Raw genomic sequence first — 115,343 nt, forward strand, 5'->3', positions numbered from 1 at the left:
TTCGATCTCCCCGTCGGCGGCGGTGACCGACTACAACCTGCAGGCCATTACCGCGGCCGTGATCGGCGGCATTTCGCTCTTCGGCGGCCGTGGCTCGATCCTAGGTACGCTGATCGGCGCGATGATCGTCGGCGTCGTGTCGATGGGCCTCAACATGCTTGGGGCCGACCCCCAGTGGAAGGTCTTCCTGACCGGCGTCTTGATCATCTCCGCCGTCGCGATCGACCAGTGGATCAGAAAGGTAGCAGCGTAATGGCACAGGAACCCATTCTCACCGCCCGCGGTCTCGTCAAGCGCTATGGCCGCGTCACCGCCCTCGACCACGCCGATTTCGACCTCTATCCCGGCGAAATCCTCGCAGTGATCGGTGACAACGGCGCCGGCAAGTCTTCGATGATCAAGGCGATCTCCGGTGCCGTCACCCCCGACGAGGGCGAGATCCGCCTCGAGGGCCAGCCGGTGCACTTCCGCTCGCCCATGGACGCCCGCGCCGCCGGCATCGAGACGGTCTACCAGAACCTCGCTCTTTCGCCCGCCTTGTCGATCGCCGATAACATGTTCCTCGGCCGGGAGATCCGGAAGCAGGGCCTGTTCGGCAAGCTGTTTCGCACTCTCGACCGCTCGGCCATGGAAAAGATGGCAAGGGCCAAGCTCTCCGAATTGGGTTTGATGACGATCCAGAACATCAACCAGGCGGTGGAAACGCTGTCCGGCGGCCAGCGCCAGGGTGTGGCGGTGGCGCGCGCCGCCGCCTTCGGCTCCAAGGTCGTCATCATGGACGAGCCGACCGCGGCGCTCGGCGTCAAGGAGAGCCGGCGCGTCCTGGAACTGATCCTCGACGTTCGCCGCCGCGGCCTGCCGATCGTGCTGATCTCGCACAACATGCCGCACGTCTTCGAGGTTGCGGACCGGATCCATATCCACCGCCTCGGCCGCCGGCTCTGTGTGATCAATCCGAAGGAATACACCATGTCCGACGCGGTCGCCTTCATGACCGGCGCCAAGGCGCCGCCCGGCGAGGCAGTCGCCGCATGAATGTGCAGTCCTTGACGGACGAAATCCTGAAACGGGCGGCGGGCGCCGGCCGTTTCATCGTCGCCATCGCCGGCCCGCCGGGGGCCGGTAAGTCGACGCTTGCCGACGGTCTCGCCGAGGCCATCGCCGAAGCGGGGGAGCGCGTGGCGGTGCTGCCGATGGACGGCTTCCACATGGACAATGCGGTCCTCGCCGACAAGGGCCTGCTGGCGCGCAAGGGCGCGCCCGAAACCTTCGACGTGCGGGCCTTCCTTTCGACGCTCGCCGCGGTGCGCGACAATGACGGCGAGGTGCTCGTTCCGGTGTTCGACCGCACCCGGGAACTGGCGGTTGCCTCGGCCCGGGCAATTGCCCCGGAGACGCGGATCGTGCTGGTCGAGGGCAACTACCTGCTGCTCGACGAACTGCCGTGGAGCAGGCTCGACGGGGCCTTCGACTACTCGATCTTCATCGATCCGGGGATCGACGTACTCGAACAGCGATTGCTGCAACGTTGGCACGATCACGGCTACGATGAGGAGACCGCCCGGACAAAGGCGTTCGGCAACGATATCCCGAACGCTCGCCGCGTCGTCGGCAGCCGCCGCGCCAGCGATGTGGTGATCGGGGATTTCTGAAATATACTTCGAGCCATTGTCTTCGGCGGCGCAATGATGGTATCGAGGCGCGGTTTCACCACATGAGTTACCACGCCTTCAAGCGCACTGGCCGGCTTTGACGCCGCCCGCGCCGATCGGGCGCGAGCATCGGGAGAAAGCTGAAATGCAAGAGCTCGTTATCCGCCGCCCGGACGACTGGCATCTCCACCTGCGCGATGGCGGCGTGCTGCGCGGTGTCATCGGCGACACGAGCCGGCATTTCGCCCGCGCCGTCATCATGCCCAATCTGGTGCCGCCGGTGGTGACCTCTGCCGACGCCGCGGCCTATCGCGAACGCATCCTCGCCGCCATTCCGGCCGGTGACCGGTTCGAACCGTTGATGACTCTCTATCTCACCGAAGGAACCGACCCCGCCGACGTCGAGGCCGGATTCAGGACCGGTCTGGTCAAGGCAGTGAAGCTCTATCCGGCCGGCGCGACCACCAATTCGCACAGCGGCGTCCGCGACATCACCAAGGCGATGCCTGTTCTCGAGCGCATGGCCGAGATCGGCATGCCGCTCTGCGTCCACGGCGAGGTGACGACACCGGAGGTCGACATCTTCGACCGCGAGGCCGTCTTCATCGAAACGGTCCTCGACCCGCTTCGCCGGCGGCTGCCGGATCTCCGCATCACCATGGAGCATGTGACGACGAAGGACGGCATCGATTACATCAAGGAGCATGCGGCCAACCTTGCCGGCTCGATCACCACGCATCACCTGATCATCAACCGCAACGCCATCCTCGTCGGCGGCATCAAGCCGCATTATTACTGCCTGCCGGTCGCCAAGCGGGAGACGCACCGCCTGGCCTTGCGCGCCGCTGCCGTGTCGGGGGATGTGCGCTTCTTCCTCGGCACCGACTCCGCCCCACATGTCGATCCCCTCAAGGAATGCGCCTGCGGCTGCGCCGGCATCTACACGTCGGTCAATACGCTGAGCTGCCTTGCCCATGTCTTCGAGGAGGAGGGGGCGCTTGACCGGCTCGAGGCCTTCACTTCGCTGAACGGCCCCGCCTGGTATGGCCTGCCAGTGAACGAGGAAACGATCACGCTGCGCAAGGCAGAAGAGGCGGTCCGCTATCCCGCCAAGGTCGAGACCGAAGCCGGGCCGATCACGGTTTTCGACCCGATGTTCCCGCTCCACTGGGCGGTCGTCTGATTGAGATATGTCTTGCCGCGTGTCTGAAAGCCGCTTCGGGTCACGCTTCTGAAGGAGAGGTCATGTTTTCGAATACGTTCACCGACAAGACGGTGATGGCCGAGCTGGTCGCCAAGATGCTTTGGGAAATAAAGGCGGTGCATTTCCGGGCCGACGAGCCCTACAAGCTCTCCTCCGGAATGGCGAGCCCGGTCTACATCGACTGCCGCAAGCTGATTTCCTATCCGCGCATCCGCTCGGCCGTCATGGATTTCGCTGCAGCGACGATCCTCCGCGAGGCCGGCTTCGAGCAGTTCGATGTGGTCGCTGGCGGCGAGACGGCCGGCATCCCCTTTGCGGCCATGCTCGCCGAGCGCCTCGGCCTGCCGATGATCTACGTGCGTAAGGCCCCGAAAGGGCACGGCCGCAATGCCCAGATCGAGGGCCACATGCCGGAAGGCGCGCGCGTGCTGGTGATCGAGGATCTGACCACCGCCGGCGGCTCCATGTTCAAGTTCATCGACGCGATCCGCGCCGCCGGCGGCATCGTCGCGCACGGCATTGCGCTCTTCTACTACGATATTTTCCCGGAAGCCCGGGCCAACATGAAGGCGAAGGGTGTCGACCTGCACTACATTGCCACCTGGCGCAATGTGCTCGCCGTTGCCCGAGAGCAGGCGCTGTTCGACGAGAAGACGCTGAACGAGGTGGAATCTTTCCTCAATGCGCCGCTCGCCTGGTCGGCCCGCAACGGCGGTGTCGGCGAACTCGCTGCCCAGTGATTCGACGCTGGTCTATGGAATAGTTTTCAAGGGAGGACGTTGATGATCGTTTGCTGCGGAGAGGCCCTGATCGACATGCTGCCGCGCGAGACGCCGGCCGGTGAAAGCGCCTTTGCCCCCTATGCCGGGGGCGCCATCTTCAACACGGCGATCGCGCTTGGCAGGCTCGGCATTCCGACCGGCTTTTTCACCGGGCTCTCCGACGATATGTTCGGCGACATCCTGCGGGAGACCCTGAAAGCGGCGAATGTCGATTTCGGCCCCTGCGCGACCCTGCCGCTGCACACGACGCTTGCCTTCGTGAAACTCGTCAACGGCCACGCGAGCTACGCCTTCTTCGACGAGAACACCGCCGGGCGGATGATCACCACCGACCATCTGCCGGCCTTCGGCGATTTCTGTGAGGCGTTGCATTTCGGTGCGATCAGCCTGATCCCCGAACCCTGCGGCTCGACCTACGAGGCGCTGATGAAGCGCGAGCATGAAAAGCGGGTGATCTCCTTCGATCCCAATATCCGGCCCGGCTTCATCAAGGACCGGGAGGCGCATCTTGCCCGCATGAACCGCATGGCGGCGATGTCCGACATCGTTAAATTCTCCGACGAGGACCTCGCCTGGTTCGGCATGGAGGGGAGCCACGACACTCTGGCGGCCGAATGGCTGCAGCGCGGGCCGAAGCTGGTGGTGATCACCAGGGGCGCGGACGGCGCTGTCGGCTATACGAAGAACTACAAGGTTGAAGTGGCGAGCGAGCGCGTCGCGGTGGTCGATACGGTCGGCGCCGGCGATACTTTCGATGCCGGTGTGCTCGCCTCGCTGAAGCTCGACAATCTGCTGACCAAGGAACAGGTCGCAGACTTGAGCGATGAGGCGGTCCGCCAAGCGCTCGCCCTCGGCGCCAAGGCAGCCGCCGTCACCGTGTCGCGCGCCGGCGCCAACCCGCCGTGGAAATATGAAATCGGGCTCTGACGCCAGCAAATCCGCGTGAAAGAGGGCGCCGGTTGGCGCCCTTTTTCCTGTCCGTCAGCGTGCCGCCTGCAGCAGTGCCGCAACGAGGCCGGCGGTCGACGAATCGTGCCCCTCGGCGCTCTCCCTGCCCTCGACGACCGGCAGCAGCCCGGTCGCCAGCTCCTTGCCGAGCTCGACGCCCCACTGGTCGAAGGAATTGATGTTGAAGAGCGCGCCCTCGACGAAGACGCGGTGCTCGTAAAGCGCGATAAGCCGGCCGAGTGCGAAGGGATCGAGCTGGTCGTAGACGAAGGTGAGCGACGGCCGGTTGCCGGTGAAGACGCGGTGCGGCGCGATCCTGTCCGCCTTTGCCTCGTCCATGCCTTTCGAGGTGAGCTGCGCCTTGGCCTCCGCAAGCGTGCGGCCCTTCATCAGCGCTTCCGATTGCGCCAGGCAGTTGGCGATCAGCAGCTGGTGCTGGTGGCGCAGATCCTTCTCGTGGCCGTTGGCGGCGATCATGAACTCGGCCGGGATGATGTCGGTGCCCTGGTGGATGAGCTGGTAGAAGGCATGCTGGCCGTTGGTGCCGGGTTCGCCCCAGACGACCGGCCCGGTCGCGAATTCGACGGGGGTGCTGTCGAGCGTCACGGCCTTGCCGTTCGATTCCATATCGAGCTGCTGCAGATAGGCCGGGAAGCGGGAGAGGCGCTGGTCGTAGGGCAGGATCGCCCGCGACGGATAGCCGAGCACATTTCGGTGATAGAAGCCGATCAGGCCGAGCAGCATCGGGATGTTTTCGCGCGGCGGTGCGGAGCGGAAGTGTTCGTCGATCGCATGGCCGCCATCGAGGAAGCGGCCGAAATTCTCACTTCCGACGGCGATCATCAGCGGCAGGCCGATCGCCGACCAGATCGAATAGCGGCCGCCGACCCAATCCCAGAAACCGAAGACGCGGGCGGCGTCGATGCCGAATGCGGCGACCTTGTCGAGGGCGGTGGAGACCGCCGCGAAATGGTGACCGACCGCCGCTTCGCCGAGCTTGCCGGCGATGAAGGCACGCGCTGTGGCCGCATTGGTCATCGTCTCGATCGTCGTGAAGGTCTTCGAGGCGACGATGAAGAGCGAGGTCTCCGGGTCGAGCAGCTTCAGCGTATCGGCGATGTGGGCGCCGTCGACATTGGAAACGAAGTGCAGCCGCGGCCCGTCATGGAAGGGGGCGAGCGCCAGCGTCGCCATGACCGGGCCGAGGTCGGAGCCGCCGATGCCGATATTGACGACGTCGGTGATCTTCTTGCCGGTGGCGCCCTTCAAGGCGCCGGAGCGGACGTCGCCGGCGAAGGCGCCCATTGCGTCCAGAACGGCGTTGACGTCGGGCATGACGTTTTTGCCGGCGACGAGGACCGGCCGGTTCGAGCGGTTCCTGAGCGCCGTGTGCAGGACGGCGCGTTCCTCGGTGATGTTGATGATGTCGCCGCGGAACATGGCGTCGCGCTTTTCCTCGACCCTTGCGGCCTTCGCCAGCGCCTCGAGACCGTCGAGAATCCGATCGTTGACGGCGCATTTCGAATAGTCGAGGAGGAGATCGCCGAGCCTCGTGCTGAAGCGCGAAAAGCGCTTCGGATCGGCCGCGAATGCGGCCCGGATGTCGGCTGCATTGGTCTCGCGTGCAGTGGCTTTGAGGTTTTCGACAAGCGCTTTCATCGCAGGGCTCCTTGCATCGGAAATCGGCTGCGATAGCTAGTCGGTTTAGACATGGCAAATCAAGGGCAGGTGTGCACTGCAGCGAAAAAAGCGAGTGGCGAGCCCTTGTAACCGCCCCTCACCCTAAACCCGCACGTGGGGCGAGGGGACTCTCGTAGTGGGCGATGCCGCGAGCCCCTTCTCCCCGCCTGCGGCGAGAAGGTGGCGGCAGGCGGATGAGGGGCACTCCCAATGCTAGTCGCGCAGGTCCTTGCGCAGGATCTTGCCGACATTGGACTTCGGCAGTTCGTCACGGAATTCGACGTGCCGCGGCCGCTTGTAGTTGGTGAGGTTTTCGGCGCAGTGGCGCTTGACGTCCGCTTCCGTGAGGTTCGGATCCTTGCGCACGATGAAGAGCTTGACCGCCTCGCCGGAATGCGGGTCGGCAACCCCGACCGCAGCGCATTCCAGAATGCCGGGATGGGTCGCCACGACCTCTTCGATCTCGTTCGGGAAGACGTTGAAGCCGGAAACGAGGATCATGTCCTTCTTGCGGTCGACGATCTTCGTCAGCCCTGCCGCATTCATGAAGCCGATGTCGCCGGTGCGGAAGAAGCCGTCCGGCGAAATCGTCTTCGCCGTCTCGTCCGGGCGTTGCCAATAGCCGGCCATGACCTGCGGGCCGCGGATGCAGATCTCGCCGATTTCGCCGGCCGGCAGCGCGTTGCCGTTCTCGTCGCGGATTTCGACCTCGGTCGAAGGCAGCGGCATGCCGATCGTGCCGGTGAACTCGTCCGTGTCGAGCCGGTTGGCGGTAGCGACCGGCGAGGTTTCCGAGAGCCCGTAGCCTTCATGGATCGGGCAGTGCGTCATCGCGAGCCAGCGCTCGGCGACCGGTCGCTGCACCGCCATGCCGCCGCCGAATGTGAGAATCAGCGAGGAGAAGTCGAGCTTCTGGAAGTCCGGATTGTTCATCAGGGCGTTGAACAGCGTGTTGAGGCCGGGGAAGATGTTGGTCTTGTACTTGCCCAGTTCCTTCACGAAGGCGGGAATATCGCGCGGATTGGGGATCAGGATGTTGTTGCCGCCGGTCGCAAGCCCCATCAGCGAATTCACCGTAAGTGCGAAGATGTGGTAGAGCGGCAGGGCGCACATGAAGGTGAGGTTTTCCGGGCGCGGCTTGCGCAGGAAGGCCGTGTTCAGCCAGAGTTCCATCTGCGCCATGTTGGCGAGAAGATTGGCATGGGTGAGGGTGGCGCCCTTCGAAACGCCCGTGGTGCCGCCCGTATATTGCAGGAAGGCGACGTCGCTCGGCCCGATATTGGGTTTCGCAAGCTGAAGCTTCTCGCCCCTGGCTAGAACCGTTTTGAACGAGAGGTGGCCGGGCAGCGACCAGGCCGGAACGAGCTTCTTCACGCGGCGTACGACGAGATTGACGACGAGGCCCTTCACCCCGAGCATGTCGCCCATGGTCGCGACCACCACATGCTTGACTTTGGTGCGGGCGACGACCTGCTCGACCGTGTGGGCGAAGTTTTCCAGCACGAAGATCGCCTTGGCGCCGGCATCGACCAACTGGTGCTCGAGCTCGCGCGGCGTGTAGAGCGGGTTGACGTTGACGACCGTATAGCCGGCCCGGAGAATGCCGTAGACGATCACCGGGTTCTGCAGGATGTTCGGCATCATGACGGCGACGCGATCGCCTTTCGCCAAGCCGAGCGACTGCAGCCAGGCACCGATCCGGCCCGAATGGACGTTGAGATCGGCGAAGCTCAACGACTTGCCCATTGAGGTGAAGGCGGGGCGCCAGGAATGCTGCGCCACCGCATGGTCGAAAAACTCGCCGAGCGATCGGTAGGGGAGCGGTCCGATGTCGGCGGGCACGCCCGGCGGATAGGACTTGACCCAGTTCTTGCCCGCGCCGGACCCCGCCTGCTGCAAGCTTGCTTCCGCCATGATCTCTCTCCCTCTGGTGGCAACGAACGGCCTTGCTCACGGCGAAGAAAAATCCCTCCCGATCTTCCCTCCCGATCGAAGATGCTGCTTTTCCAGCGTCTCTTCAAGCACTAATCGGAATTATATAACTTTGACGTAAACGTCAACAATCCGGGCGTGACTGCGCATGGCGAATTTTGCCGCGAGCGTTCCTCGGTCACGGCTAAATCTGCCTGTCATGTCCGTCCGCTAGACCGGTGAAGGCGATCACGGCAATTGTGAATTGATCCTTAATCGTCGCGATGATTTGGAGACGCCGGCTCCTTCAAGCCGAAAGCGCGGATAGACGCAGCAGACGGGCTGGCAAGCCTGCGGGATTGTTGTAAGGTTCTTGAAAGACGGAGGACTACAGGTGCAATTGGGCAATCGTGAGCGAGAAAATCCCCCGGTGGAGCCGCGGCTCTTCGGGCAGCCTGCCCATGCACGCTCGGCCCTCGTCCTGCCGATCTCGGCAGCCCGCTGGCTGCTCGTCCTGGTACTGATCGCCGGCGTCTATTTCTTTCACGGCTTCGTCGTGCCGGTGCTTGCCGCCGTCGTCATCGGCTTTGCCAGCTGGCCCATCTATCGTCGGCTGCTTCAGGCACTGAACGGCAATCGGACGCTTGCGGCGACCATTGCCATCACCTCCGTCGTCGCCTTCATCGTCGTGCCGATCTCGATCGCCGCGGCCTATGCAGTGGACGAGGTGCGCGACTGGCTCGTCTGGGCGGTGGAGACCAACGTCAACGGGGCGCCGGTGCCGGCCTGGCTGACGACCATCCCCGTGGCGGGCGTCTGGCTTGGTCAGCAATGGGTGAAATATGTCGGCCATCCCGGCGCGCTTGGCGAACTGGTCCAACTCGTCAGCGGCTCCAATATCGGCAACATCTACCGCGGCGTCCTGGTGATCGGAGCCTCCGCCTTCCAGTCCTTCCTGACGCTGCTCTTCATGCTGATCACGCTGTTCTTCGTCTATCGTGACGGCCAGTCGTTTTCTAAGCAGCTCGATCGTCTCGGCGAGCAGATTTTCCCGATGCGCTGGGAGCGCCTGTCGCGCGTCGTGCCGCTGACCATCAGCTCGACGGTAACCGGCATGGGCATCATCGCGATCGGCGAAGGCATCGTGCTCGGTGTCGCCTATTGGATGGCGGGCGTGCCGTCGCCGGTGACGCTCGGCATCATCACCGGCCTCATGGCGCTCATTCCGGGCGGCGCGCCTCTCTGCTTCACCCTGGTGTCCATCTATCTGGTGGCGAGCGGTTCGCCGTTCCACGGCGTGGCGCTCTTCGCCTGGGGTACGACGGAACTCTTCATCGTCGACAAGACGCTTCGCCCGAGGCTCGTCGGCGGCCCGATCAAGCTGCCCTTCCTGCCGACCTTCTTCGGCCTCGTCGGCGGCGTCAAGACGATGGGCTTCCTCGGCCTTTTCGTCGGCCCGGTACTGATGGCACTGCTCGTCGCGATCTGGCGGGAATGGATGCACGAGGTGGCGAACCAGCCGGAGCCGGCGGCAAAGCCGATCTCCCGCGTCGACATCGCCGCGAAATAGGATCCGCACGTTGAGGGTCCGGTCACGGATGGTCTCTGGGAGCGAACCTTCTCCAACGACCGAGTTTGAGAGATTGCATGTCCGAGATTGATCGCAATCTGGCAAACCGCCCCGATCCCGATGCCCTGCTGGCTCTGGCCGAACAGGGCGGAAGAGGGAAGCTGACGGTGTTCCTCGGCGCCGCGCCGGGCGTCGGCAAGACCTTCGCCATGCTGATGCGGGCGCAACGCCTCAAGCAACAGGGCGCCGACATCGTCATCGGGCTCGTCGAAACTCATGGGCGCAGCGAAACCGCGGCGCTGCTCGAAGGGCTGGAGGTCCTGCCGCGCCGGGAAGTCGTGCATAGCGGCCGCACGCTGAGCGAATTCGATCTCGACGCCGCTTTGGCGCGCCGCCCGACGATCATCGTCGTCGATGAGCTCGCCCATACCAATCTCGGCGACGGTCGCCATCCGAAGCGCTACCAGGACATCGAGGAACTCGTCGATGCCGGCATCGATGTGTGGACGGCGCTCAACATCCAACACCTCGAAAGCCTGTCGGACATCGTCGCCCAGATCGCCGGCGTGCCGGTGCGCGAACGGATTCCCGACACGGTCCTGAATCGGGCCGACGAAGTCCTGCTGGTCGACCTGCCCCCGGCGGAACTGATCGAGCGGCTGAAGGAGGGCAAGGTCTATCTGCCCGACAATGCCCGGCGTGCCGCGGACAATTTCTTCCGGCTCGGCAATCTGACGGCGCTGCGCGAGCTTGCGCTGCGGCGGACCGCCGACCGGGTCGACGACCAGATGGTCGATTACCTCAAGCAGAACGCCATCGAGGGTCCCTGGCCGGCCGGCGAAAGGCTCCTCGTCTGCATCGGCCCGGATCCGCTATCGGAAAAGGTGGTGAGGACGGCGAGCCGGCTCGCCTCCGGCCTCAATGCCGATTGGATCGTCGTTTCCATTGAACGGGCGGATCGCGAAGCGGGCGCCGGCGAGGCGATGCGGCAGCTCGACGAGACCTTCCGCCTTGCCGAGCAATTGGGCGCGGAGACGCGCCGCATCGTCGGCAGCGATTTCGTCGAGGAGATCCTGAAGCTTGCAAGGCGCGAGAATGCCACGCAGATCGTCATCGGCGCGCGCCGCCACTGGTTCCCTCTTAGCCTTTTCCGTGCCTCCCTGCCCGATGCACTGGCCAAGCGCGTCGCGGGTGTCGGCATTCACCTCGTCACGGGCAAGATCGAGCCCGCCGCAAAGCGGCGGCGGAGAAGCGGGCAATTGCTGCCGGAAGGATTGGGGCGGGCCTTCGGCATAGCCTCCGGCACCGTCGGGCTGGCGACCGCGCTCGGCGTGCTGATCGAGCAGGTCATCATCCTGCAGAATATTTCGCTCCTCTATCTCCTCGCGGTGCTCGCCTCGGCGATTTATGCCGGCTACTTCGCGGCCCTGGCAGCCGCACTGTTTTCCGTCGTCGCATACAATTTCTTCTTCATCGAGCCGGTCGGCACCTTCACGGTGGCCGAGCCGCACGAGGTTTTCGCGCTCTTCGTTTTCCTGGCCGCAGCGGCGCTCGCCGGCGGGCTTGCCTCGCGCATCCGCGAGCAGGCAAAGACCGCCAAAGGCCGGGCGACGGCGACGCAGGCGCTTTACGATTTTTCCCGCAAGCTTTCCGGCACTGCCAATGCCGAAGACGTGTTGTGGGCGGCGGCCAACCAGATTCACGCGACATTGAAGCGCAATGCCGTGCTGTTGCTGCCGGAAGACGTTGACATCGCCGTGAGGGTGGCTTGGCCTCCGGACACCGAACTCAGTGTCAGCGACATGATGGCGGCACGCTGGGCGTTCGAAAAGAAGGAGCCGGCAGGCAATGAGACCGGTACGCTGCAGAACAGCCCGTTTCAGTTCAGGCCGCTGATGAGCCCGCATGGTGTCGTTGGTGTTTGCGGCTTTATGCAGGAGGGCAACCCTCTCGACATCAACGCGGAACGAGCCCTTACCGCGATCCTCGACCAGACCGCCATCGCCGTCGATCGCGCGAGGCTGTCGCGTGAAAGCCTCGATCAGGCCGCCCAGCTTGAGGGCGAGAAGTTCCGTGCTGCGCTTCTCTCGTCGCTGTCCCACGATCTCACGACCCCCTTGGCGGCGATCGGCGGCGCGGTCGCGAACCTCCGCAAGCTCGGCGAAGGAATGCCGCAGGCGGATCGGGAGGATCTGCTGAACTCGATCGATGAGGAGAGCGGCAGGCTGAAGCACTTCGTTGCCAACCTGCTCGACATGATCCGGCTCGAGGCCGGAACGATCAATGCCAGGCGCGATCGGGTCGATGTGGCGGAAGTGGTCCACGATACGGTGGAACGGGCGCGGAAATATTTTCCGGGCCGAGTTTTCGAGACCAGCATCGCCCCGGAGCTGCCCCTGATGCGCGGCGACAGCGTCCTGCTCGGGCAGGCCCTCTTCAATCTGCTCGACAATGCCGACCGCTTCGGCGGTGACGAACCCGTCAGCATCTATGCCCGGCGGGAGGGCGACGAGGTCGTTCTGTCGGTGACGGATCTCGGCAAGGGCATTGCCGCCGCCGATATCGATCAGGTCTTCGACAAGTTCTTCCGCAAGGGAAAGCCGGACGGACGCTCGCTCGGCACCGGGCTCGGCCTGTCGATCAGCAAGGGATTCGTGGAGGCGATGGGCGGGCGGATCAAGGCCGAGAGCCCGGCCCTCAGGCGCCGCGGAACGCGGATCTCCATGCGCTTCCCGGTGGCCGGAACGGAGGCCCAGGAGAAGGAACGCGGGTGACTCCGGCATGGCCGCCGTTGCCGCCGTTGCCCCGTCCGCAGTCTCGAGGCGGCCATATGGCCTTTGGCGCGAAGTTGTTTTATGACAGGTTGCAATCATAAATTTTGTAGGGGCTGAATTCCACAAAGATGAGTGTCGCTCCGGATGGCGCAGAGCCCAAGAGGCCGGGCGCGGATCGGCGTCCCATTGCGGCGCGCGATAGCGGCTTGGCGCGCCGCCTGACGGCGCTGCTCCTCAAGACGCCGATCACGCCGAACGGGATCTCGCTGCTGAGCATCGGCTTCGCCGCTGTCGGCGCGGCAGCGCTCGTCTTCGCGCCGCGCTGGCCGTTGCTTTATCTCGTCGCCGTCGCCGGCATCCAGTTGCGGCTTCTGTGCAATCTGCTTGACGGCATGGTGGCGGTCGAGGGCGGCCGCGGCTCGCCGGTCGGCGCGCTCTACAACGAATTTCCCGATCGCATTGCCGACACGCTGCTGATCGTGGCGCTTGGCTACGCCGCCGGCGCCGGCTGGCTCGGCTGGGCCGGCGCGCTTGCGGCCGCCCTGACGGCCTATGTGCGCGTCTTCGGCGGCTCGCTCGGCCAGGTCCAGGACTTTCGCGGACCGATGGCCAAGCAGCACCGCATGGCACTCATGAGCCTCGCCTCCCTCCTGGCGCTCGGCGAAGCCTGGCTGACAACGGGGCGTTTCGTTCTCTACGCCACGGCATGGATCATCCTCGTCGGAGCGCTTCTCACCTGCTGGACCCGCACCAGGGCGATCGTCTCGCGCATCCCGGGAGCCGCAAAGCCGTGATCGACCTGTTGCTGATCGGCCTCACCCGGTTTCTCGTCGGCGGCCAGGCGCAATGGATCGGTGCCGTGCCGGACACGCGCCAGCGCATCTATTTCGCCAACCACGCCAGCCATCTCGACACGCTGCTGATCTGGTCGGCCCTGCCGCGACCCCTGCACGGGATCACTCATCCGATCGCGGCCGCAGACTATTGGGGCAGGGGCAAGCTCCGCCGCCACATTGCGCTGAAGGTGTTGAATGCGGTGCTCGTCGAGCGCGCCACGCAAGGTCCGCCCGGAGCGGCGCTCGCCCCCTTGCGCGGTGTGCTCGCCGACGGCGAGTCGCTCGTTCTCTTTCCAGAGGGAACGCGCGGCAGCGAGCGTCTCCCGGGGCCGTTCAAGAGCGGCCTCTACTGGCTGTCGCAGGAATTCCCGGAGGTCGAGCTGATCCCCACCTATCTCGACAATCCCTCGCGCGCCTTCCCGAAGGGAAGCTTCCTGCCCGTTCCGATCAGCTGCACCGTTCGCTTCGGCGCGCCCCTCATGCGGCGGGCGGGGGAGGAGAAGGACGCGTTTCTCGAACGCGCCCGCGCCACCGTCGGCGCGCTCGCCTCCGACCCGGTTCCATGAGGCCGCTATGTCTTTGATCGACAAGCTTTCCATCCTCTTCGGCGGCATCTCAGCGCTGCTCGGCATCGCCTCGGTGATCGGCTTCGTGCTGTCGTGCAAGGTGACCTCCGAAAACGGCCGGACGACGGTCGCCAATCTCAACGCCCGCATCAAGGCCTGGTGGGTTATGGTGGCGATCTTCGCGGTGAGCTTCGGTCTCGGCCGCGGCGTGACCGTGGTGCTCTTCGCGCTCACCTCGTTCTACACGCTGCGCGAGTTCATATCGTTGACGCCGACGCGCGGCGCCGATCACCTGCCGCTGGTCGCCGCCTTCTATGTGCTGCTGCCGCTTCAATACTGGCTGATCTGGACCGACTGGTACGCGCTCTTCGCCATCCTCGTCCCGGTCTACGGCTTCCTTCTCCTGCCGAGCCTTGCGGCGCTGAAGGGCGATGCCGGTGAGTTCCTGCTGCGTGTCTCGCGCATCCAGTGGGCCCTGATGCTGACCGTCTACTGCATCAGCCACGCACCGGCCCTGCTGACGCTCGACATCCCCGGCCGTCCCAACGAGGGTTTCCTGCTGCTCTTCTTCCTGATCACCGTCGCGCAGTTCAGCGACGTGATGCAATACGTCTTCGGCAAGCTCTTTGGCCGGACGAAGGTGGCCCCCGTCGTCAGCCCCTCAAAGACCGTAGAGGGCCTCGTCGGCGGCGGCCTCTCCGCCGTCGCCGCCGGCGCCGGTCTCTGGTGGATCACCCCGTTCACGCCGCTTCAAGCTGCCGCCATGGCGCTCGCCATCGTCGCCATGGGCTTTTTGGGCGGCCTGTCGCTCTCGGCCGTCAAGCGTTCGATGGGGGTCAAGGATTGGGGCACGATGATCTCCGGCCACGGCGGCGTACTCGACCGCATGGACTCGCTGAGCTTTGCCGCACCGGTGTTTTTTCATCTGACGCGGTATTTTTATACGTGAGCGGCTGAGCGCCGCAGCGGCGACTTCAAGTAAAAATGCAGGGAAGAAATGGTGCCGCTTACGTGACTCGAACACGTGACCCCATCATTACGAATGATGTGCTCTACCGACTGAGCTAAAGCGGCATTAAAGCGCCCCGCAGCGTGACCGCGGAACGAATGTGAGGCGCTGATAAACGCAAAGCGCCGGGATTTCAAGTCATCAGTTTCGAGAACTTGAAAATTCCTTCGACGCGTCGAGGCCCGCCAAGGATGCCAGGCCGAGGCGGGCGCGGGCGGCGGCGTATTCGCGTTCCAGCCGGTCGACCAGTTCCGCGACCCGGCTGATCCCGTGGATGGCGCCGATGCCTTGGCCGCAGCCCCAGATGTCCTTCCAGGCCTTGGCGCCGTCCGTTGCCTTGCCGAAGTCCATCTTCGACGGGTCGGCCTCCGGCAGGCTGTCCGGATCCATGCCGGCGGCGCGGATCGAGGCCTTCAGATAGTTGCCGTGAATGCCGGTGAAATAATTGGAGTAGACGATATCGGCGGCGTTGCCGTCGACGATCGCCTGCTTATAGGCATCGCTGGCGCGGGCTTCCTCGGTGGCGATGAAGGGCGAGCCGATATAGGCCATATCGGCGCCCATCGCCTCTGCCGCGAGGATGGCGTCGCCGGTGGCGATCGCGCCCGAGAGAAGCAGCGGCCCGTCGAACCAGGCGCGGATTTCCTGGATCAGGGCGAAGGGCGACAGCGTTCCGGCATGGCCGCCGGCGCCGGCGGCGACCGCGATCAGCCCGTCGGCCCCCTTGCGGATCGCCGAGTTGGCGTGGCGGTTGTTGATGACGTCGTGCAGCACGATGCCGCCATAGGAGTGGATTGCAGCGTTGACCTCCGGTACGGCCCCGAGGGAGGAAATGACGATCGGAACTTTGTATTTGACGCAAAGCATCAGGTCCTGCTCGAGCCGGGTATTCGACTTGTGCACGATTTGGTTGACGGCAAAGGGCGCGGCCGGCCGGTCGGGATGCTGGCGGTCGTGCTCGGCGAGCGTTTCGGTGATCTCGGCGAGCCACTCGTCGAGTTGTGCCTGCGGACGGGCGTTGAGCGCCGGGAAGGCACCGATGACACCGGCCTTGCATTGCGCGATCGTCAGCTTGGGATGCGAGACGATGAATAGCGGCGCGCCGACAACCGGCAGTCTCGTCGTTCTGGAAAGAATGGGCGGCAACGGCATCGGTCTCTCTCATCCCATTTTTTGACGTTTGCGTAAACGTCAATGTAGATAGCAGCAAAGGCCGTGCTTGCAAAGAGAGGTTTTCCGCCCCGCATTTTGACGGGGCAAGGGGCCCTTTTCCCCGTGCAAGACCCGGCCGCAGCGCCGCCGGACTTGCAGATTCCGAAAGCAGCGGTTACCCAATCGTTAATAAAACCAACGGCGTGCCGCGGGAAGAGGCAGGGCCTTCCGATACTCGCCCCGTAAGCCTGGTGTGCAGAAGGATTTGATGTGAGCGGACTCGAGACGGCGATCAGGAATGCACTGGAACGCTCGGAGCGGAGCAATGCGGAGATCCGCGCGCGGATCTATCAGTCGGCCCGCCAGGCGCTGGAAAACGGCCTGAAGAAGCAGGAAATCGAGGACCCGGAAGTCATCGCCAGGCAGCGCCATCGGCTGGAGGCGGTCATCCACGCGATCGAGACGGAGGAGCGCGCGGCCCTGAAGGCGCGTGCCGCCACACCGGTGGTGAGCCTAGCAGAGGTGAAAAGCAAAGCTGATGCGGCGGCGCAGGTCGCAGCCGGGCCAGCCGCCACGGTGCGGCAGGAGCCGAGCCTCCAGCCGGAGGCGCGTCCGGCGGGCGACGGCGGCCTCGGTGCGCTCGGCGCGCTCCGCCCGGAGCGCGACGGCCCCACGCCGCCGGTCAACGGTGGCGGAAAATCTGCGGAGGCGGCGAGGTCCGGTACGGCCGCCCCCGATCTCGGCGTCACCGACAAGCGTCCCCGCAAGCGCAGGCGCGGCCGGCTTCTCTCCTTCGTCATGGTTGTCGCGACGCTGGCCGCCGCCGTCGGCGCGGGCGTGTGGTGGGTTCAGACCAACGACCTGTTGAAGTCGCCCGCCGAGCGCGACACCAATGTCGCCAATCCTCCGGCCGTGGTGGAGAGCGAGGACTTCCCCGGCGCGGCCGGCTTGCCGACCCTCGGCGCGCAGGAGGGGTTTTCCGACGACTGGATCGAGATCTTCACGCCGGCGAACGCGGCGGCCGTCAGGCCTGGCACTCGCGCCACGTCCGAGCCTTTCGACGACGACGGCGGAGAGCGCATCCGGCTGGCGTCGGCGGCAGGGTCGAAGGAGGGCGAGGTGGCAATCGACATTCCCGCCGATGTGCTGGCCCAGCTCTCGGGCAAGTCCTCGACGCTTGCCCTGAGCGTCCGGGCGCTGCCGGGCAAGACGACGGAGTTCTCCGTCGAATGTGATTTCGGGGCACTCGGCGCCTGCGGCCGTCACCGCTTCACCGCCCATGACGAGCGCGTCGACATGCTGTTCAAGATCAGCTTCGAAGATCGCGCGCCGGGCAGTTCCGGAAAGCTGCTGATCAACAGCGATGTCAGCGGCGACGGCAACAGTCTGGATCTCTATGCGATCCGTGTGCTGCCGGGGCAATGATCGGGCCTTGCGGCCGGCTCACCTGAGGAAGCCCGGGCCGGCGCCGACGATCTTCTCGTCCACCTTGCCGATCGCAGCCTTGTCCTTGCCGTCATAGTCGAGCTTCGTCAGCATATGGCGGACCAAGTTGATCCTGGCGCGGCGCTTGTCATTGCCGCGGATGACGGTCCAGGGCGCATGGTCCGTATGCGTTTCCTTCAGCATCCGGTCGCGCTTCCTGGTGTAGTCGTCCCATTTCGGCAGCGCGGCTATGTCCATCGGTGACAGCTTCCAGACCTTCAGCGGGTCGTGCCGCCTGTCGTGGAACCGCTTCAGCTGCATCTCGCGGCCGATATTGAGCCAGAACTTGAAGAGCTGGATGCCCTCGTTGACGATCATCTTCTCGAAACGTGGTGCCTCCTTGAGGAAATGTTCGTACTGCTCGGGCGTGCAGAAGCCCATAACCGGCTCCACGCCGGCCCGGTTGTACCAGGACCGGTCGAAGAGAACGAATTCGCCGACCGTCGGGAAGGTCGAGACGTAGCGCTGGAAATACCATTGACCCCGTTCCGTTTCGGTGGGCTTGGTGAGCGCCACGACGCGTGCGGAACGAGGGTTCATGTAGGCCATGGTCGCATGGATGGCGCCGCCCTTGCCGGCCGCATCGCGCCCCTCGAAAACGGCCATGACGCGCTTGCCGGTCGCCTGCATCCAGAACTGCACCTTGACGAGCTCGATCTGCAGCCTGGTCAGCGTTTCTTCGTATTCCTCCTCGTCGAGCTTCTTCTCGTAAGGATAGTCGTCGGAGGAAAAGGCTTCGTCGTCGATCCATTTCGGCAATTCCGGATTGTCGATGTCGAAGACCCGTGTCTTGCCGCCGATCTCGAGCTCGACCGACCGGCTTCCGGGTGCCCCCGCATTCGGGATCTGTTCGAGAGCCATGTGATTTCCTCCCGCTGATGTGAAATCCACTACCGCGCCGTGCATCTGTTCAGTCGCGCAGGCGTCGCTGCAGGCACTTTGCTCGCTGCCTGCCCTTTATCCTCAAATTGACTGAGATTTGAGGAGGCATGCAATGGAGGAGGCCACAATTGCATTGCAGATTCAAGCATGTCGTGAAAATCATGTCATGAAGCGCCGTTATCTCTGAGCTTGTGGCGAAGCGGGCGGCTGGAACGCTTGCGTCGATTTCCAGCCAGGGCCGCGCCACCTTGGCGGGTCACCACCACGTTCTTAACACGTGGCTGCAATTCCTCATGGGTCGGGAGGCGGCAATTGGACAGCGAGGGTATCGTCTTGGATGGCGCGAAGGTGTTCTGGCAGGGCCTCAAGCCGAAGCTGAAGGCAGAGCGCTGGATTCTTGGCCTCTCGATCCTGCTTGCCATTCTTGCGGCCCTCGCCGGTATCCATGTGCTGGCGGTGCTTGCCTTCTGGCTCGTTCTCGTAGCAGCGCTCCTCAAACGAAGTGTCCCTTCGTCAGAGCCGGTGCCGGAGGCGGCCCCGAGGGTGGTCGACACGCGCACCGACGCGCTGATCCCCGTGCTGAATGCGCTCGATATGCCCGTTCTCGTTATCGCCACGGACGAGACCGTCCTTTTCCAGAATGCAGCCGCCGAGAAGGCTTTCGGCGCGATTCCCCCGGAAAGCTATCTTTCGGCGCGGGTGCGTTCCCCCGGAATACTCGACATGGTGCGCGAGACCATCGCCACGGGAAAGGTCAATCAGATCGAACATGCGGAACGCCTGCCTTCGGATGCAGTCTATGTCGTCCGCGTCGCCCCGGCGGATATCGGCGGCGAGCTTTCCGGCGGGCGGATCTTCCTGCTGACCTATCGCGATATTTCCCAGACCCGCCGCATCGACCGGATGCGATCCGACTTCGTGGCCAATGCCAGCCACGAGCTGCGTACCCCACTCGCTTCCCTCCGGGGCTTCATCGAGACGCTGTCGGGGCCAGCAAAGAACGACACGAAGGCGCAGGAGAAATTCTTCGGCATCATGCATGAGCAGGTGACCCGCATGAGCCGCCTCGTCGACGATCTATTGTCTTTGTCGCGGCTTGAGTTGAAATCGCACATCGCTCCCGAAGACCCGGTCGATCTGGTGCCGCTGCTCGGACATGTGCGCGACAGCCTTCAGCCGCTGGCAAGCGATCTCGACGTGACGATCTCGCTCGAGGTGCCCGAGGGCCCGGTCGTCGTCCGGGGCGATCGCGACGAACTGATCGAGGTCTTCGAGAATCTCGTCGAAAACGCCTGCAAATACGGCCAGGAAGGCAAGAAGGTCGAGGTGCGCCTGGCCGGCGGCGAGGGTTGTCAGGCAGAGGTCTCGGTCACCGACCATGGGCCGGGGATTCCGGCCGAGCATGTGCCGCGAATTACCGAACGTTTTTATCGGGTTAACGTGGAGGCGAGCCGGTCCAAGAAAGGGACTGGCCTTGGCCTCGCGATCGTCAAGCACATCCTGACCCGCCACCGGGCGCGCCTGCTCATCCATTCGGAGGTCGGCAAGCGCACGATCTTCACGGTGCGCTTCTGACACAAAAAGCGTGCGTCGGCTGCGACGAGCATGGATACCCAAGTATCTTCAATGACTTAGCCTGTCATAAATGTTTCACCCAATTGACATAAAACCTGTAGCCATCGGCGGCTAACTAGGGCAGCCGATTAAACGGCGAGAGAGCGCTGATCGCTAGCGCACCAACACGAGCCCATTCCGGGAGAACATCAATGAACATCCTTAAACTCAGTGTAGCGGCGCTGGTTGCATCCGCCGCATTCGCGGGCGCTGCTGTCGCTCGCGACCAGATCCAGGTCGCGGGCTCCTCGACCGTTCTTCCCTACGCAAAGATCGTCGCCGAAAGCTTCGGCGAGGCATTCCCGGACTTCAAGACCCCGGTCGTCGAATCCGGCGGCTCTTCCGCCGGCCTGAAGGAATTCTGCAAGGGCGTCGGCGAAGACACGATCGACATCGCCAATTCCTCGCGCAAGATCAAGGACAGCGAGATCGAGGCCTGCAAGGCAGCCGGCGTGACCGAGATCCAGGAAGTCAAGATCGGTTACGACGGCATCGTCTTCGCGACGGATGCCGGCAATGCCGATATCGCACTGAAGCCGGAGCACCTCTACTCGGCGCTCGCCGCTGAAGTCGTCGTCGACGGCAAGCTCGCTGCCAACCCCTACAAGAAGTGGTCGGAAGTCGACGCTTCGCTGCCGGATGCCGAAATCGCCGCCTACATCCCGGGTCAGAAGCATGGTACGCGCGAAGTCTTCGAAGAGAAGATCCTCGCTGCGGGCTGCAAGGCCTCCGGCGCTCAGGACGTCATCAAGGCTGCCGTCAGCGATGAAAAGCAGCAGCACAGCAAGTGCGTTGCCGTGCGCAAGGACGGCCTCGCCGTCGACATCGACGGCGACTACACCGAGACGCTCGCCCGGATCGCTTCCAACAAGAGCGGCATCGGCGTCTTCGGCCTGTCGTTCTACGAAAACAACGCCGACAAGCTGAAAGTCGCGACCGTCAACGGCATCGTACCGTCGACCGAAACGATCGCCTCCGGCGAGTACCCGGTTTCCCGTCCGCTGTTCTTCTACGTCAAGAAGGCGCATCTCGGCGTCATTCCGGGTCTCAAGGAATATGTCGAGTTCTTCGTCGACGACCAGATGATCGGCCCCGACAGCCCGCTTGCCGAATACGGCCTGGTTGCTGCTCCGGATGCCGAGCGCGAAGAAATCCGCAAGACCTTCGAAGCTGGCAATCTGCTCTGATCAAGACCGGTCCCGGTGCAGCTTTCCGCTGCGCCGGGACCTTGCATAGTTGGATTTTTTGGCGGCCCTGCCGTGGAGACGTGCCGATGAGCACCTCGCTTCTTCTCCTGATCATCGCTTTAGTTGGATTTGTTGCCTATTTTGCCGGCCGCGCCCGTTCGCTTGCCGAGTCCGGCAACAAGCTTGCCACCTTGCATTCGCTGCCGGGCTACCATGGCAGCTATGTCTCCATCTGGGCAGTGCTGCCCGCGGTCCTGGTGCTTGCCGCATGGCTGATCGCCTCGCCGCTTTATGTCGATTCCGCCGTTCGCTCGGCGCTCCCTGATACGGTCCAAAGTCAGGGCGACGCGGCAGTGCAGCTCGCGCTCGGCCAGGTGAAGGCGGTCGCCACGGGGCTTAAACGCCTCGACACCGCCGAAATCGAGGCAATCAAGACCGGTTCGGCCAATCTGCGCGAAACGCTCGCCGCCAAGGGCGTGGCGCTTGCCGGTGAAGGCGAGCCGTACATGGTCGAGGCGGCTGAGCAGTTCAATACGATGCGCGGTTACAGCCGCTGGCTGATGAGCGCCTTCGTGCTGCTCGTCGCCATCGCCGGCGGCCTCTATGCAATCCGCAACGTTACCACCCGCTTTCGCGCCCGCAATCAGGTCGAGCGCGTCATGCTCGGCTCGCTCGTCGTCGCTTCGTCGATCGCGATCCTGACGACGATCGGCATCATCGGCTCGATGTTGTCGGAAGCCGGTCGCTTCTTCAGCATGGTTTCGCCGATGGAGTTCTTCTTCGGCACGGTCTGGGATCCGCGCTTCGCCGCGGCAGGCAGCGAGGGCGCCTCCGGCCAGTTCGGCCTGCTGCCGCTTCTCGGCGGTACGCTCTATATCGCTTTTGTCGCCATGCTGTTTGCTGTACCGATCGGCCTGTTCGCCGCCATCTACATGGCCGAGTATGCCAGTCCGCGGCTGCGGTCTATTGCGAAGCCGCTGCTGGAGGTGCTGGCGGGCATCCCGACGATCGTCTACGGCTTCTTCGCGCTCGTCACAGTCGGCCCGTTCCTGCGCGACATCTCGACGCAGCTGAACGGCCTCATCACCGGCAACTACCAGAATTTCATTCAGGCGCAGAGCGTGCTGACCGCGGGCATCGTCATGGGCATCATGCTCATTCCGTTCGTCTCGTCGCTGTCGGACGACATCATCACGCAGGTGCCGCGGGCGCTGCGCGACGGCTCGCTCGGGCTCGGCGCGACGCGCTCGGAGACGGTGAAGAAGGTCATTCTTCCCGCCGCACTGCCCGGCATCGTCGGAGCGCTGCTGCTGACCGCCTCGCGCGCGGTCGGTGAGACGATGATCGTCGTGCTTGCTGCCGGCGTCGCCGCGCGCATGCAGCTCGACCCGTTCGAACCGATGACGACGGTGACGGTCAAGATCGTCCACCAGCTGACCGGCGACCTGGAGTTCACTTCGCCGCAGACTCTGGTCGCCTTCGCGCTCGGCATCACACTCTTCGTCATCACGCTCTGCCTCAACATCTATGCGCTCTACATCGTGCGCAAATATCGGGAACAGTACGAATGACCGATGTTGCTTCTCCCACGGTAAGGGTCTCGACCCGTCCCGCCGAAAGCCGCCGCGACATCGGCATAAAGCGCCGCTACGCCGCGGAGCGCCGGTTTCGTGCCTATGGCATCAGCGCCATCGTTATCGGCCTGTTCTTCCTGGCGGTCCTTGTCTGGAGTGTTGTCTCGAAAGGCTACACGGCCTTCCAGCAGACGACGATCACGCTGCCGATCGAGTTTTCCGAAAAGGTGATCGACCCGAAGAACGAGCGCGCGACCGATCCGAAGCAACTGATGACCGCCAATTATCCGGTGCTCGTCCGCGACGCCCTGGTCAAGCAGCTCGGCATCGACCCGAAGAAGCGGCCGCTTGTGAAACAGGCGAACGACATGGTCTCCGACAGCGTCCGCACGCAGCTGCGTGACATTGTCGTTGCCGACCCTTCGGTGATCGGCAAGACGATCCCGGTGACGCTGCTCGCCGACGCGAACATCGATTCGGCCTTCAAGGGCCAGATCGACCTCACGGTCGACGAATCGAAGCGCAAGGTCAAGGACCAGCAGGTCGCCTGGATGAACCAGCTGGCCGAGGCCGGCGTGCTGAAGAAGAGCTTCAACACCGGCATCTTCACGTTCGGCGCATCGAGCCGCCCGGAAGCGGCCGGCGTCGGCGTGGCGCTGGTCGGGTCTGCCTATATGATGCTGATCGTCCTCGTCCTGTCGCTGCCGATCGGCGTCGCCGCCTCGATCTATCTCGAGGAATTCGCGCCGAAGAACCGGCTGACCGATCTGATCGAGGTCAACATCAACAATCTCGCCGCCGTGCCGTCGATCGTCTACGGCCTTCTCGGTCTCGCCGTCTTCGTGAATTTCGCCGGCATGCCGCGCTCGGCGGCCCTCGTCGGTGGATTCGTGCTGACCCTGATGACGCTACCGACGATCATCATCGCGACGCGCGCCGCGCTGAAGGCCGTGCCTCCGTCGATCCGCTCCGCCGCGCTCGGCCTCGGCGCCTCGAAGATGCAGACGATCTTCCACCATGTGCTGCCGCTTGCCATGCCCGGCATCCTGACCGGCACGATCATCGGCCTGGCGCACGCCCTCGGCGAGACGGCGCCGCTGCTCCTGATCGGCATGGTCGCCTTCGTCGTCGACTATCCGGGCTCGCCGCTCGAACCGTCCACGGCGCTCCCCGTGCAGATCTACATGTGGGCGAACGAGGCTGAGCGCGCCTTCGTCGAGCGTACCTCGGGGGCGATCATCATCCTGCTGATCTTCCTCGTCATCATGAACCTCGGCGCAATTCTGTTGCGGCGTCGCTTTGAGCGTCGCTGGTAGTGGGGTAAGGACTATGAACATCATGTCGGAAGCTGCAGTCGAAAAGGCTCTGGACCAGAAAATGAACACGGTGCCCTTGAAGATGATCGGCAAGGATGTGTCGGTCAATTACGGCGAGAAGCGCGCGCTCTTCGACGTCAACCTGAATATCCGCGAGAATACCGTGACGGCGCTCATCGGCCCTTCCGGATGCGGCAAGTCGACCTTCCTGCGGACGCTCAACCGCATGAACGACACGATCGAGAATTGCCGGGTCACCGGCCGGATTACCCTCGACGAGGACGACATCTACGATCCGTCGATCGACGTGGTGGAACTGCGCGCCCGCGTCGGCATGGTCTTCCAGAAGCCCAATCCGTTCCCAAAGTCGATCTATGAGAATGTTTCCTACGGGCCGCGCATCCACGGCCTGGCCCGCACGAAGGCCGATTTCGATGAGATCGTCGAAACGAGCCTGCAGAAGGCGGGCCTGTGGAATGAGGTGAAGGACCGCCTGCAGGAGCCGGGGACGGGTCTTTCCGGCGGCCAGCAACAGCGCCTCTGCATCGCCCGCGCCGTTGCCGTCAGCCCGGAAGTGATTCTCATGGACGAGCCCTGCTCGGCCCTCGACCCGATCGCCACGGCCAAGGTCGAAGAGCTCATTCACGAGCTGCGCGCCAATTTCACCATCGTCATCGTGACCCACTCGATGCAGCAGGCGGCCCGCGTCTCGCAGCGCACCGCCATGTTCCACCTCGGCAATCTTGTCGAGGAGAACGACACCGACAAGATGTTCACCAATCCGGACGACCAGCGCACCCAGGATTACATCATGGGCCGCTTCGGCTGATCGCCCGAAAACCCACCGCGAAGAGTGCGCCCTCGAGGAACCGTAGATGTCTCACCCCCACATAACGACAGCCTTCGACGAAGAGCTTAAATATCTGACGCGCCGGATCTCGGAGATGGGCGGCCAGGCCGAGCAGATGGTGGCGGATTCAGTCCGGGCTCTGGTGAATTCCGATCTGGCGCTCGCCCAGAAGGTCATTTCCGACGATGCAATCTTGGACGACGCCGAGCGCCAGATCGGCGAAAAGGCGATCGTCACCATCGCCAAGCGACAGCCGATGGCCGCGGATCTCCGCGAGATCATGGGGTCGATCCGGATCGCCGCCGATCTCGAGCGCGTCGGCGACCTCGGCAAGAACACTGCCAAGCGCGTCATCGCGGTTGCCGGCTCCGGCATTCCGCGCAAGCTGGCGCGCGGTCTCGAGCACCTCGCCGAACTCGCCCTGATCCAGCTCAAGGAGGTCCTCGACGTTTACGCCTCGCGTTCGCCGGAGAAGGCAAACAGCATCCGCGAACGCGACGAGGAGATCGACGCGATTTACACCTCGTTGTTCCGCGAGCTGTTGACCTACATGATGGAGGATCCGCGCAACATCACCCCCTGCACGCATCTCCTTTTCTGCGCCAAGAACATCGAGCGTATCGGCGACCACGCCACCAATATCGCCGAAACCATCTACTACATGGCGACGGGCGCCCAGCCGCAGGGCGAGCGGCCGAAGGACGACATGACGTCAACGCTCGGATCCGTCACCGACTGAGGGGACACCCGCCAATCATGAATCTAGGCAAGGAGTCGTAACTGAATGTTGCCGAAGATAGCCGTTGTCGAGGACGAGGAAGCGCTCAGCGTGCTGCTGCGCTACAATCTCGAGGCTGAGGGCTTCGAGGTCGATACGATCTTTCGCGGCGACGAAGCGGAGATCCGCCTGCAGGAGCGCTTGCCCGACCTTCTCATCCTCGACTGGATGCTGCCCGGCGTCTCCGGCATCGAGCTTTGCCGCCGTCTCCGACAGCGCCCGGAGACCGAGCGGCTGCCGATCATCATGCTGACGGCGCGCGGCGAGGAAAGCGAGCGGGTGCGAGGCCTTGCGACCGGTGCCGACGACTACGTCGTCAAGCCGTTCTCGACGCCGGAGCTGATGGCGCGGGTCAAAGCGATGCTCCGGCGGGCGAAGCCTGAAGTGCTGTCGACGGTGCTTCGCTGCGGCGACATAGAGCTCGACCGCGAAACCCATCGCGTGCATCGTCGCACCCGCGAAGTGAGGCTCGGCCCGACGGAGTTCCGGCTCCTGGAGTTCCTGATGGCCTCGCCAGGCCGCGTCTTCTCCCGCTCGCAGCTGCTCGACGGCGTCTGGGGGCACGACATCTATGTCGACGAGCGAACGGTCGACGTCCATGTCGGCCGGCTGCGCAAGGCTCTGAATTTCTCCAATATGCCCGATGTGATCAGGACGGTGCGCGGCGCCGGCTATTCGTTGGAAAGCTGACGCTTGCGCTGCTTTTCCGGCGTTCCAAAGTGATAAGGGGCCCGACGGGCCCCTTCATGCGTTCTTTGTTATTGCTCCGACCGATCAGCGCGCGCGGCGCCGCTCGGCCGAGGGCTGGTAGGCGAGGCGAGCGTGGTAGCTGCAATAGGGGGAGGATTCCGGCGAGTCGTTGCCGCAGAAGTGGAATTCTTCCTTGAGCGGGTCGCCGATCGGCCATTTGCAGGTCCGCTCGGTCAGCTGGGTGAGTTCCAGCCGGCGCGACATCGGCACGACAATGTTGGTGTCGAGTGCGAGATCCTGCTCCGCCACCAGATCGACGGCGACCTCTTCCTTGAGCACGGCCGTGCCGGCAGCGCGGGTAACCGTCCGGGTCACGGCGCGTGCCGCGTAGTTCGGGGCGCGGGGCGCCGAGGTCGTCCGCTTGGGACGAGCCGCCGCTGTCGCTCCGCCGGCCTTGGCGCGGCCTGGCAGGCTCAACCGATGAACCTTGCCGATCACCGCGTTACGGCTGACGCCTCCCAGCTGCGCCGCGATCTGGCTCGCGCTTAGGCCCTCGGACCATAGCTTCTTCAGCTTCTCAACCCGCTCGTCCGTCCAGTTCATCTCTGCACTCCCCGTTCTCGGCGTTGGGATGGCAGAATCCATCACCGTTCTCCGGAAAAGCCCCGGAGTTACAACGCGATAACTATTTTGGTGACTAGGTCCGCCGCATGCGTCTAGTAATTGAATATTAACCTACCGGCCGGGTGACTCCGTGGCAAGAGTCGCCGGAATCGCGCCGAATCGATTTCGCAGTTTTCCCCAACTTGCTGTCGGATAGTTGCATTTTTGCAAGCCCCGCATCGGGATTTTTTCGCGGTGCGGAATCCGGGCCGGCGCGACTGTTGCAAGCCTTGGTTTTGTTGACATTGCGCCGCGATATGGGAATAGTGCCTGCGCCGCCGAAAGGCGGCATTTTTGATTTTTGTCGGGCCGATACGTCCGACAGCGATGCCGATGACGAAGGAGATGCTGATCATGGCCGCAACAACGCCGCTCTACGACACCTATCTGCGTGCGCCGTTGCGTTTCGAGCGAGGCGAGGGCGTCTGGCTGATTGCCGAAGACGGCACCCGCTATCTCGACTTTGCAGCCGGCGTCGCGGTTAATTCGCTCGGCCATGCCCATCCTCATCTCGTCGAAGCGCTGAAAGCGCAGGCGGAGAAGCTCTGGCATGTGTCCAATCTCTACGATGTTCCCGGCCAGGAGAGCCTGGCGCAGCGGCTGACGGCGGTCACCTTCGCCGATCGAGTGTTCTTCACCAATTCCGGTGCGGAAGCGCTCGAATGTGCGATCAAGACGGCGCGCCGCTACCATTTCGCCAAGGGCCATCCGGAGCGGTTCCACATCATCACCTTCGAAGGCGCCTTCCACGGCCGCACCATCGCGACGATTGCCGCCGGCGGCCAGCAGAAATACATCGAAGGGTTCGGGCCGAAGGCTCCGGGCTTCTATCAGGTGCCGTTCGGCGACATCGCCGCCGTCAAGACCGCGATCAACGACGAGACCGCTGCAATCCTGGTCGAGCCGATCCAGGGCGAGGGCGGCATTCGCCTCGCTTCGAAAGAATTCATGCAGGAACTGCGCGCGCTCTGCGACGAGTTCGGGCTGCTGTTGATCCTCGACGAGGTCCAGTGCGGCGTCGGCCGCACCGGCAAGCTCTTCGCGCATGAATGGTCGGGCATCAAGCCGGACATCATGGCCGTCGCCAAGGGCATCGGCGGCGGCTTCCCTCTCGGCGGCTGCCTGGCAACGGAAGCGGCGGCGGCCGGCATGGTGGCCGGCACCCACGGCTCCACCTACGGCGGCAATCCGCTGGCGATGGCGGTCGGCAATGCGGTGCTCGATGTCGTCCTGGCCGATGGTTTCCTGGAGAATGTCCGCGACGTGGGATTGGTGTTCCGCCAGGGGCTTGCCTCGCTCAAGGATCGCTTCCCCGACGTGATCGAGGAGATCCGCGGCGACGGCCTGATGCTCGGCATCAAGGCAAAGGTGCCTTCCGCCGACTTCCTGAAGGCGATCCGCGCCGAGAAGCTGCTTGCCGTGCCGGCCGGTGAGAACGTGCTGCGGCTGTTGCCGCCGTTGATCACCACGCCCGCCGAAGCGCGCGAGGGGCTTGCACGACTCGAGCGTGCCGCCGAGGCGGTGCGCGCCAAGAGCGGAACGGCCGCGGCCTGAGGTCGCGACGGACGGTCGATTACCGGTTTACGACAGGAACTACAGCATTATGACTGCCACCAGACATTTTCTCGATCTCTCGGCAATGACCGCGACCGACCTGCGCACGATCATCGACGATGCCCGCGCACGAAAGACGGCGACCAAGGCCGGAACCGCCGAGAAACCGCTTGCCGGCAAGATGCTGGCGATGATCTTCGAAAAGCCGTCGACCCGCACCCGCGTTTCCTTCGATGTCGGCATGCGGCAGCTCGGCGGCGAGACGCTGTTCCTGTCGGGGACCGAAATGCAGCTCGGCCGCGCCGAGGCGATCGGCGACACGGCCAAGGTGCTGTCGCGCTATGTCGACGCCATCATGATCCGCACGACCGATCATCGCCGGCTTCTGGAATTGGCCGAGCACGCCACCGTTCCGGTCATCAACGGGCTGACCGACGACACGCATCCCTGCCAGATCATGGCGGACATCATGACCTTCGAGGAGCATCGCGGGCCGGTCAAGGGAAAGACGATTGCCTGGGCGGGTGACGGCAACAACGTGCTTCACTCGTTGATCGAAGGCTCGGCGCGCTTCGGCTACCGGATGAACATGGCCGTGCCGCTCGGCTCCGAGCCGCAGGACAAGTTCCTGAACTGGGCGCGTAACAATGGCGGCGAAATCCTGCTCTGCCATGAGGCGGAGCAGGCGGTTGCCGGCGCGCACTGCGTCGTCACCGACACCTGGGTGTCAATGAACCAGGAGCATCGCGCCCGCGGGCACAACGTCTTTCAGCCCTATCAGGTGAACGCGGCGCTGATGAAGCACGCGGCCCCGGAGGCCTTGTTCATGCATTGCCTGCCGGCGCATCGCGGCGAGGAAGTCACCGACGAGGTCATCGACGGCCCGCAGTCGGTCGTCTTCGACGAGGCCGAGAACCGGCTGCACGCGCAGAAGTCGATCCTCGCCTGGTGCATGGGTGCCGTCTGACGGGACCGTTCGAGGGCCAGGCCGGGCTATTGAAATCGGAGAGCGGTGACACGATCTAGGCGATGTGCGGGAGAGTTCGGCCGCTGCGCCGTTTCTCGCCACAGCGCGTTTCAGCGGATCCGCCGCATACGGGGCGCTTCCGGAGCCGCGCTTGCCTGCTGGACAAATCGGTCCATGCCGGGATCAAATAGGATAAGCGGCAGTTAGAGACGGAGTGCGTCGATCGGCGCTCTCGATGTCACGAGCAATGCACGGTGTCATGCGACCGTTGCGCCTCTCGATCGAGACGCAGCGGTGCAACGAACGGCAGGGTGTGCGCGGCTGCGCTTGCATCCGCAGGATGGAAGTTCGATCACGGCGACGGCGGGTTGCTCGGCCGCTGTGATCCATGCAAGGAGCAAACGATGACAGAGACAGCACCGGGACTTGGCGAGTTCGATTTTGCCGGTGACGACCACGTCGTTCCCTTCCAGGTCGAGGGCCTCGACGTGCGTGGCCGAGCCGTGCAGCTCGGCCCGATGCTCGACGCTATCCTCGAGCGGCACAGCTACCCGCTGCCGGTGGCGCGGCTGGTTGCCGAAACCGTCGTGCTGACGGTCCTGCTCGGTACCTCGCTCAAGTTCGACGGCAGGCTGATCGTCCAGACCCAGGGCGATGGGCCGGTCGATCTCGTCGTTGCCGATTTCTCCACCCCGGATCGGGTCCGCGCCTATGCGCGCTACGACGAGGAAGCGCTTGCCGCCGCCGAGAAGGGCGGCCGCTCGCAGCCGCACGAACTGCTCGGCAACGGCATCCTTGCCTTCACCATCGACCAGGGCGCCCATACCCAGCGCTACCAGGGCATTGTCGCGCTTGACGGCGCGACGCTCGAAGAGATCGCTGCGGTCTATTTCCGCCAATCGGAACAGATACCGACCAAGGTTCGCCTCGCCGTCGCCGAACTGCTCGACCGGGACGAAAACGGCAAGCCGCGGCATCGCTGGCGCGCCGGCGGCATGGTGGCGCAGTTCCTGCCCGAGGCGTCCGAGCGCATGCGCCAGCCGGATCTGCCTGGCGGCGATGGCGATGACGGCGACGCCAGCCTGCTCTTCGAGGAAGACGATCTCTGGGCGGAAGCCAAGGTGATGGTGGATACGATCGATTCCGACGAGCTGACCGATCCTACCGTCGGCACCGAGCGTCTGCTATATCGTCTGTTCCACGAACGGGGCGTGCGCGTCTACCAGCCGCAGGCCGTCTACGATCGCTGCAGCTGCTCGCGTGACAAGATACGCGAGGTCCTGGAGGGACTGAGCGAGGAGGATATCGAGCACAGCATCGAGGACGGCGAGATCAAGGTCACCTGCGAGTTCTGCTCCACCGACTATCGCTTCGAGGCGAGCGAGGTGCGATCTCAATAAAGGCGGGCGGCTAATGCATGTCGCCCAAAAGTGTGCAGCGGTTTTGGGATAACGACATGCACAAAAACAAAGACCTAAGGCGCGCCGCGTGAATACGTTTGAACGCGACGGGCTTTAGTTCAGCGTCCGCACCAGTCCGGGAGAATCGAGCGAGAAGGCGGGGATGGCGACATTGAAGGTCTCTCCGTCTTCGGCCTCCATGCTGTAGTGGCCGAACATGACGCCGGAGGGGGTGTCGAGCGGGCAGCCGGAGGAATATTCGTAGGTGTCGCCGGGATTGAGCAGCGGCTGCTCGCCGATGACGCCTGGACCGCTGACCTCGTCCACCTGGCCGTTCTCGTCGGTGATGTGCCAGTAGCGGGTCATCAGCCGAACCGCGATTTCGGAATGGTTCGAGATGACGATGCGGTAGCCCCAGACATAGCGGCTATCATCCGGATCCGATTGTTCTTCGAGATAGTACGGCTCCACCGTGACCTCTATGTCGCGTGTCAGCGCACGGTACATGTTCGACATCCTGTTTCAAAACTGCTCGAGTATCATACAGCGATAAGGTTTCGTGAAGAATAACGGCAGGATTATACGGGTCCTTACGATTTTCACGCAAGGCAGGGGAATATGCTCGACGGCGCGGCGCGCAGGCATCTCGATCCTATCCTGAACCGGCTCGGCGCCGCCCTCGCCAAGCGGGGCTTGGGCGCCGATGCGGTCACGGTCGCCGGCCTTTGTCTTGGACTTGCCGCGGCCGTCCTGATTGCCTTGCATTACTACGTGGCGGGTGCGGCTCTCATTCTCCTGAGCCGGCTTTGCGACGGCCTCGACGGGGCAGTGGCGCGCGCGAGCCGCAAGACCGATTTCGGCGGTTTTCTCGACATCGTTCTCGACTTCGCCTTCTATGGCGCGATCCCGCTGGCCTTCATCGCCGCCGATCCGGCGGCCAACGGGTTTGCCGGGGGGCTCTTGCTCTTCGCTTTCTATGTCAACGGCTCGAGCTTCCTCGCCTTCGCCGCGATCGCCGAGAAGCGCGCACTGTCGACCGAGATCCGTGGTGCGAAGTCGATCTACTTCACCACCGGGCTTGCGGAGGCGACCGAGACGATCGTCTTCTTCGTGGCCGTCTGCCTGTTTCCGCACCGGTTCCCTGTGCTGGCGGCGATATTCGCCGTCCTATGCCTCTACACTGCCCTGTCGCGCATCGTTCTCGCGCGTCTCACCTTTCGTGACGGGTCATGAAAAAGCCGCCCGGCGCGGGCCGGGCGGCTGAGGTCACCTGAAATTGGACGGTTCAGGCGCGGATCGACTTCAGTCCCTTGGCGAAATCCTCGACAAGGTCGTCGCTGTCTTCGATCCCGGCCGAGAACCGTACGGTTCCGGCCGAGATGCCGAGTTCGGTACGGGCCTCGTCGGTGAGGTTCTTGTGCGTCGTCGTCGCCGGATGTGTAATCAGGCTCTTGGAATCGCCGAGATTGTTGGAAATCCGAACGATCTCAAGGGCGTTCTGCAGCGCGAAGGCCGCATCCTTGCCGCCCTTCAGCTCGAAGGCGACCAGCGTCGAGCCGCCGGTCATCTGCTTGGCGATGATGTCGGCCTGCGGATGGTCCTTGCGGCCCGGATAGATGACGCGCGCCACCTGGGGCTGCTCAGCGAGGAAGTCGGCGATGCGGCGGGCGTTTTCCGTCTGCTGCCTGACGCGCAGCGGCAGCGTTTCGATGCCCTTGAGCAACGTCCAGGCGTTGAAGGGCGACATGGCAGGGCCGGTGTGGCGGAAATAGTCGTGCAGGTTCTCGTCGATCCATTCCTTGTCGGCAAGCACGACGCCGCCGAGGCAGCGGCCCTGGCCATCGATATGCTTGGTGGCGGAATAGACGACGACATGGGCGCCCAGCTCCAGCGGCTTCTGGAAGAGCGGCGTCGCGAAGACATTGTCGACCACGAGCTTGGCGCCCACCTGGTCGGCGAGCCTGGCGACGCCGGCGATGTCGATCACCTCCAGCGTCGGGTTGGTCGGGCTCTCGAGGAAGAAGACCTTGGTGTTCGGCCGCACCGCCTTTTCCCAGTTGGCAAGCTCGCGGCCGTCGACCAGCGTGCATTCGACGCCGTATTTCGGAGCGAGCGTTTCGACCACCCAGCGGCAGGAGCCGAAGAGGGCGCGGGCGGCGACGATGTGGTCTCCCGCCTTGACCTGGCAGAGGATCGCCGCCGAAACCGCCGCCATACCGGAGGCCGTGGCGCGCGCATCCTCGGCGCCTTCGAGCATGCACATGCGCTTCTCAAACATGTCGTTGGTCGGGCTTCCGTAGCGGGCATAGATGAAGCCGTCGGTCTCGCCCTTGAAGCGGGCTTCCGCCGCTTCCGAGCTTTCGTAGACGAAGCCCTGTGTCAGGAAGATCGCTTCCGAGGTCTCGCCGTGCTGCGAGCGGGTGGTCCCGCCGTGGACGAGTTGGGTTGCCGGGCGCCAGGTCTTGCTCATGCGACGATCACCTTCAGAACAAAAAAACCGGCCGCGAAACGACCGGTTTGACACCCGGCCTTTTTAGCTACTTGTTTAACGTGGCTGCAAGCCGACCGGCCAAATCACCACGGGATAAAGCTCCAATACTGCCTGGCCGCGCTTGCGTCAATTCCCGGAGTTTGGTTTTGTCTGGCAACTGAGAATGAGGATCGGAATGGGCCGCGACACAGGGATTTTGGCCGACCGCGCAATTGCCGCGCTGTTTGCCACGGGACGTCTGAAGAGCGAGAAGCCGCTGGATGATGACCAGATCCAGCCGGCGAGCCTCGATCTTCGGCTCGGATCCAAGGCGTTTCGCGTCCGGGCGAGCTTCATGCCGGGACCGGCGCATCTCGTCGCCGACAAGCTCGACCGCCTGAAGCTGCACGTCATCGATCTTCGCGAGGGCGCGGTGCTGGAAACCGGCTGCGTCTATATCGTGCCGCTGATGGAGAGCCTGACGCTGCCGGAGACCATGTCGGCGTCGGCCAATCCGAAGAGTTCGACCGGTCGCCTTGACATCTTCACGCGCGTCATCACCGATAGGGCGCAGGAGTTCGACAAGATCCCCGCCGGCTACAGCGGGCCGCTTTATCTCGAGATCAGTCCGCGGACCTTTCCGATCGTCGTTCGCCGCGGCTCGCGTCTCTCGCAGATCCGTTTCCGCGTCGGCCACTCCGTTCTTTCCGAGCAAGAACTGCTGGGCTTGCACGAAAGCGACGTGCTCGTCGCCAGCGAGCGGCCCAACATCACCGGCGGCGGCATTGCGCTGTCGATCGACCTCAAGGGCACCGGCCCGGACGGCCTGATCGGCTATCGCGGCAAGCATCACACGTCGGTGGTCGACGTCGACAAGAAGGCGGAGCACGCCGTTTTTGATTTCTGGGAGCCGCTCTATAGCCGCGGCCGCGACGACCTGATCCTCGATCCGGACGAGTTTTACATCCTCGTGTCGCGCGAGGCAGTTCATGTGCCGCCGCTCTACGCCGCCGAAATGACGCCCTTCGATCCGCTGGTCGGCGAGTTCCGCGTCCATTATGCCGGCTTCTTCGATCCGGGGTTCGGCCACGCCTCAGCCGGCGGCAGCGGCAGCCGCGCAGTACTCGAGGTCCGCAGCCACGAAGTGCCCTTCATCCTCGAACACGGGCAGATCGTCGGCCGGCTGATCTACGAGCACATGCTGGAGCGTCCGGAAGGTCTTTACGGCATCGATCTCGGCTCGAACTACCAGGCGCAGGGCCTGAAGCTTTCCAAGCATTTTCGCGCCGAGTGAGCCCAATAGCTGGATGATTCACTGCTCCAATAGAGCAGTGAATCATCTAGACGCTTGACAGATCGCGACCATTGGGGAAATTTCCGCTTCAGACGCGGGTGTAGTTCAGTGGTAGAACGCCAGCTTCCCAAGCTTGATGTCGTCGGTTCGATCCCGATCACCCGCTCCATTTTCCCTTCCTTCCGTATTCGCCCGACCCGCTTTAAGAATGCGCGGCCCTGCCGAGGGCCGGCCTATGGTCAGCGCTGCAGCATCCCGCTAAGTTCCGCTCAATGCTTGCGAATCGGATGGTAATGACGCGCGCTTCCTTTCACAAAACTATCGGGCTGCTGGCGGTCGCGGCGGTGCTCGTCGCATCCGCGGCGGGCGGCGCGCCGAAGGACCTGCCGCTGCTGTTCGATGCCCGCGAGCGCATCGCCAAGCCCGATCTGACCGGCCTGGCTCGGCTGCGCTTCCTCACCACGGTCGATTTCCCGCCTTTCAATTTTATCGATCAGTCGGGCAAGCTTTCGGGATTCCACGTCGATCTCGCCCGGGAAATCTGCCGCGAGCTGGAGATCGAACCGAAATGCCAGATCCAGGCGGTGACCTATCCCGAACTGATGCCGGCGCTAGAACAGGGCCAGGGCGAGGCGATCGTCGCCGGCATCGCCGTGACGCCGGAACTAAGGCGGCGTTTCGCCTTCTCCAGGGCCTTCTTGCAACTGCCGGCCCGTTTCGCCCTCAACAGGAAGGCTGCCGAGGGGGTTCAGAGACCGGACGACCTCGTCGGCAAGCCGGTCGGGGCCGTGGCCGGAACGACGCATGAAGCGATGCTGAAGGCCTTCTTCCCGAAGCTCGAGGCCAAAGCCTACCCCGACCGACAGGCCCTACTGAACGCCCTGCGGGAGGGCGCCGTGACGGCCGCCTTCTCCGATGCCATGCAGCTCTCCTTCTGGGTCTCCGGCAGCGTCGCCGCGGGATGCTGCGCCCTGATGGACGGCGCCTATTTTTCCGAGCGCTTTCTGGGCGAAGGGCTGACGATCATGAACCGCACGACCGAGCCCGCTTTGACGCAGGCGATCGACCATGCGCTCTTGGCGCTTTCGCGCAGCGGCAGGCTCGAAGAGATTTACCTGCGCTATTTTCCGAACGGCATCTACTGACGCCAGGCGGCCGGGCTCGGCTGGCAAGCAGGGCCTGCTCCCGTCTCGTTTACCCGCGCCGGAACGGCAGCATCAGCGACCAGACGAGCTTTGTCGGCTCGCTGCGTCCAAAGGCCCTTAAGCCGGTCTCGATCCCGTCGTCGCCGCTTGCCGGCTGTGCCACATAGGTCGAAAACAGTCGATCCCAAAGAGAGAGATTGAAGCCGTAGTTCGAATCCGTTTCCCGCTTTTCCACGGAGTGATGGATGCGGTGCATGTCGGGTGTGACAATCAGCAGCCGCAAGACCCCGTCAAATTTTGGCGGCAGTCGCAGGTTGGCGTGGTTGAACATCGCGGCGGCATTGAGGACGATTTCAAAGACCAGCACCGAGAGTGCCGGCGCCCCGAGAGCGATGATGACCGCGCTTTTCCAAGCCATCGAAAGCAGGATCTCCAGCGGGTGGAAGCGCAGCGCCGTCGTGACGTCCACCCCGGGGTCGGCGTGATGCACCCGGTGGATCAGCCATAAGATGGGCAGTTTGTGAAACACCACGTGTTCCAGCCAGACGGCAAAATCAAGTGCGACGAAGGCCAGGAGACCGGCAAGCGGCGCCGTCACGCCGAGTGCTGGGAGGAGGCCATAGCCGCGCAAGCCGGCCCAGATCGCGACGCCTGTCGCGGCGGCCGGAAAGACGATGCGCAGTAGCAGGGAGGAGAGCAGAAGAATCGACAGGTTGGTGGCCCAGCGACGCGCCTTGAGTGCCCGCAGCAGTTCCGGCCTTTCGAGCCGCGGATGCAGCAGTTCGAGTGCTGCTAGCGCGGCGAAGATTACCGCAAAGGCACCGAGCCGCCAGACCGGCTCAGCAATTCCAAGGAAAAGCATTTCACTCTTCACGCCGATCCTATGGCCGCTTGTTCACTTTGAATCGCCGCTTCCTTCCTAGAGGCGGCTTTTAAGGAAAGAGGCGACAGGACGACGGTATGACCATTGCCGAGAAAGGGCAAAGACACGTTGCCGTGAATGAAGCCTGCCGTTGCGAGCGGGTTACTTGCGAAAGCGGGCAAGCGCGCCGCGCTCGATCGCCGCGCAGGTGAGCTTGTCGAGGGCGAGACGGTCGCGCAACAGCTGCAACAGCCGGATTTCCTCGGTGCGGATGCGTTGATCAGCGGCGGCGATCTCGACGGCAAGAGCGTAGGCGGTTTCGTAGTGGCGCTGCGGCAGCGATTCGCGAACCATTTCGAGCGTCACGTCGAGGCCTTCAGGCGCGGCGAGCTGGGCCGCGCACTCGCGGCCGATATGGATCAGGCGGTCTTCCTCGAAACCGTCGAAGGCCGGCAGGAAACGCACCAGCCCGCCAATCCGTGCGAATTCGTCGTCGCTCATCCTCCTGTCGACAGCAGACATCATGACCATGACATAGACAAGGGCTTCGTGCTGACTGAGGCTCGCGGACATCTATTCTCCTGAAATTGATGGAGCCCAGTTAGGAGTTCCCGCAGGGGCTTGCAAGTCCCGCGCGGTCTCGCCGAGGTCCGCGGCGCCCGCGGGCTCGTCGATCACCAGCCGCCTCCGGCTCAGATCACGCGGGTCGCCGCCGTAGAAGCCGCGCTTGGCTTTGCGGGCGGCCTCCGCCTTTGCTTCGAGGGCGGTGCCCGGGATCGGTATCGCCCAGCCGTTCGTGACCAGCCACTCGGCGACGCTCATGTTGCCGACCCTGCAGTTTGCGGCGGCGGAGCCTTCGCGCTCCTCGTCGATCTCAGAGCAGACGAGCGCCCGTCCCCTCAAGAAATTGCGGAACGCCGTTCGCGCGACCATGCCGCAGGGCCATGTCTTGCCGCCCCCCTCGCAGATCCGATCGGCTTTTTCCGGCTCGATGTCGCTGATTTGCAGTGTCGTGTCGCCGGTCTGGACGAGGCCGGCGGCAAGGGCGACGGGCCGCTGCAGGACAAGCGGCGTTGCCTTCTTTTCGGGCGGCGCCGAAAGAGGCGGCCGCGGCGCAATCCGCTCGAGCGGTTTAGCAAGCCCCTCTTCCGGCATGGCAAAGAGATTTGGGTCGACGGGTCGCACCGGCGTCCTGGAGGTCTTGGCGGCCGCCTCCTGTTCGGCGGTCGGCGACGCCGCCGCGGCTGGCGGTTGCTCCGCCGGAACCGGCTCCGCGGCCGGGTCCTCGATCATGGCGGCGTCCGGCGTCTCGAGCACGAGATCGGGCGCGGCGGCGCTTTCACGACCGCGGATCGAGGCGGCCCCGCCGAGCAGGATTGCGGTATAGAGGGCGAGGGCGGCGAGCCCGCCGGCGATGGAGATGAATTGCGGCCGCATCTCGACGCTTTCCTATTGGCTGGCCCAGATGATCCGAGCGATCCATTCCACGTCTTTCATCTCGAAACTGCGGTTCGGGTGGTCGGGATTGAGCGACAGAAGCTCGACGCCGCGCGACGTCTGACGCGCCAGGATCTTCGCCATCACCTCTCCCTCGCGACTTTTGAGGACGACGCGGTCGCCGCGGCGCACCTGGGCTCCCGGATCGACGATCAGGACGTCGCCGTCGCGATAGAGCGGCAGCATGCTGTCGCCTTGGACCTCCAAGGCGTAGACGCTGGATTTGCTCTGCGGCGCGACCGGAAATTCGACCTCGTCCCAACCCTGCCCGACGGGGAAGCCGCCGTCGTCGAAGAAGCCGCCTGCGCCGGCCTGCGCGAAGCCGATCAGCGGAATGCCGGAGGCCGGCTGGCCGGAGTGCGGCGGCCTAGCGTTGCCGGATTGCAGGAGTGCCATGAACTGGTCGATCGTCGCGCCGGTCGCATCGAGGACCTTCGCAATCGATTCCGTCGACGGCCAGCGATCGCGACCGTCGGGCGACTGACGCTTCGATTTGTTGAAGGAGGTCGGGTCGAGTCCCGCGCGGCGTGCCAGACCGGACGGCGAGAGCTGATGGTGCTCCGCCAGCGCATCGATCGCCCGCCAGATGCTGTCATGTGAAAGCATGTCGATCCACCCCCGCCGGTGCAGCAAACGCGGCTGAAAACCGCACGCTGTTTCGCTTCCGCTTCAGCCTGATTGTACCTTACCGAAGCCGGGATCGGCCGTAAAGAAGAGCAGGAAAATAGTCCTGTGCCTGCAGGGGCGGCGGCCGGGGACGGCTTATTTGCCGGCCCTGACGAGTTCCTTGGCCTTGCGAGCCATGACGTTCTCATAGGCCGCCTGCAGCGTCTGGCGCACCGTAGGACCTTCCGTCTCGCCGGGCGCGCCAAGATGTTCGACCCTCAGCTCGTCCATGAAACGCTCCCATAGGACCGGGCCGCCTTCCTCCATGAGTTGGGCGCGGATACTCAGTTCTTCGCTGACCGGCAGGTAGCGCCGACCCCAGGCGCCGAGATGCGCCATGATCGGTACCAGGGCGATCGCCATCTCCGTCAGGCTGTAGATCGCCTTCTGCTTATGGCTCGGATCGTCTCTCTTCGTCAGCATGCCGATCTCAAGCAGAGTTTTCAGCCGGTCGGCTAGAATATTGGAGGAGATGCCCTCTTGCGACCGCAGAAGCTCGCGGAAATGGCGTTTGCCGCCGAAGATCATGTCGCGGATGATCAGGAGGCTCCATTTGTCGCCGAAGACTTCGAGCGAAAGGTTGATCGGGCAGGCCGAGCGGTGGTCGTCAGTCATTCTGGTCTCTTTACCGGAGGGCGGATGCGGATAGGCGATTCCCATCCTGCAAAACCGCTTGCATTATTGCAGCAGTGACACTGCAGTGCAACTGCTTTCATAGTACAATCAGCTTTGCGGCGCACCGGCACAAAGCCGCCGAGGAGGAGAGAAAGCGATGACCCAGACTTCCGTCGAACATGCAAGCTTCACAATCGAGCGCGTCTTCAAAGCGTCCCCCGAGCGGGTGTTTCATGCCTTTGCCGACCCTGCTGCGCACGACCGCTGGTTCGTCAAGGCCGACAACTGGCCGGTGGCGGAATACCGCCACGATTTCCGCGTCGGTGGCCGGGAAAGCGGCCGCTTCAGCCAGGAGGCAAGACCTTCTACTTCAACGAGACCGTGTATCTCGACATCGTCGAGAACCGGCGGATCATTTCGGCCTATACGATGGCGAAGGACGAACGTCCGATTTCCGCATCCATCGCCACGGTCGAGCTGGTGCCGGAAGGAAGCGGCACGCGCGTCATATTCACCGAGCAGGCGGCTTTTCTCGATGGCCTAGACCAGGTCGAGTCTCGCCCCAGCGGCTGGGAGCAGCTGATCGGTTTCCTGGCGGCCGAGCTTGGCGAGAACGCCGAAGCCGCCTGACCTGCGGATCGCCTATAGCATCGATGCGAGCGCGCTCCCGGCGATGCCGAAGGAGAAGGCGACAAGGCAGGCAGCGGCGATGCGGCGCGGGAGACGTGGGCCGACCGGCCGCCTCGGCAGGCGCGCCAGTAGGCTGCCGGCGGCGATCCAAAGCGTGCCGGCACTCAGCGTCAGTGCCGCAAGGCCGAGAAACCATGGCAGCATCGCCAAGAGCCCGTGCTGCGGCATGATGACGAGCGCAATGACCAGCGCCTTCGGATTGAGGAGCGTGGTGGCGAGGACCTGGCCGGAGGCGATCGGCCGTTCACTCGCGCTGTGCGCCTTCCTCGTCCAGAGCGCATGCGCCATGAAGAGGATCCAGCAGGCGGCGGCAAGCTTCAGCAAAAGACCGATCTCGGGATGGGCGGAAAGCAGCGCGGCCGCCAGCACCGCCACGGGGGCGATCACCGTCAGATAGCCGCCGAGTTCGCCGAGAAGCAGGGGCAGGGACCGGCGCATGCCGACCGCCGCGCCGGAAAGCCACAACAGCGTGTTCGTCGGCCCTGGCGTTGCGAGCAGAAGCAGGATGGCGAGTGCGAAGGAGAGCGGCAGCATGGTTGGTTCTCCGATTTCGATAACTGCAGATGCACTTAGCCCAGCCGCTAGCTTGGCGACTTGTTTCCGGTCAATTGCGCTTATAGGCGCGGCGTCCCCCTTGCTCCGTCATCCTCGGGCTTGACCCGGTCAAGCCCGGGGATGACGGAGGGTGTTGGCACGAGCGAGCCCACATGAGCGTCGCTTTGCAGGCCGCGGGGGGCCCGCGCAAAACGACATTGCGGACGGGGCGAAACGAAACGCGGCGTCAGCCCCTGTGCAGCCGGATCGGTCGCGTCTTCTCCCGCACGATCGCTCCCTTTGCCTCGAGGTCGAGTTGCACGGTCTTCGACCACCAGGAGACGCCCCTGCCTCCGGGGAATTTCTCCTCCGGCAGATGGGCGAAGATCCGCGCGCGGATTTCAGCCAGCGTCAGGCCGGGCGCTTCGGAGGGGATGACTGTGAGCAATGCCGTCTTCATAGCGGCATACACATCGATGTCGACCGCGTTGGTCTTGCCGGGGCGGATGACGTTCTCGATGATGATCTTGTTGTCCTTCGACATGGCGGATCCTCCAGTTCCTCCGAAGGACGATCGAGCGAGGTGGCGGCCGACAAGGCGAACTAGTCGGGCTGACGCGCGTGCCGCTTCACGAACCAGCACAACAAAAAAGGGCCGCGCCCAGTGGGCCGGCCCTTGGATTTTCATATGCCAGGACGAGCGGCTTAAGCCGCCCTCTGCGCCGCACCGTAGGGGTCGAACCGTCCGTAGAAGGTCTCGCCATTTTCGGCCATTTCCTTCAAGAGCGGCGTCGGCTTGAAGTGCTCGCCATACTCCTTGGCAAGTTTATCGCAGAGCGCGACAAAGGCCTTGGCGCCCATGCCGTCGATATAGGAGAGCGTGCCGCCGGTATAGGGTGCGAAGCCGAAGCCGAGGATCGAGCCGACATCCGCCTCGCGCGGATCGGTGACGATGCCTTCCTCCATCGTCCGGGCCGCTTCCAGTGCGATCGTTGCCAGGAAGCGCTGCTTCAACACCTCGACATCGACCTTGTCGGCCGCCTTTTGTGGGTAGAGGTCCTTGAGGCCCGGCCAGAGATACTTCTTGGCCGGCTTTGCCGGATACTCGTAGAAGCCCTTGCCGTTCTTGCGGCCGCGCCGGTCGAGTTCGTCGACCAGCTTGTTGACCAGCGCCATGTGCCTCGGGTCGACAGCCTTTTCGCCGAGATCGGCGACGGTGGCCTTGAGGATCTTCTGGCTGAGATCGATTGCCACCTCGTCGTTGAGCGACAACGGCCCGACCGGCATGCCGGCCATCTTTGCGGCGTTCTCGATCATCGCCGGGGGCACGCCCTCGATCAGCATATCATAGGCTTCGTGGATATAGCGGAAGACGCAGCGATTGACGTAGAAGCCGCGGGTGTCGTTGACGACGATCGGCGTCTTCTTGATCGCCGCGACATAGTCGAGTGCCGTGGCAAGCGCACGGTCGCCGGTCTCCCTGCCGAGGATCACTTCGGTCAGCATCATCTTCTCGACCGGCGAGAAGAAATGGACGCCGATGAACTGCTCCGGCCGCTTCGAGTTCTTGGCAAGCCCGGTGATTGGCAGCGTCGAGGTGTTCGAGGCGAAGATCGCGTCGGGTGCGATGACGGCCTCGACCTTTTCGATCACGTCCTTCTTGACCTGCCGGTCCTCGAACACCGCCTCGACGACGAGACCGGCATCCTTGAGGTCGCCATAATCGGCAGACGGCGTGATCCGGGCGAGCAGTGCTTCGCCCTCTTCCTTCGTCAGCCGGCCCTTGCCGACGGAATCCCTAACCAGGCCTTCCGAATGCGCCTTGCCCTTCTCGGCCGCTTCCATGTCGCGGTCGATGAGGGTGACCGGAATGCCGGCGGCAGCCGTCACATAGGCGATCGAGGCACCCATGAAGCCGGCCCCGACGACGCCGACCTTCTTGAATTCGGACTTCGGCACGCCGGCCGGGCGACGCGCGCCCTTGCCGAGTTCCTGCATCGAAACGAACAGCGAGCGGATCATCGAGAAGGCCTCGGTGGTCTGCAGGATTTCGGTGAAATAGCGCTGCTCGATCTTGAGGCCGGTATCGAACGGCACTTGCAGCCCTTCGTAGACGCATTTCAAGATGGCGATCGCGCCCGGATAGTTGCCGTAGGTCTCGCGACGAAGAATGGCGGAAGCCGCCGGCCAGAGTTGGGCCGAGGCGGGCGTCCAGACGCCGCCGCCCGGAAGCTTGAAGCCTTTCTCGTCCCAGGGCTGCACGGCCTTCAAACCGTTCTTGATCATCGCCTTGGCGGCCTCGATCAGCTTCTCCGGCTCGACCACCTCGTGCACAAGACCCATCGCCTTGGCGCGTGCAGCGGTCAGCGACGAACCGGTGGTCATCATCTGCAGCGCGTCCTGCGTGTTGGTGAGCCGCGGCACGCGCTGCGTGCCGCCGGCGCCCGGAAAGATGCCGACCTTGACCTCGGGCAGGGCGATCTTCACGGATTTCGAATTGGAAGCGACGCGGCCGTGGCAGGCGAGCGACAGCTCGAAGGCGCCGCCCATGCAGGTGCCGTTGATCGCCGAGACCCAAGGCTTGCCCGAGGTTTCGAGCTTGCGGAAGAGCCGGGTCATGCGGCCGACGAGATTGAAGAGCTTCTGCGCGGCATTGGCCGGATCGTTCTTCTTCTCCTCGGCCTGCAGCGTGAACATCGACTTGATCATCGAGAGGTCGGCGCCGCCGGAGAAGGACGATTTCCCGGAGGTAATGACCACACCCTTGACGGCGGTGTCGGCGGTCGTCTGGTCGACGATCGCGTCGAGCTCCTCCATCACCTCCTGGGTGAAGACGTTCATCGACTTCTCCGGCATGTCCCAGGTGACGAGTACGATGCCGTCTGCGTCGGTTTCGATCTTGAAGTTCGTGTAAGACATATTCTCTCTCCCGGGACGGATCAGACGCGTTCGATGATCGTGGCGGTGCCCATGCCGGCGCCGATGCAGAGCGTCACCAGCGCCGTGTTGAGGTCGCGGCGCTCGAGCTCGTCAAGCACGGTGCCGAGGATCATGGCGCCGGTCGCGCCGAGCGGATGGCCCATCGCGATCGCGCCGCCATTGACGTTGATGCGATCGGGCGGAATGTCGAAGGCTTGGCAGAAGCGAAGCACGACGGCGGCAAAGGCCTCGTTGAGCTCGAAGAGATCGATGTCGGATAGCCTCATGTCGGCGCGTTTCAGCAGCTTTTCGGTGACGTCGACCGGGCCGGTCAGCATCAGCGCCGGATCGGAGCCGATATTGGCGAAGGCGCGGATGCGGGCGCGCGGCTTCAGCCCCATGGATTCGCCGCCGGCCTTCGAGCCGAGCAGCACCGCCGCGGCGCCGTCGACAATGCCGGAGGAATTGCCGGCATGATGGACATAGTTGATCCGCTCGATTTCCGGATGCGCCTGTATGGCGACGGCCTCGAAGCCGCCCATCTCGCCGGGCATCTGGAAGGAGGGGTTGAGCGAGGCGAGCGCCTGCATGTCGGTGCCGGGACGCATATGCTCGTCGCGGTCGAGGATCGTCAGGCCGTTCTGATCCTTGACCGGCACGACCGAGTTCGCGAAATAGCCCTTTTCCCAGGCATGCGCGGCGCGTTTCTGGCTCTCCACCGCATAGGCGTCGACGTCATCGCGCGAGAAACCGTATTTGGTGGCGATCAAATCGGCGGAGACGCCCTGCGGCATGAAATAGGCCGGCAGGTTGACGGAGGGATCCATGAACCATGAGCCGCCGGACATGCCGAGACCGACGCGCGACATGGATTCGACGCCGCCGGCGATGACGATGTCATCCGCCCCTTGGGCGATCTTGGCGGCGCCGAAATTAACGGCATCGAGGCCGGAGGCGCAGAAGCGAGAGATCTGCATGCCGGGCGCTCGCGTCGAGTAGCCGGCCTCGAAGGCGGCCGCCTTCGGGATCACCGAGCCTGCATCCATCACCGGATCGACGCAGCCCATGACGATGTCGTCGACTGTCGACGTGTCGAGCCCGTTGCGGTCGCGGACCGCCTCGAGCACCTTGGCGGCGAGCCGGACGGACGGCACTTCGTGCAGCGATCCGTCCTTCTTGCCACGGCCGCGCGGCGTGCGCACGTGGTCGTAAACGAAGACTTTCGTCATGTCTCATCTCCCTTTCGCCGGCGCCTCGTCGGGCCGCGCATCATCAATTGGAACGGAGTGCGGGCGGAAGCCGCCCCGCAGGCCGTTCCTCGTCCAGTTCCACTCTGAAATCAGAAAGCGGCGGCGTCCAGCGCCATCAGCGTATCGGCGCCGGTTTCAATGCGCACCTTGCGCAGTGCCGTTTCCGGCAGGATGCGCTCCATGAAGAACTTGGCCGTGATCAGCTTGTTCTTGAGATAGTCCGCCTGCGCGCTTTCCCCGGCGGCAAGCTTATCCTCCGCCGTCTTGGCGATCTTCGCCCACATGTAGCCGAGCACGACGAGGCCGCAGAGATGCATGTAGTCGGTCGAACCGGCACCGGCATTGTCGGGCTTCGCCATGGCGTTCTGCATGAACCACATGGTCGCCGCCTGCAGGTCGTTGAGGCCCTTCTTCAGGGCCTTGGTGTAACCGGAGAGCCTATCGTCGCCGCGGTTCTCCTCGCAAAAATCGCCGATTTCCTTGAACAGCGCCATGACGGCGCGGCCGCCATTCATCGCCAGCTTGCGGCCGACGAGATCGAGCGCCTGGATGCCGTTCGCCCCTTCGTAAATCATCGCGATGCGGGCGTCGCGCACATACTGGCTCATGCCGTGCTCTTCGATATAGCCATGGCCACCGAACACCTGCTGCGCCATCACCGTGTGGTCGAAGCCCTTGTCGGTCAGCACGCCCTTGAGGATCGGCGTCATCAGGCCGAGAATGTCGTCGGCCGCCTGCCGCTCCTGTTCGTTGTCGGAGCGGTGGGCGATGTCGGACTTCAGCGCCGTCCAGAGGGTGAAGGCGCGGCCGGCCTCGTTGAAGGCCCTGATCGTCATCAGCGTGCGGCGCACGTCCGGGTGGACGATGATCGGGTCCGCCTTTTGGTCGGGCGCCTTAACGCCGGAAAGCGAGCGGCCCTGGAGGCGGTCGCGGGCATAATTCGCGGCGTTCTGATAGGCGATTTCGGCGATCGCCAGTCCCTGCATGCCGACGGCAAGGCGGGCCTCGTTCATCATCACGAACATGGCGCTCAGACCCCTGTTCTCCGCGCCGATCAGATAGCCCGTCGCCTCGTCATAGTTCATGACGCAGGTGGAGTTGCCGTGAATGCCCATCTTCTCTTCGATCGCGCCGCAGGAAACGCCGTTGCGCTCGCCGGGCTGGCCGTCGTCGTTGAGCTTGAACTTCGGCACGATGAAGAGCGAGATGCCCTTGACGCCTTCCGGCGCGCCCTCGATGCGGGCGAGCACCAGGTGGATGATGTTCTCGGCCATGTCGTGCTCGCCGGCGGAGATGAAGATCTTCTGCCCGGAGATCCGGTAGGATCCGTCGCCGTTCGGCACGGCCTTGGTGCGAAGCAGGCCGAGATCGGTGCCGCAATGCGGCTCGGTCAGGTTCATGGTGCCGGTCCAGGTGCCGTCGACCATTTTCGGCAGATAGGTGCGCTTCTGCTCCTCGGAGCCATGCACGAGGATGGCAGCGATCGCTCCCTGGGTCAGGCCGGGATACATCATCAGCGACATGTTCGCGGCGGACAGGAATTCGCCGACCGCGGTATGAAGCGCATAGGGCAGGCCCTGTCCTCCGAATTCCTCCGGCGCCGCGAGGCCCAGCCAGCCGCCCTCGCGATAGAGATCGAAGGCTTTCTTGAAGCCGGCCGGCGTGGTGACCGTGCCGTCTTCGTGACGCGTGCAGCCTTCCTGGTCGCCGGAAAGGTTGATTGGGAACAGCTCCTCCTCGGCGAGCCTGGCGGCCTCGCCGAGGATTGCCGCCACCATGTCCGGCGTCGCATCGGCAAAGCCCGGCAGGTTGTGGTAGCGCTCGAGGCAGAGCACGTCGTTGAGGATGAACAGGGTGTCGTCGACCGGAGCCTTGTAAATGGGCATTCTTTCCTCGCCTTGATATCCTCTCGGGCTGGCCGCGGCTTGCCCGATTCGAGCTGTTTGTGCGCGAGCCGAAATTCTCGGCCTCGCACGATTGGCAGGATGCTACAAAATTTTGACGTTTGCGTAAACGTCAAAATCTGGCGCGTGGCAAAAATCTGGAAAGAGGCGGTTGTCGGCCCGGAAGAGACCTGACGAGGAAGATTAGGACGGGCGCAGATGGATAAATCGTTAAAAGATCCCGACGATTAACCGCTTGTTTACCACGTTTAATGAATTGTGGGCTGTGAGATGGTCAAAGCTGCAACCGGAAGGCTCGCATCGTTGTGGCTTTGCCCGCTTCGGCTGGGCCGCTGAAGAGGAACGGACTTAAACGCCCTTCCGCGGCTTCCATGATAGTCGACGACAGGGGCGAAGAGACAATGAACGGATCGCGATCCAATCCTCAGCGCGCAGGCAACCCGTCCTATGGCGACAGGCCGTCGCTCGATGCCCTCAACCGTACCATCGAGGGTCTCGAGGCCCGCATCGAGGGCCTGATGAGCAGCGTCAGCCGTGAGCAGCGCCAGCCGGAGCGTCCGGCAGCCCCGGCGAGCAACGCCGTCTCGGAAATCCTCGAACGCCAGCGGGCGCTCAGCGCCGGGCGCGAGCGATCGCCGTTGCGCGAGCGCCTTGCGGCGCGCGCCTCCGATCGCCCTGCGCCGCAGCGCCTTGCGGAAGAGCCGCGATACCAGTCCCCCCAGCCGGCGCCGGCGCAGCCGTCGCGGCCCACCGCGGCAGCCGATATTGCCGAGGCTCTCGTCGGGCTGAGGCAGGATCTGAAGCGCGACATCAGCGATGGGCTTGCCCGGGAAATGCACGCCCTTCGTTCCGAAATCCGCGGCATCAAGGCGGAAGCCTCCGAGGATCGCAGCTACGCCGCCGATATCAGGATCGATCTGCAGCGGCTTGCCGACAGCATCAATCAGCTCGGACGCCAGGCACCCTCGGCGCAGGTCGACGCGCTGCGGGTCGAATTCGACGATCTCCGGGCGATGATCGACGGCCTGGCCCGCGAAGACAGCATGCGCCGCATGGAAAGCCGCTGGAGCGGCGTCGAGGATCGGCTGAACGCCTTCGACCAAAACCGGGACGACGAGCTTGTGGCGCTCGCCTATCGTCTCGACGAGATCAAGTCGCAGATCGGCACGCTGAACCCGGCCTCGGCCGTCGATGTGCTGGAGGACAAGCTGGTCGCGGTCGCCCGGGCGATCGAGATGCTCGGGCGCCAGATGGAGCCGGACGATAGACGCTTCGTCCCGCAGTTCGCCGAGCTCGATCAGCGGCTCGATGAGATCAGCCGTGCGGTCGCCGCCGGCCGCACGGCCACGAATCTCGACAGTGCCTTCGTCAACCGGCTGGAAAGCCGCCTCGGCGACCTCTCGCGGCAGATCGACAACATTGCCCGCCCGGACGCCGGCCTCGGCGCTAGGATTGAGGCGCTCACGGCGCGGGTCGAGGATCTCGCGGGGGAGAGGGCTGCGGCCCGGCTGGAGGAACGCCTCGACCAGCTTTCCGCGTTGCTCGAGCACGGCCAGCGCAACACGGTGCCGGAACTGACGGACTATCTCGCCGATATTTCGCGCAGGATCGAAGCCCTGGACCAGGGCAGCGTCAACGACGCCCTGGCCGAGCGGCTCGATTATCTCGCCCGCCGTATCGATGATCTCGACGGCCATGCCGGCGCGACGGCGCCCGACATGCGCTTCGAGCGGCTCGAAGACCGGCTTGCCGACATCGCGCAGCGCCTCGAGGAGACGCAAGCGGCGCCCTTCGACGATCGCGAGGCGCTGCGCAATCTCGAAGCGCAGATCGGCAATCTTTCGGCGCTCGTCAGCCAGTCGCATCAGGAGCCGGCAGGCGCAGCGCCGGTCGAGTTCGAAAGCCGCATGACGGCGCTCGAAGACTATCTCGCCACCAGCGACGAATATATCATCGAGGCCGCCCGGCAGGCCGCCGAGGCGGTGATGGAGGCCTATGCCAGAAACGGCACGCCGCAGGCCCCGGCCGGCACCGACATGGCGGCAATCTCGGCGCTTGCCGACGACCTCAAGGCGCTGGAGGAGCTCAGCCGGTCGAGCGAAGAACGCACGGCGCGCACTTTCGAGGCCCTGCATGACACGCTCGTCCACATCGCCGAGAAATTGGAACGGCTCGAAGAGCGGGAGCCGAATGCCGGAATTGCTGCCGCGGCGCGCGCCGCGCCGATGCCCAAGGCGGTGCAGCCGGAATTCGGCGGCGCCTTCGGCGATGCCGGTCAGCGGCAGGAATATCAGCCGGTTGAAACAGCGGCCGAAGGCGAAGCCGTCGTCGCAGTCGCAGCCGACCTGTCTTCCTCCGTTGAGGTTGCGACTGTCGCGCGGGACGAAACTCGAGTCGAGCCGCCCGCGGCAAAGGCTGGCCTGCTCGCCGGCCTGACCCGTCGCTTTTCCCCCAAGCGCAGCGAGACGGCACTCGCGCCGGCGCGCCAGATGGTCGAGCCCGCCCCCTCGATCGATCCGTCGGAAATGCTCGCGCCCGAGGACGCCAACCAGCTGCTCGAGCCGGGCTCGGGCGTGCCGGACGTCAAAAAGATACTCGAGCGGGTGCGGGCCGGGCAAATGGCCCGCGGCGGCCAGTCGGCTGCCGGCGTCGAAAAGGCGGACTTCATCGCTGCCGCACGCCGTGCGGCGCAGATGGCCGTCGAGGAAGCCGATTCGCTGAAGAGCGCCAAGGACAATAAGGGACCGTCTGCCATGGGTGGCGCCCTTGCCCGTCATCGCCGTCCGATCCTGATGGCGGTCGGCGCCGTTCTGCTGGCGATCATGTCCTATCCGCTGGTCAGCACGATGCTGAAGGGCCGGGACGTGGAAAACGTCCGGCCCGCCGCAGCGCTCGAGCGCAAGGCGGAAGCCGAAACCGCGCCGAAGGCCGCCGACGAGGGCGCTGCAAAGCCGCTTCCCGCCGTCGCGGCGGCAAAGCCTGCCGAACCGGCAGTGGCTGTGGCTCCGGTCGGCAAGACGGACACGCCGCCGCTTGCGGCGAAGGCTCCCGCCGCGGCGCCCGAGAAAGCTGCCGCGACCGCTCCGGCAACGGAGGCCGGCGGGGCACCGATGCTGCAGGCGGCAGTCATGCCGGCGCAGGCGAGTCCGGTCTCGACATTCCAGCCGGCGACCGCAGGCACGCCCGCGGCAGCGACTTTTGCGCCGCTGAAGGCGAACGAAATCGTTCTGCCCGAAGGCTTCGGCCCGCCGGCTCTGGTGACTGCGGCAAAGGGCGGCGATCCCCTCGCCTATTACGAGATCGGCACCCGCTTCACCGAAGGACGCGGCGCGAAGGAAGATCTTGCCGAAGCCGCAAAGTGGTATCATCGCGCCGCCGATGCCGGCGTCGTTCCGGCGGCCTACCGGCTCGCCAATCTCTACGAAAAGGGGGCAGGGGTAACCCGCGACGCGGCCAAGGCCAAGGCGCTCTACCAGAAGGCTGCCGAGGCGGGGAATGCCAGTGCGAGCCACAATCTTGCGGTCATGCTTGCCAGCGGCCGCGATGGTGCGCCCGATCTCGCCGCAGCCGTGAAATGGTTCGAGAAGGCGGCCAATCTCGGGGTCCGCGACAGCCAGTTCAACCTCGCCGTGCTCTATGCCCGCGGCAACGCCGTCGCTCAGAGCCTCGAGGAATCCTACAAGTGGTTCGCGATCGCCGCGCGCGACGGCGACAAGGACGCCGGCGAAAAACGCGACGAGATCGCCAAGGCGATGAAGCCCGGGGAGCTTGCGAACGCCAAGGCGAAAGTCGACGCCTGGAAGGTGCAGCCGGTCGACGCCGAAGCGAATTCGGTGGATGTGCCGGACGCCTGGGTGGGTCCCCCGACGAAGACGGCCTCCGTCGACATGACGAAGGCGGTTCGCAACATCCAGGCCATTCTCAACAACAACGGCTTCGAAGCCGGCGCCCCCGACGGGCAGATCGGCAAGAAGACGATTGCCGCGATCAAGGCATTCCAGAAGTCGATCGGTCACGAGCCGACCGGTGAAATCACCGATGAATTGGTAAGGGAATTGTTGAAGCGCAATTCGTGAGAGCCGGAGGCCCGTCTGCTCGACGTTTCTCCTGTGGACCGCGCCATGCTCGCCGCGCTCACCCGTCGCCGGACAAGCCGTCTATCGCTTGTGATCGGCGGCGGGTGCAAACTGCGGCTCCATGTCCCTGATAAGGTTGACAGCTCCCGCCTGAGGGCGCATGAGCGGGGTGCCGTCCGGCGTCCCGTCGAGGACGCAGGCGGTCGGCCAAATGTCCCCGTGGTGAAATTCTTGCCACTTCGAAGCACGTCGCCGTGCCTTGCTCCGAGCGGGCGTGCGAATGCTCCAGCGTTGCACGATTCCTAAAGCGTTTCCGGGTTAGGAATTGTGCAGTTGCAATTTTTCACCCGCCCTGCGGGTCCGTTGTTACATCGAGGTTTGGCCGTGACGGTCTATCTGCCCATTGCAGAATTGTCGGTGAACATTCTCATCATTCTCGGCATGGGCGCGGCCGTCGGTTTCCTGTCGGGCATGTTCGGCGTCGGCGGCGGTTTCCTGATCACGCCGCTCCTGATCTTCTACAACATTCCGCCGGTGGTGGCGGTGGCGACTGGCGCGAACCAGGTGGTCGCCTCGTCGATCTCCGGGGCGATCACCCATTTCCGGCGCGGCACGATCGACATCAAGCTCGGAACGGTGCTGCTCTGCGGCGGCCTCGTGGGTGCGACGGTGGGTGTCTGGCTGTTTTCGCTGCTGCGCAGCATTGGTCAGCTCGATCTCGTCATTTCGCTGCTCTACGTCGTCTTGCTCGGTTCGGTCGGCGGGCTGATGCTCTGGGAGAGCATCATCGCCATGCGCAAGGCCGCCAAGAACCAGCCCACGCAATTGCGCCGGCCCGGCCAGCACAACTGGATCCACGGGCTGCCGTTGAAGATGCGCTTCAAGAAATCGAAGATCTATCTGAGCGTCATCCCGGTCGCCACGCTCGGCTTCTGCATCGGCATCCTGACCTCGGTCATGGGCGTCGGCGGCGGCTTCATCATGGTGCCGGCGATGATCTATCTCCTGCGCATTCCGACCAGCGTCGTCGTCGGGACCTCGCTGTTCCAGATCGTCTTCGTCTCCGCCTACACGGTCATCGTCCAGGCCTCGACCAACTATACGGTCGATATCGTGCTCGCCTTCGTGCTGATGATTGCCGGCGTCATCGGCGCCCAGTACGGCGTGCGCGTCGGCCAGCGGCTGCGCGGCGAACAATTGCGGGCGCTGCTGGCGCTGCTCGTGCTTGCAGTCGGCATCCGCCTGTCGATCGAGCTCATCATTCCGCCGAAGGACATCTACTCGGTCGTTTCAGCGGGGTTCGGCTTCTGATGCGCTCGCTCGCCCGTCTCGTTCTGCTTGTTCTCGCTCTTTCGGCCGCCTGGCCGGCATCGGCACAGTCTCTGGAGCGTGAGGTCGGCGACTTCCCCGAGAAGCTCGAGATCGGCATCTCGACGGACGAGATCTCCATCACCTCCGATTTCCGCGGTGCCGACCTGACGATCTTCGGCGCCATTGACGGCTTCGACGCGAACCTTCTCGCCCAGGGCAAGTACAACATCATCGTCGTCCTCGAGGGGCCGAAGGACAATGCGACGGTGCGCAAGAAGGAGCGCGTCTTCGGCATCTGGGTCAACACCCAGTCGATGACCTTCGAGCTCGTCCCGGAAGCCTATTCGCTGTCGAGCACGCGCGATATCGAGACGATCGCGCCGCCGCGCGACATCGCCAATATGGGCATCGGCGTCGATCATATGCGGCTGGTGCCGCTCGGCTTCATCGGCGACGGCAGCAGCCTCGGCGAGTTCCGCAACGCCTTCCGCCGCATCCGCGAAGAAAGCGGCGTCTACCAGCGCGATCCGGGCGGCGTGCAATTCATCAGCTCGAGCCTTTTCAAGGCTTCCGTCCGCCTGCCGGCGAATGTTCCGAACGGCGTCCACGTGGTGCGCGCCTATCTCTTCCGCGAGGGCCTCTTCGTCGCCGCCAAGGCCTTGCCGCTGAGGGTGGTGAAAACCGGCCTCGAACAGGCGATTACCCGCGCAGCGCACGAGCAGCCGCTCGTCTACGGCCTTCTTGCCGTGACGCTGGCGGTGATCACCGGATGGGGCGCGAGCCTGCTCTTCCGCAAGGATTGATGCAGAACTAAGCCGGGCGATAGCTTCGCGGGCACGTTCACTTTTGTACCGTGGCGGTTTAAGAGAGACTGAAGATCAGCATGCCCCTCCGGTCCTTGCGCCGGCGGCGACTACTGCATGTGTCCTTAAATCGACCTCGATTGAAGGACAAAGACATGCAGCAATTCAAAGTGCTACAGCGACTTTGCGCGTCTGATAAGACGCGCGGCACTGTAGAATGGTCGGGAGCCAACTCCCGGAAGCAGAGGAAGCCCATGAAACCGATTTTCGTGCAACTGCAATGCGCTCCCGGCCGTACCTACGAGGTTGCCGATGAGATCTACCGCAAGGAAATCGTCTCGGAGATGTATTCGACGAGCGGCGATTACGACCTGCTCTTGAAGATCTATGTCGCGGAAGGCCAGGACATCGGCAAGTTCATCAATGACAATATCGCCAGCGTTCCAGGTATTTCCCGTTCGCTGACGACGCTCACCTTTAACGCCTTCTGATCGATTCCAATAGCGAGCGGGATGCGGGGGGAAAACCGCGCACACTTTTCCTCGATCCCGCTCTACCCCAAGAGGTTGGCAAAGCGCACCGAATAGATCCGGTCGCGGCCGAGCATGTGAGCGACAAGCCGCTCGCGCTCGAACAGGCCGCTCATCGCCCGGTGCCGGAGATCGAGCCCGCCGGTGGTGACGCCGAAGGCGGGCATCAGCAGCCGTCTGCCATCCGTCGCAAAGCAGGCGCGCCGGATGGAACGCTCCCGGCGCTTGACGGTTGCCGAGGGGTGCAGATGGCCGGCGATCTCACCGACGCCGTCCACCATCGACGGTTCGTGGCGAAAGACGAGGCCGGCGTGGCGCAGCTCGTCCATCGAGGCGCCGGGTAGTCCCGAGGTGCCGTCCGGATCGTGATTGCCGTTGATCCAGATCCAGTGGCGGCCGCGGGCCATCGCGGCGATCATCTGGCGGAAGCTGTCCGGCATTGCCGCCGATCCGCGCCGGTCGTGGAAGTTGTCGCCGAGGCTGATCACCGTTGAGGGATCATGGCGAAGAATGACGGCCTCGAGGATGCGCAGCGTCGCGAGCGTGTCGTAAGGCGGCAGCATCATCCCCCGCCTGGCGAAGGCGGAGCCTTTTTCGAGGTGGAGGTCGGAGACGACCAATGTCCGGCTGTCGGGCAGAAAGAGGCCGCCGAGCGGATCGCAGATGCCGGCGACGCCGCTGATCGTCGCGCGGGCCTGGAAAAAGGCGCCCGTTGCCGGAGCCGAGGTCGCGTGAAGAAGCCGATGCATCGTCACGCCGCCGTTCTCGGATGTAGGACGAGACCCCTCCCCAACCCCTCCCCCCAAGGGGGAGGGGCTAGGTTGCCGCGCCCTCCGCGCGTCGTCTTTGCTCCAAGCGCCTGTAGAACCGTCGGAAGGGGCAAATCGGGGCCGCAGCGAAGCCCCTCCCTCTTGTGGGGAGGGGTTGGGGAGGGGTCTCCACTCCGAATTAGCCGGCGAGTCTCTCTCATACCGCTTTCCTATTCGCCTGCACCGTGCCCGATCCCCATTGCCTCGTTGATCAACTCATCGGCCGCCGCTTCCGTGAGCAGGAAATCCTGCGCTTCTCCGTGAACCGATTCCCGGCCGATTTCCAGCATGACCGGCACGGCGAGCGGCGAGATGCGGTCGAGTTGACGGTGGGTGATGTGTCCCTTGATTCGCTTGAGCATAGAGCCGAGGCGGCCAATGTCCAAAAGTCCGGCCGCCGCGTCGTTGCGGGTCGCTTCGAGCAGGATGTGATCGGGCTCGTGCATCCGCAATACGTCGTAAATGAGGTCGGCCGAAACGGTGACCTGCCGGCCGGTCTTCTCCTTTCCCGGATGGCGCTGGTCGATCAGTCCGGCAATCACCGCGCAGGTGCGGAAGGTGCGCTTCAAAAGGAAGGATTCGTTCAGCCAGGCCTCCAGATCGTCGCCGAGCATGTCCTCGTCGAAGAGCTCGGCGAGCGATGGCGCCCGCGTCTGGAACGCCGCGCCTAGATCGTCGATCGCCCATACGGCCAGCGAATAGTCGGTGGCGACGAAACCGAGCGGCTTCAGGCCGGCTCGGTCGAGGCGGCGGGTGAGCAACATGCCGAGGGTCTGGTGGGCGAGCCGCCCCTCGAAGGCGTAAGTGACCATGTAGTGGCGGCTGCCGCGCGGGAAGGTCTCGATCAGCAACTCGTCCTCGCCGGGCAGCATCGAAATGTCGCCCTGCAGCGCCAGCCAGTCGCGCACCTGGTCCGGCAGCGTGGCGCGCCGCGCCGGGTCGGCGAGCATCTTTCTCACCTGGGCTGCGAGATAGGTGGAGAGCGGGAACTTGCCGCCGGCATAGCTCGGCACCTTCGGGTCGAAGGAAAAGGCCTGCGAAACGAGGCACTCGTTCTCGCGGATACCTTCGAAGCGCAGCACCTTGCCGGAGAAGAGGAACGTGTCGCCGGGCGACAGCATTTCGAGGAAATATTCCTCCACCTTGCCGAGCGGCATGCCGCCGCGGCCGAGCGAGCCGCGTGCATTCCGTTTCACCATGCGCACGTTCAGCATCGGCGATTCGACGATCGTGCCGACATTCAGCCGGTATTGCTGCGCGACCATAGGGTTGGAGATCCGCCACCGCCCTTCCTTGGTCTTGCGGATGCGGGCGTAGCGCTCATAGGTGCGAAGCGCATAGCCGCCGGTGGCGACGAGGTCGACGACCCGCTCAAAGGTTTCCCAGGGAAGATCGGCATATGGGGCCGCGGTGGTGATCTCGTCATGAAGCTCGACCGCGTCGAAGGGTCTGGCGCAGGCCATGCCGAGCACGTGCTGCGCCAGCACGTCGAGCGCGCCCCTGCCGACCGGCGGCGTATCCTGGGCGCCGATATAATTGGCATCGAGGGCGGCCTGGCATTCCATCACCTCGAAGCGGTTGGCCGGCACGAGGATCGCCCGGCTCGGCTCGTCCATGCGGTGGTTGGCGCGGCCGATCCGCTGCGCCAGCCGGCTCGCCCCCTTTGGCGCGCCCACATGGACGACCAGGTCGACGTCGCCCCAGTCGATGCCGAGGTCGAGCGTCGAAGTGGCGACGACGGCGCGCAGCCGGTTCTCCGCCATCGCGGCTTCCACCTTGCGGCGCTGGGCGACGTCGAGCGAGCCGTGATGGAGTGCGATCGGCAGGTTGTCGTCGTTGATCGTCCAGAGCTCCTGGAAAAGCATCTCCGCCTGACTGCGCGTATTGACGAAGAGCAGCGTCGTGCCGTGCTGTTTGATCGCGGCATAGACGTCCGGGATCGCATAGCGGGCCGAGTGCCCCGCCCAGGGCACGTGGTTGTCGCCGCGCAGGATGGAGATTTCAGGTTTTGCACCGCCGGATACGGTGATCAACCCGGCATGACTTTGCTCGCCGGGAGGTTGGCCGACAAGCCAGCGCTGCAGTTCCATCGGTTCGGCGACCGTCGCCGAAAGGCCGATCGTCTGCAAGCCGGGCGCCAAGCGGCGCAGCCGTGCGAGGCCAAGGGCAAGCAGATGGCCGCGCTTCGAGGTGACGAGCGAATGCAGCTCGTCGAGCACCACATAGCGCAGGTTTTTGAAGAAGCGCTCAGCCTCGCCGTCGGCGATCAGCAGGGCAAGCTGCTCCGGCGTCGTCAGCAACAGGTCGGGTGGGTTGAGCTTCTGGCGCTGCCTCTTACCCTGCGGCGTGTCGCCGGTGCGGTTCTCGATCCTGACCGGCAGGCCCATCTCGTTGACCGGCTTCATCAGATTGCGCTCGATATCGACGGCGAGCGCCTTAAGCGGCGAGATATAGAGCGTGTGGATACCGACGAAAGCAGAGCCGGGCGGTACTTTGCCGCGCCGCGTGAGATCGACGAGCGACGGCAGGAAGCCGGCAAGCGTCTTGCCCGCACCGGTCGGCGCGATCAGCAGCGTGCTTTCCCCCGCTTCGGCGCGCGACAGCAATTCGAGTTGATGGGCGCGCGGCCGCCAGCCCTTTTCGGCGAACCAACGCAGAAAAGGCGCGGGCAACGTCACGGCGTTGCTTTCCGGCAATGGGGGATCGATCCTGTTCACGGGGAACAAAGGTAGATCAAACGCGGCAAAAGAGAAGCCTGTACCTCTTCATGCCCGCGATTGCTGGAGGCCAACCAAGCTTCAAAGTGCGATATATCGATCGGCGCGGTGGTTGATTGCCACGAAGAGGTTGAGGACGACCGCGCCGAGCACCGACCACAGAACGACCCAGGGCGTCGTGACCGCGAAGGCAACAGCCAGCACCCCTATGTCGATCGACAGCTGCACGAGGCCGGCGCGGATGCCGAAGCGCTCCTGCAGATAGACGCCGAGGATGCCGACGCCGCCGAGGCTGGCGCGGTGGCGATAGAGCGCCAGGACACCGTAGCCGAGCAGCAGCCCGCCGAGAAGCGCCGCCCAGCCGGGATGGATCTGACCGATCTCGAAAAGCCGCGACTGTACGTCGGCCAGGATCGAGGTGAGCCCGATGGCGATGAAGGTCTTGATGGAGAAGGCAGCACCGAGCCGCTTGAGCGACAGGTAGAAGAACGGCAGGTTGAGCAGGAAGAAGGCGAGGCCGATATTCACGCCGGTCGCATAGTGCAGCAGGAAGGCGACACCGGCGGTGCTTCCGGTCAGCAGTCCGGCACTCGCCAGGAAATAGAGGCCGAGGGCGGCGACGAGGCTGCCGGAAAATACGCCCTGCACATCCTCGACCGGCGTGTGCCTGGTGGGGCTGGTGTTCCAGAGACCGAAAACGCTGCTCATCTGTGCCATGGTGAACTCCCGCGAAGAGCTCCACCATTTGCTGCGGCGCATAGGAATAATCAAGAAAAATATGTAAGCATTGCTGACCTATTTTCGCAGGTCAGCATTGCGGTTCATGCAGGCTTGCGGGCGAGAAACAGGATGCCGGCAATCGGCAGGCCGGCATCCATGCGAATGACCCTCCGTTCGACGGCAATCATCTCGAGCCGAAAGTCGGCACAGAGCGAAGCGACATAGGCTTCCGAGTGCGCGTAGCGCAGCGATGGCCGGAGCAGGAAGTCGCGCTCGTCTGCCGCGTCCTCGACGGAGAAAGCAAACAGGCCGTCCGGCTTCAGAAGCCGCTCCGCGATGGCGAAGGCGCTTTCGAGATTGCCGAGATACATCAGCACGTCGGCGGCGCTGACGAGATCCGCGCGCCCTTCCGCCAGTTCGCCGAAGAGGCCGCAACTGTCCGGCTGCAGCGACAGGTCCGCCTGGCCCAGCCAGTCGTAGAGCGCCTTGCCTTCCGCCTTGGCCAGCATGTTGGCCGAGAGATCGAAGCCTTCGAGAAAGGCGGTGCGGCTGCGGATGCGCTCACCGAAGAGCCCCGTGCCGCAGCCGAGATCGGCGACATGACGAAATTTTTGCCCGCCGATCGCACGCTCGATCAGCGCCGCGAGCTTTTCCGGAACGCTGTAGCCGAGTTTCTCGACCAGCGCCTGATCGAACCGCTCGGCATAGTCGTCGAAGAGCCGCTCCACATAGGTGCTCGGCGGTTGCTCCGGCGTATCGGCCGCACCGAGCAGGGCCAGTTTCAGGCTGGCGCCGAAAATGTCCTCCGGGTTGAGGCGAAGCGCGTTGCGCAAGGCCGCGACCGCCGCCTCTTTTCGGCCCGATTTCTCCTCATAGTCCGCCAGCCGGAACCAACCGGCCGCCCAGTTCGGCACCAGTTCCAGCGCCTGGGCCATAAGCTCGGCCGCGCCCTGGTGGTCGCCGCTTTCGGCGAGCATCTTCGCATAGTCGGCGCGACGATCGGTGATCAGATCGCCGGAGGAAAGCTGGTTTGCGGCCATGAGGGTGACGGGTTTGTTTGCGACGGACGCTTCTGGCGCCGGACGCGGCAAAACACAAGCGGAATCTGAGGGCCCGCGACTCGCGCGGCTTGCGAGGCCGGACCGAGCGGCTTATGTGGGATGGAAACAGGAGAATTTTTCGCTGATGTCGGACGGCGTAAACAGATTTCTCGGTGATTCACCGCTGCGCGTGCTGGTCAAGCTCGTCGTCGTGTCGATCCTCGTCGGCTTCGTCATGACCGTTTTCGACTGGCGCCCGATGGACCTTCTCGATGGTATCCGCGACTTCGTCGTCGACCTCTGGCGCACCGGCTTCGCGGCGCTGGGGCGCGTCGGCGACTACCTGCTGCTCGGCGCGGCCGTGGTCATTCCTGCCTTCATCATCCTCCGTCTCTTCAGCTATCGGCGCTAAGCATGCAGGACCAGTTCTTTCTTCCGCGCAGGCGGCTCATTCTGCGTGCCGGTGCCGTGATGTCGCTTGGGCTCCTCGCCGGATGCTCGGCCTCCGGCCTCCTTACGCCCGACGACGGCACCGGCAGCGACCAGACCGAGGCGACGCTCGGCTATGTCAATTCGCTACGCAAGGGCAGGGGGCTGACGACGCTCGCGCGCGATCCCGCCGCATCCGTCGCCGCCATGCACCAGGCCGCCCGCATGGCACGCGCCGGCAAGATGAAGCACAATATCGGCTGGCGCGACGATTTTGCCGATCGGATGAAGGGCGATGGCGTCACTCTTCCGGCCGCCGAGAACATCGCCATGGGCCAGGACAACGCCGAGCGCGCCTATGAAGCCTGGTTCAATTCGCCGAAGCACCTTCAAAATATGCTCGGCAGCTATCGCGGCTTGGGCGTGGCGGTGGCGCAAAATAGCGCTTCCGGAAACCGACCCTATTGGGCCATGGTGCTGTCCGGCTGAGTTGATTCCCCAAGATCGCCTTGCGGAGACGGCCGCGGGGTAGCGACGATGTCTGCCATGGAAAGCCTCGAGCGTGAAAGGCTTGCCCGCGAAGCGGGTCCGTTCGACGTCACCAACCGGCTGATTTTCTCGATCGCCCTGCCGATGACGCTCGGCTTCCTGACGACGCCGCTCCTCGGCCTCGTCGACACCGGCGTCGTCGGCAGGCTCGGCCGGGCCGAGATGCTCGCCGGCCTCGCGGTCGGCGCCGTCCTGTTCGATCTGATCTTCACCACCTTCAATTTCCTGCGCGCCTCGACCACCGGCCTCGTAGCGCAGGCCTATGGCCGTGGCGACCGGCGCGAACAGCAGGCGGTGTTCTGGCGCTCGCTGGTGATCGCGCTCTTCTGCGGCATCGCCATCGTCCTGTTGTCGCCGCTGCTGCTCGCACTTGGTCTGTGGCTGATGGCGCCCGGCCCGGAAGTGGCGGCGGTGACAAGCACCTATTTTCTCTATCGGATTCTTTCCGGTCCGGCGGCGCTTGCCAATTACGCCATCCTCGGATTCGTCCTTGGTCGCGGCGACGGCTCGATCGGCCTCTTGCTGCAGACCATCATCAACGGCACCAATATCGTGCTGTCGATTTTGCTGGGACTGGTCCTCGGCTGGGGCGTGTCAGGGGTTGCGATCGGGACTGTCGGGGGCGAACTGATCGGCGCGCTTGCGGGCTTTGCGATCGTCTACGGCCGTTTTGACAAGAGGGACGCGCCGGACTGGGCGACGATCTTTGCCGGCGACCGGCTCAAGGCGCTGTTCGGGCTCAATCGCGACATCATGATCCGTTCCTTCGTGCTGCTCGCCGCCTTCACGCTGATGACCCGGATCGGCACGTCCCTCGGCCCGGTGACGCTCGCGGCCAATGCGGTGCTGATGACCATTTTCCTGGTCGCCGGCTATTATCTCGACGGCCTCGCCAATGCGGCCGAGCAGCTGACTGGCCGCTCGATCGGCGCCGCCTACCGCCCGGCTTTCGATCGAGCGCTCAGAATGACAGCGTTTTGGTCGCTGGGCCTCGCCTTGATGACGACGGTGTTGTTCCTCGCCTTCGGCAACATTCTCGTCGATCTTTTGACGACGGCGCCGGATGTGCGCGCGCTCGCCTATGAATATATGCCCTGGGCGGCGATAACGGCGCTCACCGGCGCCATGGCCTTCCTGATGGACGGCGTCTTCATCGGCGCCATCTGGTCGCGCGACATGCGCAACATGATGCTGGCCGCCTTCCTCGTCTATGGGGCGGCGCTCGCCGTTCTCGTGCCGGTCTTCGGCAATCACGGCCTGTGGGCGGGGCTCAACCTGTTCCTGCTGCTGCGCGGCCTGTTCCTGGTGATGCTGCTGCCACGGCGGGCCGCTCAGACGTTCCGCCCGGCCCAGTAGTCGAGACGGCTGTCGCGGATCTCGCGGATCGAGGCAAGCTTCTCCCGATCGCAGAGCGCCGAGAGGCCGCGGACGATCCGGCCGGGAAGCGACGGCCCCTCATAGACCATGCAGGAATAGAGCTGTACCAGGTCTGCGCCGGCGCGGATCTTTTCCGCCGCCGTCTCCGCCGAACTGACGCCGCCGACGCCGATGATCGGCAGGTTCGGCCCGACGCGCTTGCGCATGCGGGCGAGCACCGCCGTCGACTTCTCGAAGAGCGGCTTGCCGGAAAGGCCGCCAGCCTCCTTGGCCTGCCGCTGGTCCCTGAGACCTTCGCGCGACAGCGTTGTGTTGGAGACGATCAAACCGTCGAGATCGTGCGCCAGCATCTCCGCCGCGATGTCGTCCATGCCCTCTTCGGTCAGATCAGGGGCGATCTTCAGGAACACCGGAACGCGTCGCCCGCTCTTCGCGGCCTCGTCGTCGCGGGCGGCGAGCACGGCCGAAAGCAGCGCCGCCAGGCTTTCGCGCGCCTGCAGGTCGCGCAGGCCGGGCGTGTTCGGCGAGGAGATGTTGGCGGTGAAATAGCGGGCGACGGCGTGGAAGGTGCGGATGCCGGCGACATAGTCGGCGATCCGGTCGGCGCTGTCCTTGTTGGCGCCGATATTGACGCCGATCAGCGCCTGGCGCGAGCAGCCCTGGAGGCGCGCCAGCGCCGCACCGTGCCCGTCATTGTTGAAGCCGAGCCGGTTGATCACCGCCTCGTCCTCGATGAGCCGGAAAATCCGCGGCTTATCATTGCCCTGCTGCGGCCGCGGCGTCACCGTGCCGATCTCGGTGAAGCCGAAGCCGAGCCTCAACAGCGCCTCCGGCACCTCGGCATTCTTGTCGTAGCCGGCGGCCATACCGACCGGATTCGGAAAGACGAGGCCAGCAATGGTCTGCTCGAGCCTGGCATCGGCGGGCGCGGCACAGCCCGGCACGACGCCGCTCTTCAGCGCCTTGATCGAGAGCCCGTGGGCGGTTTCGGGATCTAGGAGGAACAGGCCGCGGCGGGCCAGGCGTTCGAGAGCACCGGTCATGGCGCAAGCTCGGGGAAAATATGCGTGCCGTCGGCGCCGAGCGGCAGCGGTTTTTCCCACAGCACGGCGTCGAGCCTCAGCGCCGCATAGAGATGCGGAAACAGCGCGCCACCGCGCGACGGCTCGTAGACGAGCTTGTCGCCGAGCGCTTCTGCGTCGACGGCGACGATGAGAAGGTCCGTCTGGCCCTCGAAATGCCGTGTCGCAGTCTCGGCGACCTGCTCGCCCGTCGAGAAGTGAATGAAGCCGTCGGCGAGATCGACGGGCGCGCCCGCGAATTGTCCGGCCCGCCTGGCTTCCTGCCATAGAAGCGCCGGAACGATCTTGTATATGGTAGCGTTCATCTTTGTCCGCCCGTCGTCATGATTCCGAGCCATGGCCTTGCCGCAAATAGCGGCGCGTGTCCACCGCGGTTCACCTGATCGAACGCGGATTTCCGTCAGTCTCCAAGGGAGAGGATGTCATGAGGAAGGTAATCGCGGTGCTCGTCTTCGGCCTGGGGTTTGGGTGCGCCCTTCCGGCCGCAGCGCAGGCACCCACGCCGGGGCGCTACAGCATGCAGAAATCTGAGACGGGATTCGCCCGGCTCGACACGGAGACCGGCGAGGTCACGCTCTGCCAGGAAAAGAACGGTGAGCTCGTCTGCCGCATGGCCGCCGACGAGCGTGCCGCCTTCGAGCGGGAACTCGACCTTCTGACGAAACGGATCGAAGCCTTGGAAAAGGCCGTGCAGAGTGGGGCGGCAGCCGCGAAACCCGATCTTCCGACCGACGAAGAGATTGACCGGACCATGAGCATCATGGAAAGAATGATGCGCAAGTTCATGGATATCGTGAAGGAACTCGAGGGTCGCGATCCCGCAGGCGAAGGTGGATCGGTCCCCGACAAGACCTGAACGTCGTGAACAAGCACCGAGTGGCACGCGGAGGACGAAGCCGATCGGTTCCGGGGCTCTTGGGAGGGAGCGTCATCATGCCCGACATGACCATCATCATTGCTGACGACCATCCGCTGTTCCGCGGCGCGATGCGCCAGGCGCTGAGCGGCATGGCCGGCGCGCCCGCCGTCGTCGAGGCCGGTGATTTCGCCGCTGCCCGCAAGGCTGCGGCGGACAATCCCGATGCCGACCTGATGCTTCTGGATCTCACCATGCCGGGCGTCAGCGGCCTGTCCGGCCTGATTGCGCTACGCGCCGAATTCCCGAGCCTGCCGGTGATGATCGTCTCGGCCCATGACGATCCGGCGACCATTCACCGCGCCATCGATCTCGGCGCGGCGGGCTTCCTCTCGAAATCCGCCGGGATCGAGGAGATCCGCGACGGAATCGGCAAGGTCATGGCCGGCGAAATCTTCGTCCCGGTCGGCTACGACCGGAACCAGGAATACGAGCCGGAGATGGCCGACCTCCTGCATCGCCTGCAGACCTTGACGCCGCAGCAATCGCGTGTCCTGTCCATGCTCGCCGAGGGCCTGCTCAACAAACAGATCGCCTACGAGCTCGGCGTCTCCGAGGCGACCATCAAGGCGCATGTCTCGGCGATCCTGCTGAAGCTTAATGTCGACAGCCGCACCCAAGCGGTGATTCAGCTTTCCAAGCTCGGCAGCGTCGCGGCGGCTTAGCGATCCCGCTTGCGGCGTTTGGCCCCTCATCCCGCTGCTGCGACCTTCTCCCCGCAGGCGGGGAGAAGGGGCATGCCGCCACGTCTCGCTTCTTTCGCCGGCGGATTCGGGGAACCGGGAGCGAGCCGCGCGTCCCTTCGCCCCGCGTACGGGGAGAAGGTGCCGGCAGGCGGATGAGGGGCAAGAATTGTAACCAAGTGAAACGATTGCTATTCCGCCGCCGCCCGTGCCGCTGCGGCAAGCTGCGTCAGCCAGGCGCGCAAGGCGGCCGGGCGCACCGGCTTGTGTTGTAGAGAGACGCCGTCGCGCTCGGCGGCACCGCGGACCTCCGGGGTGCGGTCGGCGGTTACCATCAGCGCCGGAATGCTCTCTCTCCAGCGCGCCCGGATGGAGGCGATCGCGTCGATGCCGGTGCCGTCCCCGAGGTGGTAGTCGGCGACGATCGCATCGGGCCGCAGCGGCAGGTGTTCCGGGCCGATCTTGTCGCAGGCGGCGACCGATTCCGCCGTCGTGACGGTGCAGCCCCAGCCGCCCAGCAGCAGCGCCATGCCCTCGAGGATCTTCGGTTCATTGTCGATGCAGACGACAGTCAGCCCGCTCAGCGCGTCGCTCGACTTCGGCGCGGCGACCGGCTGCGGCCTTGTCCGTTCGGCGGCGCTGGTATCGAGCGGCACGGCAACCTTGAAACCGGTGCCCTTTCCCGGCTCCGACTGCAGGCTGACCGGATGGTTCAGCACACGCGAGATGCGGTCGACGATCGAAAGTCCGAGGCCAAGCCCGGCGGCGGTGCGCGCCCCTTCGTCGAGGCGCGCGAATTCCTTGAACACGGTGCGGAACTTTGACGCCGGAATGCCGATGCCGGAATCGAGCACTTCGATCGTCGCCGTCTGCCTATGCCGGCGCACGCCGACGAGAACCTTGCCCTCAAGCGTGTATTTGATTGCATTGGAAACGAGATTTTGGACGACGCGTCTCAAGAGGTTCGGGTCGCTGCGCACGACAAGCGAGGTTGGCATGACCGTGAACTCTATGTCCTTCGCCCGCGCCATCGGCGCGAAATCCGTCTCGATCCGCCGTAAGAGATCATCGAGCGGCACGGCCTGTAGCCGCGGCTTCATCGCGCCGGTGTCGAGCCGCGAGATATCGAGCACGGCACCGAGTATCGCCTCCACCGATTCGAGCGAGGAGTCGATGTTCTGGACCAGCGCCCTGTTGTCGGAATCTCCGAGCCGCTCGACGAGCGATGAGGAGTAGAGGCGCGCCGCGTTCAGGGGCTGCAGGATGTCGTGGCCGGCGGCCGCGAAGAAGCGGGTCTTGCCGATATTGGCGTCTTCGGCGGCGGCGCGCGCCTCGCCAAGTTCTTTGTTGACCCGCGTCAACTCGCTCGTCCGCTCGGCGACGCGCAGTTCCAGCGTTTCGTTCGCCTGCTTCAGCGCCATGTCGGCGGCGACCCGCGGGGTGATGTCGGTATAGGTGGTGACGATGCCCTTGTCGGGCATGGCGTTGGTCCGCACCTCGACGATACGGGCGCCGTTGCCAAGTTCCAGCAGGAACGGCTTGTCGAGCGTCAGGAAATTGGCGACCAGCGTCTTCTCATAGTCTTTGCGGATGTCGCCGCGGCGCGCCAGGATCGCCACGATGTCGGCAAGCGGGAAGCCGACCTGGCCGGCCGCCTCGGGCAGATCGAGCAGCTCCCGGAAACGGCGGTTCCAGATGATCAGGTTGCTGGCATTGTCGAAGACGGCGATGCCCTGGTCCATCTGCGAGAGCGCCGTCTGCAGCATGTCCTGGTTATGCTGCAGCGCCTCGCTCGCCTGGTCGAGCAGCCAAGCGGTGTCCGAAGAGGTGTCGTCCATTCGCTGCAGCACCAGCGAAAACACCAGCCGGGCCGAGGAGGAACCGATGGCGCTGCCAAGCAATTGCTCGGAAAAATGGACGAGGGCCATGTCGGCGGAGGCGTTTTCGTCGAGCCAGCGGCCGGATTGCTGCTCATAAGTGTGGAACGAGCGCTGCATGCGCTCCTCGCCCATGTAGCGGGCGATCGTAGTCTTTAGGTCGCGTACCGTCACCTTCGTCTTGCGGCCGCGGAAGGCCCGTTCCGTGCGCGATCGGCGGGTGATGAAGACGCCGGCCTGGAAGCGCTCGAGCGGCTTCGGCGCCCGGGTCAGCGAGCCGAGCACATAGGCGCTGACGTTGACTAACATGCTGAGGGCCGACGCATTGACGAGCGGGTCGGACTGCGGCCCCGAAAAAACATCCGTAAACGGTAGGAGGAAGCTCAGGATCGTCGAGGCCACGTGAGAATTGTCGGGCCCGCCGAGGCTCGGCAGAAACAGCACATAGGCCCAGACGAGGAAGCCGCTGACCATTCCGGCAATCGCGCCGCGGGCGTTTGCCTGCCGCCAGACGAGGCCGCCGATGAGCGCCGGCGCCATCTGCGAGATGGCGGCGAAGGAGAGCAGCCCCAGCGAGGCGAGGCCGGAGCTCATGTCTGCCGAGCGATAGTAGCCGTAGCCGAGCAGCAGCACGACAAAGATCGCGGTGCGGCGGATGTTGAGCAGCGTCCCGGCCACGCTCTCCTGCAGGGTGCCGCGGGTGCCGAGCCTCTGGCGCAGGAAGACCGGCATGACGATGTCGTTGGAGATCATGATCGACAGTGCCACCGAGGCGACGATGACCATGGCCGTGGCGGCGGAAAAGCCGCCGATGAAGGTGAGGAGCGTGATCAACGGCACGTCGCTGGCCAGCGGCAGGGCCAAGAGATAGAGGTCGGCGTCGCCAGAGCCGGAGAAGGTCAGGATGCCGGCAATGGCGATCGGCAGGACGAAGAGGTTGATGGCGATCAGATAGAGCGGAAACAGCACCCCGGCGGTACGCAGCTCGTTCTCGGTGCGGTTTTCGACGACGGTGACGTGGAACTGCCGCGGCAGCATGATGATGCCGAAGGCGGAGAGCACGATCAGCAGGATCCAGCGGGCGGCGGGCGTCTGGTATTCGAGGGCGGAAAGGACGGCGGGACTTTGTCGGGCCGCCTCCAACAGATTCCCCGGCCCGTCGAACAGGACGAAGACGATGTAGAAGCCTGCCGTCAGCATGGCGACGAGCTTGACGACCGATTCCATCGCGATCGCCAGGATCAGCCCGTCCTGATGCTCGGTGGCATCCGTGTGGCGGGTGCCGAAGACGATCGCGAAGCAGGCGAGGAAGAGGGTGACGAGCAGCGGCAGGTCGATGAAATTTTCGCCCGCGCCGATGCCGTAGTCGCTGGTGTCGATCATCGCGGCGACCGAGCTCGAGACCGCCTTGAGCTGAAGGGCAATATAGGGAATGGCGCCGACCAGCGAGATCAGTGCGACGATCGCCGCCACCGCCGGGTTCTTGCCGTAGCGCGCCGCTACGAAATCGGCGACCGAGGTCAGTTTCTCGGTCTTGGCGAGCCGCACGATCCTGCGGATCAGCGGCATGCCGAGCGTGAACATCAGGATCGGCCCGATATAGATGCCGGTGAACTCGAGCCCATGCTCGGCGGCGAGCCCGACGCCGCCGAAATAGGTCCAGGAGGTGCAGTAGATCGCCAGGCTCAGCGCATAGACCAGCGGCCTGCCCTTGCTGGCAATCCTGCTTCTGCTGGCCCGCCGGTCGCCGTAGCTTGCGACCGCGAAGAGCAGTAGCAGATAGGCGAAGGCCGAGGCGAAAATGACCGAACCCGAAAGCATGCCTCACTCCTCGACGGGCAGCATAGGGCAAGTCCATCCCATTGAGAATTGGCTGCTTTATGCGTCTTAAGTCCAAGACGCGACGGGGCAGCCGTCGCGCGCCACGGGCCGCTGCCCGCCTTGATCGCGAACGGCGGTTCCATCGCTCCGAGCTTTGGTCTAGTTTCCTACAGCGGTTGCCGCGCGGGACAGGCGCGGCCGAGCGTTCAAGGACGGGGATATTACGGAGAGACGCATGCTGAACGAATTCAAAGAGTTTATCGCCCGCGGCAATGTGATGGACCTGGCGGTCGGCGTGATCATCGGCGCTGCCTTCACCAAGATCGTCACCTCGGTCGTCGACGATCTCGTCATGCCGGTGGTCGGCGCGATTACCGGCGGCGGTTTCGATTTTTCGAATTATTTTCTGCCGCTTTCCGCCAATGTCACCGCCCCGACGCTGGCCGCAGCCCGCCAGCAGGGCGCGGTCTTTGCTTATGGCAGCTTCATCACGGTGTTCATCAACTTCCTGATCCTTGCCTGGATCATCTTCCTGCTGGTCAAGGGGGTGAACCGCATCCGCGCCTCGGTGGAACGAGAGAAGGCACCGGAGCCGGCCGCGCCGCCGCCTGAGGATGTGCGGCTGCTGTCGGAAATACGGGATATCTTGAAGCAGCGGGCCTGACGGCAGCGAAATCATCACAGAAATCGATAAGTTCGTCAGAGAAAATCGTGTGATCACGGGTGCGAAAACGTCTAGAAGCGGCGGGCAATTCAGGAGGCCGCCGCTGATGACGACCATGACCAGCCTTAGTCCCCGCGCTCTTGCGGCGCCCGAAAGCGGCATCGTCGAAGTGGTGAACTATGCCCGTGGTCGCGATGGCCTGATCCCGCTCTGGGTCGGTGAGGGCGATCTTCCGACGCCGGACTTCATCAGCCGGGCAGCGGCCGACGCGCTGGTGGCCGGCCAGACCTTCTATACGTGGCAGCGCGGCATCCCGCCGCTGCGCGAGGCGTTGGTGCGCTATTATCAACGCCGCTTCCAAAAGACGCTCGCGCCGGAGAATTTCTACGTCACCGGATCCGGCATGCAGGCGATCAAGCTTGCGATCGAGGCAATCGCTTCGCCCGGCGACGAGATGGTTCTCCTGACCCCGGCCTGGCCGAATTTCGCCGCCGCCGCGGACCTCTCCGGCGTCCGGCCGGTCTCGGTGCCGCTGCGCTTCGAGAACGGCAAATGGCAGCTCGACCTCGACCGCCTTGCGGCGGCGATCGGCGATAAGACGCGGGCGCTGTTCATCAACACGCCGTCCAATCCGACCGGATGGACGGCGTCGCCCGACGATCTCAAGGCCATCTTGGCGCTGGCGCGCAGGCATGGCATCTGGATCATCGCCGATGAGATCTACGCGCTCTACTACTATCTCGGCCGACGCGCGCCGTCCTTCCTCGACATCATGGAGGACGACGACCGCATCCTCTTCGTCAACTCCTTCTCCAAGAACTGGGCGATGACTGGCTGGCGCGTCGGCTGGATCGTGGCGCCGCCGGCCATGGGCCAAGTGCTTGAGAACCTGATCCAGTATTCGACCTCCGGGGTCGCACAATTCATGCAGCGCGGCGCCGTCGTCGCCCTGGACGAAGGCGACGCTTTCGTCGACGACAACGTCACCAAGGCCCGACGCAATCGCGACCTGCTCTGCGACACGCTGATTGCCACCAATCGCGTCGAGACCCTGAAGCCCGACGGGGCGCTTTACGCCTTCCTGAAGATCGACGGCGTCACGGATTCGCGCCGGGCGGCGATCGACATCGTCGACAAGACCGGGGTCGGACTGGCTCCGGGAACGGCTTTCAGCGAGGGCGGGTCGCTGTTCATGCGCGCCTGCTTCCTGCGTGACCCGGCCCAGATCGCAGAGGCCGCGGACCGTCTGCGCACCTATATCCTCGACCGCTGATCCAAGATTCGTCCGTTGCGGGCCGATCGATAAAATCCGAATGATTGCCGTGGCGGGTGCTTAACCACCGCCGCAGGAATAGCCGGTGAAGAGCGGCGCCGGCGCCGCGATTTACCAATTCCGTAAGCATCGCCCGTCTTTCCTGTTCCCGGGTTCAATCGGGGGTGGAAGGCAGCCATGGCCATATTGGTGACAGGCGGAGCGGGCTATATCGGCAGCCATATGGTTTGGTCGCTGCTCGACGCGGGAGAGACCGTCGTCGTGCTCGACAGCCTGACGACCGGCTTCCGCTGGGCGGTGGCGCCGGAGGCGCGCTTCTATTTCGGTGACGTGGGCGACCGGGCGGCGCTGGCGCGGCTCTTCGCCGAGAACGAGATCGACGCGGTCGTCCATTTTGCCGGCTCGGCCGTTGTACCGGAATCGGTTGCCAAACCGCTCGCCTATTACGAGAACAACACGGCGAAAACGCGCACCCTGATTGCCGCGACGATAGAGGCCGGCGTGCGCCGCTTCGTCTTCTCATCGACGGCTGCCGTCTACGGCACCCAGGAGACGCCGGATCCGGTCAAGGAAACGGCGGCCCTGCGTCCGGAAAGCCCCTATGGCCGTTCCAAGCTGATGTCGGAAATCATGCTCGAGGACGCGGCGGCGGCGCATGATTTCAGTTACGTGGCGCTTCGCTATTTCAATGTGGCCGGCGCCGATCCGCTGGGGCGTGCGGGGCAGTCGACCTTCGGCGCCACGCATCTCATCAAGGTCGCCTGCGAAGCCGCGCTCGGCAGGCGCCGCAAGGTCGATGTTTTCGGCACCGACTATCCGACGGCGGACGGCACCGGCATTCGCGATTACATCCATGTCAGCGACCTGGTTGCCGCCCATCGGAAAGCGCTTGAATATCTAAGCGGTGGGGGCGGTCCGCTGGTCAGCAATTGCGGCTATGGCGAAGGCTTTTCCGTGCTGCAGGTCCTCGACACGGTGCGGCAGGTTTCCGGCCGCGACTTCCGCATCGATTACGGGCCGCGTCGCCCGGGCGACGCGGCCCAGGTCGTCGCCGATCCGACCGTCGCGCGATTGAAGCTCGATTGGGTGCCGACCCATGCGAGCCTCGAACATATCGTTCAGAGTGCCTTCGATTGGGAAGGCTATCTCAGTCGCAAGAACAGTTTCGACGATGGTCGCGGCGACGACGGACGCCTTGTCGCCAACGGCTGAAGGGCCGGAGCCTTACTCCTCGTCTTCGCCGAGGAGCTTGCGCTCATGCGCGATCGCATGGTCGATGAGCTGTGTCCACAAGCGCTCATAGAAGTCCGGGTCGAGCCCGAATTCGATCGCGTGCCTGCGGGCATTCTCCCGGACCTCTGCGACGCGCGCCGGAATGTCTGCCTTGAGATGCAGCGGGCGCTTGATCTCGGCAGCCCGGTCGATATAGCCCCAGCGTTCGGCAAAGAGCGCCATCAACGCGCGGTCGAGCCGATCGATCTGAGCGCGCACATCCGCCATCGTCGTGCATTCTGCGGGGGTCTTTGGCATGTCCGGCTCCTGCCGGGGCGGATCGCGCCCCGTTCCATCGCGCCGAACTGCTAGCAAAGCGGACGCCGGCTGAGAAGGGGAAAAACCGCCGCAGCGCCCGTGGCGAGTTGCCTAGCCCGCTGCTTGGTCACCTCGGCAGGCGATCGCTGGGGAGTAGGGTGCGGTCCTGTCTCCGTCGGCGATTGCCTGCCGATGTGTAGGAAGACGGTAGGTCCGCAAGCTTGAGCGGGGCTTTCCCTAATTAGCTGCCGAGCGCGAGCTTAATCGCGAGCCCGACTACGCTCACCGCCGCGACGCCGGCGAACCAGAGCCAGACGAACCAGAGGAGCCGGCGGCCGAGCGCGCCCATCAGTGATAGCCCTCTTCCGGATCGACCTTGCCCCGGAACACCCAGTAGGCATAGGCGGTATAGGCAAGAATGATCGGCACCAGCACGAGCGCGCCGACGAGCAGGAAAGCGAGGCTGTCGTTCGGCGCGGCGGCGTCCCAGATGGTGAGCGACGGCGGCACCATATAGGGATAGAAGCTGATGCCGATGCCGATATAGCCGAGCAGGAAGAGGCCGAGGGCGGCGATGAAGGGCTGGCGGTCGTGGCGCTGCTGGATGCCCTTGAGCAGCAGGTAAAGGCAGCCGAGAACGAGCAGCGGCACGATGACACTGAAGATCGCCGTCGGCCAGCCGAACCAGCGCTGCAGATAGACCGGCTCGAGAAATGGCGTCCAGAGGCTGACGATGCCCATGGCCGCCACGGTGGCGAAGGCGCATTTCAGCGCGATGGCGCGAGCACGCTCGGCGAGATCGCCGCGCGTCTTCATGATCAGCCAGGTCGCGCCGAGCAGCGCGTAGCCGATGACGATCGCCGCGCCGGTGACGATCGAGAACGGCGTCAGCCAGTCCCACCAACCGCCGGCATAGGCCCGGTCTTCGACCGGAATCCCCTGGATGAGCGCGCCGAGCGCCAGCCCCTGGGAAAAGGCTGCGAGCGTCGAGCCGCCGGCAAAGGCCCAGTTCCACAAAAACTCGCCGCGTCGCGTGCGCCAGCGATATTCGAAGGCGACGCCGCGGAAGATGAGGCCGAGAAGCATGCCGATGATCGGCGCATAAAGCGCTGGCATGACCGTGGCATAGGCGAGCGGGAAGACGGCCATCAGGCCGCCCCCGCCGAGCACGAGCCATGTCTCGTTACCGTCCCACACCGGTGCCACGGAATTCATCATTACGTCGCGATCGTGCTTCTCCGGGAAGAACGGAAAGAGAATGCCGACGCCGAGATCGAAGCCGTCGAGCACCACATAGGCGAGCACCGCGAAGGCGATAAGCGCGGCCCAGATGAACGGCAGGTCAATGGCCATGCGGGCCTCCATTGGGTCTCGCCGCTGCCGGGCCAGGGGTGACGCCGGCCGTGCGCAGCGGCCCCTCGTCGAGTTCCGGCATGGTATCGCGCGGCAGGCGCGCCATCAGCCGCAGGATGTAGAAGGTGCCGGCGCCGAAGACGAGGAAGTAGACGATGATGAAGGCGACGAGCGACGCGCCGACGGCCGGAGCCTCGATCGGTGACACAGAATTGGCCGTCAGCAGGTGGCCATAGACAGTATAGGGCTGCCGCCCGACCTCGGAAGTGATCCAGCCGGCAAGCACCGCGACAAACCCCGCCGGACCCATTGCCACCGCCATGCGGTGCAGCCAGGCATCGGTGGCGAGTGTGCCACGGTACCGACACCAGAGCGACCAGAGGCCGATCCCGAGCATGGCCAGGCCCATGCCGACCATCACGCGGAACGACCAGAAGACGATGCCGACGGGAGGGTGGAGTTCTTCGGGAATCGAGTCGAGGCCGGCGAGCGGTGCATCGAGATCGTGCTTCAGAATGAGGCTCCCGAGTCTTGGCACTTCGATTGCGTAGTCGATGCGCTTCTCCGCTGAATTGGGGATGCCGAAGAGCACCAGCGGGGCACCGTCGGGATGGCTGTGATAGTGACCCTCCATCGCCATGATCTTGGCCGGCTGATGCTCGAGCGTATTGAGGCCGTGCAGGTCGCCGGCGAGAATCTGGATAGGCGCGACGATCGCTGCCATCCACATCGCCATCGAGAACATCGTCCGGGCACGCCGAGGCGCAGTGTGGCGCAACAGATGCCAAGCGCCGCAGGCGCCGACGACGAACGCCGTCGTCAGATAGGCGGCGAGCACCATATGCACGAGCCGGTAGGGGAAGGACGGATTGAAGATGATTGCCCACCAGTCGACCGGAATGAATTGTCCGGCTTCGTTCATTGCAAAGCCCGCCGGGGTCTGCATCCAGGAGTTCGCGGACAAGATCCAGGTGGCCGAGATCAGCGTGCCGAGCGCGACCATGGCGGTTGCGAAAAAATGCAGTCTCGGACCGACCCGGTTGAGGCCGAACAGCATGATGCCCAGGAAGCCTGCCTCGAGGAAGAAGGCCGTCAGGACCTCGTACCCCATCAGCGGTCCGATGATCGGGCCCGCCTTGTCCGAGAACACGCTCCAGTTGGTGCCGAACTGATAGGACATGACGATGCCCGAGACGACGCCCATGCCGAAGGCGACGGCGAAAATCGTCTTCCAGAAGTTGAAGAGCTCGAGATAGACCTCGTCCTTCTTCCAAAGCCACAGCGCCTCGAGAACCGCGAGATAGCTCGCGAGTCCTATGGAAAAGGCGGGAAAGATGATGTGAAACGAGACCGTGAAGGCGAACTGAATGCGCGCAAGCACTGTCGCATCGAAGGCTTCAAACACGGGGCGCGATCCTTTCAGCCCGGGCGGTGAGGGCGGAGGCGCAGGAGCCCTTGCATCCCGCACGATCATTCATTCGCTCATCGAGCGGCGGCTCGACTTCATCGTGTGATTGAATTTGATGCAGAATTGCCAAAGGTCAATAACGGGCAGCCCGCCACGTTGTCACACTGCGGCAATGTTTCGCCTGTGGCATTTTGGACCATCTTTTTCGTGCATGTCGTTGTTCCAAAACCCCATGCACACTTTTGGGCGACATGCGCTGGAGGACTACGGTCGCGCCAGATAGGCCTCGGCGAGCTCTGTCCAGAAGGCCGCGCCGATCGGCAGCAGGTCGTCGTTGAAATTGTAGCCCGGGTGGTGGAGCGGCTTTTCCTCGCCGGTCATCCGCGACCCGAGGAAGAAATAGGTCCCCGGCCTCTCCTTGAGCATATAGGCGAAGTCCTCGCTGCCCATATAGGGGCGGGCGAGATCGAAGACCTTGTCTGCCCCGGCGAAGCGGATCGCGAGGTCGCGGACGAAATCCGTCTCCGCCTTGTGGTTGATCGTCGCATCGTAGCTTCGCTGGTAGTCGACGGTCGCTCGCATGCCGAAGCTTGCCGCCTGTGCTTCGGCGATCATCCGGATTCGGCGCTCCAGTTCGTCGCGAACGGATGGATCGAAGGAGCGGATGCCGACGACGATCTCCGCCCGTTCCGGAATGATGTTGCTCGCCGAACCCGCGTGGAAGGCGCCGACGGTGACGACGGTCGGGTCCATCGGATGGATGTTGCGCGACACGATGGTCTGCAGAGCCATGACGATGCTGGCGCCGCAGACGATCGGGTCGGCCGTCTCCTGCGGTTCGGCACCATGACCGCCGCGGCCGTGAACGGTGATCCGTGCCTCGTCGACGGCGGCCCCGATCGGACCCTCGCGCAATGCAAACTGCCCGAAGGGGAGATTCGGCGCGTTGTGAAGCGCGAAAACGGCGTCGCATGGGAACTTCTCGAACAGACCCTCGTCGATCATGATCTTCGCACCGCCGAAATTCTCTTCGGCCGGCTGGAAGATGAGGTGGACGGTGCCGTTGAAATTTTTTCGTTCGGCAAGCGCCCGGGCGGCGCCGAGCAGCATCGCCGTGTGGCCGTCGTGGCCGCAGGCATGCATCAGTCCCGGCGTCTTGCTGGCATAGTCGAGGCCGGTTTCCTCATGGATCGGCAAGGCGTCGATATCGGCGCGGATGCCGATCGAACGGGGGCCGCTGCCATTCCTGAGCGTGCCGACGACGCCGGTTTTCGCCAGTCCCGTCGCCACCTCGTAGCCGAGCGCTTCGAGATGGCCGGCGATGAAGGCCGACGTGCGGCGTTCTTCCAGCCCGAGTTCCGGATGGGCGTGCAGGTCGCGGCGAATGGTGACGAGTTCCGGCAAGGCATTGCTGATCGCAGCGGCAATTTTCATCTCAGGCACCACGGGTGGGAATGCGGTTTTCGAAATAGCGGAAGGCGACGACCAGAATGCCGGTCAGACACATGTAGATGAGCGCCAGCAAGAGCAGCGGCTCGTAGGTGAGATAGGTTTCCTGCCGCACCTTGGAGATCACCGCATAGACGTCGACCACGGTGATGGTGGCGACGAGCGGCGTCGATTTGAGTTGCAGCACGGTCTCGCCGTTGAGCGTCGGCAGCGCCCGGTGGACGGCCCGCGGCAGCCAGATGCGCCGGAACTTCGTCCAGCGTCCCAGGCCGTAGGCGCGAGCCGCCTCCAATTCTCCGCGCGGCACGCCGGCAAAGGCGCCGCGCATCACTTCGCCCTCGTAAGCCGCGAAGGAAAGCGTGAGCGCCGCCACCCCATACGGCCATGCCTCGCGCAAATAGGGCCAGAGGAAGGAATGACGGATCGCCGGGAACTGCGGAAAGAGAGAGCCGAGGCCGTAGTAGAGCAGCCAGAGCTGCAAGAGCAGCGGCGTTCCGCGAATGACGGTACAGAACAGGCGGGCGGGGGCCTTGAGGAACCAGGGGCCCGTCACCTGGACGAGGCCGAGGGGAACGGCGAGCAGGAAGCCGAGGAGTGCGGTGCTGAACAGCATGACCAGGCTGACGAGGATGCCGGAGCCGAGTCTTGGCAAGTAGCGCGGCAGCCAATCCCAACGCATGAAGACGGCGACTGCGACGACGAGGCCGGCGAAGAGGAGCATCAGGACGATGCGATGCGGTTTGAGAAAGTTCTCCGGCTTGGGAAGATCCTCGGGGGCGAGCGCGAGCGCGTGGGTGGTTTCGTCGGTCATCGCTGCTCCGCGAAGCCGCGCCGGGCATGGCGCTCGATGATGCCGATGAAAAGATTGGAGATAAGCGTCAGGGCGAGATAGAGCGCGCCGGCGGCGCAGAAGAACAGGAAATAGGCCTTGGTCGTGCCGGCCGCCTGGCGGGTGACGAGTGTCAGTTCGCTGAAGCCGACGACGGCAAGCAGCGCCGTGTCCTTGGTGGCGATCAGCCAGAGATTGGCAAGGCCGGGTATGGCATAGGGCAGCATCGCGGGGAGCGTAATGCGCCTGAGAACCTTCATCGGCGACATGCCGTAGGCGCGCGCCGCCTCGATCTGCCCGGCGGGCACCGCCTTGATAGCGCCGCGCAGCACCTCTGTCGAATAGGCGCCCTGGACGACGCCGATGACGAAGATGCCGGCTGCCAAGCCGCTGATATCGACGGTGCCGATCCCCATGGCGCCGAGGACCTGGTTCAGGAGGTCGGTGCCGGCATAGTAGAGAAGCAGGATGAGGACGAGCTCGGGCACCGCCCGCACGATGGTCGTATAGCACTCGAGCAGGTCGCGCAGCACCGGCCCGCCATAGAGCTTGCCGAAGGCGCCGCCGACGCCGAGCAGCAGGCCGAGCGCATAGCCGCCGACGGCGATCTCGATCGAATGCAGGAAGCCTTGCAGCAGAACGCCGCCCCAGCCGGGCGCCGCGAGCGCCAGCAGGCTCCAGTTGATGAAGGATTCCGCAGCCATCGCCACCCAGCTCCTCGAAGATCAAGGGCCGGCAGCGCTGAAGCTGCCGGCCGACTACGGCCTAGCCGCCGTAGATGTCGAAGTCGAAATACTTCTTCGAGAAGGCGTCGTAGGTGCCGTTGGCCCGGATCGCCTTGATCGCCGCGTTGATCTTGTCCTTGAGTTCGGTCTCGCCCTTGCGCAGCCCGACGCCGACGCCCGGTCCGAGCACGTCGATGTCCTGGGCGACTTCGCCCTTGTAATCGCAGCATTCCTTGCCCTGATCGCTCTTCAGGAAGGCGTCGAGAGCGATCGCATCGGCCTGCACCGCATCGAGGCGCCCGGCGGCGAGGTCCTGGTTGGCCTCGTCCTGCGTCTGGTACTCCTTGACCTCCACGCCGGCCGGGGCAAAATGCTTGGTCGTATAAGCCTGGTGCACCGTCGCCACCTGCACGCCGAGCGTCTTGCCGGCGAGCCCTTCCGGCGTCGGCTTGAAGTCCTCGCCCTTGGCGCCGATGATGCCTGTCGGCGTGTTGTAGTATTTGTCGGAGAAGTCGATCGTTTTCAGGCGTTCCGCGGTGATCGACATCGACCCGACGATCAGGTCGATCTTCTTCGACGTCAGCGCCGGGATGATGCCGTCCCAGGCGACGGGGGTGATCACGCAATCAAGCTTCGCCTCGGCGCACATCGCCTTCATGAACTCGATCTCCCAGCCTTCCCAGTTGCCGTTCGCGTCCGGCGAGGTGAAGGGCGGGTAGGGTTCGGCTGCAATGCCGACCTTGACCTGTTCGGCCGAAGCGGCAACGGCGCCGGCGATCGACAGGGCGGCGGCGACCGCCAGGAGCTTCAATGTCTTCTTCATGCTGTTCCCTTTTTTGGTTGTTGAGCATTGCTGAATTCAATGAATCGAACTGATGAACTTCTTCAGCCTTTCGGATTTCGGCGCGCCGAAGATCGCCTCGGGCGGCCCCTGTTCCTCGATGATGCCGTTGTGCAGGAAGACGATATGGTTGGCGACGTCGCGGGCGAACTTCATCTCGTGTGTGACGAGGATCATCGTCCGCTTCTCGCGCGCAAGATCGCCGATCACGGAGAGGACTTCGCCGACGAGCTCCGGGTCGAGCGCCGAAGTCGGTTCGTCGAACAGCATGACCAGCGGCTGGATCGCCAAGGCGCGGGCGATCGCGGCGCGCTGCTGCTGGCCGCCGGAGAGAAAGGCCGGGTAGGCGTCGCGCTTCTCGTATAGTCCGACGCGGTTGAGCAACCTCTCCGCCGTCTCCACTGCCTCGGCTTTGGATTTGCCGAGCACGTGGACCGGAGCTTCGATGACGTTTTCGAGGATCGTCATGTGCTGCCAGAGATTGAAGCTCTGGAAGACCATGCCGAGCTGGGTGCGGATGCGCTGCACCTGCTTGCGGTCGGCGGGAACCAATCCGCCTTTGCCGTCCGGTTTCAGGCGGATTTCTTCGCCATGGACGGAGACCCGTCCGGCCGAGGGCAATTCCAGCATATTGATGCAGCGCAGAAAGGTTGATTTCCCGGAGCCGCTGCCGCCGATAATGGCGATCACGTCGCCTTGCCGGGCGTCGAGCGACACACCCTTCAGCACTTCCAATGGCCCGAAACGCTTGTGGAGGTCGGTGACCTCGATTGCCTGGGCCGCATCCGTCATCGACAGACGTCTCCGGTCCATCGCAGAGCTTCTCGTGAAGGCATGAAAACAGTTCCCCTGGTCGACTTTTCGTGCAGCATCTTGGGCTTGTCACGCTGTTTCATGAGAGGCATCGTTGCACTTGTGCCGCTATTATTCAAGTGTATAATAACGTCGCCGCTGAATTTTTGGCGCCTCATCTAAGAACGACACCCCCGCAGGAGCCGCGCAATGAGCCTAACCGTCTGGCAGACACCGACGATCGGGCAGAGCGGATGGGAGCGGCCATGAGCCGCCGCAGCTTTCACCGCGCTCCGGAAGGCGAGCGCCGCCAGGAACTGATCGAGGCGACGCTCGACTGCATAGCGGAATTCGGGCTCAAGGGCGCGACGGTCCGGCAGATCGCGGTCCGCGCCGGCGTGACCGCAGGTCTCGTCCGCCATTACTTCGACTCGAAGGATCAGATGGTGGCGGAGGCCTATCGCGCCGTCATTGCCTCGCTCACCGAAAAGGCGAAAAATGTCGAGGGCGACCCGACGACGCGGCTCAAGGACTTCATTGCCATCAACCTCACCGAACCGGTCGCCGACAGCCGCAGCGTCTCGCTCTGGGCCGCCTTCATCAGCCAGGTGCGCGTTGATCCGGTGCTCGCCGAAATCCATCGCGAGGGATATCTCGCCTTTCGCAACGCGCTCCAGGCTCTGTTGAGCGATTTCCTCGCGGCGAAAGGCAGGCCGGCGGGCCCGGAGGAATGCCGCCGCTACGCGATTGCGGTCAACGGCCTCGTCGACGGGCTGTGGGTGGAAGGCTGTCTTGCCGGTGATCTTTTCCGCGACGGCGAGCTGGTCGGCATCGCCATGGCCTCGGTCGAGGCGCTGCTCGGCCTGCCGGTAGAACAATAACAGACGGGAGAAATCACCATGCGTTACGCGTCGATCACCTCGCGCCTGGCGGATCTTGGCTCCGGCAAATGGTCGCTGCACATCCGGGCGCGGCAGCTGAAGGCGAGCGGCGCTGATCTCATCGAGCTCACCATTGGCGAGCCCGACCTGCCGCCCGACCGTGCCCTGCTCGACGAGTGCCAGCGCGCCATGAATGCCGGGCGCTACCGCTATTCGAACGGCCGCGGCGAGCCCGCCATCGTCGCCGCGCTTGCAGAAAAATACCGTCGCCGCCGTGCCGATGTGACGGCGGTGAACATTCTCTGTTTTCCCGGCACGCAGACGGCGCTTTTCGCCGTCATGCTGGGCTTGGCCGAAGCCGGCGACGGCGTGCTCGTCGGCGATCCGCTCTACGCCACCTACGAAGGCGTCATCCGCGCGACCGGCGCTCATCCGGTCCTGGTGCCGCTGAAACCGGAACACGGCTTTCACATGCGGGCGGAAGATCTGGAACGGGCCGTCACGCCCGACTGCCGCGTCCTGCTTCTGAACACGCCGCACAACCCGACCGGTGCCGTTCTGACCGAAGCGGAAATCGCAGTGATCGGCGAGGTGGCGCGCCGCCACGATCTCTGGATCGTCTGCGACGAGGTCTATGAGGAACTGGTTTTCGATGCCGTCTTCGCATCGCCCTTCGACAATCCGGATCTGGCCGACCGCACCGTGGTCGTCTCGTCCATTTCGAAGTCGCATGCCGCTCCCGGCTTCCGCAGCGGCTGGGCCGTCGGGCCGGGGGAATTCACGGAACGCCTGCTGCCGGTTTCGGAAACGATGCTTTTCGGCCAGCAGCCCTTCATTGCCGACATGACCGCCTATGCGTTGACCCACGAGATCGACACGGCGCGCCAGATGCGCGAGGCTTACAGGCGGCGCGCCGGCCGGATAGCGCTGGCTCTCGCCCGGACGCCGGGCGTCTCGGTTCTGCCGCCGGAGGCCGGAATGTTCGCGCTGATCGACGTCGCCGGAACGGGTCTCTCGGGCGAAGCCTTCGCCTGGGCGCTGCTCGAGGAGGAAAGCGTGGCAGTGATGCCGGGCTCCTCCTTCGGTGAGCAGGCGCAGGATTTCGTCCGGGTGAGCCTGACCGTACCGGATGCGGGGCTCGACGAGGCGTGCCGGCGCATCGCCGCTCTTGCCGAACGCTGCACGGATCGAAGGGAGCGCCGCGCATGAGTGCCGAAATGAAAACCGTCGGCGAGGTGCTCGTCGATCTGCTCGAGGCGAATGGCGTCGAGGTCGTGTTCGGCATTCCCGGCGTTCACACGGTCGAACTCTATCGCGGCCTTTCGGCGTCGAAGATCCGCCATGTGACGCCGCGCCACGAGCAGGGTGCCGGCTTCATGGCCGACGGCTATGCACGCGTCAGCGGCAAGCCGGGCGTGGCGCTGGTCATCACCGGGCCGGGGCTTACCAACACGATCACGGCGATGGCGCAGGCGCGGCAGGATTCGATCCCGATGCTCGTCATTTCCGGCGTCAACCGGCGCGACTCGCTGGGGCATGGCCGCGGCCTGCTGCACGAATTGCCGGACCAGCAAGGCATGATGAAGACCCTGGCGCTCTATTCGCACACGCTCATCAATCCGGCCGACCTGCCGCTTGTCGTCGACCGTGCCTTTGCGGTGCTGCTTTCCGGCCGACCCGGGCCGGTGCATATCGAGATCCCGACCGATGTGATGGCCGAGCGGATCGAAAGCCGGGAGACAAAGCCGGCGGCGGCGACCCGCCCGCGCTCCGACAGCGAAACCCTGCAGAGGGCGGCGATCCTCTGTGCCGAAGCCGCGCGCCCCGTCATCCTCTGCGGCGGCGGCGCACTGACGGCGGAGGCGGAAGTGCGTGCGCTTGCCGAGCAGATCGGCGCGCCGGTGGTCACGACTGTGAACGCCCGCGGCATGCTGGCCGGTCATCCGCTGCGCGTGCCGGCAAGCCCGAGCCTCAAGTCCGTGCGCGCCTTGCTGCGCGAAGCCGACCTCGTGCTGGCGCTCGGCACCGAAATGGGCCAGACCGACTACGACCTCTATGCGGATGGCGGCTTTCCGGCGCTTCAGAACCTGATCCGCACCGATATCGACGCCGCGCAGCTGGCGCGGGGGCCGCAGGCGGCGCTGTCGATCCTTTCCGGCGCAAGGGCGGCAACGGCGGGTATTCTGGGCTTTCTACCCGGCCACACCGCCGCCAGGGATGGCGCGTCGCGGGCCGATGCGGCGCGCAAGGCGGCCCTGAAAGAACTGACGCCGAAGATGCGGGCCGAGGTCGGTATCATCGAGCTGATCTACAAGGCCCTTCCGGACGGCACGATCGTCGGCGATTCGACCCAAGCAGTCTATGCCGGCAACCTCTATTGCGACGCGCCGCGGCAGCGCGCCTGGTTCAATTCGGCGACCGGCTATGGCTCGCTCGGCTATGCCCCGCCGGCGGCAATCGGCGCGGCGGTTGCCGACCGCGCGAAGCCGGTCGTCTGCCTTGTCGGCGATGGAGGCTTCCAGTTCTCCTTGGCCGAGATCGGCTCGGCGGCCGATGCCGGAGCGAGAGTGATCTTCCTTGTCTGGAACAATGACGGCTATCGGGAGATCGAGTCCCACATGGTCGAGGCCGGAGTCACCCCACAAGGCGTGAAGCCGTCGGCGCCGGATTTCCTGCTGACCGCCAAGGCCTATGGCGTCCCGGCCGAGCGGCTGACGGATATCCAGCACTTGCCGCGCGCGCTGGCGGAGGCCGCTTCGCGGCCGGGTCCGTCGCTGATAGAGATCCATCAGGAGAAAACCGCCGGCGCTGGCGGCTGACCGGTGTCAGGCGAGCGCAGATTTGACTTTTGCGGCACGGGATGGTGTTAAGGGCGCCTGCTCGAATCCGGCCATGTTCTTCGACTAGCTTTGTGGGATCGGGCTGAATTTATCTCGCGGGCGCCAAGGTGCCGAGAGAAAGGGATCGCGTCCTCGATGGACCGCTTGGGTGGTGGCAGCAGAAACATGCAGGCCGGCCGGCTTCTTGCCGTGCTGTGGCTGTTCTGCGCTTCCTTTGCCATGCAGGTCATCGCCGTCGGGCAGGGCGTTTCCGGTCGTCTGGGCGCGCAGAGCGGCAGCGTGTCCGCGCCAGACAGCGGATCGCCCGATCGCCCCGCCGCCCGCCAGGTCTCCCGCGCCGTCGCCTTGCCGGAATTGCGCATCGTCGGCGAGCGGTCCGACGGCAAGCTAGCGCTCGGCGGCGATCCGGCCGCGGTCCTTGCGGCCGAAGCGGCGATCCTGCCGATCTATGAAGACATTCGGCTCCTCGTTTTCCCGCGCAAGGAAGGGGCGCCTGGCGCCTGGCATGAGAGCGAGCGCATCCGCGGACCGCCCTCGGCCTAGAATTGCGATTGAGAATTCGGCGGAGGTCCACTCCGGCTCGATGAAACCCAGCCCGATGAGTGCCGCAAGGCGCGTCCGGGCGTTTTTGGAATTTCCACATGCGTACATCCAGATGGGCGGTTCTCGCCTATGTCGCGATCATTATCTTCGGATGCCTCGCGGCGGTGCCGAGCGTTCTGACGCCGGCCATGCGGGAGCAATTCGCTTCCGTGCTTCCCTTCAAGCCGGTCACCCTCGGCCTCGACCTTCGGGGTGGTTCGCACCTCGTGCTCGAGGTCGACGGGGCGGGGCTGCAGAAGGCGCGCCTCAACTCGCTTCTCGACGACACCCGCCGCGTTTTGCGCGGCGAGCGCGTCTCCGCCTCTTCGGCGCGCATCAGCGGCAACAGTGTGACGGTGAACGTCGCGGATCCGGCTGACCGCGAAAAGGTGCTGCCGAAGCTGCAGGAACTCGCCGCACCCGTCGGCACCGTTGGCTTCGGTGGCTCCGCTGCCGAGCTCAACGTGACGACGAATGGCGACGGGATCACGCTCGCCATGACCGAAGCAGGCCTTGCCGACCGTATGACCAAAGCGGTCGAGCAGAGCCTTGAAATCATCCGCAACCGCGTCGACCAGGTCGGCGTCGCCGAGCCGCTGATCCAGCGCATCGGCTCGAACCGCATTCTCGTGCAGCTGCCGGGCCTCCAGGATCCGACTCGGCTGCGCGAACTGCTCGGCTCGACCGCGCAGATGAGCTTCCACATGCTCGACCAGACGGTCGACATCACGCAGCCGGCTCCGCGCGGCGTCGATATCCTGCCGGGCGCCGACGACGGCAACAAATATCCGGTCGAAAGCCGTATCGCCATTTCCGGCGAACGCCTCGAAGATGCGAAGGTCGGCTTCGACCAGCGCACCAACCAGCCGGTCGTGGATTTCGCCTTCGACTCGCTCGGCGCCCGCCAGTTCGCCGACATCACGCGCGAAAATGTCGGCCGTCCCTTTGCCATCGTCCTCGACGGCAAGGTCTTGACGGCGCCGGTCATCAACGAGCCGATCCTCGGCGGCCGCGGCCAGATCAGCGGCAACTTCACGGTGGAGGAGGCAACGGTCCTCTCGGCGCTGCTGCGCTCCGGTGCCCTGCCGGCGCCGCTCACCATAATCGAGGAGCGTTCGGTCGGGCCGAACCTCGGCAGCGATTCGATCCGCATGGGCCTCTATACGGGCCTTGCCGGTTTTGGTCTCGTCGTGACGCTGATGATCGTCCTTTACGGCGCCTGGGGCATGATCGCCAATGTCGGCCTGGTGCTCCACACCATCCTGACGATCGGCGTTCTCGGGCTGATCGGCTCGACGCTGACGCTCCCCGGCATCGCCGGTATCATTCTCGGCATCGGCATGGCCGTCGACGCCAACATCCTCATCAACGCCCGTATCCGAGAAGAGACGGAAGCGGGCGCCGGTGCGATGAAGGCACTCGACGTCGGCTTCAACAAGGCCTATGCGACGATCCTCGACTCCAACGTCACCACGCTTGCCGGCACGGTGCTCCTGTTCTGGCTCGGCAGCGGTCCGGTCCGCGGCTTCGCGGTCACCATGATGCTCGGCATCATCATCTCGATGTTCACCTCGGTTACCGTCGTGCGCCTGCTAATGCGTGAGGTCGTCGTGCGCCGCAAGATGAAGAAGCTGGAGATCCCGTCGCTCTTCGGACGCGTGCCGCATCTGCCGACCTTCTCGTTCATGAAGCGTCGCTACCAGGCGATCGGTTTCTCGGCCTTCCTGTCGATCAGCTCGGTCATCCTGTTCTTCACGCCGGGCCTCAACTACGGCATCGACTTCATCGGCGGCATCCAGGTCGAGGCGGTGTCGAAGGACAAGATCGACCTGCCGACGCTGCGGCACAGCCTCGAAGAGCTTAATCTCGGCGAGGTGGCGCTGCAGGACTTCGGCGGCGGCCAGTCGGTGCTCATCCGTGTCCAGCGTCAGCCCGGTGGCGAACAGGAGCAGACCGCAGCCTTGAGCAAGATCAAGGATGCGGTAACCAAAGCGATCCCGGACTCGACGATGGAGCGGACCGAGGTTGTCGGTCCGACGGTCAGCGGCGAGCTGGCGCGTTCGGGCTTTCTCGCCGTCGGCCTCGCCATGGTGGCGATTCTGCTCTACATCTGGTTCCGCTTCGAATGGCACTTCGCCGTCGGCGCGATCGCCGTGTTGCTGCTCGATATCACCAAGACCGTCGGCTTCTTCGCGCTGATGGGGATCGACTTCAACCTGACGGCGATCGCCGCCCTGCTGACGATGATCGGCTACTCGGTGAACGACAAGGTCGTGGTCTACGACCGCATGCGCGAGAACCTGCGCAAGTACAAGTCGATGCCGTTCTCCGATCTCATCGACATGAGCATCAACCAGGTGATCGCACGATGCATCTTCACCTCGATGGCGACGGCACTTTCGCTGGTGCCGATGGCGATCTGGGGCGGTGAGGCGGTGCGCAGCTTCGCTTGGCCGATGATCTTCGGCGTCATCGTCGCGACGACCTCGTCGATCTATATCGGCGGACCGATCCTGCTGTTCCTCAGCCGTTGGTGGAAGGATCGCGAGGCGAGCCGTTCCGGCGCGCAGCAGCCCGGCGCGCCGGCGGCCTGACGCCGCCGCGCCTGTCGCCTACAAGTCAGGGGCAGCCTCGAGGGGCTGCCCCTTTTTCGTCCGAAAGTGCTGTCTTTATCCGAATCGTCACTTGCAGGCCGACTCGGCGCTACCTAGATAGGAAGCGCTCCTGCAGGGGAGCAACGGGATTGTCTACGGGGCAGGCGGAAGCGAATGGGGAAGAATTATTTTTCGCCATATCGCTTTTGTAGTTGACCAAATTGGTAGATTATTCTAGTTTGCAGACCGTGACGCGGAAGGAGTCCGCCTCACATTGTTCATGAAACGCCGCGGCGCTCTGTGCCGCGCCTAGCCAAAGGAGAGTGACATGTCCAGAATCGTCTCGACCGCCGCCTTCTGCGGCTCTCGTTCCCTTTGTCGTGCAACAGTGAAAGGTCTCATTCGCACGCTTTGCCGAATGTGACCTGTCGAACCTGCCGAATTCACCTATTGCCGAGAATTGAAAATATCCGCGCCCGCTGCGTGGAGGAGCGTTATTCGCATGAACAAGCAAGTTATCGAATATGGCGGAGAAGCCGTTGGTGTCGTGGTCCCGGATCAGGACCGGTTCAAGTTCCTGGCGGTCAAGTATCATGTCTGGGATCTCGACGCGAAGCGCTTCGGCTCTGCCGACGAAGCGCGTGCGGCCATAGGGCACCTGCTGGCCGGCCGGACTGCGCCCAAACCGGAGATCGGCGCGGCGGCGTGATTCTGCGCCGCTGCGCAAGCCATGATCCAAGGCGGAGCGTAAGCAGTCTATTACGGGCGGGCACGCCAAAGCGCGTTTCCTGCCGCCGGACGCGCCTGTGGAAAATCCTGTCCGCCGAGGTGAGCGCTGCGAAAAGTGGCCGGTTTGGGCAATAGACGGCGGAGTGAGGCTTGGTTTGCGGAAGGAAAGGGCTTATCTGGCTCTATATTCCGAGCGAGGGCGCGAGAGGCGAACTCGCCGTTATGTCGTTTCTGGACCGGATTTGATTATGGGCTTGCGAAATGTGAAGGCCGAGGGGCATTCCCCTAGTGCCATTCTGGACTCGATCGGCCGGACGCTGACGACGGCGACGAACGGCATCAAGGCGCTCGCCGAGCACCTGGCGGCGGACGCAAACTTTGCGCAAAGCCTCGTCAGTGCCGTCGAGTTGATTGGTGACGGGCATGGCCGCGTCGTCGTTTCCGGCGTCGGCAAGAGCGGCCATATCGGCCGAAAGATCGCCGCCACCTTGGCCTCGACCGGCACCTCCGCCTATTTCGTCCACCCGACCGAGGCAAGCCACGGCGATCTCGGCATGGTCACCTCCGATGACGTGCTGATCCTGCTCTCCTGGTCGGGCGAGACGGCGGAACTCGCCAACATGCTCACCTATGCCAAGCGCTTCAAGGTGCCGATCGTGTCGATCTCGTCGAACCGCGACAGCATCCTGGCGCGCAATTCCGAGATTGCCCTGGTGCTTCCAAGAGTGCCGGAAGCCTGCCCGCACGGGCTGGCACCGACGACCTCGGCCATGCTGCAGCTCGCCGTCGGCGATGCGCTGGCGATTGCGCTCCTGGAGCGGCGCGGCTTTTCCGCCGAGGACTTCAAGACTTTCCATCCAGGCGGCAAGCTCGGCGCCCAGCTGCGGCTCGTGCACGAGCTTGCGCATCAAGCCGACCAGATGCCGCTGCTTGCCATCGGCCGGCCGATGAGCGAGGCGGTCATCGAAATGTCGGCGAAAGGCTTCGGCGTCGTCGGCATCGTCGACGGAGCAGGTGTGCTCGTTGGCGTCATCACCGACGGCGACCTGCGCCGGCACATGGCCGGCGACCTGCTCGGCCAGCCGGTCGAAGACGTCATGTCGCATCATCCGAAGGTGGTCCAGGCAGACCTGCTGGCGAGCGCCGCCATGGAATTCATGCAGGAGCACAAGGTGACGGTGCTGTTCCTCGTCGACGAGGCGGGGATGCCCGAAGGCATCCTGCATATTCACGACCTGTTGCGCGCCGGCGTCGCCTGATCTGAGGCGGCTGCCCTCTTTTCCGGTCTTTGCCGGGGCGGCGGATCGACGAAGGCGCCGGGTTGGTTGACGGTGTTGCGGTGCAGCCGCTCGGCGATGGCCTTGGCGCCGGCATCAGTCCCGGCGTCGGAGTAGAAGTTGCCGCGAACCTGGATCGAGGCCGCCATCAGCCGGAACATTGCCGTGCTCAGCTCCGAATCGGGCGGCCGCGGTGCTGTCCAGAACGAATCGAGCGTCTGCTGGTCCGTCAAACCCGCGATGTCGAACACGGCCCTGCCCAGGACTTTCACCGGCTTTCCCTGCTTCAAGGCGTGCAGCCCGGCGGTCGAGTTGACCGTCACCATGCCGGCGCTCTTTTCCGCCAGCAGATCCAGATTTCCGCCGTCGAGATAGATGACGCGCTCGGCCACCCCGAGGGCCGCCGCTTGATGGGCAATGATCCGGCGCCAGGGGATAAGGCTGTTGTCGAGCGGGTGCACCTTGACGGCGAGCTTGTTGGTCGCGGGCGCATGGCGTGCGAAGGAGGCTAAAATATCGGCAATCGCTTCTTTCTGGCTGTTGAAGGGAGAGTGCGCCCGCAATTGGAAATCGGTCTCGAGTTGCAGCGGGTAGACGAAATAAGGCGCGCATGCAGATGTGAGCGAGGCGACCAGCCCGTCTGCGGCTTGCTGGTGGCGCTTGCTTGCAGCCAGGCGTCTTACCCAGCCGGCGTATTCCGCCAGCGGATGAAAGATCGCGTGCCGGCGATAACCCGGAAAAAGAAACCAGAAGAAGACATTCGGTAGATTGTAGAGGAGGTCATAGGCCGCTTCGGCCAGGAAGGTCTGCGTGTGCCGCCGCCGCCAGTCCGGCTCCGGCAACCCAGCCGCCGCTTGCACGATCTGTTCCGGATCGACGGGGAAATGCGAATTGGACGACATGCCGCTTCGCTCGAGCGTCAGCCAGTCGGGCCTGAGATAGCCCATCTCGACGACGAAGACTTCGATCCCAACATGGCGCGCGGCAGCGATTGCGATTCTATGGTAGGGACGCTCCTCGCCGAGAAGGACGAGATCGCTGACGGATTGGCGACGGAGGAATGATTCCACATAGGCGCCCCAATCGGCGAGCGAGCCGCGATAGTTGTGCGCGCCGCCCCGCCGCCAGAAGATCTGGTCGCCCGCATTGAGATTGATGCGCAGGCATGTATGGCCGAAAGCCTCGAGCCGCGTCGCGATCTTGGCGAAGATCGGCGAAGACGGGCCCTGCAGGAACAGGAATGTCCGCCGTGGCTGCTGCTGGATCGTGGTGCCTGCCGTCATGCTATTGCAGCGCGTCCCTGTGCAGATTGGCGTGCTTGAGCAGGGCACGCAGAAGGTTCCACGGGTCCTCGTCCTGCGGCGCTTTGGGCCGGTGATTTGCCGGACGCGCCTTGGCAAGCGGCACGATGAAATAGTCCGTGCGCGGGTCGGGAAAGGGATCGGCGAAGGACTTAAGAAGCGGGGCGTGATCGCCGTAGAAGACGAGCCATACCGGGCGGTCCAGCCTGTCGAGACCGTCGACGAGCTTCCTCAGCGCAGCATCCGACTGCTCCAGGATCGCCAGGTAGATGTCGACCGGGTTCGTAAGCGTTCCGACGCGGCCGGGTTCCCAGGGCCCGTGATTGGCCATTGAGGCAACGAAGAAGAGCCCGCTTTCGTCGTCGGCGAGCTTCCGCGTCTCCTCCAGAACTCTCGCCGTCAGGGCGGCATCGGAAACATACAGTCCGTCTTGCGCGGCATCATGAGCGAAGGCGTCGAGCATGGTCAGCGTGTCGAAGCCAAGCACCGGCATCGCCTTGTGGCGCAGGAAGAAGGTCCGGTCATAGGGATGGATGAAATGCGTGCGCCAGCCGGCGCGCTTTAGCTTTCCCGGCCAGACGACGTCCGCATAATGGGCGGCGCGAAGATAGGGATAGCTCGCATCGACATGGATATCGTCCGGCACGAGGCCGCTCAACACCGCGAATTCGGTGCGCAGCGTATAGCCACCCTCGAAAACATTGCTCAACCGCCCCCACTGCACCGCCTGCTGGCGCAGCCTGTCGATCGCCGGCAGCTTGATCGTATCGACGCCGAAATGCCGCATGTCGATGAAGGATTCCGATTGCCAGACGACGATCAGCGGCGCCTCTTCATGGCCGATCAGTTCATGGACGGCGGCGCGAAGGCGTTCGGAAAGTTCTGCGACGATCTTCTCGCGCTTGACCCCAAGCCAGACGATGAAATGGAAGACCACCGAGCCGAAGGTGCCGAAGCGCACCGTGCTCATCTTGACGTTGACCTTCTTGCCCACCAGCCGCTGCACGAGAGCGGCCGTCGGACGGTTGACCGGGCCGTAGAACAGCAGAAGCCAGGGCCCGGCGGCGACCGCGATCAGCACTAGGACCCAGAACAGCTTGTCGCGCGCCGGCAGGATGCTCGGCTCGAGATACATATAGAGACCCGAGACGCCGAACACGTAGAGGAAGGCGACGATCCAGAACAGGATGTTCAGCGAGGTCGCATAGAAAATGCTCTTGTATTTGAACACGTCGGCGACGAGCGCGATGTCGGAGAAGACCAGCGGCTCGCGGATGAACTTGAACTTCGCCCGGGAGATGCCGGTGAAGATGATGAAGAAGCTCATTACGCCGGCAGCCGCGTAGAGCGGCCTCCAGGAGATCGCGAAGAAGCCGGCAAAGACGAGCGCGATCACTGGCAGTCTGGCCAGCGCATCGATGATATCCTGGTTGCGGCCATGCGGAGAGGCGTTCTTCCGACGCTCGCGTGCGGGCAAGGCGAAGCGGTCGGTGAAGAAGATCACCCCGCAGGACAGCAGGTAACAGCCGAGCGTCAACGCTGCGGGATAGTCGTGCAATTCAAAGGGAAGTAGCGCCAATCCGTTACCTTCGAGCCTTTCCGCACCTCGCCAGCAGGTCTCCGCCCGACACTTAAATGCTAACCACTGCAGGCACAAGCGCGGCAGAGATCTCCACGGTCACCGTCCACGGCAGCGCGCGATCGCCCGGTCGAACCACCAGTTGATCAGCGGCCGAACGGCGGGGCCGAAGCGCCCGAGGAGGAAAAGCGGGAGGCCGAAATAGATCTCGAACCGTCTTTTTTCGACGCCGTCGGCGATCTTCCTGGCAACGGCCTCGGCGCTCCAGGGGCGGACGACACCCATCACCACGCTTGCCTCCGGCGGGCGCTCCGCGATTTCCCGCTCGAATTGCGGCGTTTCCGTATCTGGCGGAAAGCCCACCGATATGTCGACGCCATGGCAGCGCGCTTCGCTGCGCAACGCCTCGGCAAAACCGCGCAGCGCGAATTTCGACGCGCAATAGGCTGTGTAGCCGTAGATGCCGATAAGTCCGGAACCCGAGGAAATCATCACGATGTGACCGCTGCCCCGCTGCGCCATGTCCGGATAGACGGCGCGTACCGCGTTGACGGTGCCGGAAAAATTCGTGTCCATCTGGCGGCGGAAGGCCTCGCTCGACGCTTCCAGAAACGGCGCCGGTTCGACAATGCCTGCGGAGGTCACGAGAATGTCGCAGGGGCCCAGCGCCTCGACGCAGCGGCCGATCGCCGAGTCGATTTCGGCCTCGTTCGCGACATCGGCGGTTTCGATGTGAATGTCGGCGGCCTTAGCGCCATGCTTGGCAACGAGCTTCTCAGCCGCGAGCTCCAGGAGATTGCGCGAGCGCGCAATGAGCGACAGCCGCGCGCCGCGGCTCGCATAAAGCGCCGCGAGTGCCAGGCCGATTCCGCTGGAGCCGCCGGTTATGATCACATGGGTCATGCAGCAACCTGCCTGGCGCCGCGGCTCGACGCGGCCACGATGTCTAGCGCGCCGAGAGCGCCTTCAGCATCTGATCGATATCGACCCCGCCGAGGCCGAAATTCCGTTGGATGAGATCGTTCAGCCGCTCGGCCGTCAGCGCTACAGTGCGGCGGATCTGCTCCTCCGAATGCTCGCTGGTGATGAAGAAGCGCAGCCGCGCCATGCCCTCCGGAACGGCGGGATGGATGATCGGCAGCACGTTGACGCCGGCGGCGAGCAGATCGTTCGAGAGCTGTACCGCCCTGAGCGAATCGCCGACGATCACCGGCACGACCGAGTAACCGCCGCTCAAGCCCGTATCGAGACCGGCCTCCTTGGCGAGTTTCAGGAACAGGGCGCCGTTGCGCCTCAGTGCTGCGGTACGCTCCGGCTCCCCTTCGAGCACATCGAGGCTCGCCACGGCCGATGCGCCGAGAACGGGCGCCAGGCCGACGCTGTAGACGAACCCGCCGGCCGACGCCTTGAGGACGGCCGCCAGTGCCGCGCTGCCGGCGATATAGCCGCCGCAGCTCGACGTGGTCTTCGACAGGGTTCCCATCCAAATGTCGACCTCGTGCGGATCGACTCCGAAATGTTCGGCGAGACCCTTGCCCCGCCGACCCAGGACGCCAAGCGAGTGGGCCTCATCCACCATCAGCCAGAAGCCGAATTCCGCCTTGAGCTTCAGAAGTGCAGGCAAGTTGGCGACATCGCCGTCCATCGAATAGATGCCTTCGACGATCACCATGACATGGCGATAGTCGCCGGAAACGGTGCGCAGCACATGTTCGAGGTCGGCCGTATCATTGTGCTTGAACAGGCGGCGCGCGGCGCCTGAAAGCTTAATGCCGGCAAGAGCGCTGTTATGGATGAATTCGTCATGGATGACGAGGTCCTGCGGCCCCAGCAGACAGCCTATGGCAGCCACATTGGTGAGATAGCCGCTGACAAAACAGACGGCCGCCTCGACGCCGTAGAAGCGCGCGATCCGCTCCTCAAGCTCGACATGCACCGGTCGTTCACCTGCCACGAGCCTGCTCGCCGACGCCGAAATTCCAAAGGTTTCGATCGTCTCGCGCGCCTTGTCGAGCACGTGGGCGTGTTTGTTGAGCCCGAGATAATCGTAGGACGCGAAGTTGATGAGCTTGCGGCCGTCGATCACGGTCGTCGCGCCGGCGGCCGTCTGGTGCGCCCGATAGAACGGATTGCCGATGCCGAGCTGCTCGCTCGCGAACTTCTGCGCCTGCACCTGCTTAAATTCCGGCAGGTCTTCGAAGCGCGCCTGGTGGCGGCGCGGGGCAGGCGGCAACTCCCGCTCCGAGCGCGCCATGCGGTTGCGCTCGGAGGATTGATGAGTGTTCCTCATCCTGTCCAGCAGGTTCTCCTTTAGGCTGCTGTTCATTTTGGAGAAGGTCTGGCCGTTTCCGTCCTTGCTCATTGGCTCAGTGCTTTTTCCTTGACTGCTCCGATATGGCGTTGCGTCAGTTCGGTGACGAGCTTGTCGTCGGCCGGTTCTGCATCGCCGCTCTGATCGCGCTTGCTGACCTTTTCATACAGCTTGCGGGCCACGTCGCCGACGGTCGTGTTGTCGGCAACGCCGCTGAGCGGCATGTCGAAGCCGGTATTCTGCTGGAAGCTGATGCCGAGCTCGACCGCCATCAGGCTGTCGAGACCGATTTCCTTCAGGATCTTGCCGCGCGTCACCGTATCCTTGGCGACACGGAGAATGGCGGCGATCTCGCCGGCCACCAGATCGAACAGGATATCCTCGGCCTCCTGCGGCGACTTGCCCTCGATCATCGCCACCAGGTCCATCTTAGTACCCTCGGTGCCGGAGGCGTGCTGGTCGGCGCTGCGCAGGATCACCTCGAAGAGGGCGTTCTTGGCAACCGGCAAGTTGCGTGCCGCCGCCCAGTCGATCTCGGAGATCATCACCACGGCGGCATCGACGCTGCCCGGATCGGCGGCGATATGGCTTTCGACCATGTCGAGTGCCATCTGCGCCTTGAGCGCCGTCTTGCCGATGCGCTTGGAAAGAAGGTCGTTCACGTCGGCGTTCTGCGTCAGGTAACCCGCGTCGGCGATGGCGCCGAAGCCGACGGCCAGGCCGGCCAGCCCCTCGGCGCGCCGTGCGCGGGCGAGGCCCTCGAGATAGCCGTTGGCCGCGACGTAGTTCGCCTGGCCCGGATTGCCGACGAGGGTGGTCGCGGAGGAGAACAGGATGAAGTTGTCGAGCCGATCCTTCCGCGTCAGGCGGTCGAGCATCGCCGCGCCCTTCGCCTTCACCTCGATGACCGGTCGGTTTCGCTCGCGGTTGAGATTGCTGATCAACGCATCGTCGAGCACCATTGCCGCGTGCACGATCGAGCGCAGCGGCGCCTGCGCCCGAAGGTTCGCGAGGAGCGCTTCGACGGCAGCGGCGTCGGTTACGTCGCAGGCGTGGAGCGATGCCGTCACGCCGGCCTTTTTCCAGCGGTCGACCATCGCGCTCGTGGCGGCATCCGGCTGGCCGCGGCGTGAACAGAGGGCGATGTGGCGGGCGCCCTTCTCGACAAGCCAATTGGCGGCGACAAGGCCGAAGCCGCCGATGCCGCCGACGACCAGATGCATGCCGTCAGGATCGACCTTCATGCCGCGACGCGGCTTGGCGGCGATCTCGTGCTTGCCGGCGACCGGCGGCAGTACGACGATCTTGCCGATATGGCCGGCGTTCTGCATTAGCCGGAAGGCATTGCCGATCTCGTCGAAATCGAAGGCGCGATAGGGAAGCGGCGTCAGCCGGCCCTCGTCGAACAGCGAACCGATCTCCATGAAGATGCGCTTGGTCAGCTCCGGCTGGTTGACGAGGAGCTGGTCGGCGTCGATGCCGAAATAGCTGACATTGCGGCGGAACGGCCTGAGACCGATCTTGCTGTCCGCGTAATAGTCGCGCTTGCCGAGTTCCAAGAACCGCCCGAACGGTTTGACGAGGGCGAGACTCTGCTCCATCGCCTCGGCGAAGAGCGAGTTGAGGACAAGGTCCACCCCTTCGCCGCCGGTCACGGCGCGAACGTCATTGACGAAGCCGAGCGTCCGGGAATCGAAGACGTGGTCGGCCCCCAGCATCGTCAGGAACCGCCGCTTCTCGCGGGTTCCGGCTGTTGCGATGACCGTGGCGCCCTTCAGCTTGGCAACCTGGAGTGCGGCAAGACCGACCCCGCCGGCAGCGCCGTGAATGAGGATCGTCTCGCCCGCCCGAATCCGGCCGAGCTCGACCATCGCATAATAGGCGGTGAGGAAGGCAACCGGCAGGGTGGCGGCGGCCACCGGGCTGATCGTCTGCGGCAGCTTGGCGACGCCCGCCCGAGAGACAACGGCATGCGTCGAGAAGGCGGCTGAGGCGATCGCCATCACCGCATCGCCGACGGCGAGATCGTCGACGCCCTCGCCCACTTCGAGCACATGGCCGGAAAGTTCCATGCCGATCGTCGCGCCGGCAAAGCCGTCTTCGAGCGCCTCTTCCGGCAGCAGGCCCATGGCCCACATGACGTCGCGGAAGTTAAGCCCCGTGGCGGCGACGGAGACGACGATCTCACCCGGTCCGGCCCTAGGCACGTCGGTTTCTTCCCAGGCGATGCTGCTGACCTGGGAGCTGACGCGCTGGCGAATGGTCGCAGCCGGGAAAGCGCTGGTCTTGCCTTCGGTCTTGACTGCCGGACCGGCGACGGCCCGGATTTCCGAAATCAGTCCCGCTGCCCGATCGAGCAGCCATTCGCGGTTGGAGCCTTCAATGGTGAGCAGCGGCAGCGCCGAGGCAAGCAACTCCTCGCGGGTTACTCCGGAATGTTCGGAGAGGTCGAGCGCGTGAACGTCGAGGAACTCATACTCGTTCTGCAGCACGCGGACGAATGTCCACAGTCCCGAATTGACGCCCGAGCTTGCCGTCTGAGCCACCGGAGCGCCGCCCGGCGCCACCAGCACGAGGCGGGGACGCCCGGCGCCGGTCGGCTCCACGTTCGCGAGGCGCTGCTTCAGCGCTTCGGCAAAGGCGCTAAGCGCCAGCACCTGCGTCTGCAGCAAGTCGGAGTCGGCGTCGCCGGCGGGATCTGCCGTTGCAGAGACGAAAACCGCGCGGACCGGCTTTTCGCCGAGCCTGTCGAGCGCTGCCCCGAGCACGACGACGTCGGCAGCCATGTCGCCCGACACGACGACCGGAATGGCCTCGGCAGGACCGGAGCCGCGCGGTGCGTCTTTTTCGATCAGCAGATAGGGACCAACGCCAGACTCCCTTGCCATCGGCCTCGCTGTCGCGGTGCAGCGCGCCTCGATCAGGATTATATTGCCGTGCGGGCATTCGCGATCGCCGACGCTGACATCGTCAAGTTCGAGATCGGCCAGACATTTCTGCCAATGCGATACCGCGGCGAGCCTGCCGATCGGGAACTCCGCCGTCTGGCTGCGTTCGAACCAGCCGTCGGAGAGGCCGAGCGCAAAATCGCCGAAGATCGACGGAGCACTGACGGCGGCAACCAGCGCGCCGCTTTCCCGCAGCATCGAACGAAGCGCGGTGCGGACATCGGCTTCCTCTTCGATCAATCGATAAAGGTTGTCCGAAGCGCTGACGGCGAGATCGAAGGGTCCGATCCCGGCGAATTCGCTCTTCTTCAGAATGCGCACATGCGCGTCTTCCTCGAAAGCGATCTCGAGATTGCGTTGTGCATTGTCCCGCGGCTCGAGGACCGACAGGGTCGTTCCATGCCGTGCCGCCAGATCGGCCAAGCGCCGCGTGAAGCCGGCGGAGACGCTGCCGAACTCGACGATCCGCAGGCGCGCGCCGCCAACCTGTGCGGCGAGGGCGCGCTCGACCATGCCGAGGACCTGATCCATGCGCGAACGGCTTGCCACCGAGTGAACGGCCTGATGATCGAGCGTCGCCTCGCTGATGAAGCCGGCGTTGAAGGCCGCCGTTTCGCTCCCCGCCGCTCTGGCCAGCAACAGGTCGAGGCGGCTCAGCGCTTCCGCATAGGCGTTGTTGACCAGCACCGCTTCGACGGCGCGGTCGGGACGCTCGCCATAGAGTTCGCCGAGGATCTCCTCGACGGACGGCAGCGTGAACTCCGGCGCGATTTTCCAGCTGTCGTCCTGATGTTCGCAGAGCCCGGCATCCTCGAGCGCGTAGAGGCAGTTCGACAGGAAGCACTGGAAGGCGAAGTCGCCCGGCAGGCCGGCGACCTGGACCGCGCCTTTGCCACGCGCCAGCTTGAGCGCGATTTCATGACAGGCGCGATAGATCGCCGCGTTGAAGAGCAGCGTCGCGTTGTCGACGCCGCTTTCGGCGACCGATTCCGTCAGCTTCGCGGGCACCGCGCCTTTAAGTGTCGTGCCCGGCACGATCACATTGGACAGAACCGTCTCGTAGTGGAAGGACAGGCCGTCGAGCGTCTTGTGCTTGCGCAGATAGGTGCGGCGGAAACGACAATCGTCGAAATGCGCGATCGCTTTGCCGCTTGCGTCGAAGAAGTGGAATCGGGCCTTGATCGAATTGGCGCTGACACGGTCGATCTCGATCGTCGCGCGCGCAATCGGCGTGCCTGCATTGACGACGCGCACCGAACCGAAACGGACCGGGATATAGGGCGCGCCGCCCTTGTCGCCGGTGAAGCGGTCGAAGAGCGCGACCAGCCCGTGGAAGGTCGCGTCGACGGAGATCGGATTGAGCGCGTAGGTGACGAGGGGGTGCCCCGGCCCGGCCGGAGCCTTCAGCTCGACATCGACCAGCCGGTCCCCATACGCGATCGCCTTGGCGAGCAATTGGAAGCGTGGACCGTAGTCGAGCCCGAAGTGCCTGGCCGTGTCATAGGCCTTTTCCGGAGTGACGGTGCCGGTCTTGGCGAGACCGGAGAAGGAGGGCCGCGTTCCGTTGGCAACGGATATCGGCTTGCGGCTTCTAGCCACCGCATGCACCGTCCAGTCGTCCTCCGACAGGCGCTCGCGCGACCGGATCTCGATGTCGCCGGTTTCCGGCGACAGGATGGTCGAGAGTTCCATCATCCGGCTGTCGCTGAGCTCGAGCGGCCGGACGATCTCGAGATTGGTGATCTCGACCTCGTCGCTGCCGTAATATTGCTGCGCGGCGGAGACCGCCACCTCGATGAAACCGCTGCCCGGCAGGATCGCCTTGCCGTCGACGACATGTTCGGCGAGATCCGGGAAAAGATGGCCGTCGATATGGTTTTTCCAGCTGCCGCTATTGGGGTCGCCGCGCCAGCCGGTCAGGCGGTAGGGCTTGCCGGAGCGACCGAAAAGGTCGGTCGCGTCGGTGGTCGCCTGCGGGCGCAGTTCGACCGGTTCGAAGGGCAGGCTCGGCAGCTCGATGAAGGCGTCGCGCTTGCCATAGACGCGCAAGCCGTCGACCGCCGCACCATGGGCGACCGCCCGCGCCATCGACGCGGAGATCGGGTCCTGACCCCTCTCGCCGGCATCGCGAAGCAAGGTCGGCACGACAGTTGCCGGAACCGCCGCCTGCTTGATCGTCTCCTTGACGTAGGAGGCGAGGATTGGCCGCGGGGAAATTTCGATGAACAGCCGGCAGCCGAGCGCGAGCGCCGCATCGGTGGCCGCCTGGAAACGCACCGGCTCGCGGACATTCTTCCACCAATAGTCCGGATCGAGCTCGGTACCGTCGAGCGCGCTGCCTGTGACCGTCGACAGATAGGTCAGTTCCGTCCGGCGCGGGGCGATATCGGGGATATCGGCGAGGAACGCCTCTTTCGCCTGGTCGATGATCGGATGGTGGAACGGGTAGTTGATGTCGAGGATCTGAACCGGGATCTTCGCCTTGCGGGCGGCGTCGCGGAAGGCACTGACCTCCTGCGCCGGCCCGGAAATCGTCACCGAATTATGCGCGTTGACGGCTGCGACGCAGACTTCGCTGAGGCCGCGCGCCTCAGCAAAGGCGCTGGCCGCCTCTTCGCCGAGCATCACGGCCGCCATCGTGCCCTGGCCCGCCAGCAGGTCCTGATGCAGCGAGCGCTTGGCGACGATCGATACGGCATCGACCAGCGACAGGGCGCCTGCCGCATAGGCTGCGGCAATCTCGCCGACCGAGTGGCCGAACACCGCGGCCGGCTTGACACCCATCGCCACGAGCGAGTCGGAAAGCGCAGCCTGGATCGCAAACAGCAGCGGCTGGGCGACCTTGGTGTCGGCGAGCTTCTTGTCGAGCTCCGGATCGGTCAAAAGGTCCTTGAGATCGATTTCCGAGTGGAACTTGAAGAGCGCGCTGACCGAGGTGAAGGACTGGCGGAAATGCAGGTTTTCGCGGAAGGCGTCGACGCCCATGCCGGCCCATTGCGAGCCGTTGCCGGAGAAGACGAAGGCGACCTTGGCATCCTTGACCGGCGCCTCGCCGATTTCGCCGATATCGGAACCGGGATTTTCCAGCTGGCTGGCGATCGCCCGGACGATATCCTCGGGGTGGTCGCTGCGCGCCGCAAAACGGTGGCGCATATGGGTGCGGTTCGCACCCGAGGCGGCGATGATGGCGCGGGTCTCGTCCTTGGAAGCGCCCGCCAAGGCCGCCTTGTAGTCCTTGAGCAGGTTCTCGAGGCTCGTTTGCGTGTGGGCGCTGGCAAGGAACACGTGGCCCGCCGATGCCGCCTGCGTCCTTTCCTGCGGGACCGGATCCGGATCGCTGATGACGACATGCGCATTGGCGCCGCCGAAGCCGAAGGAGTTGATGCCGGCGAGCCGGGTGCGCTTGCTCTTCAGAAGCTCGATCGGATTGGCCGTCACGCGGACGTTGAGGCCCTCGAAATCGATATGTTCGTTCGGCGTGTCGAAATGCAGCGATGCCGGAAGGTAGTTGTGCTCGAGCGCCAGCACCGCCTTCAGCATGCCGAACAGGCCGGAGGCGGGCTCGGTGTGGCCGATATTCGACTTGATGGAGCCGATCGGCACCGGCGCGCGGCGCTTGGCGCCGATGACGGTGCCGATGGACCACACTTCGGCCGGATCGCCGACCTTGGTGCCGGTGCCGTGGCCTTCGACGAAGGCCACCTGGTTGGCGTCGATGCCGTTGCCGTCGTAGATGCTCTTCAGCAGATTGGCCTGCGCCTCGCGCGAAGGCAGCGAGATGCCGTTGGTGCGGCCGGCCGAGTTGACGCCGGAGGCGACAATCCTCGCATAGCTCCTGTCTCTTTCGCGGCGAGCGCGGTCGGAGCGCCGCAGCACGAAGACGACGCCGCCCTCGGCGCGGACATAGCCGGCGCCGTCATTGTCATAGGCGCGGCAGAGGCCCTCCGGCGACAGCATGCGCGCCTGGGCGAAGCCGACGAAGGGAAGCGGATGAGCGAGAATATTGACCCCGCCGACGATCGCCGTGTCGATCTCGCCGGCATTGAGCGCCCGCATCGCCTGGTCGAGCGCGACGAGCGAGGAGGAACAGGCGGTATCGACCGTCATGCTCGGGCCGCTCAGCCCGAAGACATGCGAGATGCGGTTGGAGACGATCGACAGCGTGTTGCCGGTCATGAAATAGGGGCCGGCGGCCGCCGGGTCCTCGACCGTCAGGTTGGCATGATCGAGGCTCGATGCGCCGATATACACGCCGACATTCTCGCCGTTGAGCGACGCGACCGAGATATTCGCGTCCTCCAGCGCGCGCCAGGCGAGTTGCAGCAGCACCCGCTGCTGCGGGTCCATATACATGGCCTCGCGCTGCGACATGCCGAACACGGCCGGGTCGAAATCGTAGATCGTGTCGAGAACGCCGGCGGCAAAGGAATAGGTCTTGCCCTGCATTCCCATGACCGGGTGCCAGAAGCGCGCCAAGTCCCAGCGGTCGCCCGGCACGCTGGAGACGGTGCACATGCCTTGACGGAGAATTTTGAAGAGCGCCTGCGGCGATTGCGCTCCAGGTGCCAGGCAGGCACGCCCTATGATTTCAACAGTCATGTATGATCGAACGCTCTGAGAACTGCCGTTAAATTGATCCAGTCAATCGCAACGTCAAACGAAAATTGCAACCGGCGATACTTTTGCTGGGCGCTTTTCCCCTTTTTTGTACCCCCTGCTGCATTAGGGAGCTTTTAACTGATAGGGCCTAGCTTTCAACCCCAAAGGACTAGATAAACGGCCTGCAATCCCCGTCCAACACAATTACGGCGACAGCTCGTAACCGTTTTCGAGGGCGGTATGGCCGGAAAGGCGCAGTGCCGAATATTTTGGCCCGCTTCACGGCGGGTGACTTGTTGTGGAACGGCGATTGTGCTTTTCAGGGACCGGCGGATTCCTGCCGGGAAGAATGCGGTGCAGATTTTTGAACGGAATCATCGCTGTGCCGAATACGGAGTATCGTAGTGAAACGAGTGACTGCCCTTCTGCTTTGTACCGCGCTTGCGGGATGTCAGGCTGTACCGGGCGAGGGGCCGCTGACCAGCGATATCGTCGCAGAAGCCGGCCAGTCGGGATCGCAGATCGGCAGGAAGAACGCCACCGTTTTCGACATCATTGATATCGATGGCCAGTCCGCGCGGCTCGTTTCCGAATATGTGGCGACGACGCTGAGCCGCCGCTTCGGCATCGGCGGTGGCGTCGGCCAGGTGGTGATCGGCGTCGGCGACCAGCTGAAAGTCACGATTTTCGAGGCGGGCAGCGACGGGCTGTTTTCCACAACGGAATCGAAACAGACGAGCATTGATCTCGTCGTCCAGCCGGACGGCAAGGCGGCGATCCCCTACGTCGGCTCCGTTCGCTTCGCCGGCCTGACGCTGGAACAGGCGCGCCAGGCGATCCTCGACGCCTTGAAGCAAAAGGCCGTCGAGCCGGACGTCATCGTCACCTCGACGTCGACCGCGTCGCGCATCGTCACCGTCTCGGGCGCCGTCGGCCGCCCCTCGGTGGTGCCGCTCAATCTTGTCAGCGAAACCATTAACGAGGTGATCGCCAAGGCCGGCGGTCCCTCGGCGCAGCCCTACGAGACCTATGTGACGCTGGTGCGCGGCAAGAAGACCGGAACGGTTCTCTTGAAGTCGATCATCGAGAGCCCGTCGGAAAACATCCATGTGAAACCGGGCGATCAGATCTTCGTCACCCGCGACCCGCGCACCTTCACGGTCCTCGGCCAGGTGCGCGCCAACCAGCGGGTCGAGTTCGGCGCCAACGACCTGAACCTGCTGGAAGCGGTGGCGCTCGCCGGCGGCGGGTCGGATCGGACCATCGATGCAAAGGGCTATTTCGTCTTCCGCTACGAGGAGCCGGACATCGTCATGAGTTTGCTCGGCCGGGAGCGCTTCAACACCATGCTGAGCAAGGGCATGCAGCCCGACAGGGTCGGCCGCTATCCGATCGTCTACCGCTTCAACATGACGAACCCGGACAGCCTGATCGTCGGACAGACCTTCCCGATCAAGAACCGCGATGTCATCTACGCCTCGCGCCATCCGTCGGTCGACATCACGAAGTTCATGGAGTTCATCGCGCGGCCGATCGGCATTGCGAATTCCGGCGTCAACGTGGCTGACAACATCAACGATCTCAACAATTGATGGCCGCGCGGGGGCAGTCCCCTGCGCGCCACGCTCCCCGCGACCGAAGCGGCACCGCCAGCAACATCCTTGGATCGATTGCCTTGATCGGCTTGCATGAGTTCGTGCCGAAGCGGCAGCGGCCGGCGAACATGCTTGCCGCCTCGCGCGTTCTGTGATTGATCTTGCAGGATTAAATCGATTTGCCGGCTCTGCCGGTCGGCGATCGCGAGGAGTGGCCCATGGCTGAAGACGCCCTGATCGTCATCGACATGCAGAACGACTTCTGCCCCGGGGGCGCGCTTGCCGTGGCGGGCGGCGATGACATCGTGCCGATCGTCAACCGCCTGATCGAAGCCGCGCCGCACGTCATCCTGACGCAGGACTGGCACCCGGCCGGGCATTCGAGCTTCGCTTCGAGCTATCCCGGCAAGGCGCCTTTCCAGACGGTGACGATGCCCTATGGCGAACAGACGCTCTGGCCGGATCACTGCGTCCAGGGAAGTCCGGGAGCCGATTTTCATCCCGGCCTGCGATGGACGCCGGCGGAACTGGTGGTGCGCAAGGGCTTCCGCACGGGCATCGACAGCTATTCCGCCTTCTTCGAGAACGATCATCGGACCCCGACGGGGCTTGCCGGCTACCTGCGCGAGCGCGGCATCTCCAAACTGTCGCTCTGCGGTCTGGCAACGGATTTCTGCGTCGCCTATTCGGCGCTCGATGCGGTTGCCCAGGGTTTTTCGACCTCCGTCGTGCTCGGTGCCTGTCGCGGCATCGATCTGAATGGATCGCTGGCCGCGATGACCGGGCGCATGCGCGACGCGGGCGTTGAACTGATCTAGCCGCGCCGGCGCAGGATCAATCGATCGCCGCGGTCCCATGGCGATCCAGAAGGAGCGAAGTCTCAGATGCCAAAGACCGATATCGCGCGGCGGGTCTATAACCACACCTGGAAGCTCGACCCGATCATCCGCAGCCTGTTGGACACGGACTTCTACAAGCTCCTGATGCTGCAGATGATCTGGCAGCTCTATCCGGATGTCGACGCGACCTTCTCGCTGATCAACCGCACAAAAACCGTGCGGCTTGCCGAGGAAATTGACGAACAGGAACTGCGCGACCAGCTCGATCATGCCCGCACCCTGCGCTTCACCAAGAAGGAGATGATATGGCTAGCCGGTAACACATTCTACGGCCGCAAGCAGATCTTCTCGCCGGAATTCCTCTCCTGGCTCGCGAAGTTCCGCTTGCCCGAATACGAGCTGTCGCGCCGCGACGGCCAGTTCGAGCTGACCTTCCGCGGCCGCTGGGTCGAGACCACCATGTGGGAGATCCCGGCGCTGGCGATCATCAACGAACTGCGCTCGCGCGCCGCGATGAAGGGCCTCGGTCCCTTCACGCTCGACGTGCTCTATGCGCGCGCCAAGGCCAAGATGTGGTCGAAGGTCGAGCAACTGCGGCACTATCCGAACCTGCGGATTTCCGACTTCGGCACCCGCCGCCGGCACAGCTTCCTGTGGCAGCGCTGGTGCGTGGAGGCGCTGAAGGAAGGCATCGGCGCCTCTTTCTCCGGCTCGAGCAACGTGCTTCTCGCCATGGATAACGATCTCGAGGCGCTCGGCACCAACGCCCACGAACTGCCGATGGTGGCCGCAGCCCTTGCCCGCAACGACCGGGAGCTCGCCGCCGCCCCCTACAAGGTGCTGCAGGACTGGAACCAGCTCTATGGCGGCAATCTGCTGATCGTTCTGCCGGATGCCTTCGGAACCGCCGCCTTCTTGCGCAACGCGCCCGACTGGGTGGCGGACTGGACCGGCTTTCGGCCCGACAGCGCCCCGCCGATCGAGGGCGGCGAGAAGATCGTCGCCTGGTGGAAGAAAATGGGCCGGGATCCGCAGGACAAGCTGTTGATCTTTTCCGACGGGCTCGACGTCGACACGATCATCAAGACCTACCGCCATTTCGAGGGGCGCGTGCGTATGAGCTTCGGCTGGGGGACCAACCTGACCAATGATTTCGCCGGCTGCGCGCCGACCGAGATCAGCGGCCTCAACCCGATTTCGATCGTCTGCAAGGTCAGCGAAGCCAACGGCCGTCCGGCCGTCAAGCTGTCGGACAATCCGCGCAAGGCGACCGGCGACCCGGCCGAGGTGCAGCGCTATCTGAAGTTCTTCGGAACGGAGGATTTCGTCGAACAGAGCGTCCGGGTGTGAGCAATGATCCTAAAAAAGAAACCGGCTGAGCCGGTTTCAAGAAGGAGTGCGATTGTCCACCATCGCGGCATCATACTAATGGTTGAAATCTTAAGCTTCCGTTATCGGCGGACGGCAAGCTGAGGTTAGCACCCGCGGCGATCAAAAAGCGGCGCCGCGATGTCGCAATTATATGACTTATTGGGGTCCCTCACTATTTTCTTGTATTTCCCCCAGAATACCCCATGATGCGCCCATTGAGGTACACCTTGGGAGGGGTTCGTGCGTCAAGCCTATTCGCCTGATGACGTCGACGTCATGCGCGGAGCACTCGATGTTTGGTGCGCCCTGCACAATGTCGGCAAGGATGGAGCAGAGGCCAACAGAGCCGCCCGCCGCATCCTCGACTTGATGGACAGGAGGAAGTGCTCCTGCGACGAGCTGCTTGCGCAACTCGGAGATTTCCGCCCGGAGCCGCGCCAGCGCGCCTTCTAAGACCCAGCGACAGCATCATCCAGCGTTCCGTGCGGCTGGTTGGACGGAGGCGGGCGTGTGCCTTCAGAGACCGGTCAGCGAAGCGCGCGGGTCGAAGCATCGCGTCGCCTACAGTGCCGTGTATCCTTTAGACGTCACAGTACGCGACTCTCGGCAATTGGGACGGTGGTGGCGGCTTTTCCGCCCTCATCCCTGTGCTTGTCACAGGGATCCAGCAGCGCTGCGTCGGCGGCGCGCAAGAGTCTTTCAGCCAAGGACTTGGCTGGCTGGATTCCTGTGACAAGCACAGGAATGAGGGTCGAAGGTGGGGCACGGCGGTACCACAATCGAAGAAGCGCAGCAGGTTGCTGTCGCGCACTGCGACCGTCACCGCGGGATCGACGAGGTGATCTCGCCGGAGATGGCGGCGTTCGCCTGTATCCTGTGCTGCGTTAGCGCGACATGGAGAATGCCGGATACTACGATCGACACGACGAGAACGGCGATGGTGGCGCCGAGCCCCGATTTGATCATCCCCATGTCCTCCAGGAAGGCGTGAATTGCCGCTGCGGCTGTCAAAGCGTGAAATGGAGATATTCCTGTGGCGGCGACCCGGCTGTTCCCCGAGTAACGGTGGATATGGTTAACGATGTCTTCACGGGGTTGGCGGGCGGTCTGCAACAATCATGCGGCGCCACCATGTTTTGGACATGTTTCTGGCAACCACTCGCCGGCCGATGCGTTCTGCGCATGGGTGATAGATCGATCGAGAGCACGGATGGCGCAAAGCGATGCCGCGTCGAAGATTGGCCCGGAGGACCAGGGGCCGGAAGAAGCCGTGCCGAGCCGAGATCACCCGGGCCGCGCGGATGGCGACGCATTTGCAAAAACCAGGAGAGCATTCGCCGGGCTCGGCCGTGCGCTGATGAGACTTGGCCGGGCGCTTGGGGAGGAAGTGCCGGTTGCGGCCCGTCGGGCCGGTGAGAAATCCGGCGCTGCCGCGCGCGACGCCCTAGAGCGGCTGCGGCGGAGCTCGAGCAGCAAGGCCGAAGCCGCCGGTTCGGCGGGCAGATCAGCCGGCCAATGGCTGAAGGCGCGGCGCGGCGCGGCAACCGAAGACCGCCCGGCCTTACCGAAGCGTCCGGCCGGCCGTCGCGCTATCCTGCTGCGGAGCGCAGCGGCGGCGGCCGTAACGTCGTTCGTGCTGCTGGCCGTCGTCTTCGCCTGGGCGCTCCGCGATGTCCCCTGGAACGAAATCGCCGAGGGCTCGCTGAAGCCGGTCGTCGTGCTGGAAACCGCCGACGGCAAGCCTCTGGTGAGCCAGGGGCCGTTCCAGGGATCCTACGCGGCGCGCGCGGATTTTCCGCCGCACCTGATCGAGGCGGTGCTTGCCAGGGAGGACCGACGCTTCTATGAGCATTCCGGCATTGATCTGAGGGGCATCGCCCGGGCGCTCTACACCAATCTCGGCGCCGGCGAGGTCGTGCAGGGCGGCAGCACCATCACGCAGCAGCTGATCAAGATCCTCTATCTCGAGCGCGACCGCACCTGGAAGCGGAAGATCCAGGAGGCGGTGATCGCCTTCTGGCTGGAGCGCAAGCTCGGCAAGGACGAGATCCTCACCCGCTATCTGAACAATATCTATCTCGGTGCCGGCGCCACCGGCGTGCCGGCGGCGGCGCGCATCTATTTCGACAAGGAGGTCTCGGCGCTTTCGATCGGCGAGTCGGCGATGCTGGCGGCGATCATCCGCGCCCCCTCGCAGCTCAATCCGCTCACCAATCCGGAGGGCGCCCGCCAGCAGGCGGAACTGGTCCTCGATGCGATGGTCAAGGGCAACCGGATCACTCAGGATGAGGCGAAGGTCGCCCGCGCCGACTTCGGCAAGCTGCAGCCGACCAGCCCGGCGGTCCGCTCGGGAAGCTGGTTTGCCGACTGGATCATGCAGGACGCCCGCGAGCTCGCCGGCCCCTATCGCGGCACGATCAAGGTCAGGACCACCATGGTGCCGCGGCTTCAGGCGATCGCCGAAAAGGTCGTCGCTGACGCGCTGAAACGCGAGGGGACCAAGGCGGGCGTCTCGCAGGCCGCCCTGGTGGCGATGACGCCGGAGGGCGCCGTCGTCGCCATGGTCGGCGGCCGCGACTATACCAAGAGCACCTTCAACCGCGCCTTTTCGGCGATGCGCCAGCCCGGCTCGGCCTTCAAGCTGTTCGTCTACTACGCCGCCCTGAAGCGTGGGCTGACGCCGTTCGACCCGGTCGAGGATGCGCCGATCGAAATCAACGGCTGGTCGCCGGAGAATTTCGGCGGCGGCTATAGCGGCGTCGTCAGCATTGCCGAGGCCTTTGCGCGGTCGCTGAACGCGGCGACCGTGGCGCTCGCCATGGAGGTCGGCATCGACGAGGTCATCGCCTCTGCCCGGGAACTCGGCATCGACGCCAAGCTTGCCGACACGCCGAGCCTCGCGCTTGGTTCCTCGGAGGTGAACCTGCTCGACCTCACCGGCGCCTATGCTTCCGTCAGGGCCGGCCGGGCGCCGATCGAGCCCTGGGGCATCGAGTCGCTCCATGCCGAGGGCCAGCCGCAGGCCTTCCGCGTCGGCCCTTCCAGGGAGGCCACCACCGATATCAGCCAGTACCGATCGGATCTCGTTTCGCTCTTGCGGCTCGTCGTCGAGCGCGGCACCGGCCGCGAGGCCGATATCGGCATGCTCGCCGCAGGCAAGACCGGCACCAGCCAGAACCACCGCGACGCCTGGTTCGTCGGCTTCACCGAACCACTGATCGTCGGCGTCTGGGTCGGCAACGACGACGAAACGCCGATGAAGGACGTGACCGGCGGCAAGCTGCCGGCGCGGATCTGGAAAAACTTCATGACCGCGGCACTGGCCGAGGGCACTCCGCAGGAGCCGGGTGCACAAGTGGCGGGCTCGGCGCCAGCTTGCAACTTCCGCGCCTGTGCCAGGGCGTATCGGTCGTTCCGACCGGATGATTGCACGTTCCAGCCGTATTACGGACCGCGGAGGCTTTGCGAGAAGTAGAGATCGAAGGGCGGCGCAGTGCCGTGCCTGAAGTGTCTTCGGTCGGTTGAGCTTCTTCTGTGCGCCCAAGTCCAAGCTCAGAAGACTGATCGTGTCCAGGTGGGGTGAGGCAGTGAAGCTTAGTGCAGTCTTCCGTGTTGAGAAGGTGTCACGACACTTCGCTAAGCGACGCGCGATCATGCGCTACGCTCTGTCTCGCTTCCCTCGTCCAATTCCTGGATTGGCAGAAAGCCGTATCCGTGTAGCCACTCGCGAATGATGAGTCGGATTATCGATTCTCGCGTCATCTCAAGCAATTCGCAGGCGAGGACGAGCGCCAACTCCACGTCGTCGTCATCGAACGTCCGCCTATCCACGTTTTCGGTGTGAACCATTGTCGCCATGACTGCCCCTACTACTACAACCTCACAGACTAAAGGTTCTCACAGCACACGTTACAGTCAAGGATTACAGGCCCCTTCAAAGGGGTAGAATATGCCGCTAAGCCGTTGGAAAAATTGGGCTAAGACCTTTGTCGCGGTCTCCTAAGACTAAGGTCCTAAAGTCCCGTGCGCGCGGGCACAAGTCGCCGAGGCAACAGGCGACCTATTGAACGCAGTCAAAGCTAATAAGGCCGGGCGGGCAAAGCGGCACTCACACGGGACGGGGCCCAGAGGCGCGGAGCTAACCCGAGTCCCAGACCTGCCGGAGGGTATACGGCGATGCTCTGGGTCCCGCGTGGCGCACACCGGAGGGGGATTATTCTCCGACGTGGTAACTGCGCATTCTGCTCCCCCGTTTGGCCTTGAGAAAATCTCCCAAATCGGCGGCGGAAAGTACATCTTGCGGGCTGCTCGATGTGCGTCCTGGCACATGCGAATTACTGAGGGATCCGGCGGGAACCTTTTGCGCGACAATACGTTACGCTCCGCTCATCCTGGCCTCAACCCGGGAGCCGTGCCGCTCTGCAAATACGATGATTTTATTGAGAAAACTGGTGCTGCTAGAGAGATTTGAACTCTCGGCCTCTCCCTTACCAAGGGAGTGCTCTACCCCTGAGCTATAGCAGCATCCGGCGGCGTTTCGAGTACGCCGCAGCAAGCGAGGGGCCTATTGCCATAGCTTGCGGGAGAGCGCAAGCCGCATTTCGAAGTTTTTGGTCGGGTTGGGACATGCCGGCATGCGGCAGGCCCGGTATCGGATCGCAAATGCCGCTGGTTTCAATAGGTTGGGCTAGATCGTGGCTGAAAATTCGCCTTTGTTTTTTCGCATTTCTCTCGGTCCGAAATCCTCTTGCTGCTTCCGGGGCGCCCGCTTTTGCGCTAATCCATGATCATGCAGAACGACGACGACAAGGAGCGCGCGCCGGGGCCGCGAAGCGGTGTTGAGAAGGGCGTGAACGAAGCCGAGGCGAGGCGGCAGCGGCTGGCGAAGACGCTGCGCGACAATCTCCAGCGCCGCAAGCAGCAGGCGCGGGCCCGCCGGGCCGGCGACGCCGACGAGACATCCGGGCTGCCCGCCGCAAAATCGGACGAATCGGAAGATTAATGCATGTCGCCCAAAAGTGTGCAGCGGTTTTGGGATGACGGCATGCATGAAGGAAAGTGGCGGCGGAGGACGAATACCGCACACCCTGCGGGCATCCGCTTTCTTGTCGACACGCATTTCAAGGCACTTCTAATTTCGCGGCATCTCCAATAAGAGACGCCCTTCAGCAACACCGGAATTTCAAGAAAGCGGGCGGCGCCCGTGCGAGAGGTCTCATGGATCGCATCAGGATCGTAGGCGGAAATCAACTCCACGGGGTCATCCCCATTTCCGGCGCGAAGAATGCCGCTCTGCCGCTGATGATCGCATCGCTCCTGACCGACGATACGCTGACGCTCGAAAACGTGCCGCATCTCGCCGATGTCGAGCAGCTGATCCGCATCCTCGGCAATCACGGCGCCGACATCTCCGTCAACGGCCGGCGCGAGCGCCAGGGCGAGAGCTACGCCCGCACCATCCATTTCACCAGCCGCAACATCGTCTCGACCACAGCCCCCTACGAGCTCGTATCGAAAATGCGGGCGAGCTTCTGGGTGATCGGGCCGCTGCTTGCCCGCGAAGGCAAGGCGCGCGTCTCGCTGCCGGGCGGCTGCGCCATCGGCACCCGGCCGGTCGATCTCTTCATCGAGGGCCTGGCGGCGCTCGGCGCCAATATCGAGATCGACGGTGGCTATATCGACGCCACGGCGCCGGAAGGCGGGCTTACCGGCGGGCGCTATGTGTTTCCGAAGGTCTCCGTCGGCGCCACCCATGTGCTGATGATGGCGGCGACGCTTGCCAACGGCACAACGGTGATCGGCAATGCGGCGCGCGAGCCCGAGGTCGCCGATCTTGCCAAGTGCCTGAACGCCATGGGCGCGAAGATCACCGGTGCCGGCACCGGCACGATCACCATTGAAGGCGTGCGCTCGCTGTCGGGCGCCCGCCACCGGGTGCTGCCCGACCGGATCGAGACGGGCACCTATGCCATGGCCGTGGCGATGACCGGCGGCGACGTGATCCTCGAGGACACGGATTCGAGCCTGCTCGCGACCGCGCTCGAGGCGATCCGCCGCACCGGCGCCGAGATCAGCGAGACGAACAGCGGCATCCGCGTCGTGCGCAACGGCGCCGGCATCCGGCCGGTCGATATCGTCACCGATCCCTTCCCGGGCTTCCCGACCGACCTGCAGGCCCAGTTCATGGGCCTGATGACCAAGTCGAGCGGCGTTTCCCATATCACCGAGACGATCTTCGAGAACCGCTTCATGCATGTGCAGGAACTGGCGCGGCTCGGCGCGAAGATCTCGCTGTCCGGCCAAACGGCGAAAATAGAGGGCGTCAGCCGCCTGAAGGGCGCCCCGGTAATGGCGACCGACCTGCGCGCCTCCGTGTCGCTGGTTATCGCCGGGCTTGCCGCCGAGGGCGAGACGATGGTCTCGCGCGTCTACCACCTCGACCGCGGCTTCGAGCGGCTGGAAGAGAAGCTGACGCGCTGCGGCGCCCATGTGGAACGCGTCAGCGATTGACCCGGATGCATGTCGCCCAAAAGTGTGCCGGTTTTGGGATCACGACATGCACAAAAATCCCGCGCCTGAAACCGTTGCGGTTTCGGGCGCGACGTCTTATGTCCTTTGCGACCACCTGCTTATATGTGGGGCCATGAATGGGACGGGATGGATCGCATGGATGCTTTGAAGCTGCTGGCACTCGACGAGGAAGACCTGGGGGTCGTTTCCGCTCATGTGCAGGACGCAGTCTTCAAGGTGGCCGGCATTCATTATGATCCGCGCCGTCGTCAGTTTTCCCTCGTCATCAACCGCTTCGTCTGGGAGAAGGCGGAAGGCAAGCGCAAGAGCTTCGAGCGGCGCCGCGCCCTGCTGCTGTTCAAGTGTGTCACCGCCGTGCGCTCGCTCGGCTTCGACCGGACCGACATGGAAGCGGTGCTCGATCTGCTGGCGCTGCGCTTCCTGGTCAAGGGGGAGGGCCCCGAGGGCACGGTCGAGATCGTGCTTGCCGGCGATGCCTCGATCGCGCTCGATGTGGAATGCATCGAGGCGCAGCTTGCCGATACCGGCGGGGCGTGGGAAACCGCGTTCAGGCCGCGCCATCCCGAAGGCGACTGAGCAGAGGCCGCACCACCAAGAGGATCATCGCATTGGCAATCCGGTTGAACTTTCTCGACAGCGGCTTCGAACGTGACTTCGCCGCCTTCCTGACGACCAAGCGGGAGGTCTCCGAGGACGTCAACGCCGCCGTGCGCGCCATCATCGACGACGTGCGGGCCCGCGGCGACGCCGCGCTCGCCGACTATTCCGCCCGCTTCGACGGCGTCGATTTCGTCGTCGCGCCGATGGCGGTCAGCCCGGCCGAGATCGACGCGGCGATCGACGCGGTCGCCCCGGAGGTGCTCGGCGCGCTCAAGGTCGCGGCGACCCGCATCGAGGCGCATCACCGCCGGCAGCTGCCGAAGGACGATCTATACGAGGATGCCATGGGCGTCGGCCTCGGCTCGCGCTGGACGGCGATCGATGCGGTCGGGCTTTACGTTCCGGGCGGCACCGCCAGCTATCCGAGCTCGGTGCTGATGAACGCGCTGCCGGCCAAGGTCGCCGGCGTGCCGCGCATCGTCATGGTCGTGCCGACAAGGGGCGGTGCGATCAACCCCGCCGTGCTGTCGGCGGCAAGGCTTGCCGGTGTCGAGGAAATCTATCGTATCGGCGGCGCCCAGGCGATCGCGGCGCTTGCCTACGGCACGGAGACGATCCAGCCGGTCGCAAAGATCATGGGCCCCGGCAACGCCTATGTGGCGGCCGCCAAGCGGCAGGTCTTCGGCACCGTCGGCATCGACATGATCGCCGGCCCCTCCGAGGTTCTGGTGATCGCCGATGGCGACAACGATCCGGATTGGATCGCCGCCGATCTGCTGGCCCAGGCCGAGCATGATGCCGGCGCCCAGGCGATCCTGATCACCGATGACGCCGCCTTCGGTGCGGCGGTCGAGCAGGCGGTCGAGCGCCAGCTGAAGACGCTGCCGCGCGCCGAGACGGCGGCGGCGAGCTGGCGCGATTTCGGTGCCGTGATCCTGGTGCCGGACCTCGACAAGGCGGTGCCGCTCGCCAACCGCATCGCCGCCGAGCATCTGGAGCTGGCGATGGCTGATCCGGATTCGGTGGTGCCGAAGATCCGCAATGCCGGCGCCATCTTCATCGGCCGCCACACGCCGGAGGTGATCGGCGACTATGTCGGCGGCTCCAACCATGTGCTGCCGACGGCGCGCTCGGCGCGCTTCTCCTCTGGCCTCGGCGTGCTCGACTATATGAAGCGGACCTCGATCCTCAGGCTCGGGCCCGAGCAGCTGCGCATTCTCGGCCCGGCGGCGATCGCGCTTGCCAAATCGGAAGGGCTGGAGGCCCATGCCCGCTCGGTTGCCATCCGCCTCAATCTCGAGGACGCCGGATGAGGGCCGATCGCCACTTGCGCCTCTGCGATGTCGTGCTGGACGAGACGATCGGCCGCTCGACGCCGGACGTCGAGCACGAGCGCGCGGTTGCGATCTTCGATCTTTTGGAAGAGAACCTGTTCGAGCCGGTCGGCCACCCGGGCGGTCCCTATCGGCTCAATCTGTCGCTGGTCGACTCGAAGCTCGTCTTTGCTATCTCGACCGACGGCGGCGATGCGGTTGCCACCCATATTCTGTCGCTCACCCCCTTTCGCCGCATCGTGAAGGACTATTTCCTGATCTGCGAAAGCTATTACGAGGCGATCCGCACGGCGACGCCGAGTCAGATCGAGGCGATCGACATGGGCCGCCGCGGCATCCACAACGAGGGCTCGCAGACGCTGATGGATCGGCTTTCCGGCAAGATCAGGCTGGATTTCGACACGGCGCGGCGCCTTTTCACCCTGGTCTGCGTGCTCTATTGGCGCGGCTGACGGAGGCGGAGATGAGCGGCATCGCCGAGCCAGGATCGAAGATGCCCCGCTCGATACTGTTCATGTGCGGCATGAACGCGATCCGCTCGCCGATCGCCGAGGCGCTCGCCAAAGCCGCTTTGCCGAAGGGAACCTATGTGGCCTCGGCCGGCGTGCGGCAGGGCGAGCGCGACCCCTTCGTCGATGTGGTCCTCGAGGAGATCGGCCTGTCGATCGGCCGCCACCAGCCGCGCACGCTCGAAGAGCTCGAAGACGACTACTTCGACGTGATCGTCACGCTGGCGCCGGAGGCCCATCACAAGGCGCTGGAACTGACCCGCTCGATGGCGGTGGACGTCGTCTACTGGCCGACGCCGGATCCGACGGTGGCGACCGGCACGCGCGACCAGATCGTCGGCGCCTATCGCGCCGTCAGGGACCACCTCGCCGGCCTGATCGCCAGCCGGCTCGCCGGCCGCGAGAAGGTCGGCTGAGGGCCGGCGCCCTTCGCTTTTGCATGGATGAAAGCGACAGCGGCAGCGCAGGGTAGAATTCAGGAAAAAACGGGCATCAAGGCGGGTTCACAAATCCATGGCGATTGTGTAGTTTCCGGCAAATTTTTCAAGGATGCGTGGCGCATCCGCTCTTGAACATGAGAAAGCATCATCCTTTATGGCGAAAGAAGAAGTCCTCGAATTTCCGGGCGTGGTCACCGAATTGCTTCCCAACGCGACCTTCCGCGTGAAGCTTGAGAACGACCATGAGATCATCGCCCACACGGCCGGCCGCATGCGCAAGAATCGCATCCGCGTTCTCGCCGGCGACAAGGTGCTGGTCGAGATGACCCCCTACGACCTGACCAAGGGCCGCATCACCTACCGCTTCAAGTAAGCGTTAGCGGCGGTAACCTCCGGGATTCGCGGCTCGTTTCCATGACAGTCACCCAAAAGCTGATATTGGCCTCCGGATCGCCGCGTCGCGTCGAACTCTTGGCGCAGGCCGGCATCGAGCCGGTGCGCCTGCTGCCGATGGACCTCGACGAGACGCCCAAGCGCGCCGAGCACCCCCGCTCGCTCGCCCGCCGGCTTTCCGCCGAGAAGGCGAAGGCGGCGCTGGCGGCGATCAAGGGAGAGCCGGGCTGGGACGGGAGCTACATTCTCGCGGCCGACACGGTCGTCTGCGTCGGCCGCCGTATCCTGCCGAAGCCGGAGCTCGTCAGTGAAGCGTCGAGTGCGCTGCACCTTCTTTCCGGCCGCAGCCATCGTGTCTATACCGGCATCTGCCTCGTTACGCCGGATAGGACGCTCCGCCAGAAGGTCGTCGACACCAAGGTGCGCTTCAAGCGCCTTTCGGGCCTTGACATCGAGACCTATCTCGCCTCCGGCCAATGGCGCGGCAAGGCCGGCGGCTACGGCATCCAGGGCATCGCCGGAAGTTTCGTCGTCAAGCTCGTCGGCTCCTACACCAATGTGGTAGGCTTGCCGCTCTACGAGACCGTCAGTCTCCTCATCGGCGAGGGGTACGACGTCCACGGTCGCTGGCTGGAAGGCTGAAGACAGGTGAGCGGCGAAGGCAAGAAGAAGAGTTCGAATGTCGAACCCCTGCGCCCGACTCGGCCCTGCCCGGAATGCGGCCGCCCGTCGGTGCGCGAGCACTATCCCTTCTGCTCTGAGCGCTGCCGCAACGTGGACCTCAACCGCTGGCTTTCCGGCTCCTACGCCATCCCCGTCGCCGACGACGAGTCGAAGGCCGACGACGACGAGGATCGCTGACAGCGCGGCGCAAGGCGCCGAAGCCTGCTCCGATCCTGCTGAATCCCTTCGCTTTTCACGGCTTTTCCACGCCCCGGGGATTTCCTTCGAAAAAGAGTCATTTGGTGCTGGACACCGCCGAACAAGATGCTATAACCCCGCTCGCTTCCGGGGCGAACCAAGCGCCCCGACGGTTTCGAAAGCGAAAGCCGCTGCCGAAGGCAGGATGCCCGGATAGCTCAGTTGGTAGAGCAGCGGATTGAAAATCCGCGTGTCGGTGGTTCGAATCCGCCTCCGGGCACCATTCAGTCCTCCCCAAAAAGCACAGTCTATCCCATCTTAGAATTGTCGCGACATTTCCGCGAGATAGCCGATATTTTCGTCGAGTGAACGGGCATTTTCTCTGGCTTTCGCGTCTCATTCTCTGCTTTTGGCCGCCCGGTCTCAGAAGGCCATTCCCGCCCGCCAAAATAATTTTTATTTTGGCTGCCATTTTTCTTGCGACTGTTTCCCTTGTCCGGTCCGCGGCGTTCCTTCAGCCGTCTTGGCTGGCGACCTGGCGGACCGTGAAGGCGAGACGATGCAAAAGCCTGCGGCCCGCTTCCGACGCCGGAGGCGAGCCGCGATGTTCCGCTGGTGATGCTGCGATGTGATCGTCAGGCGCTTAACAAGGCATGCTGCTCCTGTCAGCTCATCGGCATGCCCAGAATGCGGGTGAGCTTGGCGATGGTGAGATCGGCGGCCTGCTGGCCCGTC

Annotated in this window: 98 protein-coding genes, 4 tRNA genes, 1 pseudogene and 1 riboswitch (2 of these 104 running past the window's edge); of the genes and pseudogenes, 61 read left to right on the forward strand and 42 right to left on the reverse strand. The window is 64.3% G+C overall.

From position 1 onward, the window contains the following. From CO656_RS09765 to CO656_RS09790, 6 genes are all read left to right on the forward strand, one after another. Positions 1-253, forward strand: the 3' portion of a protein-coding gene (locus CO656_RS09765) for an ABC transporter permease (RefSeq protein WP_037420580.1). 833 nt of this gene lie to the left of the window's left edge; the window shows 253 of its 1,086 coding nt (coding positions 834-1,086); the start codon falls outside the window, past its left edge; its stop codon occupies positions 251-253. Next, on the forward strand, positions 253-1,035 hold the full coding sequence (locus CO656_RS09770) for an ATP-binding cassette domain-containing protein (RefSeq protein WP_037420579.1): 783 nt from the start codon (positions 253-255) through the stop codon (positions 1,033-1,035). The genes CO656_RS09765 and CO656_RS09770 overlap by 1 nt, the downstream gene beginning before the upstream one ends. Next, positions 1,032-1,652, forward strand: coding sequence for a nucleoside triphosphate hydrolase (locus CO656_RS09775; protein WP_097525584.1), 621 nt, complete (start codon positions 1,032-1,034; stop codon positions 1,650-1,652). The genes CO656_RS09770 and CO656_RS09775 overlap by 4 nt, the downstream gene beginning before the upstream one ends. Positions 1,653-1,797: 145 nt before the next feature. After that, positions 1,798-2,835 (forward strand): dihydroorotase, encoded by a 1,038-nt coding sequence (pyrC, locus tag CO656_RS09780; RefSeq protein WP_097525585.1) that lies wholly within the window; start codon positions 1,798-1,800, stop codon positions 2,833-2,835. 62 nt (positions 2,836-2,897) lie between these two features. Continuing rightward, a complete protein-coding gene (locus CO656_RS09785) occupies positions 2,898-3,596 on the forward strand; it encodes an orotate phosphoribosyltransferase (protein WP_097525586.1) in 699 nt (232 codons plus the stop codon). Between the two features lie 42 nt (positions 3,597-3,638). Next, complete coding sequence (locus CO656_RS09790) at positions 3,639-4,565, forward strand: carbohydrate kinase (RefSeq protein ID WP_097525587.1); 927 nt, start codon at positions 3,639-3,641, stop codon at positions 4,563-4,565. A 54-nt stretch (positions 4,566-4,619) separates the two neighbouring features. Here the strand turns inward: CO656_RS09790 and pgi are convergent, their stop codons facing one another. Continuing rightward, positions 4,620-6,245, reverse strand: a complete 1,626-nt coding sequence (gene pgi, locus CO656_RS09795) for a glucose-6-phosphate isomerase (RefSeq protein ID WP_097525588.1) — start codon at positions 6,243-6,245, stop codon at positions 4,620-4,622. A 234-nt stretch (positions 6,246-6,479) separates the two neighbouring features. Continuing rightward, the gene (locus CO656_RS09800) at positions 6,480-8,180 is read right to left on the reverse strand and encodes a long-chain fatty acid--CoA ligase (RefSeq protein ID WP_097525589.1); all 1,701 of its coding nucleotides are present in this window, start codon (positions 8,178-8,180) and stop codon (positions 6,480-6,482) included. 391 nt (positions 8,181-8,571) lie between these two features. Here CO656_RS09800 and CO656_RS09805 point away from each other — a divergent pair, with 391 nt between their 5' ends. The 5 genes from CO656_RS09805 (at position 8,572) to CO656_RS09825 (ending at position 14,872) form a co-directional block, all read left to right on the forward strand. Beyond that, positions 8,572-9,747 carry an AI-2E family transporter gene (locus CO656_RS09805; protein WP_097525590.1) on the forward strand — a complete coding sequence of 392 codons (1,176 nt, stop codon included), beginning with the start codon at positions 8,572-8,574 and terminating at the stop codon, positions 9,745-9,747. Between the two features lie 77 nt (positions 9,748-9,824). Continuing rightward, positions 9,825-12,521 carry a sensor histidine kinase KdpD gene (locus CO656_RS09810; RefSeq protein ID WP_097525591.1) on the forward strand — a complete coding sequence of 899 codons (2,697 nt, stop codon included), beginning with the start codon at positions 9,825-9,827 and terminating at the stop codon, positions 12,519-12,521. A gap of 128 nt (positions 12,522-12,649) precedes the next feature. Beyond that, a complete protein-coding gene (locus CO656_RS09815; protein ID WP_097525592.1) occupies positions 12,650-13,315 on the forward strand; it encodes a CDP-alcohol phosphatidyltransferase family protein in 666 nt (221 codons plus the stop codon). Beyond that, the gene (locus CO656_RS09820) at positions 13,312-13,923 is read left to right on the forward strand and encodes a lysophospholipid acyltransferase family protein (RefSeq protein ID WP_097525593.1); all 612 of its coding nucleotides are present in this window, start codon (positions 13,312-13,314) and stop codon (positions 13,921-13,923) included. Before CO656_RS09815 ends, CO656_RS09820 begins: the two co-directional genes overlap by 4 nt. Positions 13,924-13,930: 7 nt before the next feature. Then, complete coding sequence (locus CO656_RS09825) at positions 13,931-14,872, forward strand: phosphatidate cytidylyltransferase (RefSeq protein WP_097525594.1); 942 nt, start codon at positions 13,931-13,933, stop codon at positions 14,870-14,872. A gap of 49 nt (positions 14,873-14,921) precedes the next feature. Here CO656_RS09825 and CO656_RS09830 read toward each other — a convergent pair. Together CO656_RS09830 and CO656_RS09835 are read right to left on the reverse strand one after the other, a co-directional pair. Beyond that, a tRNA-Thr gene (locus tag CO656_RS09830) sits at positions 14,922-14,997 on the reverse strand. A 76-nt stretch (positions 14,998-15,073) separates the two neighbouring features. Beyond that, entirely contained in the window at positions 15,074-16,084 is a 1,011-nt protein-coding gene (locus CO656_RS09835) for a nitronate monooxygenase family protein (RefSeq protein WP_097525595.1), read from the reverse strand. Positions 16,085-16,354: 270 nt separating this feature from the next. Here CO656_RS09835 and CO656_RS09840 point away from each other — a divergent pair, with 270 nt between their 5' ends. Continuing rightward, a complete protein-coding gene (locus CO656_RS09840; protein ID WP_097525596.1) occupies positions 16,355-17,509 on the forward strand; it encodes a biotin transporter BioY in 1,155 nt (384 codons plus the stop codon). Positions 17,510-17,527: 18 nt separating this feature from the next. Here CO656_RS09840 and ppk2 read toward each other — a convergent pair whose 3' ends face one another. Next, positions 17,528-18,430, reverse strand: coding sequence for a polyphosphate kinase 2 (gene ppk2 / locus CO656_RS09845; RefSeq protein ID WP_097525597.1), 903 nt, complete (start codon positions 18,428-18,430; stop codon positions 17,528-17,530). A 333-nt stretch (positions 18,431-18,763) separates the two neighbouring features. Between ppk2 and phoR the strand changes: the two genes are divergently transcribed. The 7 genes from phoR (at position 18,764) to phoB (ending at position 26,460) form a co-directional block, all read left to right on the forward strand. Next, entirely contained in the window at positions 18,764-20,026 is a 1,263-nt protein-coding gene (phoR, locus tag CO656_RS09850) for a phosphate regulon sensor histidine kinase PhoR (RefSeq protein ID WP_179864737.1), read from the forward strand. 191 nt (positions 20,027-20,217) lie between these two features. Further along, on the forward strand, positions 20,218-21,252 hold the full coding sequence (locus tag CO656_RS09855; protein WP_097525598.1) for a substrate-binding domain-containing protein: 1,035 nt from the start codon (positions 20,218-20,220) through the stop codon (positions 21,250-21,252). 86 nt (positions 21,253-21,338) lie between these two features. Further along, positions 21,339-22,823 (forward strand): phosphate ABC transporter permease subunit PstC, encoded by a 1,485-nt coding sequence (pstC, locus tag CO656_RS09860; RefSeq protein ID WP_097525599.1) that lies wholly within the window; start codon positions 21,339-21,341, stop codon positions 22,821-22,823. Continuing rightward, positions 22,820-24,142: a phosphate ABC transporter permease PstA gene (pstA, locus tag CO656_RS09865; RefSeq protein ID WP_037420500.1), complete on the forward strand. Its 1,323-nt coding sequence runs from the start codon at positions 22,820-22,822 to the stop codon at positions 24,140-24,142. The genes pstC and pstA overlap by 4 nt, the downstream gene beginning before the upstream one ends. 13 nt (positions 24,143-24,155) lie before the next feature. Further along, complete coding sequence (pstB, locus tag CO656_RS09870; RefSeq protein WP_097525600.1) at positions 24,156-24,971, forward strand: phosphate ABC transporter ATP-binding protein PstB; 816 nt, start codon at positions 24,156-24,158, stop codon at positions 24,969-24,971. A gap of 46 nt (positions 24,972-25,017) precedes the next feature. Continuing rightward, on the forward strand, positions 25,018-25,731 hold the full coding sequence (phoU, locus tag CO656_RS09875; RefSeq protein ID WP_037420495.1) for a phosphate signaling complex protein PhoU: 714 nt from the start codon (positions 25,018-25,020) through the stop codon (positions 25,729-25,731). Between the two features lie 45 nt (positions 25,732-25,776). Then, on the forward strand, positions 25,777-26,460 hold the full coding sequence (gene phoB / locus CO656_RS09880) for a phosphate regulon transcriptional regulator PhoB (protein WP_037420492.1): 684 nt from the start codon (positions 25,777-25,779) through the stop codon (positions 26,458-26,460). A gap of 84 nt (positions 26,461-26,544) precedes the next feature. Here the strand turns inward: phoB and CO656_RS09885 are convergent, their stop codons facing one another. Further along, positions 26,545-27,063 carry a GcrA family cell cycle regulator gene (locus CO656_RS09885; RefSeq protein ID WP_037378329.1) on the reverse strand — a complete coding sequence of 173 codons (519 nt, stop codon included), beginning with the start codon at positions 27,061-27,063 and terminating at the stop codon, positions 26,545-26,547. A 414-nt stretch (positions 27,064-27,477) separates the two neighbouring features. Here CO656_RS09885 and CO656_RS09890 point away from each other — a divergent pair, with 414 nt between their 5' ends. The 3 genes from CO656_RS09890 (at position 27,478) to CO656_RS09900 (ending at position 31,044) form a co-directional block, all read left to right on the forward strand. Further along, a complete protein-coding gene (locus CO656_RS09890; RefSeq protein ID WP_097525672.1) occupies positions 27,478-28,677 on the forward strand; it encodes an aspartate aminotransferase family protein in 1,200 nt (399 codons plus the stop codon). 49 nt (positions 28,678-28,726) lie between these two features. Continuing rightward, positions 28,727-29,644, forward strand: a complete 918-nt coding sequence (gene argF, locus CO656_RS09895; protein WP_097525601.1) for an ornithine carbamoyltransferase — start codon at positions 28,727-28,729, stop codon at positions 29,642-29,644. Positions 29,645-30,048: 404 nt separating this feature from the next. Further along, on the forward strand, positions 30,049-31,044 hold the full coding sequence (locus tag CO656_RS09900) for an Hsp33 family molecular chaperone (protein WP_097525602.1): 996 nt from the start codon (positions 30,049-30,051) through the stop codon (positions 31,042-31,044). A gap of 114 nt (positions 31,045-31,158) precedes the next feature. On the opposite strand, the gene apaG is transcribed toward CO656_RS09900, so the two are convergent. Next, positions 31,159-31,551 (reverse strand): Co2+/Mg2+ efflux protein ApaG, encoded by a 393-nt coding sequence (apaG, locus tag CO656_RS09905; protein ID WP_012706741.1) that lies wholly within the window; start codon positions 31,549-31,551, stop codon positions 31,159-31,161. 111 nt (positions 31,552-31,662) lie between these two features. Here apaG and CO656_RS09910 point away from each other — a divergent pair, with 111 nt between their 5' ends. Continuing rightward, positions 31,663-32,277, forward strand: a complete 615-nt coding sequence (locus CO656_RS09910) for a CDP-alcohol phosphatidyltransferase family protein (protein ID WP_037420482.1) — start codon at positions 31,663-31,665, stop codon at positions 32,275-32,277. Positions 32,278-32,329: 52 nt separating this feature from the next. On the opposite strand, the gene CO656_RS09915 is transcribed toward CO656_RS09910, so the two are convergent. Continuing rightward, the gene (locus tag CO656_RS09915) at positions 32,330-33,514 is read right to left on the reverse strand and encodes an O-succinylhomoserine sulfhydrylase (protein WP_037420479.1); all 1,185 of its coding nucleotides are present in this window, start codon (positions 33,512-33,514) and stop codon (positions 32,330-32,332) included. Between the two features lie 42 nt (positions 33,515-33,556). Beyond that, a riboswitch (SAM riboswitch) is annotated at positions 33,557-33,635 on the reverse strand. Between the two features lie 75 nt (positions 33,636-33,710). Between CO656_RS09915 and CO656_RS09920 the strand changes: the two genes are divergently transcribed. The 3 genes from CO656_RS09920 (at position 33,711) to CO656_RS09930 (ending at position 35,953) form a co-directional block, all read left to right on the forward strand. Next, complete coding sequence (locus CO656_RS09920) at positions 33,711-34,808, forward strand: 2'-deoxycytidine 5'-triphosphate deaminase (protein WP_037420476.1); 1,098 nt, start codon at positions 33,711-33,713, stop codon at positions 34,806-34,808. A 94-nt stretch (positions 34,809-34,902) separates the two neighbouring features. Continuing rightward, positions 34,903-34,977, forward strand: a tRNA-Gly gene (locus CO656_RS09925). Between the two features lie 124 nt (positions 34,978-35,101). Then, complete coding sequence (locus tag CO656_RS09930; RefSeq protein WP_097525603.1) at positions 35,102-35,953, forward strand: transporter substrate-binding domain-containing protein; 852 nt, start codon at positions 35,102-35,104, stop codon at positions 35,951-35,953. A gap of 49 nt (positions 35,954-36,002) precedes the next feature. Here the strand turns inward: CO656_RS09930 and CO656_RS09935 are convergent, their stop codons facing one another. From CO656_RS09935 to CO656_RS09955, 5 genes are all read right to left on the reverse strand, one after another. After that, complete coding sequence (locus CO656_RS09935) at positions 36,003-36,815, reverse strand: sterol desaturase family protein (protein WP_037420473.1); 813 nt, start codon at positions 36,813-36,815, stop codon at positions 36,003-36,005. Positions 36,816-36,977: 162 nt separating this feature from the next. Next, positions 36,978-37,388 (reverse strand): tellurite resistance TerB family protein, encoded by a 411-nt coding sequence (locus CO656_RS09940; RefSeq protein ID WP_097525604.1) that lies wholly within the window; start codon positions 37,386-37,388, stop codon positions 36,978-36,980. After that, positions 37,389-38,252 (reverse strand): thermonuclease family protein, encoded by an 864-nt coding sequence (locus CO656_RS09945; protein WP_097525605.1) that lies wholly within the window; start codon positions 38,250-38,252, stop codon positions 37,389-37,391. 12 nt (positions 38,253-38,264) lie between these two features. Beyond that, entirely contained in the window at positions 38,265-38,918 is a 654-nt protein-coding gene (locus tag CO656_RS09950; RefSeq protein WP_097525673.1) for a helix-turn-helix transcriptional regulator, read from the reverse strand. 156 nt (positions 38,919-39,074) lie between these two features. Beyond that, positions 39,075-39,593 (reverse strand): helix-turn-helix domain-containing protein, encoded by a 519-nt coding sequence (locus CO656_RS09955; protein WP_037420522.1) that lies wholly within the window; start codon positions 39,591-39,593, stop codon positions 39,075-39,077. Between the two features lie 157 nt (positions 39,594-39,750). Between CO656_RS09955 and CO656_RS09960 the strand changes: the two are divergent. Next, positions 39,751-40,223: pseudogene (locus CO656_RS09960) on the forward strand (SRPBCC family protein). A gap of 12 nt (positions 40,224-40,235) precedes the next feature. Here the strand turns inward: CO656_RS09960 and CO656_RS09965 are convergent. The 5 genes from CO656_RS09965 to CO656_RS09985 form a co-directional block, all read right to left on the reverse strand. Then, positions 40,236-40,817, reverse strand: coding sequence for a LysE family transporter (locus tag CO656_RS09965; protein WP_097525606.1), 582 nt, complete (start codon positions 40,815-40,817; stop codon positions 40,236-40,238). Positions 40,818-41,064: 247 nt separating this feature from the next. Next, a complete protein-coding gene (locus CO656_RS09970; protein WP_037420456.1) occupies positions 41,065-41,361 on the reverse strand; it encodes a hypothetical protein in 297 nt (98 codons plus the stop codon). Between the two features lie 161 nt (positions 41,362-41,522). Then, positions 41,523-43,736, reverse strand: coding sequence for an FAD-dependent oxidoreductase (locus CO656_RS09975; protein WP_097525607.1), 2,214 nt, complete (start codon positions 43,734-43,736; stop codon positions 41,523-41,525). Between the two features lie 20 nt (positions 43,737-43,756). Beyond that, positions 43,757-44,965 (reverse strand): acetyl-CoA C-acetyltransferase, encoded by a 1,209-nt coding sequence (locus tag CO656_RS09980; RefSeq protein ID WP_097525608.1) that lies wholly within the window; start codon positions 44,963-44,965, stop codon positions 43,757-43,759. Between the two features lie 110 nt (positions 44,966-45,075). Beyond that, on the reverse strand, positions 45,076-46,872 hold the full coding sequence (locus CO656_RS09985) for an acyl-CoA dehydrogenase C-terminal domain-containing protein (RefSeq protein ID WP_037420445.1): 1,797 nt from the start codon (positions 46,870-46,872) through the stop codon (positions 45,076-45,078). A gap of 419 nt (positions 46,873-47,291) precedes the next feature. Between CO656_RS09985 and CO656_RS09990 the strand changes: the two genes are divergently transcribed. The 4 genes from CO656_RS09990 (at position 47,292) to CO656_RS10005 (ending at position 53,571) form a co-directional block, all read left to right on the forward strand. Beyond that, positions 47,292-50,966 (forward strand): peptidoglycan-binding protein, encoded by a 3,675-nt coding sequence (locus CO656_RS09990; protein ID WP_097525674.1) that lies wholly within the window; start codon positions 47,292-47,294, stop codon positions 50,964-50,966. A 384-nt stretch (positions 50,967-51,350) separates the two neighbouring features. Continuing rightward, a complete protein-coding gene (locus CO656_RS09995) occupies positions 51,351-52,277 on the forward strand; it encodes a sulfite exporter TauE/SafE family protein (protein WP_037420514.1) in 927 nt (308 codons plus the stop codon). Next, on the forward strand, positions 52,277-53,080 hold the full coding sequence (locus tag CO656_RS10000; protein ID WP_037420441.1) for a TIGR02186 family protein: 804 nt from the start codon (positions 52,277-52,279) through the stop codon (positions 53,078-53,080). Before CO656_RS09995 ends, CO656_RS10000 begins: the two co-directional genes overlap by 1 nt. Before the next feature lie 254 nt (positions 53,081-53,334). Beyond that, entirely contained in the window at positions 53,335-53,571 is a 237-nt protein-coding gene (locus tag CO656_RS10005; RefSeq protein WP_037378372.1) for an Lrp/AsnC ligand binding domain-containing protein, read from the forward strand. Positions 53,572-53,633: 62 nt separating this feature from the next. On the opposite strand, the gene pdeM is transcribed toward CO656_RS10005, so the two are convergent. The 4 genes from pdeM to CO656_RS10025 form a co-directional block, all read right to left on the reverse strand. Next, on the reverse strand, positions 53,634-54,359 hold the full coding sequence (gene pdeM, locus CO656_RS10010) for a ligase-associated DNA damage response endonuclease PdeM (protein WP_037420435.1): 726 nt from the start codon (positions 54,357-54,359) through the stop codon (positions 53,634-53,636). A 230-nt stretch (positions 54,360-54,589) separates the two neighbouring features. Then, positions 54,590-57,145, reverse strand: coding sequence for a ligase-associated DNA damage response DEXH box helicase (locus tag CO656_RS10015; protein WP_097525609.1), 2,556 nt, complete (start codon positions 57,143-57,145; stop codon positions 54,590-54,592). Positions 57,146-57,217: 72 nt separating this feature from the next. Further along, positions 57,218-57,853 carry a YitT family protein gene (locus tag CO656_RS10020; protein WP_097525610.1) on the reverse strand — a complete coding sequence of 212 codons (636 nt, stop codon included), beginning with the start codon at positions 57,851-57,853 and terminating at the stop codon, positions 57,218-57,220. A 104-nt stretch (positions 57,854-57,957) separates the two neighbouring features. Then, on the reverse strand, positions 57,958-58,896 hold the full coding sequence (locus CO656_RS10025) for a class I SAM-dependent methyltransferase (RefSeq protein ID WP_097525611.1): 939 nt from the start codon (positions 58,894-58,896) through the stop codon (positions 57,958-57,960). Positions 58,897-59,041: 145 nt separating this feature from the next. Here CO656_RS10025 and CO656_RS10030 point away from each other — a divergent pair, with 145 nt between their 5' ends. From CO656_RS10030 to CO656_RS10040, 3 genes are read left to right on the forward strand one after another with little or no spacing between them, the layout of a single operon-like run. Beyond that, positions 59,042-59,308 carry a DUF6460 domain-containing protein gene (locus tag CO656_RS10030; protein ID WP_097525675.1) on the forward strand — a complete coding sequence of 89 codons (267 nt, stop codon included), beginning with the start codon at positions 59,042-59,044 and terminating at the stop codon, positions 59,306-59,308. A gap of 2 nt (positions 59,309-59,310) precedes the next feature. After that, entirely contained in the window at positions 59,311-59,814 is a 504-nt protein-coding gene (locus tag CO656_RS10035; protein WP_097525612.1) for a CAP domain-containing protein, read from the forward strand. A 48-nt stretch (positions 59,815-59,862) separates the two neighbouring features. Continuing rightward, on the forward strand, positions 59,863-61,230 hold the full coding sequence (locus CO656_RS10040; protein WP_097525613.1) for an MATE family efflux transporter: 1,368 nt from the start codon (positions 59,863-59,865) through the stop codon (positions 61,228-61,230). Here CO656_RS10040 and CO656_RS10045 read toward each other — a convergent pair. Together CO656_RS10045 and CO656_RS10050 are read right to left on the reverse strand one after the other, a co-directional pair. Next, positions 61,206-62,294 carry a quinone-dependent dihydroorotate dehydrogenase gene (locus CO656_RS10045; protein ID WP_097525614.1) on the reverse strand — a complete coding sequence of 363 codons (1,089 nt, stop codon included), beginning with the start codon at positions 62,292-62,294 and terminating at the stop codon, positions 61,206-61,208. The genes CO656_RS10040 and CO656_RS10045 overlap by 25 nt on opposite strands. Further along, entirely contained in the window at positions 62,291-62,638 is a 348-nt protein-coding gene (locus CO656_RS10050; protein WP_097525615.1) for a DUF952 domain-containing protein, read from the reverse strand. The genes CO656_RS10045 and CO656_RS10050 overlap by 4 nt, the downstream gene beginning before the upstream one ends. A gap of 119 nt (positions 62,639-62,757) precedes the next feature. Here CO656_RS10050 and CO656_RS10055 point away from each other — a divergent pair, with 119 nt between their 5' ends. Together CO656_RS10055 and CO656_RS10060 are read left to right on the forward strand one after the other, a co-directional pair. Continuing rightward, entirely contained in the window at positions 62,758-63,189 is a 432-nt protein-coding gene (locus CO656_RS10055) for a hypothetical protein (RefSeq protein WP_097525616.1), read from the forward strand. 77 nt (positions 63,190-63,266) lie between these two features. Then, positions 63,267-63,914: a response regulator transcription factor gene (locus CO656_RS10060; protein WP_097525617.1), complete on the forward strand. Its 648-nt coding sequence runs from the start codon at positions 63,267-63,269 to the stop codon at positions 63,912-63,914. Between the two features lie 209 nt (positions 63,915-64,123). On the opposite strand, the gene CO656_RS10065 is transcribed toward CO656_RS10060, so the two are convergent. Continuing rightward, positions 64,124-67,630 carry a PAS domain-containing hybrid sensor histidine kinase/response regulator gene (locus CO656_RS10065; protein WP_097525618.1) on the reverse strand — a complete coding sequence of 1,169 codons (3,507 nt, stop codon included), beginning with the start codon at positions 67,628-67,630 and terminating at the stop codon, positions 64,124-64,126. Positions 67,631-67,865: 235 nt separating this feature from the next. Between CO656_RS10065 and mscL the strand changes: the two genes are divergently transcribed. From mscL to galE, 3 genes are all read left to right on the forward strand, one after another. After that, the gene (gene mscL, locus CO656_RS10070) at positions 67,866-68,294 is read left to right on the forward strand and encodes a large conductance mechanosensitive channel protein MscL (protein WP_037420397.1); all 429 of its coding nucleotides are present in this window, start codon (positions 67,866-67,868) and stop codon (positions 68,292-68,294) included. A 106-nt stretch (positions 68,295-68,400) separates the two neighbouring features. Then, on the forward strand, positions 68,401-69,567 hold the full coding sequence (locus CO656_RS10075) for a pyridoxal phosphate-dependent aminotransferase (protein WP_097525619.1): 1,167 nt from the start codon (positions 68,401-68,403) through the stop codon (positions 69,565-69,567). A 177-nt stretch (positions 69,568-69,744) separates the two neighbouring features. Continuing rightward, positions 69,745-70,779, forward strand: a complete 1,035-nt coding sequence (gene galE / locus CO656_RS10080; RefSeq protein WP_097525620.1) for a UDP-glucose 4-epimerase GalE — start codon at positions 69,745-69,747, stop codon at positions 70,777-70,779. Between the two features lie 12 nt (positions 70,780-70,791). Here galE and CO656_RS10085 read toward each other — a convergent pair whose 3' ends face one another. The 8 genes from CO656_RS10085 to CO656_RS10120 form a co-directional block, all read right to left on the reverse strand. Then, complete coding sequence (locus CO656_RS10085) at positions 70,792-71,097, reverse strand: chorismate mutase family protein (protein ID WP_097525621.1); 306 nt, start codon at positions 71,095-71,097, stop codon at positions 70,792-70,794. Positions 71,098-71,445: 348 nt separating this feature from the next. Next, positions 71,446-72,450, reverse strand: coding sequence for a cytochrome d ubiquinol oxidase subunit II (gene cydB, locus CO656_RS10090; protein WP_037425988.1), 1,005 nt, complete (start codon positions 72,448-72,450; stop codon positions 71,446-71,448). Further along, the gene (locus tag CO656_RS10095; RefSeq protein WP_097525622.1) at positions 72,440-73,855 is read right to left on the reverse strand and encodes a cytochrome ubiquinol oxidase subunit I; all 1,416 of its coding nucleotides are present in this window, start codon (positions 73,853-73,855) and stop codon (positions 72,440-72,442) included. Before CO656_RS10095 ends, cydB begins: the two co-directional genes overlap by 11 nt. Before the next feature lie 267 nt (positions 73,856-74,122). Next, on the reverse strand, positions 74,123-75,292 hold the full coding sequence (locus CO656_RS10100) for a M20 aminoacylase family protein (protein WP_097525623.1): 1,170 nt from the start codon (positions 75,290-75,292) through the stop codon (positions 74,123-74,125). Position 75,293: 1 nt separating this feature from the next. Then, positions 75,294-76,118 (reverse strand): ABC transporter permease, encoded by an 825-nt coding sequence (locus CO656_RS10105; RefSeq protein ID WP_097525624.1) that lies wholly within the window; start codon positions 76,116-76,118, stop codon positions 75,294-75,296. Then, entirely contained in the window at positions 76,115-76,840 is a 726-nt protein-coding gene (locus CO656_RS10110) for an ABC transporter permease (protein WP_097525625.1), read from the reverse strand. Before CO656_RS10110 ends, CO656_RS10105 begins: the two co-directional genes overlap by 4 nt. Positions 76,841-76,901: 61 nt before the next feature. Continuing rightward, positions 76,902-77,684 (reverse strand): transporter substrate-binding domain-containing protein, encoded by a 783-nt coding sequence (locus tag CO656_RS10115; RefSeq protein ID WP_097525626.1) that lies wholly within the window; start codon positions 77,682-77,684, stop codon positions 76,902-76,904. A gap of 36 nt (positions 77,685-77,720) precedes the next feature. Continuing rightward, complete coding sequence (locus tag CO656_RS10120) at positions 77,721-78,494, reverse strand: ABC transporter ATP-binding protein (protein WP_097525676.1); 774 nt, start codon at positions 78,492-78,494, stop codon at positions 77,721-77,723. 266 nt (positions 78,495-78,760) lie between these two features. Here CO656_RS10120 and CO656_RS10125 point away from each other — a divergent pair, with 266 nt between their 5' ends. The 7 genes from CO656_RS10125 to CO656_RS10155 all read left to right on the forward strand — a co-directional run bounded on the left by CO656_RS10125 (position 78,761) and on the right by CO656_RS10155 (position 87,379). Continuing rightward, positions 78,761-79,375 carry a TetR family transcriptional regulator C-terminal domain-containing protein gene (locus CO656_RS10125; RefSeq protein ID WP_097525677.1) on the forward strand — a complete coding sequence of 205 codons (615 nt, stop codon included), beginning with the start codon at positions 78,761-78,763 and terminating at the stop codon, positions 79,373-79,375. 18 nt (positions 79,376-79,393) lie between these two features. Next, the gene (locus tag CO656_RS10130) at positions 79,394-80,584 is read left to right on the forward strand and encodes a pyridoxal phosphate-dependent aminotransferase (RefSeq protein ID WP_097525627.1); all 1,191 of its coding nucleotides are present in this window, start codon (positions 79,394-79,396) and stop codon (positions 80,582-80,584) included. Then, the gene (locus tag CO656_RS10135; RefSeq protein WP_097525628.1) at positions 80,581-82,194 is read left to right on the forward strand and encodes a 5-guanidino-2-oxopentanoate decarboxylase; all 1,614 of its coding nucleotides are present in this window, start codon (positions 80,581-80,583) and stop codon (positions 82,192-82,194) included. The genes CO656_RS10130 and CO656_RS10135 overlap by 4 nt, the downstream gene beginning before the upstream one ends. Before the next feature lie 156 nt (positions 82,195-82,350). Beyond that, positions 82,351-82,758 (forward strand): hypothetical protein, encoded by a 408-nt coding sequence (locus CO656_RS10140; RefSeq protein ID WP_097525629.1) that lies wholly within the window; start codon positions 82,351-82,353, stop codon positions 82,756-82,758. Between the two features lie 98 nt (positions 82,759-82,856). Further along, positions 82,857-85,391, forward strand: a complete 2,535-nt coding sequence (gene secD / locus CO656_RS10145; protein WP_097525630.1) for a protein translocase subunit SecD — start codon at positions 82,857-82,859, stop codon at positions 85,389-85,391. 502 nt (positions 85,392-85,893) lie between these two features. Then, on the forward strand, positions 85,894-86,100 hold the full coding sequence (locus tag CO656_RS10150; RefSeq protein WP_037425948.1) for a hypothetical protein: 207 nt from the start codon (positions 85,894-85,896) through the stop codon (positions 86,098-86,100). A gap of 268 nt (positions 86,101-86,368) precedes the next feature. Further along, on the forward strand, positions 86,369-87,379 hold the full coding sequence (locus CO656_RS10155) for a KpsF/GutQ family sugar-phosphate isomerase (RefSeq protein ID WP_037425947.1): 1,011 nt from the start codon (positions 86,369-86,371) through the stop codon (positions 87,377-87,379). On the opposite strand, the gene CO656_RS10160 is transcribed toward CO656_RS10155, so the two are convergent. The 5 genes from CO656_RS10160 to CO656_RS10180 all read right to left on the reverse strand — a co-directional run bounded on the left by CO656_RS10160 (position 87,349) and on the right by CO656_RS10180 (position 100,135). Further along, positions 87,349-88,680: a capsule biosynthesis protein gene (locus tag CO656_RS10160; protein WP_037425946.1), complete on the reverse strand. Its 1,332-nt coding sequence runs from the start codon at positions 88,678-88,680 to the stop codon at positions 87,349-87,351. The two genes, CO656_RS10155 and CO656_RS10160, sit on opposite strands and share 31 nt — an antisense overlap. Before the next feature lies 1 nt (position 88,681). Then, complete coding sequence (locus CO656_RS10165; RefSeq protein ID WP_097525631.1) at positions 88,682-90,277, reverse strand: LTA synthase family protein; 1,596 nt, start codon at positions 90,275-90,277, stop codon at positions 88,682-88,684. A gap of 99 nt (positions 90,278-90,376) precedes the next feature. Continuing rightward, the gene (locus tag CO656_RS10170; RefSeq protein WP_097525632.1) at positions 90,377-91,180 is read right to left on the reverse strand and encodes an SDR family oxidoreductase; all 804 of its coding nucleotides are present in this window, start codon (positions 91,178-91,180) and stop codon (positions 90,377-90,379) included. 43 nt (positions 91,181-91,223) lie between these two features. Continuing rightward, positions 91,224-92,639 carry an aminotransferase class I/II-fold pyridoxal phosphate-dependent enzyme gene (locus CO656_RS10175; protein WP_097525633.1) on the reverse strand — a complete coding sequence of 472 codons (1,416 nt, stop codon included), beginning with the start codon at positions 92,637-92,639 and terminating at the stop codon, positions 91,224-91,226. After that, complete coding sequence (locus tag CO656_RS10180; protein WP_097525634.1) at positions 92,636-100,135, reverse strand: type I polyketide synthase; 7,500 nt, start codon at positions 100,133-100,135, stop codon at positions 92,636-92,638. Before CO656_RS10180 ends, CO656_RS10175 begins: the two co-directional genes overlap by 4 nt. Positions 100,136-100,539: 404 nt before the next feature. On the opposite strand from CO656_RS10180, the gene CO656_RS10185 reads away from it, so the two are divergent. The 4 genes from CO656_RS10185 (at position 100,540) to CO656_RS10200 (ending at position 104,393) form a co-directional block, all read left to right on the forward strand. Beyond that, on the forward strand, positions 100,540-101,727 hold the full coding sequence (locus tag CO656_RS10185; RefSeq protein ID WP_037425932.1) for a polysaccharide biosynthesis/export family protein: 1,188 nt from the start codon (positions 100,540-100,542) through the stop codon (positions 101,725-101,727). A gap of 221 nt (positions 101,728-101,948) precedes the next feature. Further along, positions 101,949-102,548 carry a bifunctional nicotinamidase/pyrazinamidase gene (gene pncA / locus CO656_RS10190; RefSeq protein ID WP_097525635.1) on the forward strand — a complete coding sequence of 200 codons (600 nt, stop codon included), beginning with the start codon at positions 101,949-101,951 and terminating at the stop codon, positions 102,546-102,548. Between the two features lie 66 nt (positions 102,549-102,614). Further along, on the forward strand, positions 102,615-103,919 hold the full coding sequence (gene pncB / locus CO656_RS10195; RefSeq protein WP_037425925.1) for a nicotinate phosphoribosyltransferase: 1,305 nt from the start codon (positions 102,615-102,617) through the stop codon (positions 103,917-103,919). A 261-nt stretch (positions 103,920-104,180) separates the two neighbouring features. Beyond that, positions 104,181-104,393 carry a hypothetical protein gene (locus CO656_RS10200; RefSeq protein WP_037378445.1) on the forward strand — a complete coding sequence of 71 codons (213 nt, stop codon included), beginning with the start codon at positions 104,181-104,183 and terminating at the stop codon, positions 104,391-104,393. 366 nt (positions 104,394-104,759) lie between these two features. On the opposite strand, the gene CO656_RS10205 is transcribed toward CO656_RS10200, so the two are convergent. Next, the gene (locus CO656_RS10205) at positions 104,760-104,906 is read right to left on the reverse strand and encodes a hypothetical protein (protein ID WP_082912172.1); all 147 of its coding nucleotides are present in this window, start codon (positions 104,904-104,906) and stop codon (positions 104,760-104,762) included. A 244-nt stretch (positions 104,907-105,150) separates the two neighbouring features. On the opposite strand from CO656_RS10205, the gene CO656_RS10210 reads away from it, so the two are divergent. Then, positions 105,151-107,415 (forward strand): PBP1A family penicillin-binding protein, encoded by a 2,265-nt coding sequence (locus tag CO656_RS10210; protein WP_097525636.1) that lies wholly within the window; start codon positions 105,151-105,153, stop codon positions 107,413-107,415. A 176-nt stretch (positions 107,416-107,591) separates the two neighbouring features. On the opposite strand, the gene CO656_RS30760 is transcribed toward CO656_RS10210, so the two are convergent. Both CO656_RS30760 and CO656_RS10225 read right to left on the reverse strand, forming a co-directional pair. Then, positions 107,592-107,798 (reverse strand): hypothetical protein, encoded by a 207-nt coding sequence (locus CO656_RS30760; RefSeq protein ID WP_050988378.1) that lies wholly within the window; start codon positions 107,796-107,798, stop codon positions 107,592-107,594. A 591-nt stretch (positions 107,799-108,389) separates the two neighbouring features. Continuing rightward, positions 108,390-108,464: transfer RNA gene (locus CO656_RS10225), tRNA-Thr, on the reverse strand. A 259-nt stretch (positions 108,465-108,723) separates the two neighbouring features. On the opposite strand from CO656_RS10225, the gene CO656_RS10230 reads away from it, so the two are divergent. The 10 genes from CO656_RS10230 to CO656_RS10275 all read left to right on the forward strand — a co-directional run bounded on the left by CO656_RS10230 (position 108,724) and on the right by CO656_RS10275 (position 114,891). Next, entirely contained in the window at positions 108,724-108,942 is a 219-nt protein-coding gene (locus CO656_RS10230; protein ID WP_097525637.1) for a hypothetical protein, read from the forward strand. 215 nt (positions 108,943-109,157) lie between these two features. Next, on the forward strand, positions 109,158-110,450 hold the full coding sequence (murA, locus tag CO656_RS10235; RefSeq protein WP_097525638.1) for a UDP-N-acetylglucosamine 1-carboxyvinyltransferase: 1,293 nt from the start codon (positions 109,158-109,160) through the stop codon (positions 110,448-110,450). 156 nt (positions 110,451-110,606) lie between these two features. After that, positions 110,607-111,047, forward strand: a complete 441-nt coding sequence (locus CO656_RS10240; RefSeq protein WP_097525678.1) for a DUF2948 family protein — start codon at positions 110,607-110,609, stop codon at positions 111,045-111,047. Positions 111,048-111,079: 32 nt separating this feature from the next. Then, on the forward strand, positions 111,080-112,384 hold the full coding sequence (gene hisD / locus CO656_RS10245; protein ID WP_097525639.1) for a histidinol dehydrogenase: 1,305 nt from the start codon (positions 111,080-111,082) through the stop codon (positions 112,382-112,384). Next, a complete protein-coding gene (locus CO656_RS10250) occupies positions 112,381-112,857 on the forward strand; it encodes a UPF0262 family protein (RefSeq protein WP_097525640.1) in 477 nt (158 codons plus the stop codon). The genes hisD and CO656_RS10250 overlap by 4 nt, the downstream gene beginning before the upstream one ends. 11 nt (positions 112,858-112,868) lie before the next feature. After that, complete coding sequence (locus CO656_RS10255) at positions 112,869-113,330, forward strand: low molecular weight phosphatase family protein (RefSeq protein WP_037425909.1); 462 nt, start codon at positions 112,869-112,871, stop codon at positions 113,328-113,330. Between the two features lie 178 nt (positions 113,331-113,508). Beyond that, positions 113,509-113,727, forward strand: a complete 219-nt coding sequence (infA, locus tag CO656_RS10260) for a translation initiation factor IF-1 (RefSeq protein ID WP_014327290.1) — start codon at positions 113,509-113,511, stop codon at positions 113,725-113,727. A gap of 41 nt (positions 113,728-113,768) precedes the next feature. After that, positions 113,769-114,389 carry a Maf-like protein gene (locus CO656_RS10265; protein ID WP_097525642.1) on the forward strand — a complete coding sequence of 207 codons (621 nt, stop codon included), beginning with the start codon at positions 113,769-113,771 and terminating at the stop codon, positions 114,387-114,389. Positions 114,390-114,395: 6 nt separating this feature from the next. After that, positions 114,396-114,608, forward strand: a complete 213-nt coding sequence (gene yacG, locus CO656_RS10270) for a DNA gyrase inhibitor YacG (protein WP_037425901.1) — start codon at positions 114,396-114,398, stop codon at positions 114,606-114,608. Positions 114,609-114,815: 207 nt separating this feature from the next. Beyond that, positions 114,816-114,891 (forward strand) — tRNA-Phe (locus CO656_RS10275). Positions 114,892-115,273: 382 nt separating this feature from the next. Here the strand turns inward: CO656_RS10275 and CO656_RS10280 are convergent. Then, on the reverse strand, positions 115,274-115,343 hold the end of the coding sequence (locus CO656_RS10280; protein ID WP_097525643.1) for a hypothetical protein. Its footprint extends 182 nt past the window's final position; 70 of the gene's 252 nt are visible here — the last part of the coding sequence; its start codon lies off the right edge, out of view; it ends in the stop codon at positions 115,274-115,276.

It is taken from the genome of Sinorhizobium sp. FG01 (genome assembly GCF_002531875.1).
GTDB lineage: Bacteria > Pseudomonadota > Alphaproteobacteria > Rhizobiales > Rhizobiaceae > Sinorhizobium > Sinorhizobium fredii_C.

Bases quoted from the DNA above. Each gene is read 5' to 3' on its own strand.
- CO656_RS09965 (WP_097525606.1), bottom strand. From the start codon at position 40,817: ATGCTGCCGCTCTCCTTCGCACTCGCCATCCTGCTTCTGCTCGCAACG.
- CO656_RS09775 (WP_097525584.1), top strand. From the start codon at position 1,032: ATGAATGTGCAGTCCTTGACGGACGAAATCCTGAAACGGGCGGCGGGC.
- CO656_RS10105 (WP_097525624.1), bottom strand. From the start codon at position 76,118: ATGACCGACGAAACCACCCACGCGCTCGCGCTCGCCCCCGAGGATCTT.
- CO656_RS09910 (WP_037420482.1), top strand. From the start codon at position 31,663: ATGCTCGACGGCGCGGCGCGCAGGCATCTCGATCCTATCCTGAACCGG.
- phoU (WP_037420495.1), top strand. From the start codon at position 25,018: ATGTCTCACCCCCACATAACGACAGCCTTCGACGAAGAGCTTAAATAT.
- pstA (WP_037420500.1), top strand. From the start codon at position 22,820: ATGACCGATGTTGCTTCTCCCACGGTAAGGGTCTCGACCCGTCCCGCC.
- galE (WP_097525620.1), top strand. From the start codon at position 69,745: ATGGCCATATTGGTGACAGGCGGAGCGGGCTATATCGGCAGCCATATG.
- CO656_RS10055 (WP_097525616.1), top strand. From the start codon at position 62,758: ATGAGGAAGGTAATCGCGGTGCTCGTCTTCGGCCTGGGGTTTGGGTGC.
- CO656_RS10110 (WP_097525625.1), bottom strand. From the start codon at position 76,840: ATGGCTGCGGAATCCTTCATCAACTGGAGCCTGCTGGCGCTCGCGGCG.
- CO656_RS10265 (WP_097525642.1), top strand. From the start codon at position 113,769: ATGACAGTCACCCAAAAGCTGATATTGGCCTCCGGATCGCCGCGTCGC.
- cydB (WP_037425988.1), bottom strand. From the start codon at position 72,450: ATGGCCATTGACCTGCCGTTCATCTGGGCCGCGCTTATCGCCTTCGCG.
- murA (WP_097525638.1), top strand. From the start codon at position 109,158: ATGGATCGCATCAGGATCGTAGGCGGAAATCAACTCCACGGGGTCATC.
- CO656_RS10115 (WP_097525626.1), bottom strand. From the start codon at position 77,684: ATGAAGAAGACATTGAAGCTCCTGGCGGTCGCCGCCGCCCTGTCGATC.
- CO656_RS10230 (WP_097525637.1), top strand. From the start codon at position 108,724: ATGATCATGCAGAACGACGACGACAAGGAGCGCGCGCCGGGGCCGCGA.
- CO656_RS09935 (WP_037420473.1), bottom strand. From the start codon at position 36,815: ATGCTTTTCCTTGGAATTGCTGAGCCGGTCTGGCGGCTCGGTGCCTTT.
- CO656_RS09950 (WP_097525673.1), bottom strand. From the start codon at position 38,918: ATGCTTTCACATGACAGCATCTGGCGGGCGATCGATGCGCTGGCGGAG.
- CO656_RS10020 (WP_097525610.1), bottom strand. From the start codon at position 57,853: ATGGCACAGATGAGCAGCGTTTTCGGTCTCTGGAACACCAGCCCCACC.
- pgi (WP_097525588.1), bottom strand. From the start codon at position 6,245: ATGAAAGCGCTTGTCGAAAACCTCAAAGCCACTGCACGCGAGACCAAT.
- CO656_RS10135 (WP_097525628.1), top strand. From the start codon at position 80,581: ATGAGTGCCGAAATGAAAACCGTCGGCGAGGTGCTCGTCGATCTGCTC.
- CO656_RS09920 (WP_037420476.1), top strand. From the start codon at position 33,711: ATGGGCCGCGACACAGGGATTTTGGCCGACCGCGCAATTGCCGCGCTG.
- CO656_RS10180 (WP_097525634.1), bottom strand. From the start codon at position 100,135: ATGACTGTTGAAATCATAGGGCGTGCCTGCCTGGCACCTGGAGCGCAA.
- ppk2 (WP_097525597.1), bottom strand. From the start codon at position 18,430: ATGGCTCTCGAACAGATCCCGAATGCGGGGGCACCCGGAAGCCGGTCG.
- CO656_RS10175 (WP_097525633.1), bottom strand. From the start codon at position 92,639: ATGAGCAAGGACGGAAACGGCCAGACCTTCTCCAAAATGAACAGCAGC.
- CO656_RS10045 (WP_097525614.1), bottom strand. From the start codon at position 62,294: ATGACCGGTGCTCTCGAACGCCTGGCCCGCCGCGGCCTGTTCCTCCTA.
- CO656_RS09810 (WP_097525591.1), top strand. From the start codon at position 9,825: ATGTCCGAGATTGATCGCAATCTGGCAAACCGCCCCGATCCCGATGCC.
- infA (WP_014327290.1), top strand. From the start codon at position 113,509: ATGGCGAAAGAAGAAGTCCTCGAATTTCCGGGCGTGGTCACCGAATTG.
- CO656_RS09930 (WP_097525603.1), top strand. From the start codon at position 35,102: ATGACGCGCGCTTCCTTTCACAAAACTATCGGGCTGCTGGCGGTCGCG.
- CO656_RS10205 (WP_082912172.1), bottom strand. From the start codon at position 104,906: ATGATCAAATCGGGGCTCGGCGCCACCATCGCCGTTCTCGTCGTGTCG.
- pstC (WP_097525599.1), top strand. From the start codon at position 21,339: ATGAGCACCTCGCTTCTTCTCCTGATCATCGCTTTAGTTGGATTTGTT.
- CO656_RS10170 (WP_097525632.1), bottom strand. From the start codon at position 91,180: ATGACCCATGTGATCATAACCGGCGGCTCCAGCGGAATCGGCCTGGCA.
- CO656_RS10005 (WP_037378372.1), top strand. From the start codon at position 53,335: ATGAAACCGATTTTCGTGCAACTGCAATGCGCTCCCGGCCGTACCTAC.
- CO656_RS10075 (WP_097525619.1), top strand. From the start codon at position 68,401: ATGACGACCATGACCAGCCTTAGTCCCCGCGCTCTTGCGGCGCCCGAA.
- CO656_RS09785 (WP_097525586.1), top strand. From the start codon at position 2,898: ATGTTTTCGAATACGTTCACCGACAAGACGGTGATGGCCGAGCTGGTC.
- CO656_RS09770 (WP_037420579.1), top strand. From the start codon at position 253: ATGGCACAGGAACCCATTCTCACCGCCCGCGGTCTCGTCAAGCGCTAT.
- CO656_RS10130 (WP_097525627.1), top strand. From the start codon at position 79,394: ATGCGTTACGCGTCGATCACCTCGCGCCTGGCGGATCTTGGCTCCGGC.
- CO656_RS10035 (WP_097525612.1), top strand. From the start codon at position 59,311: ATGCAGGACCAGTTCTTTCTTCCGCGCAGGCGGCTCATTCTGCGTGCC.
- CO656_RS09980 (WP_097525608.1), bottom strand. From the start codon at position 44,965: ATGACGAAAGTCTTCGTTTACGACCACGTGCGCACGCCGCGCGGCCGT.
- secD (WP_097525630.1), top strand. From the start codon at position 82,857: ATGCGTACATCCAGATGGGCGGTTCTCGCCTATGTCGCGATCATTATC.
- CO656_RS09900 (WP_097525602.1), top strand. From the start codon at position 30,049: ATGACAGAGACAGCACCGGGACTTGGCGAGTTCGATTTTGCCGGTGAC.
- pncA (WP_097525635.1), top strand. From the start codon at position 101,949: ATGGCTGAAGACGCCCTGATCGTCATCGACATGCAGAACGACTTCTGC.
- CO656_RS10050 (WP_097525615.1), bottom strand. From the start codon at position 62,638: ATGAACGCTACCATATACAAGATCGTTCCGGCGCTTCTATGGCAGGAA.
- CO656_RS09970 (WP_037420456.1), bottom strand. From the start codon at position 41,361: ATGTCGAAGGACAACAAGATCATCATCGAGAACGTCATCCGCCCCGGC.
- CO656_RS10025 (WP_097525611.1), bottom strand. From the start codon at position 58,896: ATGGCCGCAAACCAGCTTTCCTCCGGCGATCTGATCACCGATCGTCGC.
- CO656_RS10155 (WP_037425947.1), top strand. From the start codon at position 86,369: ATGGGCTTGCGAAATGTGAAGGCCGAGGGGCATTCCCCTAGTGCCATT.
- CO656_RS10160 (WP_037425946.1), bottom strand. From the start codon at position 88,680: ATGACGGCAGGCACCACGATCCAGCAGCAGCCACGGCGGACATTCCTG.
- CO656_RS10240 (WP_097525678.1), top strand. From the start codon at position 110,607: ATGGATGCTTTGAAGCTGCTGGCACTCGACGAGGAAGACCTGGGGGTC.
- CO656_RS09890 (WP_097525672.1), top strand. From the start codon at position 27,478: ATGGCCGCAACAACGCCGCTCTACGACACCTATCTGCGTGCGCCGTTG.
- CO656_RS09945 (WP_097525605.1), bottom strand. From the start codon at position 38,252: ATGCGGCCGCAATTCATCTCCATCGCCGGCGGGCTCGCCGCCCTCGCC.
- CO656_RS09855 (WP_097525598.1), top strand. From the start codon at position 20,218: ATGAACATCCTTAAACTCAGTGTAGCGGCGCTGGTTGCATCCGCCGCA.
- CO656_RS10210 (WP_097525636.1), top strand. From the start codon at position 105,151: ATGGCGCAAAGCGATGCCGCGTCGAAGATTGGCCCGGAGGACCAGGGG.
- CO656_RS10100 (WP_097525623.1), bottom strand. From the start codon at position 75,292: ATGAAAATTGCCGCTGCGATCAGCAATGCCTTGCCGGAACTCGTCACC.
- argF (WP_097525601.1), top strand. From the start codon at position 28,727: ATGACTGCCACCAGACATTTTCTCGATCTCTCGGCAATGACCGCGACC.
- CO656_RS10040 (WP_097525613.1), top strand. From the start codon at position 59,863: ATGTCTGCCATGGAAAGCCTCGAGCGTGAAAGGCTTGCCCGCGAAGCG.
- CO656_RS10085 (WP_097525621.1), bottom strand. From the start codon at position 71,097: ATGCCAAAGACCCCCGCAGAATGCACGACGATGGCGGATGTGCGCGCT.
- CO656_RS10060 (WP_097525617.1), top strand. From the start codon at position 63,267: ATGCCCGACATGACCATCATCATTGCTGACGACCATCCGCTGTTCCGC.
- CO656_RS09915 (WP_037420479.1), bottom strand. From the start codon at position 33,514: ATGAGCAAGACCTGGCGCCCGGCAACCCAACTCGTCCACGGCGGGACC.
- CO656_RS10030 (WP_097525675.1), top strand. From the start codon at position 59,042: ATGTCGGACGGCGTAAACAGATTTCTCGGTGATTCACCGCTGCGCGTG.
- CO656_RS10125 (WP_097525677.1), top strand. From the start codon at position 78,761: ATGAGCCGCCGCAGCTTTCACCGCGCTCCGGAAGGCGAGCGCCGCCAG.
- mscL (WP_037420397.1), top strand. From the start codon at position 67,866: ATGCTGAACGAATTCAAAGAGTTTATCGCCCGCGGCAATGTGATGGAC.
- CO656_RS30760 (WP_050988378.1), bottom strand. From the start codon at position 107,798: ATGGCGACAATGGTTCACACCGAAAACGTGGATAGGCGGACGTTCGAT.
- CO656_RS09800 (WP_097525589.1), bottom strand. From the start codon at position 8,180: ATGGCGGAAGCAAGCTTGCAGCAGGCGGGGTCCGGCGCGGGCAAGAAC.
- CO656_RS09790 (WP_097525587.1), top strand. From the start codon at position 3,639: ATGATCGTTTGCTGCGGAGAGGCCCTGATCGACATGCTGCCGCGCGAG.
- CO656_RS09975 (WP_097525607.1), bottom strand. From the start codon at position 43,736: ATGTCTTACACGAACTTCAAGATCGAAACCGACGCAGACGGCATCGTA.
- CO656_RS10255 (WP_037425909.1), top strand. From the start codon at position 112,869: ATGAGCGGCATCGCCGAGCCAGGATCGAAGATGCCCCGCTCGATACTG.
- CO656_RS09825 (WP_097525594.1), top strand. From the start codon at position 13,931: ATGTCTTTGATCGACAAGCTTTCCATCCTCTTCGGCGGCATCTCAGCG.
- pncB (WP_037425925.1), top strand. From the start codon at position 102,615: ATGCCAAAGACCGATATCGCGCGGCGGGTCTATAACCACACCTGGAAG.
- apaG (WP_012706741.1), bottom strand. From the start codon at position 31,551: ATGTACCGTGCGCTGACACGCGACATAGAGGTCACGGTGGAGCCGTAC.
- pyrC (WP_097525585.1), top strand. From the start codon at position 1,798: ATGCAAGAGCTCGTTATCCGCCGCCCGGACGACTGGCATCTCCACCTG.
- CO656_RS10250 (WP_097525640.1), top strand. From the start codon at position 112,381: ATGAGGGCCGATCGCCACTTGCGCCTCTGCGATGTCGTGCTGGACGAG.
- CO656_RS09940 (WP_097525604.1), bottom strand. From the start codon at position 37,388: ATGTCCGCGAGCCTCAGTCAGCACGAAGCCCTTGTCTATGTCATGGTC.
- CO656_RS09835 (WP_097525595.1), bottom strand. From the start codon at position 16,084: ATGCCGTTGCCGCCCATTCTTTCCAGAACGACGAGACTGCCGGTTGTC.
- CO656_RS09955 (WP_037420522.1), bottom strand. From the start codon at position 39,593: ATGACTGACGACCACCGCTCGGCCTGCCCGATCAACCTTTCGCTCGAA.
- CO656_RS10140 (WP_097525629.1), top strand. From the start codon at position 82,351: ATGGACCGCTTGGGTGGTGGCAGCAGAAACATGCAGGCCGGCCGGCTT.
- CO656_RS10000 (WP_037420441.1), top strand. From the start codon at position 52,277: ATGCGCTCGCTCGCCCGTCTCGTTCTGCTTGTTCTCGCTCTTTCGGCC.
- CO656_RS10150 (WP_037425948.1), top strand. From the start codon at position 85,894: ATGAACAAGCAAGTTATCGAATATGGCGGAGAAGCCGTTGGTGTCGTG.
- CO656_RS10065 (WP_097525618.1), bottom strand. From the start codon at position 67,630: ATGCTTTCGGGTTCGGTCATTTTCGCCTCGGCCTTCGCCTATCTGCTA.
- pstB (WP_097525600.1), top strand. From the start codon at position 24,156: ATGAACATCATGTCGGAAGCTGCAGTCGAAAAGGCTCTGGACCAGAAA.
- CO656_RS09815 (WP_097525592.1), top strand. From the start codon at position 12,650: ATGAGTGTCGCTCCGGATGGCGCAGAGCCCAAGAGGCCGGGCGCGGAT.
- CO656_RS09885 (WP_037378329.1), bottom strand. From the start codon at position 27,063: ATGAACTGGACGGACGAGCGGGTTGAGAAGCTGAAGAAGCTATGGTCC.
- CO656_RS09990 (WP_097525674.1), top strand. From the start codon at position 47,292: ATGAACGGATCGCGATCCAATCCTCAGCGCGCAGGCAACCCGTCCTAT.
- pdeM (WP_037420435.1), bottom strand. From the start codon at position 54,359: ATGCATCGGCTTCTTCACGCGACCTCGGCTCCGGCAACGGGCGCCTTT.
- CO656_RS10120 (WP_097525676.1), bottom strand. From the start codon at position 78,494: ATGACGGATGCGGCCCAGGCAATCGAGGTCACCGACCTCCACAAGCGT.
- CO656_RS09985 (WP_037420445.1), bottom strand. From the start codon at position 46,872: ATGCCCATTTACAAGGCTCCGGTCGACGACACCCTGTTCATCCTCAAC.
- phoB (WP_037420492.1), top strand. From the start codon at position 25,777: ATGTTGCCGAAGATAGCCGTTGTCGAGGACGAGGAAGCGCTCAGCGTG.